This is a genomic window from Pantoea sp. X-Soil-TKNS-1211 (assembly GCF_059730495.1).
Map to the genome: position 1 here is coordinate 288,047 of NZ_AP035953.1, position 115,343 is coordinate 403,389.

Consider the following 115,343-nt stretch of genomic DNA (forward strand, 5'->3'; position numbering starts at 1 on the left):
AAATTCCTTGTCGGGTAAGTTCCGACCTGCACGAATGGCGTAATGATGGCCAGGCTGTCTCCACCCGAGACTCAGTGAAATTGAAATCGCTGTGAAGATGCAGTGTACCCGCGGCAAGACGGAAAGACCCCGTGAACCTTTACTATAGCTTGACACTGAACATTGAGCCTTGATGTGTAGGATAGGTGGGAGGCTTTGAAGCGTGGACGCCAGTCTGCGTGGAGCCGACCTTGAAATACCACCCTTTAATGTTTGATGTTCTAACGTAGGCCCGTGATCCGGGCTGCGGACAGTGTCTGGTGGGTAGTTTGACTGGGGCGGTCTCCTCCCAAAGTGTAACGGAGGAGCACGAAGGTTGGCTAATCCTGGTCGGACATCAGGAGGTTAGTGCAATGGCATAAGCCAGCTTGACTGCGAGAGTGACGGCTCGAGCAGGTGCGAAAGCAGGTCATAGTGATCCGGTGGTTCTGAATGGAAGGGCCATCGCTCAACGGATAAAAGGTACTCCGGGGATAACAGGCTGATACCGCCCAAGAGTTCATATCGACGGCGGTGTTTGGCACCTCGATGTCGGCTCATCACATCCTGGGGCTGAAGTAGGTCCCAAGGGTACGGCTGTTCGCCGTTTAAAGTGGTACGCGAGCTGGGTTTAGAACGTCGTGAGACAGTTCGGTCCCTATCTGCCGTGGGCGCTGGAGAATTGAGGGGGGTTGCTCCTAGTACGAGAGGACCGGAGTGAACGCACCACTGGTGTTCGGGTTGTCATGCCAATGGCATTGCCCGGTAGCTAAGTGCGGAAAAGATAAGTGCTGAAAGCATCTAAGCACGAAACTTGCCCCGAGATGAGTTCTCCCTGACCCCTTGAGGGTCCTGAAGGGACGTTGAAGACGACGACGTTGATAGGCCGGATGTGTAAGTGCAGCGATGCATTGAGCTAACCGGTACTAATGACCCGTGAGGCTTAACCTTACAACGCCAGAGGCGTTTTGTTGAGAGACGCAGAGAATTTTCAGCCTTGTTCGACCGGATTAAGTTGTGTCCTGCGGATTCAGGTCCGAAGGATTTTGCGCTGAAGCAAGGCGGCAAAAGACACAGGACAGAGCACAAAGAATTTGCCTGGCGGCTGTAGCGCGGTGGTCCCACCTGACCCCATGCCGAACTCAGAAGTGAAACGCCGTAGCGCCGATGGTAGTGTGGGGTCTCCCCATGCGAGAGTAGGGAACTGCCAGGCATCAAACAAGTGAAGAAACCCTGAACGAAAGTTCAGGGTTTTTTTACGTCTGCGCATCCGGTAGCGGCGCGATTTATCGCGCGCTTTGCAGGCCACGGTACGGTAAAAATCGCGCCGCTACGAAATCTGGCTGTTTCAGAACGTTAAGCTCGCCGTAATCCCTCCTACAAACACATCTTTCACGCTGCTATCTGCGCCCGGCGCGGCAACGTATTGCAGATTAGGACGCAATGTAAGCCACGGGCTGACGTTCCAGGAATAGTAGAGTTCATAGTCGTATTCAGAGCCTCTGATCACCGGTAGATAAGTGGCATCATTGACGTTCTGTACACCATTCTCTTCATTCTCCCGTTCGAGCATGCGACTGTAGGCCGAGTTCACATGCAAACGGGCCATACCCAAGCCAACATCATCCTGAGGCCGTGCAGCAAAAAGCCCTTTCCAACTCAGCGCGACTGTCTGAGTATAATCGAGTTTTGAGGTTCGCTTGTCGTGCATTACCTGACTTAGGGTCAGAGACAGACCGCGATGATTATCATGCTGCTGGGCAAATAATTGTTGCTGAACAACTGCATAAGCACCATAACCATGCGCGGTATCGCCATACTGACCGTGTTGCCAGCTGTGATACACCCCGCTCTGAGCCGAAGAGTAATACGCACCCAAGCGATAATTCCCCTGCAGCGCATCAGTACCCAATTTGGGCTGCCAGCCAATTTCAACCGGGATCAGATTGCCATCGGAGTGGTTTACCCGGAAATGGAAACCGCTGCCGCGATTATCGTTATCATCGTTCTGATTATAAAATCCCACTTTAACATAGACATCCGGCGTGATATTCAGCTGTAAACGTCCCATCCACTGGGATACCGGCCAGTTCATCCAGCGGTCGCTACGTGATTTACCGGGGATACCCGGACCAAGCGCCAGGTTTTGGAAATGCGACTCGATGGTGCCGAAATCTTCCCCTACCGTCGCGCGACCAAGCTTCAGGTTGATATGGTCGTTGATAAAACCACTACGTAACCAGAACTGTGTCAGTCGCCAGGTCTGACCGCGACCATAGACCTCCTGAACGGAAGAAAGCATCGGCGCTTTTGGATTAGCCACCTGCTCAGAAAGGTTTTGCCCATTACGGTCCGTCACCGTGGCCTGAAAATCGGTGTCCTGCCAGCCCAGCAATTTTTCCAGGTCGAGATGGGTGCTAAACAGCCATTGATCGGTATAACGTGCGGTGGTGGCGGATTGATAACCCCCCGCCAGATTTGCTGCACTTTCCATCACGTAATTAACATTAAAATCAATGCCCTGTTGTTGCAGAGCGGTGCGCTGACCGTCCCAGTCCCCCAGCATCCACGGTGAATCACTGGAGAAGGGAGCGGCAGCCGCAAACCCGTAGGGCGAAGCAATAACCAGCATGCCTGGTAAGATCAGACTGGTGATTTTCAGTTTATGCATAGTAAAAACCTTATAGATATAATTTCCGAGCCAAAAAGTTAAATAAAGGAATGTTTCAATGTGGAGATTAATAGTGTGGTCTGTTTTTATAACAGGACTGACTTATACACCTGGCAGGGGTTTAATTTTATAAAAATTTATTGGGTGATTTTGATTGAAAGCAATAAAGATTTTAACCTAATGAATTTAATGCATTTAATATTTTTGGTTTCTCTGGTTTTTAAATCATTTTTTCATTTTAACTCATGGCGTCCATCCAACCAAAATAGTCTGTCTGATAAACCAAATAAATATATATTGAATATTCATTGCCTCCTTTTTTATTTAAATCAGTTATGGCTAATTTAATTTCAGGCAGCCGTAGGTTATTTCCTCCCCACATCCTTAAGACGCATTAAGCTGAAACATTTTCATAAATCGCATGAAGACTCGACATTCACGATGCACCAGGCTAATGTCAGGCATCTGGATGTCTAAACGTTTATACGGTTGTAAGAGGTGAGCAGGTTATGCCAATCAGGATCCCCGATGAGTTACCGGCAGTGAATTTTTTGCGTAGTGAGAACGTCTTTGTGATGACCTCATCGCGCGCCAGGGTTCAGGAGATCCGTCCGTTGAAAGTGCTGGTCCTCAATCTGATGCCTAAAAAAATTGAGACCGAAAACCAGTTTCTGCGTCTGCTCTCCAACTCGCCACTACAGATTGATATTCAGTTGCTGCGTATCGACAGCCGTGAGTCACGTAACACGCCGACTGAGCACCTGAATAATTTCTACTGTAATTTCGAAGATATTCAAGATGATAACTTCGATGGATTGATTGTCACCGGTGCGCCACTTGGTCTGGTGGATTTCAATGACGTGGCGTACTGGCCGCAGATTCAGCGCGTGCTGCACTGGGCAAAAGAACACGTCACCTCGACATTATTTGTCTGTTGGGCGGTACAGGCCGCGCTGAATATTCTCTACGGTATCCCCAAACAAACGCGCCAGAACAAGCTGTCAGGGGTGTATGAACATCAGATCCTGCATCCGCATGCATTGCTGACGCGTGGCTTTGATGACAACTTCCTCGCGCCGCATTCGCGCTATGCTGACTTTCCCAGCCAGCTGATCCGTGATTACACCGATCTGGAGTTGTTTGCCGAATCGGAAACCACCGGCGCTTACCTGATGGCGAGCAAAGATAAACGTCTGGCGTTTGTCACCGGCCACCCGGAATACGATGCGCTGACGCTATCTGGAGAATACCACCGTGACTACGATGCCGGGTTGCATCCCGAGGTGCCATTTAACTATTTCCCTCACGACAACCCGGAACTGCCGCCGCGCGCCACCTGGCGCAGCCATGGCAACCTGTTGTTCTCTAACTGGCTGAACTACTACGTCTACCAGATCACGCCGTTTGATTTACGGCATATGAATCCCACACTCGAGTAACCCGTCATACTTCAAGCTGCAGGAGCGTTGGCTGCGCTCATTCACCCCAGTCACTTACTTATGTAAGCTCCTGGGAATTCATTCCCTTGCCGCCTTCCTGCACCTCGAATTATTTAGGGTTTAAAACTCGTTTGACCTTGCCGTGGTTGCCTCGTGTAACCGCGGCATTTTTTTGTCTGCGAGACAGAGTGGAAGTTATTGCCTTTAATTCGTGTCTTTAAATTACATATAAATCATATTGTTAAGTTGTATTTAAATTAAAAATGGAAATAGTTTTTGAAAATAAAATAAAAATCATTATGCTCTGATCTTGCAGGTCAAAAAACACCCTACAGCCGGATCCCGCAACTGAATCAGGGATCAACACAGGAGGCAGCCCGCATGACAGACTCGGTTATCAGCAGTACGCTAACCTTCAGCCAGCCCTTTACCCAAGCGGAAAAGCAGCTGCTTACCCCGGAAGCGATCGACTTTTTGCACTCCCTGGTAGCGCGTTTTGCCCCGGAACGCGATCGCCTGCTGAAAGCCCGCCAGAAACGCCAGCAGCGTTATGATCAAGGTGCCTTACCAGATTTTGATTCGGAAACGACTTCCATTCGTGAAAATGCGTGGCAGGTACGCCCAATTCCTGAACTGCTTCGCGATCGCCGTGTTGAGATCACCGGTCCCCCGGATCGCAAAATGGTGATCAACGCCTTGAACGCCAATGTGAAAGTCTTTATGGCGGACTTTGAGGATTCCCTGGCACCCAACTGGCAAAAACTGGTCGACGGTCAGTTGGCGCTACGTGACGCGGTGAAAGGCACGCTGAGCTTCACCAGTGATGCAGGCAAGATCTACCAGTTGCGGTCCGAACCGGCGTTGCTGATGTGCCGCGTACGCGGTCTGCATCTGGATGAGAAGCATGTGGAATGGCGCGATTGTGCAATCCCCGGCGGGTTGTTTGATTTTGCGTTGTATCTGTTTCACAACGTCGACGCACTGTTGGAGAAAGGCCATGGGCCGTGGTTCTATCTGCCGAAAACCGAGCATGCCACGGAAGTCGCATGGTGGCGCGAAATCTTCCGCTTCAGTGAAGATCGTTTCGGTCTGCCGCGCGGCACCATCAAAGCCACGGTGTTGATCGAGACGTTACCGGCGGTGTTCCAGATGGATGAGATCCTGTGGGAACTGCGCGATCACGTGGTCGGTCTGAACTGTGGTCGCTGGGATTACATTTTCAGTTACATCAAAACTCTCGGGCAGCATGGCGAACGCATCCTGCCGGATCGTCAGCAAATCAGCATGGATCAGCCATTTCTTGATGCCTACTCGCGTTTGCTGATCAAGACCTGTCATCGCCGTGGTGCGCTGGCTATGGGCGGCATGTCGGCGCTGATCCCGAGCAAAGATGAAGAACGCAACGCCTGGGTTATGCAGAAGGTGCAGGAAGATAAAGCACGCGAAGCGGCGAACGGCCACGACGGTACCTGGGTAGCGCATCCTGGTCTGGCGGATATCGCGATGGCGGAATTTGATCGCCAACTGGGCGATCGGCCTAACCAGTTGCATGTCAACCGCGAGCAGGACAACCCGATCACCGCCGAGCGTCTGTTGCTCCCCTGTCGCGGCAAACGTACCGAAGCCGGTATGCGCGCCAACATTCGTGTAGCGCTGCAATATCTGGAGTCGTGGATCGGTGGCAACGGCTGTGTACCTATCGATGGTCTGATGGAAGATGCCGCGACCGCAGAAATTGCCCGTACCTCGATCTGGCAATGGATTCACCACAAGCAAATCCTCAGCGATGGTCAGCTGGTGACGGCGGCATTGTTTGAGCAACTGTTGGACGAAGAAATGCACGCGTTACAACACAGCCTTGGTGAAGAACGTTTCCGTAACGGACGTTTTGCTGATGCTGCTGCGCTGATGGCGCAAATCACCACCGATGATGAACTGGTTCCTTTCCTCACCCTGCCAGGTTACCGCCTGCTGCCATGATTCCAGGAGACATTGCTATGACGACTCGTGCACAACAAATCAAACAGCTGGAAACCACCTGGCGCGACGCGCGCTGGCAGGGCATTACCCGCCCGTACAGCGCGCAGGATGTGGTGAATTTGCGTGGTTCGGTTAATCCGGCTTGCACCCTGGCGGAACGCGGTGCGCAAAAACTGTGGTCGCTGCTGAATGGCGAATCGCAGAAAGGATATATCAATAGCCTGGGGGCTTTGACTGGCGGTCAGGCGGTACAGCAGGCGAAAGCGGGTATTGAGGCGATTTATCTCTCCGGCTGGCAGGTGGCGGCGGATGCCAACCTTGCTGGACAAATGTACCCGGATCAGTCGCTCTATCCGGTGAACTCGGTGCCAGCGGTGGTCGAACGCATTAACCAGAGCTTCCAGCGGGCCGACCAGATTCAGTGGGCCAGCGGGATGTCGCCGGACGTCGAAGGATTTATTGATTACTACCTGCCGATTGTGGCGGATGCCGAAGCGGGCTTTGGCGGGGTGCTCAATGCGTTTGAGTTGATGAAATCGATGATTCAGGCGGGGGCGGCGGCGGTGCATTTTGAAGACCAACTGGCGGCGGTGAAGAAATGCGGCCATATGGGCGGCAAAGTGCTGGTGCCGACTCAGGAGGCGATTCAAAAACTGGTGGCAGCGCGGCTGGCGGCGGATGTGATGGATGTTCCGACGGTGCTGATTGCCCGTACCGACGCCGATGCCGCTGACCTTATCACCTCGGACTGCGATGAATACGATAGCGCCTTTATCACTGGCGAACGGACAGCGGAAGGTTTCTTCCGCACCCGCGCCGGGATCGAGCAGGCGATCAGCCGTGGTCTGGCCTACGCCCCCTACGCCGATGTGTTGTGGTGTGAGACCTCGACGCCGGATCTGGCGCTGGCGCAGCGTTTTGCCGATGCCATCCATGCCCAATACCCCGGCAAGTTGCTGGCCTACAACTGCTCGCCATCGTTTAACTGGAAGAAGAACCTCGACGATCGCACTATCGCCCGGTTCCAGCAGGCGTTGAGCGAGATGGGTTACCGTTTCCAGTTCATCACTCTGGCGGGTATTCACAGCATGTGGTTCAACATGTTCGACCTGGCGCACGCCTATGCACAGGGTGAGGGCATGCGTCACTACGTGGAGAAAGTTCAGCAGCCAGAGTTTGCGGCGCGTGAGAAGGGCTATACCTTCTCATCCCATCAGCAGGAGGTGGGTACCGGCTATTTCGACCGCATCACCACGGTGATTCAGGGCGGTCAATCGTCGGTGACGGCATTGACGGGTTCCACCGAAGCCGCGCAGTTCTGAGTTGTGACCCTGGCCCACGGAGGGGCCATATAGCCGGGAGACCTGCCCATGCCGCCGAGAGAATCCCTGATCGCCCATACCATCCTGCAAGGTTTTGACGCGCAGTATGGCCGTTTTCTTGATATCACCGCCGGTGCCCAGCAGCGCTTTGAACAGGCCGACTGGCACGCGGTGCAGCAGGCGATGAAGGCGCGTATTCACCTTTATGATCATCATGTTGGGCTGGTGGCAAATCAGCTGCGTATCATCAATGGCGCGGCAGACTGGGATGAAGCCTTCTGGCTGCGGGTGAAAAGCCACTACGAAACGCTGCTGCCGGGTTATCCGCGCCATGAGATTGCCGAAAGTTTCTTTAACTCGGTGTATTGCCGCTTGCAGGGCCATAGCCATCTGTCACCTGAGCGGTTATTTATCTTTCCCTCGCAGCCTTTTGCTCCGGCACCGGAATCACCGCGCCCGTTATCCCGCCTGTACCGACCGCAGCACAGTTGGCAGGAGACGCTGCGCCAGATTCTCAACGATATCCCACTGCGTCTGCCGTGGCAGGATCAGGCGCGAGATATCCATTGGGTAGTGCGCCATCTGCACGAACAATTCAGCGCGGCTCAGTTAGCGACGGCGACACTGGACGTGGCCAGCGAGCTGTTTTACCGCAATAAAACCGCATGGATAGTGGCACGCCTGCGATTGTCCGATGCCATCCTCCCGTGCCTGTTACCGATTCAGCGTGATGAAGCCGGACGGTTGTGGATTGATACCTGTCTGACCGACAGCAACGATGCCAGCATCGTGTTCGGTTTCGCTCGCGCCTACTTTATGGTTTATGCGCCAGTGCCCGCAGCGCTGGTGGCATGGCTGGCACAGATTCTGCCCGGTAAAACCACCGCCGAGCGCTATATGGCGATTGGCTGCCAGAAGCACGGCAAAACCGAATGCTATCGCGAATATCTGCACTACCTGGCGCACAGCGAGGAGGATTTCACCATCGCACCTGGTGTACGCGGCATGGTGATGCTGGTTTTCACGCTGCCGGGTTTTGATCGGGTTTTTAAGGTGATCAAAGATCGCTTCGCTCCGCAGAAGGAAGTGACGGAGGCGCAGGTGCGTGACTGCTATCAACTGGTCAAGGAGCATGATCGTGTTGGTCGCATGGCGGATACTCAGGAATTTGAACACTTCGCGCTGCCGCGATCACGTGTCCCGGCGGCACTGATGGCTGAATTTGAGCGTGATATCCCGGAAAAAATCTGTATTGAAGATGACGTGGTGATTATTCGCCATCTCTGGCTGGAGCGCCGTATGCAGCCGCTGAATCTGTGGCTGGCACAGGCTGATGCTGCCCAGCGTCGCCACGCGGTTGAAGAATACGGTGATGCCATACGTCAGCTGGCGGCAGCGAATATTTTTCCGGGCGACATGTTATTTAAAAACTTCGGCATGACGCGCCACGGTCGGGTGGTGTTTTACGATTATGATGAAATCCGCCCGATGACCGAGCTACAGTTCCGCGATGTCCCGCCAGCGCGTTACGAAGAGGATGAACTTCAGGCAGAGCCGTGGTACAGCGTCGGGCCGGATGATGTGTTTCCGGAAACCTTCCGCTACGCGCTGTGTAGCGAACCGGCTACCGGTAATTTGCTGCTGGCGCTGCATCCGCAGCTGTTCGATGCTGGCTGGTGGCGCGCCCAGCAAGCGCGTATTCGGCAGGGACATATTGAAGAGGTGATGGCATGGCGTGAGGCACAGCGCTTTAGCGTGCGCTATGCCACCGTTGCCGCTTAGCGTCCGGCGTAATCCTGGGTCACCTGTTTGGCGGCACGGATCACCAGCGCACCCAGTTCGGTGATACGGTCATCGGTCATGCGCGCAATTGGGCCGGAAATAGAAATCGCCGCGAAGGGTTCACCATGTTCGTCATAAATGGTTGCCGCTACGCAGCGTAGGCCCAGCGCGTGTTCTTCATCATCATGAGAAAAACCCACCTTGCGAATCAACGCCAGATTCTCTTTCAGGCTGTGCGGCGACATCAGGGTTTTCGGCGTGTAGTAGTGCAGCCCTTTTTGATGCAGCAGTGCCGTCACCTGATCATCACTCAAATGTGCGAGAAAGGCTTTGCCCGCCCCGGAAGCGTGCATCGGCAGCTTACCGCCAATCGGTGCGGACATGCGCATCAGTTGGGTGCACTGTACCTGGTCGACAATCACCGCCTGATAATCGCTGAGATCCAGCACCGCCAGATTGACGGTTTCCCCGGCGTCTTCCATCAATTTGCGCAGAATCGGATGCACAATCGCCAGCAGATTACGGCTTTGCAGGAAACTGCTGCCGACGACAAACGCGTGTGAACCAATCGCCCAGAAGCCAAGATCGCCCACCTGATGGACGAACCCCTGCTGCTGCATGGTGGTCAGCAGGCGATGGGTGGTGGAATTGGGCAGGCCGGCCTGTTGCGCCAGTTCGGTCAGCGGCACGCTGCCATGTGATTCTGCAATCAGTTCCAGCAAACGCAGGCCGCGCGTCAGCGACTGAACCTGGCCGCCAGCAGGGGCCGCGCTGGCCGCAGCGGTTCGGGGTTTTTTGCCGCGTTTGGCGGGTGCAGGGGTAGCCATGACTTCTCCAGGATTGCTTCAGATATGGAAACCATTTTCGTTTTTCGCCCGGTGAATGCAAACCCTGGCTTACTGGTCGGATCTGTAAAGTCACAGCCTGAAAATGTCTCATCCGTCATAACTTTTACCCACCGGAAAGTTATGCCAGTATGTCTGGCTGGCATTTCAGCCAACGCAATGACGTGGATGAGGCAAGAGTGAGCAACAGAATAGAAGCGCTGCATCAGCAGCTCGCGCGACGCATCATGATTCTGGACGGTGGCATGGGCACCATGATCCAGAGTTATAAACTGAACGAGCAGGATTTTCGCGGCAACCGTTTTGCCGACTGGCCGTGCGACCTCAAAGGTAACAACGACTTGCTGGTGCTGTCCAAACCCGAGGTGATCCGTGAGATCCATGACGCTTACCTCGCGGCGGGTGCTGATATTCTTGAAACCAACACCTTCAACTCCACCACCATCGCGATGGCGGATTATGAGATGGAAGCGCTGTCGGCGGAGATCAACTTCGAGGCAGCAAAACTGGCACGTGCCTGTGCCGATGAATGGAGCGCGAAAACTCCTGAGCGTCCGCGCTACGTGGCCGGGGTGCTTGGCCCGACCAACCGTACCTGCTCCATTTCACCAGACGTCAACGATCCCGCTTTCCGCAACATCACCTTTAATCAGCTGGTGGACGCCTATCGCGAATCCACCCACGCGCTAATCAAAGGCGGTTCTGACCTGATCATGATCGAAACGGTGTTCGATACCCTGAACGCCAAAGCGGCAATCTACGCGGTGCAGGTGGAGATGGAGGCGATGGGGGTGCAGCTGCCGCTGATGATCTCCGGCACCATAACCGATGCCTCTGGCCGTACCCTGTCCGGCCAGACCACTGAAGCCTTCTATAACTCGCTGCGCCACGCAGAGCCGCTCTCCTTCGGACTGAACTGTGCGCTGGGGCCGGATGAGCTGCGCCAGTATGTCGCCGAGCTGTCGCGCATTGCCGAAGGTTACGTCACCGCGCACCCCAATGCCGGTCTGCCCAACGCCTTTGGCGAATATGATCTCGATGCGGCCACCATGGCGCAGCAGGTTGGCGAATGGGCGCGCGCGGGCTTTCTGAATATTATCGGCGGTTGCTGCGGCACCACGCCGGAGCATATCGCAGCGATGGCGGCGGTAGTGGACGGCGTTGCGCCACGTCAGCTGCCGGATCTGCCGGTGGCATGCCGTTTATCCGGGCTGGAGCCGCTGAATATCAGCGCTGACTCGTTATTCGTCAACGTGGGCGAACGTACCAACGTCACCGGTTCGGCAAAATTTAAGCGTCTGATTAAAGAAGAGAAGTATAACGAAGCGCTGGATGTGGCGCGTCAGCAGGTGGAAAGCGGCGCGCAAATCATCGATATCAACATGGACGAAGGTATGCTGGATGCGGAAGCGGCGATGGTGCGCTTCCTCAACCTGATTGCCGGAGAACCGGATATCGCCCGTGTGCCGATCATGATCGACTCCTCTAAATGGGAGGTGATTGAGAAAGGGCTGCAATGCATCCAGGGCAAAGGCATCGTTAACTCGATATCGATGAAAGAGGGGATTGAACCCTTTATCGATCACGCCCGTAAAGTGCGACGTTACGGTGCGGCGATGGTGGTGATGGCGTTTGACGAAGTCGGTCAGGCGGACACACGCGCGCGCAAAATCGAAATCTGCCGCCGTGCCTACCAGATCCTCACGGAAGAGGTGGGCTTCCCGCCGGAAGATATCATCTTCGACCCGAATATTTTTGCCGTTGCCACCGGTATTGAAGAACACAACAACTATGCGATGGATTTCATCGGTGCCTGTGAAGATATCAAGCGCGAGTTGCCACATGCGATGATTTCTGGCGGCGTGTCAAACGTGTCGTTCTCCTTCCGGGGTAATGACCCGGTACGCGAAGCGATCCACGCGGTGTTCCTCTACTACGCGATTCGCAACGGCATGGACATGGGTATTGTCAATGCCGGCCAGCTGGCGATTTATGACGACTTACCCGCTGAACTGCGCGATGCGGTGGAGGATGTGATCCTCAACCGTCGTGATGACGGCACCGAGCGCCTGCTGGATTTGGCGGAGAAATACCGTGCTGCCAAAGGCGATGGCGAGCAGGAAAAACAGCAAGCGGAATGGCGCAGTTGGGATGTGGTCAAGCGTCTTGAATATTCGCTGGTTAAAGGCATCACCGAGTTTATCGAGCTGGACACCGAAGAGGCGCGCCAGGCGTCAGCACGCCCCATTGAAGTGATTGAAGGGCCGCTGATGTCGGGCATGAACGTGGTGGGCGACCTGTTCGGTGAAGGGAAAATGTTCCTGCCGCAGGTGGTGAAATCCGCACGCGTGATGAAGCAGGCGGTGGCTTATCTCGAACCCTATATTCAGGCCAGCAAAGAAGCCGGGCGCAGCAACGGCAAAATTGTGCTGGCGACGGTGAAGGGCGACGTGCACGACATCGGTAAAAATATCGTTGGCGTGGTGCTGCAATGTAACAACTACGAAATCATCGATCTTGGCGTGATGGTGCCGAGCGATAAAATCCTCAAAACGGCGATTGCGGAAAACGCCGACATTATCGGTCTCTCCGGGCTGATCACCCCGTCGCTGGATGAGATGGTCAACGTGGCAAAAGAGATGGAGCGTCAGGGCTTCACTATGCCGCTGTTGATTGGCGGCGCGACCACCTCCAAAGCGCATACCGCAGTCAAAATCGAGCAGAACTACAGCGGCCCGACGGTGTACGTACAGAACGCCTCGCGCACCGTTGGTGTGGTTTCTTCGCTGCTGTCCCCGACGTTGAAGGAAGATTTTGTTGCACGTACGCGCAAAGAGTACGACACCGTGCGTATTCAGCACGCGCGTAAAAAGCCGCGCACGCCGCCGGTCAGCCTGCAAACCGCGCGCGAGAATGATTTCTCTTTTGACTGGGAAAGCTATACGCCGCCGGTGGCGCATCGTCTCGGGGTCACGGCGGTGGAAGCCAGCATCGAAACGCTGCGTAACTACATCGACTGGACGCCGTTTTTTATGACCTGGTCGCTGGCCGGGAAATATCCGCGCATTCTGCAAGATGAAGTGGTGGGCGAAGAGGCGCAGCGTCTGTTCCATGACGCAAACGCGATGCTCGACATGCTAGGCCAGAAAGGTACGCTTCAGCCGCGCGGCGTGGTGGGGATTTTCCCGGCGAACCGCGTCGGCGATGATATCGAAATTTACAGCGATGAAAACCGTAACCAGGTTTTGTGTGTGAGCCATCACTTACGCCAGCAGACGGAAAAAACCGACTTTGCTAACTACTGTCTGGCCGACTTCGTGGCACCGAAATCAAGTGGCAAAGCGGACTATCTTGGTGCTTTTGCGGTCACCGGTGGGCTGGAAGAAGATGCACTGGCTGAGGCGTATGACCAGCAGCACGATGACTACAACAAAATCATGATCAAAGCGGTGGCGGATCGTCTGGCCGAGGCTTTCGCGGAGTATTTGCACGAACGAGTGCGTAAGGTGATCTGGGGCTTTGCTGCTCATGAAAACCTCAGCAATGACGAACTGATTCGTGAGAATTATCAGGGCATCCGTCCGGCACCGGGTTATCCGGCATGCCCGGAGCACACGGAGAAAGCGCAGATCTGGCAGCTGCTGGATGTGGAAACCCATACCGGTATGAAGCTGACCGAGTCCTTTGCCATGTGGCCGGGGGCGTCAGTATCGGGCTGGTATTTCAGCCATCCTGACAGTCGCTATTTCGCTGTGGCGCAGATTCAGCGCGACCAGGTGGAAGATTACGCGGTGCGTAAAGGGATGAGCATCAGTGAAGTGGAGCGCTGGTTAGCTCCCAACCTCGGCTACGACGCGGATTGATCCTGGCGCGATGAATCGCGCCGCTACAAGTATGTACAGAGCCGTAGCGGCGCGATTTATCGCGCAAGTTTGGGCGACCCACCGGGCCGTCCATTTTTATGGCGGTTAGTTAAACCGCGCATCACGATCAGACGTCATATCATACAGCTGGTATTTGCGTCCCAGCATCTGACCGCCATCACGCGTCAACGGCACCCAGTTCACCTGCGCACGACCACGCGTTGGTGTCACCGTAAACAGGTCCATCGGAATCGAGATATAGAAGCCTTTGGTGAAGCTGCCTTCGCCATACTCTTCCGCCGAAACGTTGGTTTTGGTGGCGTAGAAGCCGACGATAACGCCGCTGTCGAACTGTTTCGACATATCGACCGTTACACCTTTATCCTTCGCCAGATATTGACCCACGCTGGCTTTCACCAACACGTTTTCCATAAACCACGGACGCCAGTAGGCGGTCAGGTTGCCGGTCGGGGCTTTGTAATCGGTGAACTTCATCATGTTGTCCCAGTCACGCTGCTTGACGTAGTTGGCATCGACGCCAAACGCCCAGTTGCTGTCGACCGGACGGTACAACACCTCACCACCGACACCGCCATACATGGTTTCCAGATAACCACCGTACACCTGACCGTAGAAGCCATTACCGAGGTAATGCATGTAGTTGGCTTGCAGGTCATTGATATAAACGTTGTTCTCAACGTACTGGCGAATATGGGTACGCACGCGCGGCAGGCCGTTACTGGCCGATAAGCCATTGTAATTAAACTTATCGTAGTTGTTGGCAATGTTGCCGAACAGGCTGCCGCCGACCAGCAGATGATCCGTCAGCCAGTAATCGACGTTACCCATCACGCCGACCTGGTACATATAGAAACTTTCAGGCCCACCGACCGACTGATTCAGCACTGGCGACAGGCTGTAGTTCAGCCGATCCTTACGGATGAAATAGCCCTGCTCGGTTTCACCCGGATCGACCGGATCGATACGTGTCTGTTGCAGTGGCTGCTCCTGACCCAGCGGGTAACCACTGAGGTCGTTGTGCAGGCTGGCGACGTCAGTGCGGGTGGTCACCTGTGGCATATTGAAGCGCGACTCGGTCACATCAATGGTTTTAATGCCTGCCGGCAAATTATTCATGACGATACGGTTAGCACGATCGACGCCTTCGGTGGTGTCACGGTATTTGGTCTGTTCACCAGAGACATACAGCGTGTCACCTTTGGTCTGAATCTGCGGGCCATCAAGACCGGCGTTATATTTCAGGTCGGTCAGCTGGTTTGCCACCACGGTCGACTGCAACAAATCGCCCTGCGGCTGTGGATTGTAGGCCGGTTTGGCGCTGTCGATATGTGCCTGGCGCAAATCATTAAAGTTGGTGCGAATGGTGAAGCCAAACATGAAGGTATTGCCGCGTTCATAGCTGGCGTTGATATCCGCCCAGTCGGTGACCCGATAAATTGCCCCGACGTTAACTTTGCTGCGCTGCTCCAGGCGACCGGCAAAGTCATCCTGGTAGTCGTTGCCTTCGTATTCGACTTTCAGACGCAGCGGCTGCCACGGCGTCTGGTACTCAATACCGCCAAACAGCGCGGCAGGGCCGTGGAACATCTGTGACCCGTTAATCGAACCGGTTTCGCCGCCGCTGCTACGGCTACAGAAACTGGCGCTGTAAGAACAGAACGGGTTTTTGATGCTGCCGCTGTTGCCGAGATAGCCCCAGCCGATGCCGAAGGTGAAATCGAACGGCCCCCAGGCTTTGGTGCCCACCAGATATTCGCTGTCGAACAGGCCGGTACCACCCAAATCACGGGTGCCGACCGCCACTTCCGGCAGCCAGTAGCTCTCTTGCCACAGGCGCAGTTTCAGGTCGAAGGCTTTGTCTTTATAACTCTGGTCACCACTGAAACTCTCGCTGGCGCTGTAACGACGGGTACGTACGTCGGTGTAGCGCACCGTACTTTCGAGCCATGGGAACAGTTGCAGCGACGCCGAATAGTAGCGGTACTGGTCGTTGTTGCGATAGTTGAGGCTGAATTCACCATCACGTGACATACGTGCGGTCGGCACCTGCATCAGGCCGACACCGCCGAAGTCAGATTGTGACGGGCCAATTGGCTCGTCATAGCTTGCCGCCTGTACGTTACAGGCCGCGGAAACAGCAACAGCCAACAGGCTGAGAAGGTAGTGTTTTTTCATCAGTCTGGAATCCGGTGAGTCAGAACAGAAATCATGCGGTCATTCAGGTCGCTCTGGCCCCATGGCAGGCTCCACGATGAAAAACCGAGCCAGATGATGCTGCCTGGCTCTACTTCTACATGACGATGATTCCAGTACGCGATCGGCACCTGCTGCGTCGCGCCAGAGGGCGCAATCACCGTGGCGAAGCTGCGTTCACCACCAGAAAGACGTTCGTGATCGGCCAGATAGCTGCGCACCGTACGACCCGGTTGCCAGCTCACTTTGCCGGGATGCTCCAGCGCACCGAGCACCAGCACCTGAGTCGGTGGTGCCAGCGTGTAGAGGTCATAGCTGCCTTGCAAGGTACGATTGGCTTCCGGTCGGATGCGCACCCAGTCGGGATCGAGCGAGGTAAACTGACGACCCGTCACCTGGGTCGTGGCTAACTGCTGGATAACCGCGCCAATGGCGGCGGCGCGGTCTCCGCTGTTATCCGCCTGCCAGGCCCGCAAATCGGCCAGCAATTGTTGTTGTTGTTGTTTTGCCACCGCCGTGGCAGCACGTTCGGCAATCACCGTGCCGGGCCACCAGCTGTGGATTGCCGGGTTGGTCACCAGTTGGCTGAGGTTTTGCGCATGGTCAACCTGGAAGGTGGCGCGATTCTGTCCGTCATGGACGATAACTTGGCTATCGGCCAGCGCGTTGCCCGCAGTGAACAGCGCCAGTCCCGCCAGCAAAGACGTTATTTTTTTCATGATTTCGCCGGTTTCAGAATGGTGGTTTCAATCGGGAATTCGCCTGCCGCCAGCATCTGCGTGGCCTGCATCACGGTGCCGTCGCGGTTATCGAGCCAGAAGGTGTTCTGCCACTCACGACCGATGCTGTCGATGCGCACCGTCTCGTGCCATACCCGGCAGGGAACGCGTTCACCCGCGATATTCAGCACCTCATCATCACCGCGCTGAAATTGGGAGACGGCGGTAGCGGCGCGCAGATTATTTTGCTCACGCCACTGCACCAGGCGGGTCCAGCTGGCACCGTTTTGCAGGTGCAGCGGGTTGGCCAGTGGATCTTGCGCCAGATTGCTGACGTCAATCAGGTTGTCGGTCAGGCCCAGGGTTTTCACCAGGCGTCCATGCTGCATCACCAGCATCGCCTTATCCTGAGTTATCCATTTTTGCTGACCATTTTCGTTGTAACCCAGCACCACAAAGATGCGCTGGCCTTCGTTGATGCGGGCGTAGAGGCTGGCGTAGGGCAGACTGGCAACCTGCTCATTGGTTACCGTGACATCATCCGGTCCGTTGATAGCAAGCATCACGGTCTGTTCCAGACCTTTTTGCGTTTGAGTACAGGCCTGCAACAACAGGCAGAGAAGCAGCAAAGGAAGTCGGCGCACTGTGTGTCCCTGATTAAACGAATCAAAGCAAAAAATAACCACACGAATGTGTGGTTATGTTTAAAGGTGCTACATCAACGAGTGGTGCCCGTTGTGGTCGTGGTTGTTGTACCGGTATTTGCACCGTCACCACCGCCAGAAGCGGCAATGCCGAGACCTACCAACGCACCGAGAGCACCGATACCCACAGCGGTTGATGCACCAGCGGACATAGCACCCGCCTGCGCACCTGCTGCAGCACCAGCTTCTTCCGGTGCGGCAATCGCAGCGGAAGAAACGGCAACGTAGAGTAAGGCTGCTCCGGCAACCATAAGTTTTTTCATAACAGCTTTCCTGCATTTTAAATGAATGAAGGATTTACCCTTTTAGGGCGCGTTCAGTATAGGGCAACAAATTACCAGAGTTCAGCGCGAGAGGAAGGGGGCGAAAATAACGAACGGTTCTGGTGGAAAATAAGGCAAATTAGCGATAGCTGCTTTTTTTTATTGGTGTTTTTATTTGAACTGGAATAACTGCATGGTCGTGGGATTGCAGGCAGGATTTTTCACTTTTGCATTAAGAATTGGTACGGAATCGGAATATTCGGATTTACCTTAATATGAATAAATAAAAAGAATCTATTAATCATGATGATACAGATGTAATTTGACTTAAATAGATCCATGTTTTTTAGAGGTTAGTTCAATTTGCGTGCAAAATCTTCAGAATTTGCCTAAGGCATTTTAAGAATTATCTAACCAACAATGGTCCACTAAATAACAAATTTATGCGGGTTATTGGATATTAGACGTAAAAAAGGCGGCCATATTGCCGCCTTATGACAAAACCTGAAAAAAGATTAACGCCAGGATTTGTAGCGATTAATTAAGCCATTGGTGGAACTGTCGTGGCTGGCAATTTTCGCGTCATTTTCCAGTTCTGGCAGAATACGATTGGCCAGTTGTTTACCCAGTTCAACGCCCCATTGGTCAAAGGTAAAGATATTGAGGATGGCACCCTGCGTGAAGATTTTGTGTTCATACAGCGCAATCAAGGCACCGAGGCTGAACGGGGTGATTTCACGCAGCAGGATGGAGTTGGTTGGGCGGTTACCTTCAAACACCTTGAACGGTACGATATGCGCCACCGACTCGGCGGATTTACCGGCGTCGGTAAACTCTTTTTCCACCACCTCGCGTGCCTTACCAAACGCCAGCGCTTCAGTCTGAGCGAAGAAGTTCGACAGCAGCTTCGGATGATGATCGGTGAGGGCGTTATGGGTTTGCGCCGGGGCGATAAAGTCACACGGGATCAGTTTGGTGCCCTGATGGATCAGCTGATAGAACGCGTGCTGACCATTGGTGCCCGGTTCACCCCAGATGATCGGACCGGTCTGGTAATCCACGGCGTTACCGTCGCGATCGACGTATTTACCGTTGGACTCCATGTTGCCCTGCTGGAAGTAGGCAGCAAAACGATGCATGTACTGGTCGTACGGCAGAATGGCTTCGGTTTCGGCACCAAAGAAGTTGTTGTACCAAATACCGATTAACGCCAGCAGTACCGGCAGGTTCTGCTCGGCAGGCGTGGTGGAGAAGTGTTTGTCCATCGCGTGCGCGCCGCTCAGCAGCTGCTCGAAATTATCGAAGCCGATGGACAGGATGATCGACAGGCCAATCGCTGACCACAGGGAATAACGACCGCCGACCCAGTCCCAGAACTCGAACATATTGGCGGTATCAATACCGAACTCACCGACCGCTTTGCCGTTGGTGGAGAGCGCCGCGAAGTGTTTCGCCACATGCTGTTGATCGCCAGCGGCTTTCAGGAACCAGTCACGCGCGCTGTGGGCGTTGGTCATGGTTTCCTGCGTGGTGAAGGTTTTGGAGGCGACGAGGAACAGCGTGGTTTCCGGGCTGAGATCTTTCAGCGTTTCGGCAATATGGGTGCCATCGACGTTGGAAACAAAATGCATGTTCAGGTGGTTTTTATACGGACGCAGCGCTTCGGTCACCATGAACGGACCCAGGTCAGAGCCGCCGATACCGATGTTCACCACGTCGGTAATGGCTTTGCCGGTATAGCCTTTCCACTCACCGCTGATGATGCGCTCAGAGAAGCCTTTCATCTTCGCCAGCACCGCATTCACTTCCGGCATCACATCTTTGCCATCGACCACAATCGGTGTGTTGCTCCGGTTACGCAGGGCGACGTGCAGCACGGCACGGTCTTCGGTGCGGTTGATCTTCTCACCGGAGAACATGGATTTGATCGCGCTTGCCAGATCGGTCTCTTTTGCCAGCGCCTGTAATTTGTCGAGGGTTTCTTGGGTAATACGGTTTTTTGAGAAATCCACCAGCATCTGATCGTCAAAGGTGGCAGAGAATTTCGCAAAACGATCGGCATCCTGAGCGAACAGGTCGGCGATCTGCACCGATTTCATCTGGTCAAAATGCTGCTGCAGCGCTTTCCAGGCTGCGGTTTGTGTCGGATTGATATTTTTCATGGCAACACTCTTGTTGAAATAAAAAGAACTGTCATTCCAACCGGGCGCATCCAGCTGGCCCGGTTTGCTTAGCATTCTGGCGGCGACTTCTGCTGCCGCGACGGGTTTCAGTATGACCACAGTTGCTACTGAAAGGAAAAAAATTGTGATTTCGCGCACCGTTGCCGGATCGCATCCGGCAGGGTTGCTGCGATGATTCCGGAGCATTTTCAGCAAAATCCGCTGTGGATTCCCTGTGCCGTATCAGGAAATGGCCGGATTGCCTGCCACCAGCCACTACTTTAGGCGGGAGTTATCCCAACTGTTTGTTCTGCGATGCGCACGCCGTACCGCGAATGTGAAAAATCCTCAAACATCAGGCGTTGACAGCGGAACAATTAACCGATATTTATGTGCGCGCTACTTACGCCTCCGGGTGTAAGCCAGAAGAGGCGCGTCGCCCAGGCAGTGTGTTGGAGGAACCGTATCCGGGGATAACACATCAGGGGGTGCGACGCCGAGGTGGGGCAACACGCGGAGTGTTGTGCTGTCGGCTGCAGGGGCTGAATCCTCTGGGTTGTCACCAGAAACGTCCACAGTCGGACGTTTCGCAAGGTGAAGCGCTTCTGGGTGACTCGTCTCATGATCTTGTCTGCCCATTTCTGCTCTTCTCTTGTGCCAAGGCTGATAGAATGTCTCCCGTCCCAACAAAGCGGGAGAAAGATAACCTGACACGAGGTTCGTTACATGTCTCAAACTCTGATCGTGGCGAAATTTGGCGGCACCAGCGTTGCCGATTTTGATGCCATGAACCGCAGCGCCAACGTGGTGCTGTCCGATACCAATACCCGTTTGGTGGTTCTGTCCGCCTCGGCTGGTGTCACCAACCTGCTGGTATCCCTCTCTGAAGGCAAAGAACAGGCGCAACGCGCGACTCTGCTGGATGAAATTCGCCGTATTCAATACGCCATCATCGATCGTCTGCAATCTCCGCAAGTGATCCGTGAAGAGATCGATCGCATGCTGGAAAACATCGGCATGCTGTCGGAAGCGGCGGCGCTGGCAACCTCAAATGCGCTGACTGATGAACTGGTTAGCCACGGCGAGCTGATGTCGACGCTGCTGTTCGTGGAAATTCTGCGCGAGCGTCAAATCAACGCTGAGTGGTTTGATGTACGTAAAGTGATGCGTACCAGCGACCGCTTTGGCCGTGCTGAACCGGATGTGGCGGCATTGAAAGAACAATCCGCGGCATTGCTGGCACCCCGCACCGCGCAGGCGCTGGTGGTGACGCAGGGCTTTATCGGTAGCGAAAGCAAAGGTCGTACCACCACGCTGGGCCGTGGCGGTAGCGACTATACCGCTGCGCTGTTGGGTGAAGCATTGCAGGCGGTGCGCGTTGATATCTGGACTGACGTGCCGGGTATCTACACTACCGATCCGCGTGTGGTGCCTGCCGCTCGGCGCATCGATGAAATCACCTTCGAAGAAGCCGCCGAAATGGCGACTTTTGGTGCCAAAGTGCTGCATCCGGCGACGCTGTTACCGGCTGTGCGCAGTGATATCCCGGTATTTGTCGGCTCCAGTAAAGAGCCGGCCGCTGGTGGTACGCGAGTGTGCAACGAGACGCAAAACCCGCCGCTGTTCCGGGCGTTGGCGATGCGCCGTAAGCAAACGCTGTTGACGCTGCACAGCCTGAACATGTTGCACGCACGTGGCTTCCTGGCCGAAGTGTTTGCCATCCTGGCGCGCCACAGTATCTCCGTCGATCTGATCACTACCTCCGAAGTGAGTGTGGCGCTGACGCTGGATACCACCGGTTCCACCTCCACCGGTGACAGCCTGTTGACGCAGGCACTGCTGACCGAGCTGTCTTCGCTGTGCCGCGTAGAAGTGGAAGAGAATCTCGCGCTGGTGGCGATTATCGGTAACAACCTGTCGAAAGCCTGCGGTGTGGGCAAAGAAGTGTTTGGTGCCCTGGAGCCGTTCAACCTGCGGATGATTTGCTATGGAGCCAGCAGTTACAATCTGTGCTTCCTGGTGCCGGGCGGTGACGCCGAAGAAGTCGTACGTGCCCTGCATAAAAATCTTTTTGGCTGTTAAAAGAATTTTTGAGCATGAATGAAGCCGGACATGGTCCGGCTTTTTTATTTATTAACGAAGCTAAACAATTAATTAAGCATCGGCTCAGGCCGTAATCCGCACCACTATTATTTCCCGCTTCGCTTCAATCCGCCCCGCAAGCGCCTGTTTTGCGCTGGAATTGTCTAAAAAGCCCACTACGCTCACTGTGAACGGTTGCGCTACCGTAACCACGAGTGACAATTCTGACGCTAAATCATCAATATTATTGAGGGAATCGCTATGCAAAAGTTCGTTGCAGAGTTCTTCGGTACTTTTGTTCTGGTGTTAGGGGGGTGCGGCAGTGCTGTGCTGGCCGCTGCGTTTCCACAATTGGGCATTGGCTTTGCGGGCGTGGCGCTGGCATTTGGTTTGACGGTGTTGGTGATGGCGTTCGCCGTCGGACACATTTCGGGCGGGCATTTTAATCCGGCAGTGACCGTTGGCGTGATGATGGGCGGGCGCTTTCCGGCTAGCCTGGTGGTGCCCTATATCGTTTCGCAACTGCTGGGTGCGATAGCCGCGGCGGCGGTGTTGTATCTGATCGCCAGCGGCAAAGCAGATTTTGATGTTGCGGCCAGTGGTTTTGCCTCCAACGGCTATGGCGAGCATTCACCCGGTGGTTTTAACCTGTTGTCGGGGATGATTAGCGAAACGGTACTCAGCGCGGTGTTCCTGATTGTCATTATGGGGGCTACCGATAAACGTGCACCGGTGGGATTCGCGCCGATCGCTATTGGTCTGGCACTGACGCTGATCCATCTGGTGAGCATTCCGGTGACCAATACCTCCGTCAATCCGGCACGCAGTACCGGCGTAGCGTTGTTCCAGGGCGGTTGGGCGCTGTCGCAGCTGTGGATGTTCTGGCTGATGCCCATCATCGGCGGTGCAATTGGTGGTGTGATCTACCGCTTTTTACTGGAAAAAGCAGAGTAATTTCGGCTAATTCACCCGGATCGGCAGCAGCCGATCCGCATTTTCACTTCCTGCCTTACCTCACGATAACGAAATGTTATGATCCCGCGTCCGTCGTGGCAGCCGTTTCCTGCCCGACACTTCATCTGTGGCAAGAATGCGTAATGACACAATAAAATTTTAAGGAAGTCTGGTTTATGCTCGCCAAATTAACCCGCCTGTTCCCCCTCTGGGCTGTACTGCTCTCGGTCGCTGCCTATTATTCTCCGTCCACCTTCCTCGGCATTGGCCCGTGGGTGACATATCTGCTGATGCTAATTATGTTTGGTATGGGCGTGACGCTAAATATTGATGATTTTAAACGCGTGCTGGTACGCCCGGCTCCGGTTATCGCCGGTACGTTTCTGCACTATCTGGTGATGCCGCTGGCGGCGTGGGGTCTGGCAAAGCTATTCCAGATGCCACCGGACCTGGCAGCAGGCATGATTCTGGTAGGCAGCGTCGCCAGTGGCACCGCGTCTAACGTGATGATCTATCTGGCGAAGGGGGATGTGGCCCTGTCGGTGACCATCTCTTCGGTCTCAGCACTGGTCGGCGTGTTTGCCACCCCGCTGCTGACGCGTTTCTATGTCGACACCCATATCCAGGTAGATGTGGTGGGGATGCTACTCAGCATCGTAAAAATCGTGGTGATCCCGATTGGTCTCGGCCTGATTATTCATCATTCGATGAATAGCGTGGTACGCCGTGTGGAACCTTATCTGCCAGCCTTCTCGATGGTGTGTATTCTGCTGATCATCAGTGCGGTGGTCGCGGGTAGCCAGGGCTTTATTGGTTCGGTTGGCCTGGTGGTGATCGCGGCGGTGATTCTGCACAACGCCATCGGCCTGCTCGGCGGCTACTGGGGTGGCAAGCTGTTTGGCTTCGATGAATCCACCTGCCGTACTCTGGCGCTGGAAGTCGGCATGCAGAACTCCGGTTTGGCGGCAACGCTGGGCAAACTCTACTTCTCCCCGCTGGCGGCGTTGCCAGGTGCGCTGTTCTCGGTATGGCATAACCTGTCGGGTTCGCTGCTGGCAGGCTACTGGTCCGGTAAACCGATCAACAAGAAATAAGTCCGACACCCGTGGCGGCGCGATTTATCGCGCAAGGTTTTTCCGGCATCGCGCACCAAACTGCGCGATAAATCGCACCGCTACGTTAAATCTTCAGATAAGCGCGAATCCCATCCAGAAACATCTGCGTTGCCAGCATAATCAAAATCAACCCCATCAGACGTTCCAGCGCATTGACGCCTTTATCGCCCAGCAGGCGCAGGAACAGCCCGGACAACAGCAAAATCACCACCGTCACGCCCCAGGCAATCAACAGTGCGCCGACCAGATACGTCATCTGATTGGGGTACTGATGCGACAGCAACATCAGGGTTGCCAGCAAAGACGGTCCTGCCACCAGCGGGATCGCCAGTGGCACCAGAAAGGGTTCCTCCCCAGCGGGCAAACCGGTGCTGCTGCTCTCCGTCGAGGGGAAAATCATGCGGATGGCGATCAGGAACAAAATGATGCCGCCCGAAATCGATACCGTCTCGGTACGCAGATTCAGAAACGCCAGAATGCGTTCACCGGCGAATAAAAACAGCAGCATCAATACCAACGCAATCAACATTTCACGGATTAACACCATCCGGCGACGTTTCGGTTCCAGATGCTTCAAAACCGACATAAATATCGGCAGGTTGCCCAACGGGTCCATGATCAGCAGCAATAATATGGTGGCGGAAATCATTTCAGTCATTTTGTGTTAAACCATCCCTTTACGGCGTTATTAGTTGCGCTGCTGAAAAACTTAGCGCAATCGAATTAATTCACTTGCCAGAAGTGCAGCATTTTGTAGAGTTGAGGGTTATAGGTAAACCTGATTATTACGCAGACCGGCAGGTTAATACGGCTGGTTTTTTCCCTCGCACCAGACAGGGCCTCTGAAGAAGCGCCCGAGACGGACAGAAAATGAAGAATGTAGGTTTTATTGGTTGGCGTGGTATGGTCGGCTCCGTGCTGATGTCCCGCATGAGCGAAGAACGTGATTTTGATGTGATCAATCCGGTCTTCTTCTCCACTTCGCAACTGGGCCAGGCGGCACCGACCTTCGGTGGTAAGTCGACCGGTGCGCTGCAGGATGCTTTTGATATTGATGCGTTGAAGGCGCTCGACATCATTATCACCTGCCAGGGCGGCGATTACACCAGTGAAGTCTATCCGAAGCTGCGCGCCAGCGGCTGGCAGGGTTACTGGATTGACGCCGCTTCCACGCTGCGCATGAAAGATGACGCCATCATTATTCTGGATCCGGTCAACCATCAGGTGATTCGTCAGGGCCTCGACAGCGGCATCAAAACTTTTGTCGGCGGTAACTGCACCGTCAGCCTGATGTTGATGTCGCTTGGCGGTCTGTTTACCAACGATCTGGTGGAGTGGACATCTGTCGCCACCTATCAGGCGGCTTCCGGTGGCGGCGCGCGCCATATGCGTGAACTGCTGACGCAGATGGGTATGCTGCACGACCACGTGGCGAAATCGTTGCAGGATCCGGCTTCGGCCATTCTCGACATCGAGCGTAGCGTGACCGATTTTACCCGTTCAGGCACTTTGCCGACCGATAACTTCGGCGTGCCGCTGGCGGGTAGCCTGATTCCGTGGATCGACAAACAACTGGAAAACGGCCAGAGCCGTGAAGAGTGGAAAGGCCAGGCTGAGACCAATAAAATCCTCGGCACACAGAACGTCATCCCGGTGGATGGCCTGTGCGTGCGCGTCGGTGCGCTGCGCTGCCACAGCCAGGCGTTTACCCTGAAGCTGAAAAAAGATGTGCCGCTGGCCGAGATTGAACAACTGCTGGCTGCCCACAACGAGTGGGTTAAAGTGGTGCCAAACGATCGCGAAATTACCATGCGTGAACTGACACCTGCGGCGGTAACCGGCACGCTGACGACTCCGGTGGGCCGTCTGCGCAAACTGAATATGGGGCCGGAGTATCTCTCGGCCTTCACCGTCGGTGACCAGCTGTTGTGGGGCGCGGCGGAACCGCTGCGTCGCATGCTGCGTCTGCTGGTGGATTAAGCAGAACGTTAAAACGCGGGCCGGGATTTTCCCGGCCTTTTTTGCATTTCAGGCTGCAACACTTAACCCAAATTTCGCCTGACAAGTGATCAGCTTCCCTTTTTTGCTCTCCCGAAAATAATTTTTTGCGATCCTCCCTGGCTTCTGCCAGCCCCAAGCTATGATTTAACAATGATGTGCCGGTAGTTGGTTGTTTTGCTTTCCGTACTGAATGGTTGTTGTACATAGCAAAGATTTTTTCCACGGACGGTCTCCTTCCTTGCTGTGTACTCATGGCTCAATGAAGAGCAGCGCATCTGATAAGGCTTTCACGTCTGACGCAGTTCGCCTGCCAAATGTCACAGGAAGAAATCATGTCAGAGCTTCCCGATCGCCAGGCGATCAATGCCCTGTTTGCGGGTAATTATTCCGATCCCTTTTCCCTGCTGGGAATGCACCAGACCGCAGAAGGTCTGGAGGTGCGGGCCTTGCTGCCCGACGCATCCGAGGTGTGGGTAATAGAAACCAACACCGGGCGTAAATGCGCTCAGCTGGAGTGTTTTGACTCACGCGGCTTCTTCAGTGGCGTGATCCCACGCCGCAAAAATCTGTTTCGCTACCAGTTGGCGGTCAACTGGCACGGTCAGCAAAATCTGATTGATGATGCCTACCGTTTTGGTCCGTTGTTGGAGGAAATGGACGCCTGGCTGCTGGCCGAAGGCACCCATTTACGTCCCTATGAAACCCTGGGCGCGCATGGCACGACCATTGATGGCGTCAGCGGGACACGTTTTTCCGTCTGGGCGCCTAATGCCCGACGTGTGTCGGTGGTGGGAGAGTTTAACTATTGGGATGGGCGCCGCCATCCGATGCGTTTCCGCCGTGAACTCGGCATCTGGGAGCTATTTGTCCCCGGTGCTTTCAACGGCCAGCTGTACAAATTCGAAATCATTGATGCGTTCGGTCAATTGCGCATCAAAGCCGATCCGTTTGCCTTTGAAGCGCAGATGCGCCCGCAAACTGCGTCGATGATCTGCGGCCTGCCGCCGAAAACCGAGATGACGCCGCAGCGCAAAGCGGCGAATGCCTTTGATGCGCCGATATCGATTTACGAAGTGCATCTGGGTTCCTGGCGGCGGCATACCGAGAACAACTTCTGGCTCAGCTACAAGGAACTGACCGAGCAGTTGATCCCGTATGTCAAAGAGATGGGGTTTACCCATATCGAGTTGCTGCCGATCAATGAGCACCCGTTTGATGGCAGTTGGGGTTATCAGCCGCTTGGCATGTATGCGCCGACCCGCCGCTTTGGCACGCGCGATGAGTGCCGTGAGTTTATTGCCAGTGCACATGCTGCGGGTATCAACGTGTTGCTGGATTGGGTGCCGGGCCATTTCCCCAGCGATGATTTCGGGCTGGCGAAGTTTGATGGTACCGAGCTGTATGAACACAGCGATCCACGTGAAGGCTACCATCAGGACTGGAACACGCTGATTTACAACTTTGGCCGCCGCGAAGTGAGTAATTACCTCTCCGGTAATGCGCTCTACTGGCTGGAGCGCTTTGGTATCGATGGATTGCGTGTGGATGCGGTGGCGTCGATGATCTACCGCGATTACAGCCGGGCTGAAGGGGAGTGGATACCCAACCAATACGGTGGACGCGATAACCTCGAAGCCATCTCCTTCCTGCGTTATACCAACCGTACCCTGGGACGTGCCGCGCCTGGCAGCATCACCGTGGCGGAAGAGTCAACCGACTATCCTGGCGTCTCGCGCCCACCGGAAGCGGGTGGTCTGGGCTTCTGGTTTAAGTGGAACCTGGGCTGGATGCACGACACGCTGGATTACATGAAACACGACCCGGTGCATCGCCGCTACCATCATCAGCTGATGACCTTCGGCATGCTGTACAACTACACAGAAAACTTCGTGCTGCCGTTGTCCCATGATGAAGTGGTGCACGGCAAGCGTTCCATTCTCGATCGTATGCCGGGTGATCCCTGGCAGAAATTCGCCAATTTGCGTGCCTATTACGGCTGGATGTGGGCCTTCCCGGGCAAGAAGCTGCTGTTTATGGGGGGGGAATTTGCGCAGGGCAAAGAGTGGAACCACGACACCAGCCTCGACTGGCATCTGCTGGAAGGCGCGGATAACTGGCATCACGGCGTGCAGCGGCTGGTGCGCGATCTCAACCATACTTATCGCCACTATTCACCGCTGTATCAGCTGGATTTCGACCCACAGGGGTTTGAATGGTTGGTGGTTGACGATCATGAAAACTCCGTCTTTGCCTTTGTACGTCGCGATCGTGAGGGGAATGAGGTGATTGTGGTCAGCAATTTCACCCCGGTGCCGCGTCCGCATTATCGCTTTGGCGTCAATCAGGCGGGCCGCTGGCAAGAAGTGTTGAATACCGACCAGCATGACTATCACGGCAGCGATGTACGTAATCATCTGGTGCATACCGACGACATTCCAAGTCACGGTCGCGGACAATCCCTGAGTCTATCTCTGCCGCCGTTAGCGACAGTTTGGTTGGTGCGGGAGGGAGAATAATGCTGGAGAGCGGGCAGCCTGCCCCGTTGGGCGCAAATTATGATGGTCACGGCGTCAACTTCACGCTGTTTTCCCGCCATGCGGAAAAAGTGGAGCTGTGCCTGTTTGATCAGCATGGCGTTGAACGGCGCTTCCCGCTGCCACAACGCAGTGGCGATATCTGGCACGGCTACTTTCCCGGACTGAAGCCAGGCCAGCGCTATGGCTACCGCGTACATGGCCCGTGGGCACCTGCGCAAGGGCATCGGTTTAACCCCAGGAAACTGTTAGTCGATCCCTGTGCCCGAGCGGTGGACGGCGAAGTGCCGGACGATCCGCGTTTTTTTAACGGCAGCACCACGCCCGACAAACAGGATAATGCCGCCATTGCGCCCAAATCGCTGGTCATCGCCGAAGATTTTGACTGGGATGAGGACAAGCCGCTGCGCAGGCCCTGGGGCAAAACAGTGATTTATGAAGCGCATGTGCGCGGACTGACAAAGTTACATCCGGAAATTCCGGAAAGATTGCGCGGGACTTATGCGGCACTGGGTCATCCTGTTATGGTGAAGTATCTGCGTCATCTCGGTATCACCGCGCTGGAACTGATGCCGATTGCCCATTTTGCCAGCGAGCCACGCCTGCTGCGGCTGGGACTCAGCAACTACTGGGGCTACAACCCAGTAGCGCTGTGGGCGGTTGACCCGCGTTATGCCTCTGGGGAAGACGGTTTGACACCGTTACAGGAGTTTCAGCAGGCGGTCAAAAGGCTGCATGCGGCGGGGATTGAGGTGATCCTCGATGTGGTGTTTAACCACACCGCCGAACTGGATGAGATCGGCCCGGTGATTTCGATGCGAGGCATTGATAATGCCAGTTATTACTGGCTTAACGAGCAAGGCGAATACCATAACTGGACCGGCTGCGGCAATACGCTGAACCTCAGCGACGCCCAGGTGATGGAATGGGTGCAGGAAGGGCTGCGCCATTGGGTGCGCGATTGCCATGTCGACGGCTTCCGCTTCGACCTCGCTTCGGTGCTGGGTCGTACCCCGGAGTTTCGCCAGGATGCGCCGCTGTTCGCGGCCATTAAAGCCTGTCCGATCTTGTCAAAAGTAAAACTGATCGCCGAACCCTGGGATGTCGGTCCCGGCGGCTATCAGGTCGGTAACTATCCGCCCACGTTTGCCGAGTGGAACGACCACTTTCGTGATGCAACGCGGCGCTACTGGTTACACGGCGAGTTGAGCAACGGTGATTTTGCCCGACGCTTTGCCGCCTCCAGCGATGTTTTTCAGCGTGTGCCACGTCTGCCGCACGCCAGTATCAATCTCATCACCGCCCATGACGGCTTTACGCTGCGCGATGTGGTGAGCTTCAACCATAAACACAATCAGGCTAACGGCGAAGACAATCGCGACGGCAGCAGCAGCAACTTCAGTGATAACCACGGCCACGAAGGGTTGCAGGTTAGCTTTGATATTGTCGAGCGGCGACGGCTCAGCGTGCACGCGCTGCTCGCCACGCTGATGCTGGCGCAGGGCACGCCGATGTTGCTGGCCGGTGACGAGCGCGGTCACAGTCAGCACGGTAACAACAATGCATATTGTCAGGACAACCCGCTAACCTGGCTGGACTGGCAACAGGATGATTCTGGACTGGTCGACTTCACTGCCGCGTTAATCCATCTGCGTCTGCGCATCCCTGCGCTCACCGCAGATCGCTGGTGGCAGGAGGGCGATGGCAACGTACGGTGGTTCAATGCCAGCGGCAAACCACTGGGGAATGAGGAGTGGGAACAGGGGACGCACAGAATGCAGATCCTGCTCTCCGGCCGCTGGTTAATAACAATTAACGCCACGGATGCGGTGAGTGACCTCGCCTTACCAGACGGAGAGTGGCGTGCCATTCCTCCTTTCGCCGGGGAAGATAACCCCATTTTGACAACTGTCTGGCACGGGCCCGCACACGGTGTGTGTGTGTTCCTGAAACAATCATAAGGAGTCAGACATGGTAAATTTAGAGAGAACAGATCATCTGATGCTGGCACGCCAGCTCCCTACGCAGACGGTGGCCTTGATCCTCGCCGGAGGACGTGGCACACGCTTGAAAGACCTGACCGCTAAACGCGCCAAACCGGCGGTACACTTTGGCGGTAAGTTCCGCATTATCGACTTTGCGCTCTCCAATTGCCTCAACTCGGGCATTCGGCGCATTGGCGTGATTACGCAATATCAGTCACACACGTTGGTGCAACATATCCAGCGTGGCTGGACGATTTTCAACGAAGAGATGAACGAGTTTATTGATCTGTTGCCCGCGCAACAACGCTTATCCACCGAGCACTGGTATCGCGGGACGGCGGATGCGGTGACGCAAAACCTTGACATCATTCGTCGTTATAACGCCCAGTACATCGTGATCCTCGCCGGGGATCACATCTACAAAATGGACTACTCGCGCATGCTACTGGACCACGCCGATCGTGGCGCCAAATGCACCATCGCCTGTTTGCCGGTGCCACTGGAAGAAGCCACCGCTTTTGGTGTGATGGCGGTGGATGCCGAAAACAACGTGGTTGATTTTGTTGAAAAACCGCCCGTTCCCCCGTCAATGCCCGGCGATGATAGCAAAGCGTTGGCCAGCATGGGGATTTATGTATTCAACGCGGATTATCTCTACCAACTGCTGGAAGAAGACGCACAATTACCGGAGTCCAATCACGATTTCGGCAAAGATTTGCTGCCGAAAATTGTGGCCAGCGGTGACGCCTACGCGCACTCCTTCACCTTGTCCTGCGTGCAAAGCGACGAAGCCGCCGAACCCTACTGGCGTGATGTCGGGACGCTCGAAGCCTACTGGCGTGCCAATCTGGATTTGGCCTCCGTCACACCGGAACTGGACATGTATGACCACACCTGGCCGATTCGTACCCATATGGAGCCGTTACCACCGGCGAAGTTTGTGCAGGATCGTTCCGGCAGCCACGGCATGACGATGAACTCGCTGGTCTCCGGCGGTTGCATCATCTCCGGCTCGGTGGTGGTCAACTCGGTGCTATTCCCGCGCGTACGTGTGAACTCTTTTTGCAACATCGATTCTTCGGTACTGCTGCCTGATGTGGTGGTGGGTCGCTCCTGTCGTCTGCGCCGCTGCGTGATCGATCGCGCCTGCGTGTTGCCAGAAGGCATTGTGATTGGCGAAAACCCCGATGAAGACAGCCGCCGTTTTTACCGTTCAGAAGAGGGCATCGTGCTGGTGACGCGCGCCATGTTAGCCAAACTGGCGGGTGCCGCCGCCCGATGACGAAAAAGCACACAGACAATCGACGCGTGGAACGCGAGCGATAACACAAAAGGGGTCCAGGATGCAGGTTTTACATGTCTGTTCAGAACTATTCCCGCTCTTGAAAACCGGCGGGTTGGCTGATGTTGTCGGCGCATTACCGCAGGCACAGATTGCCGGTGGTACGGATACGCGCGTGCTGCTGCCCGCGTATCCTGACCTGCGTAAAGGGATTCCGGATACGGAAGTTGTGGCGGAATTGCCAACCTTTGCCGGGTTTGTTCGCTTACTTTTTGGACATTTTAACGGTGTTGGCATTTATTTAATTGATGCGCCGGGATTGTATGAACGTCCCGGCAGTCCGTACCACGACGAATCACAGTTTGCCTACGTCGATAACTATCTGCGCTTTGCGCTGCTCGGCTGGATGGGCTGTGAACTTGCCTGCGGGCTGGATACCTTCTGGCGGCCAGATATCGTACATGCACATGACTGGCATGCCGGGTTGACTTGTGCCTATCTGGAAGCACGTGGTCGCCCGGCAAAATCCGTGTTTACCGTGCATAATCTGGCGTATCAGGGGTTGTTCTCGGCGCGTCATATGGAGGAGATTCAGTTACCGCGCGCATTCTTCAACATGCATGGACTGGAGTTTTACGGTCAAATTTCTTATCTCAAGGCTGGCCTGTTTTATGCCGATCATATTACGGCGGTCAGTCCGACCTACGCACTGGAGATCACCCGGCCAGAGTTTGGTTATGGCATGGAAGCGCTGTTGGCACAGCGGCTACGTGAAGGGCGGTTAAGTGGCGTGCTGAATGGTGTCGATCCGGCGATATGGGATCCGACACATGATCTGCTGCTGACCGCACGTTACGACCGGGACACGCTGGAGAGCAAGGCAGAGAACAAACGCCAACTGCAAATTGCGATGGGGCTGAAGGTGGATGACAAAGTGCCGGTGTTTTGCGTGATCAGTCGCTTAACCCGGCAGAAAGGGTTAGACCTGGTACTGGAAGCACTGCCCGGTTTACTGGCGCAGGGCGGCCAGCTGGTGTTGCTGGGGCAGGGGGACGCCGAGTTGCAACAGGGGTTCCTCGCGGCGGCGGCGGAACATCCCGGCAGTGTCGGTGTGCAAATTGGCTACCACGAAGCCTTCTCGCACCGCATTGTCGGTGGTGCGGATGTGATTCTGGTGCCCAGCCGTTTTGAACCGTGCGGCCTGACACAGCTTTATGGCCTGAAGTACGGCACGCTGCCGCTGGTACGTCGTACCGGTGGTCTGGCGGATACGGTGAATGACAGTTCGCTGGAGAACCTGGCCGACGGTATCGCCAGTGGTTTCAGCTTTGAAGACAGTAATGCCTGGTCGCTGCTCAGAGCGATCCGGCGTGCCTTTGTACTCTGGTCCCGCCCTTCCCTCTGGCGTTATGTTCAGCGTCAGGCGATGGGGATGGATTTTAGTTGGCAGGTGGCAGCACAAGCCTACCGCGATCTTTATCAACGTTTGCTGTAATGAGAGATTGGGATACTTGATATGAACGCACCTTTCACCTATGCCTCACCCACCCTGACGGTTGATGCGCTGAAGCACTCGATAGCCTATAAACTGATGTTCACCATCGGCAAAGATCCTTCTATCGCCAATAAGCACGAGTGGCTGAACGCCTCGCTGCTGGCGGTGCGCGATCGGATGGTGGAACGCTGGCTGCGTTCCAGCCGGGCGCAATTGTCGCAGGATGTGCGCCAGGTGTATTACCTGTCGATGGAGTTTCTGATGGGTCGTACCCTCGGCAATGCGCTGCTGGCGATGGGGATTTATGACGATCTCAATCAGGCGCTGGATGAGATGGGACTGGATCTCACTGAACTGATGGAAGAAGAGAACGATCCCGGCCTCGGCAATGGCGGTCTGGGGCGTCTCGCGGCCTGTTTCCTCGATTCGCTGGCGACCCTTGGCTTGCCGGGGCGTGGCTACGGCATCCGTTACGACTACGGCATGTTCAAGCAGAATATTGTCGACGGTCAGCAGCGCGAATCGCCGGACTACTGGCTGGAATACGGCAACCCGTGGGAATTTCAGCGGTTTAATACCCGCTACAAGGTACGTTTCGGTGGGCGTTTGCAGCACGAAGGCAGCCGGGTACGCTGGATCGAAACCGAAGAGATCCTGGCGATTGCGTATGATCAGATCGTTCCTGGTTTCGATACCGATGCCACCAACACGCTGCGGTTATGGGGTGCGCAGGCCAGTAACGAAATTAACCTTGGTAAGTTTAATCAGGGTGATTACTTTGCCGCGGTGGAAGATAAGAACCACTCGGAAAACGTGTCGCGCGTGCTTTATCCCGATGACTCCACCTATTCTGGTCGCGAACTGCGCCTGCGTCAGGAATATTTCCTCGTCTCTTCAACGGTGCAGGACATCCTCAATCGCCACTGGCAGATGCATCAGACCTGGGACAACCTGGCAAACAAAATCGCTATTCACCTCAACGACACCCATCCGGTGTTGGCGATCCCTGAACTGATGCGCTTGTTGATCGATGAACAGAAATTTACCTGGGACGATGCCTTTGAAGTGACCTGCCAGGTGTTCTCCTACACCAACCACACGCTGATGACCGAAGCGCTGGAGACCTGGCCGGTGGATATGATCGGCAAGATCTTACCGCGCCATCTCAGTATTATCTTTGAAATCAACGACTACTTCCTGAAAACCATCCAGGAATATTACCCGGATGATTGGGATCTGATGTCGCGGATCTCGATTATTGATGAGAACAATGGTCGTAAGATACGTATGGCATGGCTGGCGGTGGTGGTCAGCCATAAGGTCAACGGCGTGTCCGAGCTGCACTCCAACCTGATGGTGCAGTCGCTGTTCGCCGATTTTGCTCGCCTGTTCCCGGGCCGTTTCTGCAATAAAACCAATGGCGTGACGCCGCGTCGCTGGCTGGCGCTGGCTAACCCGGCACTTTCGGAGGTACTGGATGAGGCGATTGGTCGTAACTGGCGCACCGAACTCAGCCAACTCAGCGAGCTAACGCCGCAGATCGATTTCCCGGCATTTATCGAACAAATCGCCGATGCCAAGTTTGCCAACAAAAAACGTCTGGCGGATTGGGTGGCAAAAAACCTCGATATTGTGCTGGATCCGCACGCGCTGTTTGATGTGCAGATCAAACGTATCCATGAATACAAACGCCAACTGCTGAATGTCCTGCACGTGATCACCCGTTATAACCGTATCAAGGCTGATCCCACTGCCGATTGGGTGCCACGCGTGAACATTTTCGCGGGTAAAGCCGCCTCGGCCTATTACATGGCCAAGCACATTATCCATCTGATCAACGATGTGGCGAAGGTGATCAACAACGATCCTGATGTGAAGAACAAGCTGAAGGTGGTGTTTATTCCTAACTACAGCGTGAGTCTGGCGCAGATCATCATTCCGGCAGCGGATCTCTCCGAGCAGATCTCCACGGCGGGTACGGAAGCCTCCGGCACCAGTAATATGAAGTTTGCGCTCAATGGGGCGTTAACCATTGGCACGCTGGATGGCGCTAATGTCGAGATGCTGGAGCATGTCGGGGCGGAAAATATCTTTATCTTCGGTAATACCACGCCGCAGGTTGAGCAACTGCGGAAAGATGGTTACAACCCACGTAAATACTACGAAGAGGATCAGGAGTTGCATCAGGCGCTGACGCAAATTGCCAGCGGCCTGTTCAGTCCGCAGGATCCGGGCCGCTATCGTAACCTGTTCGATGCGCTGGTGAACTTTGGCGACCACTATCAATTACTGGCGGATTATCGCAGCTACGTGGACACCCAGGACAAGGTAGATAAGCTGTATCGCCAGCCGGATGAGTGGCAGCGGCGTGCGGCGTTGAATATCGCCAATATGGGCTACTTCTCAGCGGACCGCACCATTCAGGAGTACGCCGATGAGATCTGGCACATTTCGCCGGTGAGGTTATAACGACACGTTAATGGGTAGCGGCGCGATTTATTGCGCGTGTTTTCAGGCACAGGTGACCCCGGCCAAAAAGACGCGCGATGAATCGCGCCGCTACTGGGTTATTTCAGCGTGATGCTTTTCACAATGCTGTCAGCATCGCTCTGCGCCTGCTGCTGATTATCCGCCGGCAGGGTGATTTGCAGGGTCAGCAGTTTGCCGTCGACTTTCGCCAGAATCACTGAAGACCAGGAGGTCTGGTGGTTGGCAGATATCACTGTATCCAGTTGCTGAGCCGGTTGATCGCTTAGCGTCACTGCCTTGTTCGATACTACCTGCAACTGCGGATCGCGGTTGCGCTGCTGCTGTTCCAGACGCTGAGAGAGAGAATCCAGCGCTTCATTGGTCGGGTCACCGGCAATCACGATAATCGCGCGAGCACCGGTTTGATCGGCATAGACGTGCATATTGGCGGATTCTGTACCGAGCTTGCCGCTCTTATCCGCCATACCTGCTGGCAGAGTGAAGCTCAGTTTGCCGTCCAGCAGACTCACCGTCTGGGTTGACTGGCTGGCGTTGGCACCATTGTCAGCCGCTGCCGCATCATCTTTCTTCTGGTCACAAGCCGCGAGGCCAAGCACCAGCAGGCCAATGCCCGCATATTTCACTAAGTTACGCATTCTTTTCCCTATAACAAGATTCCAGTCCGGGATTATCAAATCCGAATCGGCGGTCAAAAGCAACCGCCGGTTTGTCAGGAAATCTTAGCGTGGGTGCGGCACTGGCACTACGTAGAATTAACCGAAATTGAGCTGACGCTGGGCCGAACGCTCAGCCAGACGCTTCAGTGTCGCATTAAGCAGCACGCCATAGGCAGGCAGGAAGAAAAGCATGCAGATCATGACCTTAAAGCTGTAATCCACCAGCGCGATTTCCACCCAGTGCTGGGCCATAAACGGGTCCGGACTTTTGTAGAAAGCAATGAAGAAAAACGCAAGGGTATCGCTGATATTGCCGAGGAACATCGCGGCTCCAGGGGCAATCCACCACTGTGGCAGACGACGCAGACGGTTAAACACGTGCACATCCAGAATCTGCCCCAGCGCATAGGCCATAAAGCTGGCGCTGGCGATACGTGCCACGAACAGATTCACCTGCTCCAGCGACGCCCAGCCCTGCCATTCGCCCTGGTAAAACACGCAGGAGACGACGTACGAGATAAACAACGCCGGCACCATCACCGCCAGAATAATGCGACGAGCCAGCGGCGCGCCGAAAATGCGCACGGTGAGATCGGTGGCGAGGAAAATAAACGGAAAGCTGAAAGCACCCCAGGTGGTGTGGAAGCCAAAAATGGCCACCGGCAACTGCACCAGATAGTTACTGGAGGTGATCACCAGCAGATGAAACAGCGACAGCCAAAACAGCGCATGCATGCGCTGACGCGGAGAAAAAGCGATCATAGCTAACCTTTTTAGTGTTGGGGTGAGGGAACCCAGTACCGCAGTTTGCTGCGGTGGTTAATAAAAAATCGGCGGCATCTTATCGCGTTGTGCGATTTATGCAACGGTTAATATTAACGCAATCGTTATCGCCTTGCGCTGGTGATTTAGCGCGCTAGAATGAGCGCCCTCCCTTGCAAACAGACAGAGAATCATGAGCGATCCCTTTTCCGCGCCGGACCACACCCTTGATGCCCTTGGCCTGCGCTGCCCGGAGCCGGTGATGATGGTGCGTAAAACCGTGCGCCAGATGCAGGCGGGTGAAACCCTGCTGATTATCGCCGATGATCCAGCGACCACGCGTGATATCCCCGGCTTTTGCCGTTTTATGGAACATACGTTGCTGGCGCAGCAGACGGAAACCTTGCCATATCAATATTTGCTGAAGAAAGGCGTGGATGCCTAGAGGCATCCACGCCTGGTTTAACGTGAACGCAGCAGCCGCAGCGCATTGGCCGTGACCAGCGCGGTGGCACCGGAATCCGCCAGCACCGCCAGCCACAACCCGGTAAAGCCGAGTAATGTGGTGACGAGGAACAACGCCTTCAGCCCCAGCGCCAGCGCGATATTCTGCCGGATAATGCGCCGGGTACGGCGTGCCAGCGCCACGGTGCGCGGCAGAATTGCCAGCCGGTTTTGCGTCAGGGCCGCATCGGCTGCTTCCAGCGCCACATCTGTACCACTGCCCATCGCAATCCCAATGGTGGCGGCTTTCATCGCCGGAGCATCGTTGATGCCATCGCCAATCATCGCCAGCGATTGCTGTGCATCCAGTTCACGCACGGCGGTGACCTTATCGGCAGGCAGCAGGCCCGCGCGATAATCAATCTGCAATGCGGCGGCAATCGCGGCAGCAGCACGTGGGTTATCACCGGTCAGCATCAGGCTGCTGACGCCGAGTCGTTGTAGCGCCGCCAGTGCGCTGGCGGCCTCGTGACGTAACTTATCCTGCAAGGCCAGCACACCCAGTGGGCGTGCATCCTGCAACAGCACCACCACGGTTTTGCCTTTGGCTTCAAGCTGCGCGATGATTTGCTGCTGATCCTCAATCAGGTTTTTCACTTCACGCGGAGCCAGTAACTGATACTGGATGCCATCAATCTGCGCTTCAATACCGCTACCGGCCAGCGTACGTTGGTCACATGCCATGTAAAGGGAAAGCTGCCGACGCCTGGCTTCTGCGACAATCGCCATGGCCAGCGGATGACTGGAACCCTGTTCAATCGCGGCACTGAGTGCCAGCAACCTTTCCGTCTGCGCGTCTCCAAATGCTACCACATCGGTCACCTGAGGTTTGCCTTCGGTCAGGGTGCCGGTTTTATCGAATGCCATGATGCTGACGCGGCTGAGCCGTTCCAGCGCGGCACCGCCTTTAATCAACGCTCCCTGGCGTGCCGCAGCGGCCAGACCGGAGGTAATCGCTGCCGGGGTGGAAATCACCAGCGCACACGGGCAACCAATCAGCAGCAGCGTCAAACCCTTGTAGATCCACGGCAACCAGTCCGCGCCTGCGACCAGTGGCGGTAGCGTCATCACCAGCAGCGACAGCAGCATAATCGCCGGGGTGTAGAGACGGCTGAAGCGGTCGATAAAGCGTTCAACCGGTGCGCGGTGGCTTTCCGCTTCCTCAATCAGTTGCAGGATACGGTCAATGGCGCTGTGGCCGGGTTCCGAGATCACTTGCAGGGTGACCAGCCGGTCGACGCTGGTGGCACCGGCCATCACTTTTTCGCCGGGTTGGCGTGCTACCGGTACAGATTCGCCGGTTAATGCGCTCTCGTCAAAGCTGGCGGCACTGGCAAGTAACTCGCCATCGGCAGGCAGGCGGCCGCCTGCTGCCACTTCAATCACATCGCCGGGGCGTAAATCCGCCAGCACCACCTGCTCGCGCTGGCCGCCGCGTACACGGGTGGCGGTATCCGGGCGCAACGCCATCAGCGCGGTCACACCACGACGGGCGCGTGTTGCGGCATAGGCTTCCAGGCGTTCGCCCAGTTGGAATAGCAGTAAGACCATCGCGGCTTCGGCATGGGCACCAATCACCAGCGCACCGCCAGCGGCGAGGGTCATCAGGGTTTCGATACTGAAAGGCGAGCCACTCCGCAGCAGACGCCATGCGCTGCGGGCAACCGGCAGTAGGCCGACCAGGGTGGTCACAATAAACAGGCGATCGCCCCACACTGGAGAGGCCAGGCTGAGCAGCCAACTGGCAAGCATCAACAGCGCCAGCAGCAGCAAACCCGCATTTTCCCGCAAGCGGCCGGGTGGGGTTTGCGCATCGGTGGAGGTCAGGCTAAAACCGGCGTTTTTTACCGCCTGTTCAATCGCCGGACGAATATCGTTTTCGGCATCGACTACCAGTTTCTCACTGGCGAAGATAACGCGGGCGTGACGGACCTGGGGCAGTTTTTGTACGGCGGTTTCGATTGTACGGGCGCAGCTCGGGCAATCCATCCCGGCAATTTGCCAACGGAATTGATGGGTTGTGGGGCCAGACCTGTCACTCTCTTCGTCGGCGTCGCCACCGCCGGGACTGCCGCTGTCACAGCAGCTACAGCTGCTGTCCGGTGTTACCGGTTGTGCGGCGGAAATCTGTAACGTCACCGGGCGTGCACGACTGATGCCGCAGAGCGGCTGCGGTTTGTGGTGGCTTTTGCCACAACGGCAGGCATGAGAATGTTGATGCATGTAACCTCCGGATTCAGGGACGGACGAGAGTCCGTACCCTGATGCTACACTCTGGAGTGCACTCCAGAGTCAAGCGCTAAGGTTACTTTTTCTTCAATTGAGCCACAAAGAGCGCACGATCATAAAGTGGCCGGCAAAATAGCAGGCGGCAACGATGGCGCTGTCGGCACTGAAACGACGACGATAGTGGGTGATAAACCAGACGATATTGGCCAGCAGCAGCAATCCGGCACCGACCAGCAGCGAGAAGCTGTAATCCGTCGGGCGGAAGAAGTAATTTTCCGCGGCCATCCAGGTCATCACCAGCGTCATGCCGATAAAGGTGCAAACCGGCCAGCGCAACTCTTCCAGCTTGCTCCAGATGATGGCAATCAGTATCACGCCGATGATCAATAGCGTGAGCGGCACTGGCCAGAAGAAGCTGACCGTCATATGGGCGGCAAAGCTGATGGTGTAGAGCAGATGCGAGAGAAAGAAAGCACCCAGCGCATACAGCATCTGCTGGCGAGGCAGCAGCGTCAGCGCATCGCCAACCAGCGTGGCGACCAGGCCGGCAAGAATCAGGTAATCGGTGGGGTTAAAGGTGGGCGCTTGCCAGGCCCAGGCCACCAGCAGCAACAGGGTGACGGGTTTAAATAACCAACGTTGCCACTGCGGGCCACGATAGGTCGCATCGACGTAGAGCCAACCGGAAAAAAGTACGGCAAGGAAAGACCAAAGCATGTTTTCTCCCTTTTCTGGACGTGATGTCCGCCAGTCTGATGAATTTTCCCAAAAACGCGATCCCAGTGTAAGTTACCGGCGGTGAATGTGACAATCGGGCAACTCTGGTTGTATGCTGGGTCGTCTTTACCTTTCCGACATTAACGCAAAGCACGAGAGAAAACATGAGCAAACCACCGCTACTCTTTTTTATCGTTCTGGCGATTATTGCTGTTTTGGCGACCCGTCAGTTTATTAAACAACGCCGTGAAGTCGCGGTGAACGATGCTTCCCCGATCCAAACCCTGAGTGTGGAAATCAAAACCAAGCGTGAATATCCGTCACCCAATCGCCGCTCGCGTCAGCGTGAAGTGATTGCCGGGGAAGATATGCGTTATGAAGCCTGGTTCCATCCGCTGAATGGTGCGGGAGATTTCAAGCTGGTCATCAATGCCGGGGACTATCATCAGATGGATAAAGGTGTGAAGGGGGAGTTGAAAATGCAAGGCACCCGCTTTGTGAGTTTTACCCCGGCGCAATAGCCCCGTAGCAGCGCGATTTATCGCGCGGCTACGGAAGAAACATTATCCCTTGGGATAATGTTTCTTTTGCCACGCCAGCAGTTCAAACACGCCAAAAAAGAAAATCTTTAATTGCGTGACGCGTCCCAGTTTGGGCGCCTCTTTCGGCTGCGTGGCGCGCAGCAACACCAGCTGCAAACCATGCATAATCACCATAAAGAACAGCGCAACATGCACGAAATAACGCAGCGGCGTGGGGAACGGCTGGACCAGATTTAACAGCAAAAAGGCCCAGACGCAGATCATTAATAAACGTCCCAGATTAAGCCACATCACACATCTCCTTGTTGGCGTTGATATAAACGATATGCGACCTGCCCGGCAATTTTCTCGCGGTACAGATCCCAACTGGCAGGCACGGGCGGCGCGCCATGTTCCACTTCGCTTTCGACATAAATTAGCGCTTCAGACGCCAGCCAGCCGTTTTGTTCCAGCAGCGCCAGTGTCTCCTGCAACAACCCCTTGCGGAATGGCGGATCGACAAACACTACGTCAAAGGGTTCTCCCGGTTGACTCAACCATTGCAGCGTATTGGCCTGCACCACTTTGCCGTTACTGGCACGAAGCGTTTGCAGATTTTGCGTCAATTGTTGTGCCACCGGACGCTCCAGTTCCAGCAGGGTGGCAGAAGCAGCAAAGCGCGACAACGCTTCCAGGCCGAGCGCACCGCTGCCGGCAAAACAATCGAGGCAATGTGCCTGCTGAATATTCGGGGCCAGCCAGTTAAACAAGGTTTCACGTACCCTATCGGTGGTCGGGCGTAGGCCAGCGCTGTCGGGTACCGGTAATTTACGACCGCGCCATTGACCACCAATGATACGGATCTGACCAGCAGCGCCGCTGCTGCGGGGGGATTTACTCATTTTGCTCACAACTCGTCATAATTTGTTGCGTAGTTTAACGGGCGTGGAAGGGAGAAGAAACGTAAAAAAGGGTGCTGTGGTGCGCTGGCTGGAAAGTGTTAGACTACTGAGTTGGTATGGCGCGTGTAATGCACTGATTTTTACGCGGCTGAAGCCTTAAAATTGAATTTTTTATCCCCTGGGAACAGCGTGCTACCGGGAATAAGCCATCGAGGAGTGTGGTTACGCAATGGCAAAAGAGAAAAAACGCGGCTTTTTTTCCTGGCTAGGTTTTGGCAAAGAAGAAGAGACGCAACAGCCTGCCGAAGAGCAGCAACCCGCCGAGGTGGCGCAGGAGCCAGCCGTTGAAGAGAGCGCGTTAGATCGCGCCGAAGCGCAGGCTGAAGAAACCGTCGCCATCACCGAGCAGGTGGCAGAGCAGCAGGTTGAAGCGCAGGAGGTTGCCGCTGAAGAAGAAGCCCTGCCAGAAGCGCTGGAGCAACCTAAGATTGAGCCGGTTGCCGAAGAGACGCAGGACGCAGACGACAGTCCGCTGAGCGATGAAGAACTCGAAGCGCTGGCATTGGCGGAAGACGCACCGGAAGTTGCATCAGAAGTTGAGCCGGAAGTCCCTGAGGATACCGTCAGCGATCTGCCGCTGGCCGCCGCACCCATTGTGGCGCAGGAGCAGGAACGCCCAACCAAAGAGGGCTTCTTTGCCCGTCTGAAACGCAGCCTTGTAAAAACCCGTGCCAATCTTGGTTCCGGATTTATCAGTCTGTTCCGCGGCAAGAAAATCGATGATGATCTGTTTGAGGAGCTGGAAGAGCAACTGTTGATCGCTGACGTGGGTGTTGAAACCACCAGACGCATCATCACCAATCTGACCCAGCAGGCAAACCGCAAACAACTGCGTGATGCGGAAGCGCTTTATGGTTTGTTGAAAGCGGAAATGGCCGGGATTCTCGACAAAGTTGATGCTCCACTGGATGTTTCAGGTAAAACGCCGTTTGTGATCCTGATGGTTGGGGTCAACGGTGTCGGTAAAACCACTACCATCGGCAAGCTGGCGCGCCAGTATCAGGCCGAAGGCAAATCCGTGATGCTGGCGGCGGGCGATACCTTCCGTGCGGCGGCGGTTGAGCAGTTGCAGGTCTGGGGTCAGCGCAACAACATCCCGGTTATCGCACAGCATACTGGTGCGGATTCCGCGTCAGTGATTTTTGACTCTATCCAGGCGGCGAAAGCGCGTAACGTCGATGTGTTGATTGCCGATACCGCCGGACGTCTGCAAAACAAATCGCATCTGATGGAAGAACTGAAGAAAATCACGCGCGTGATGAAGAAGTTAGATGAAGATGCACCACATGAAGTGATGTTGACCATTGACGCCAGCACCGGGCAGAACGCCATCAGCCAGGCGAAACTGTTCCATGAAGCGGTGGGCCTGACCGGCATCACGCTGACAAAACTGGATGGCACCGCAAAAGGTGGTGTGATCTTCTCGGTTGCCGATCAGTTTGGCATTCCGATTCGTTATATCGGTGTCGGGGAAGGCATCGAGGATTTACGGCCGTTTAAGGCCGCAGACTTTATTGAGGCACTGTTTGCCCGAGAGGACTAATTGGGATGATTCGCTTTGAAGAGGTCAGTAAGGCATATCTGGGCGGGCGTCAGGCGCTCCAGGGCGTGGATTTTCATCTGCGCCCCGGTGAAATGGCGTTTTTGACCGGCCACTCTGGCGCGGGGAAAAGTACCTTACTGAAGCTGATTTGTGGTATTGAGCGCCCGAGCGCCGGGAAGATCTGGTTCAGCGGGCACGACATCTCACGGCTGCGGAATAGCGAAGTGCCCTTCTTGCGTCGTCAGATTGGCATGATCTTTCAGGATCACCATCTGCTGATGGATCGTTCGGTGTATGACAACGTGGCGATCCCGCTGATTATCTCGGGAGCCAGCGGTGAGGATATTCGCCGTCGCGTTTCAGCGGCACTGGATAAAGTGGGCCTGCTCGACAAAGCGAAAAGTTTCCCGATTCAGCTCTCTGGCGGTGAACAGCAGCGTGTTGGCATTGCGCGTGCCGTGGTAAATAAACCTGCCGTGCTGCTGGCGGATGAACCGACCGGTAACCTTGATGAAGCGCTGTCGGAAGATATTCTGCGCCTGTTTGAAGAATTCAACCGCGTTGGTGTGACGGTGCTGATGGCTACCCATGATATGGGGCTGATCGCCCGTCGTAACTATCGCTTGATGACGCTTAATCAGGGACGCCTGCACGGAGGCCATGATGGTCAATAAACGCAATAAGCGCGCACCTGCGCCAAAAGCGAAACAGCCTTCGAAAAGCAAAGCACTAAAAGGTGGCTGGCAGGAGCAGTGGCGCTATGCGCTGCGTGGCACAGTCTCTGATATGTGGCGGCAGCCGCTGGCGACGTTGCTGACGGTGATGGTGATTGCTATCTCGCTGACGCTGCCGAGTGTCTGCTATATGGTGTGGAAAAACGTCAGTCAGGCGGCGACGCAGTGGTATCCGGCACCGCAGCTGACCGTTTATCTCTCCAAAACGCTGGATGACACCGCAGCGGAAAACGTCACAGCACAGCTGAAGCAGTTGGATGGTGTGAAGAACGTCGACTATCTGACGCGTGAAGAAGCGCTTAACGAGTTCCGCAACTGGTCGGGTTTTGGCGGTGCGATGGATATGCTGGAGCAGAATCCGCTGCCAGCGGTGGCGATTATCACGCCGAAGCTGAATTTCCAGAGCGCCGATACGCTGGCAAGCCTGCGTGATCGCGTGTCGAAAGTGCAGGGCGTGGATGAAGTCCGTATGGACGACAGCTGGTTTGCCCGCCTGGCGGCGTTGTCCGGGTTAGTCGGGCAAATTGCTGAGATCATTGGCTTGTTGATGGTCATCGCGGTATTCCTGGTGATTGGCAACAGCGTGCGCCTCAGCATTTTTGCGCGCCGCGATACCATCAACGTGCAGAAATTGCTGGGGGCCACTGACGGCTTTATCCTGCGTCCATTCCTTTACGGCGGGGCGATGCTGGGCTTTAGCGGCGCGGTATTATCGCTAATCCTGTCCGAGGTGCTGGTGCTACGTCTGCAATCGGTGGTGGCGCAGGTGGCGCAAGTATTTGGCACCAGCTTTGATCTGGAAGGTTTTTCCTGGGATGAAGCGTTGCTGCTGCTATTGATTGCCGCCATTATCGGCTGGATTGCGGCCTGGCTGGCAACGGTACAACATTTACGCCGATTTACGCCGCAGTAAACGCCTGACACATTTTTTTGGTATAATAGTCCTCTGCTGCCGACAATCGGGTGCAGAGGATTTTTTCTCCGCTTCCCTTCCTGTCATCTGTGTGTAAAATATTCACCGTTACAATTGAACTTGTGGATAACTTTGATCTCTAAGTTCGGGTAGCACAGATTGCTTTCAGATTTCCAGCAACGTTGACGTAATGTATCGTCTGCTCATGGGAACGTGCAGCAATATTCCACTGAATTTGTGAGGGTTTGAATGACCAAAGAAATGCAAACTTTAGCTATTGCTCCTCTTGGCAACCTGGAATCATATATCCGGGCTGCTAACGTCTGGCCGATGCTGTCGGCAGAAGAGGAAAAAGCGCTGGCTGAACGGCTGCATTACCAGGGCGATCTGGATGCGGCTAAGACGCTGATCCTGTCTCATCTGCGCTTTGTTGTTCATATCGCTCGTAACTATTCCGGTTACGGCTTGCCACAGGCAGACCTGATTCAGGAAGGGAACATCGGCCTGATGAAGGCGGTGCGTCGCTTCAATCCTGAAGTCGGTGTGCGTCTGGTGTCGTTTGCCGTGCACTGGATTAAAGCTGAGATTCATGAATACGTCCTGCGCAACTGGCGTATTGTGAAGGTCGCTACTACTAAAGCACAGCGTAAGCTGTTCTTTAACCTGCGTAAAACTAAGCAGCGTCTGGGCTGGTTTAACCAGGATGAAGTCGAAATGGTAGCGCGCGAGCTGGGCGTGAGCAGCAAAGATGTGCGTGAAATGGAATCGCGCATGGCGGCACAGGATATGACTTTCGACATGTCGGCTGACGACGAAAACGGCGAAAGCAAATCCATGGCTCCAGTGCTGTATCTACAGGATAAAACCTCTGACTTTGCTGATGGTATTGAAGAGGACAACTGGGATGCACACGCCGCCGATAAACTGACCGACGCGATGCAGGGTCTGGACGAGCGTAGTCAGCACATCATCCGTGCGCGCTGGCTGGATGAAGAGAACAAAACCACCTTGCAGGAACTGGCCGACCAATACGGCGTTTCCGCAGAGCGTGTGCGCCAGTTGGAAAAGAACGCCATGAAGAAATTACGTATGGCGATTGAAGCCTGATAAAAGCACATACCCCGTAGCGGCGCGATTTATCGCGCGCCTTTGACGTTAATATAACGGACAAAAGCGCGATAAATCGCGCCGCTACGTTTTAGCGCGTCCAGCCATCAGCCTGCGCGCGAAAACCACAAGCCTGCATAAACGCAGCGCGAACGCCCTGATCATCAGCGCCGTCATCGGCAACCCACCAATCCGCCAGCGAACTGTTCTGCGCCAGCGTCTCCTCCAGCAAATATTTCCCCACGCCGCGGCGACGGGTCACATCCCGCACCTGAAGATGGGTAATTTTTCCCTGCGTGCCCTGAATGGTCAGTTGTAATGCCGCCAGCAAACGATCATTAAAGCGCGCGGCATACATGCGCTGCGTTTCGCTTAGCTGGGCTTCCAGTTGTGAAATATCGATCTCAGGCCAGACTTTCGTCAGGTCGATGCGATCCTGCGTCGACAACGATGTTAAGCGCTGAATAGTGAGCTTCATTCCCCGTACCTGTACTAGTGCAAAGGGCATAGTGTAGCGAATTTAGACAGTCAGAGCGCTGTCACTTTTTTTTGATAAAAATAGGTCAAACAACAGCCTGTTTGCCAGAATGATAGTTAAACAGGGCGATGGTTGGTTAAATAGCCAGCATAATTAGCTGGTAAGTCGGCGAAAATGCGGCCATAACAACCAGACGATTCTGCTGTTCAATCCAGCTATAACTGAATATGTCAGTTGATTTACAGAAGAAACTTCCTGTTTAATAACCTGAAAAATAAAGCCTTATTACCAATAAATGCCAGAAAAGTGCGCTAACTCATTATTCCAGAATCAGTTTTCCTCTTTCACTGGCAGAAAATAATCCAAACCACAACAGACACGACACAACAGATGGGGAAGTTCGCATGAAAATGAGTAAAGGACGCGCATTATTGGCGGGCTGCGTGGCGCTGGCGCTGAGCCATGCGGCGCTGGCAAAAGACATCAAAATTGCCATCGTCGGCGCAGCAACCGGCCCGGTAGCCCAATACGGCGACATGCAATTTACCGGTGCGGCCCAGGCCATTAAGGACATCAATGCTAAAGGCGGTGTCAACGGCGATAAGCTGGTTGGCGTGGAATACGACGACGCCTGTGACCCGAAACAAGCGGTAGCGGTTGCCAACAAAGTGGTCAACGACGGTATCAAATACGTTATCGGTCACCTGTGCTCCTCTTCTACCCAGCCTGCGTCTGATATTTATAACGATGAAGGCGTGCTGATGATTACCCCGGCAGCCACCGCACCGGAACTGACCGCGCGTGGTTATGCTGATGTGATGCGCACCACCGGTCTGGATTCCGATCAAGGCCCGACGGCGGCGAACTACATCCTGGACACCATCAAACCGAAACGTATCGCTGTGGTGCATGACAAGCAGCAGTACGGTCAGGGTCTGGCGGAATCCGTGCAGAAAACCCTGAAAGCCAAAGGCGGCAACGTGGTGCTGTTCGAAGGTATCACTGCTGGCGATAAAGATTTCTCCACCCTGATTGCTCGTCTGAAGAAAGACAACGTCGATTTCGTTTACTACGGTGGTTACTACCCGGAGCTGGGCCAGATTCTGCGCCAGGCAAAAGCGGCAGGTCTGAATGCGGGCTTTATGGGACCGGAAGGGGTGGGCAACGCCTCACTGTCTAACATCGCTGGTGATGCGTCTGAAGGTCTGTACGTGACGCTGCCGAAGCGCTATGACCAACTGCCGGACAACAAAGCGATTGTGGATGCCATCAAAGCTAACACCGCACCGAACCGCAAAGATCCGACCGGTCCGTTCGTCTGGACGACCTATGCCGCGATTCAGTCGCTGGTGGCCGGTATTGAACGCAGCAAGAGCGACGAGCCTGATGCGATCGCCAAGAACCTGAAAGAAGGTGCACCAGTGCCGACGGTGATGGGCAACCTCAGCTGGGACCAGAAAGGTGACCTGAAAGGCTTCGAGTTCGGCATCTTCAAATGGCATAAAGACGGCTCATCTACCGCGATCAAATAATCGTTGCATCCAGCACGATCGCAGGGGCGGCCTCAGGGCCGCCCTTACTCAAACCGGTTAATTTACCGCCAGTCGCGGTAACGATTTACCATCACGGACGTGTTTCTAAGGTACTTGTTATGTCCGAGCAGTTCCTCTATTTCCTCCAGCAGATGTTCAACGGAGTGACCCTGGGCAGCACTTACGCGCTGATCGCCATTGGGTACACCATGGTTTACGGCATTATCGGCATGATCAACTTCGCCCACGGCGAGGTGTACATGATCGGTAGCTATGTCTCCTTTATCGTCATCGCCGCGCTGATGATGATGGGCATCGACACCACCTGGCTGATGATTGCCGCAGGTTTTGTCATGGCGATCATCATCTCCAGCGCTTACGGCTGGAGCATTGAACGTGTGGCCTATAAGCCGGTGCGTTCCTCTAAGCGCCTGATCGCGCTGATCTCCGCCATCGGGATGTCGATCTTCCTGCAAAACTACGTCAGCCTGACGCAAGGCTCGCGCGACCTCGCGTTGCCGAGCCTGATCACCGGGCAATGGACGTTAGGTGAAAGCAACGGCTTTGCCGCCACGCTCTCCACCATGCAGTTAATGATCTGGGTAGTGACCTTTATCGCCATGTTGGCACTGACGGTATTTATCCGTTATTCACGTATGGGACGCGCCTGCCGAGCCTGTGCAGAAGACCTGAAAATGGCCAGCCTGCTGGGTATCAATACCGATCGTGTGATTTCGCTGACCTTTGTGATTGGCGCAGCCATGGCGGCGGTGGCCGGGGTGCTGCTGGGGCAGTTCTACGGTTCCATCAACCCGTTTATCGGCTTTATGGCGGGGATGAAAGCCTTTACCGCCGCGGTGCTGGGTGGGATTGGTAGCATTCCGGGTGCGATGATCGGCGGCCTGGTGCTGGGCATTGCCGAAGCGCTGACCTCGGCCTATCTCTCCACCGAATATAAAGATGTGGTCTCCTTTGCGCTGCTGATTGTGGTGTTGTTGGTGATGCCAACCGGCATCCTTGGCCGCCCGGAGGTGGAAAAAGTATGAAGCGCCTCGGACTGGTTAACGCCGTTATCTCTACGGTGATGTTGCTGGTGCTCGCCACCTTCTTTATGGGGATGCGCCTCGATCTTGATGGCACCAAACTGGTGGTGTCCAACGCAGGGACGGTACGCTGGAACTGGATTTTTGTCGGTTGCGGCGTGGTATTCCTGTTCCAGTTGTTGCGTCCGTTATTCCAGGGCGCGTTGAAGCGCAGCGGTAACGGGTTGGTGCTGCCGGGCTTTGATGGTTCGACACCCAAGCAGAAGCTGGTGATGGTGTTGATGATCGTTGCGGCAGTGATCTGGCCGTTCCTGGTGTCGCGCGGTAGCGTGGATATCGCCACGCTGACGTTGATCTACGTGATGTTGGGCCTCGGTCTGAACGTGGTGGTGGGGTTGTCGGGCCTGTTGGTACTGGGCTACGGCGGCTTCTACGCCATTGGTGCCTATACCTTTGCTTTGCTGAACCACTACTACGGTTTTGGTTTCTGGCAGAGCTTGCCGCTGGCGGGGCTGGTGGCCGGGGCGTTTGGCTTGCTGCTTGGCTTCCCGGTGCTGCGTTTGCGTGGCGACTATCTGGCGATTGTCACCCTCGGCTTTGGCGAGATTGTTCGTATCCTGCTGCTGAACAACACTGCGATTACCGGCGGTCCGAATGGCATCGCGCAAATCCCGAAACCGACCTTATTCGGCCTGGAGTTTGGTCGCAAGGTCAGTGACGGAGGCTGGGGCACCTTCCACGAGGTGTTCGGCATGAAATACGATCCCAATGATCGCGTGATTTTCCTCTACCTGGTGGCGTTGCTGCTGGTGGTGCTGACGTTGATTATCATCAACCGCCTGCTGCGTATGCCGCTGGGCCGCGCCTGGGAAGCACTGCGTGAAGATGAAATCGCTTGTCGTTCTCTCGGTCTCAGCCCGACACGTATCAAGCTGACGGCGTTTACCATCAGCGCGGCTTTCGCCGGTTTCGCCGGTACGTTATTTGCTGCGCGTCAGGGATTTGTCAGCCCAGAATCCTTCACCTTTGTCGAGTCGGCGTTTGTGCTGGCGATTGTGGTGTTGGGCGGCATGGGATCGCAATTTGCGGTGATCCTCGCGGCAGTGCTGCTGGTGGTGTCGCGTGAGCTGATGCGTGATCTCAACGAATACAGCATGCTGGTGTTGGGGGGCTTAATGGTGCTGATGATGATTTGGCGCCCACAGGGTCTGCTGCCGATGAAGCGTCCGCAACTGAAATTGAAACAGGGTAAAGCAGGAGAGCAGGCATGAGTCAGCCTTTATTAGCCGTAGAAGGCCTGATGATGCGTTTTGGTGGCCTGCTGGCGGTCAACAACGTGGCGCTGGAACTGCGCGAGCAGGAAATCGTCTCGCTGATTGGTCCGAACGGCGCGGGTAAAACCACGGTGTTCAACTGCCTGACCGGTTTCTACAAACCCACCGGCGGTAGCATCAAACTGCGCGATCAAAATCTGGCAGGCTTACCGGGACAGAAAATTGCGCGGATGGGCATTGTGCGTACCTTCCAGCATGTACGTCTGTTCCGTGAGATGACGGTGATTGAAAACCTGCTGGTGGCGCAACATCAGCATCTGAAAAGCGGCGTGTTCTCCGGGTTATTCAAAACCCCGGCGTTCCGCAAAGGCGAAAGCGAAGCGCTGGATCGTGCCGCTACCTGGCTGGAACGTATCGGCCTGTTGGAGCTGGCGAACCGTCAGGCGGGTAACCTCGCTTATGGTCAGCAACGTCGTCTGGAGATTGCACGCTGCATGGTTACGCGTCCGGAAATCCTGATGCTGGATGAACCGGCTGCCGGTCTGAACCCGAAGGAAACCCATGAACTGGACGAACTGATTGCCGAACTGCGCGGAACGCATAAGGTGTCGGTGCTGTTGATCGAACATGATATGAAGCTGGTGATGGGCATTTCTGACCGCATCTATGTGGTCAATCAGGGAACGCCGCTGGCCAACGGCACGCCGGAAGAGATTCGTAACAACCCGGACGTGATCCGTGCCTATTTAGGAGAGGCGTAACATGGCCAACCCGATGTTAACCATTGAAAGCGTCAGCGCCCATTATGGCAAAATCCAGGCGCTGCATAACGTCAGCCTGTATATCAATCAGGGGGAGATTGTCACCCTGATTGGTGCCAACGGTGCAGGAAAAACTACGCTGCTCGGTACGCTGTGCGGCGAGCCACGTGCAACGGCGGGCACCATTACGTTTGATGGCAAAACCATCACCGACTGGCAAACTGCACGCATCATGCGTGAGGCGATCGCGATTGTGCCGGAAGGTCGTCGGGTGTTTTCGCGCATGACGGTGGAAGAGAACCTGGCGATGGGCGGCTTCTTTGCCAGTCGTGGTCAGTATCAGGAGCGTATTGAACGCGTTTATGATCTGTTCCCGCGTCTGGCGGAGCGTAAAGTGCAGCGCGCAGGCACGATGTCCGGTGGTGAGCAGCAGATGCTGGCGATTGGCCGTGCGCTGATGAGCCAGCCGCGTCTGCTGTTGCTGGACGAACCGTCGCTCGGCCTGGCACCGATTATTATTCAGCAGATTTTCGACACCATTGAGCAACTGCGTAAAGAAGGGATGACCATCTTCCTTGTAGAGCAGAACGCCAACCAGGCGCTGAAACTGGCCGACCGTGGCTACGTGCTGGAGAACGGGCATGTGGTGCTGGAGGATAGCGGCGAAGCGTTGCTGTCCAACGAGGCAGTACGTAGCGCGTATCTCGGAGCTTGATTTGTAGCGGCGCGATTTATCGCGCTGCTTTTTTGCCACTGCACTGAATCAACGGGGCGCGATAAATCGCGCCGCGACATGGCGACATCCCTGTCACATTCCCGTCATTAACCTGTTATTTTTCCGTCATTTTCCCGTGTCATGTTACTTCGCGAACAAAAAATGCGTGATTTCGCGCGCACCTACATGCACAGGAAAACATTATGTCCGCTTTTACGCTTCGTCCCCGCCTGATGAGTGCCCTGCTCGGTCTGGCGCTCAGTGGTAATGCACTGGCCGCCACCGAAATTCCTTTCTGGCACTCCATGGAAGGCGAGTTAGGCAAAGAAGTCGATTCTCTGGCACAACGTTTTAACCAGGCTCACCCAGATTACAAAATCGTCCCGGTCTACAAAGGCAACTATGAACAGAGCCTGGCGGCGGGGATTGCAGCAGTCCGTACCGGTAAAGCTCCGGCCATTTTGCAGGTGTATGAAGTGGGCACCGCCACCATGATGGCGTCCAAAGCCATTGTGCCGGTGCATCAGGTGTTCCAGGACGCTGGTATCGCGTTTGATGAAAAACAGTTCGTTCCGACCGTAGCGGGCTACTACAGTGATTCCAGCGGCCATTTAATCTCTCAGCCGTTCAACAGCTCCACCCCGGTGCTGTACTACAACAAAGACGCCTTCAAAAAAGCCGGTCTGAACCCGGATCAGCCACCGAAAACCTGGCAGGAACTGGCGAAAGACGCCGACGCGCTGCGTAAAGCTGGCCTGACCTGTGGTTACGCCAGCGGCTGGCAGGGCTGGATTCAGATTGAAAACTTCAGCGCCTGGCACGCCTTGCCGGTCGCGACCAAAAACAACGGCTTTGACGGCACCGATGCCGTGCTGGAGTTCAACAAGCCAGTGCAAGTTCGTCATATCCAGATGCTGGAAGACATGAACAAGAAGGGTGATTTCACCTACTTTGGCCGTAAAGATGAATCCACCGCTAAGTTCTACAACGGCGATTGTGGCATCACCACCGCGTCTTCCGGTTCACTGGCGGATATCAAACACTACGCCAAATTCAACTTTGGTGTCGGCATGATGCCGTATGACGCAACCGTGCCGAATGCGCCGCAGAACGCCATTATCGGTGGTGCCAGCCTGTGGGTGATGAAAGGCAAAGATGCCAATACCTACAAAGGCGTGGCGGAGTTTATGCAGTTCCTGGCGCAGCCAGAAATCGCGGCAGAGTGGCACCAGAAAACCGGTTATCTGCCGATCACCACGGCGGCTTACGAGCTGACCAAGAAGCAGGGCTTCTACGACAAGAATCCGGGTGCCGATATCGCCACGCGCCAGATGCTGAACAAAGATCCGCTGCCGTTCACCAAAGGGATGCGTCTGGGCAATATGCCGCAGATCCGTACCATCGTGGACGAGGAGCTGGAAAGCGTGTGGACCGGCAAACAGTCGCCGCAGGCAGCGCTGGATAACTCAGTAAAACGTGGAAACGAACTGCTGCGCCGTTTTGAGCAGCAAGTGAAGTAACCCGCCGTAACGGGGCAGGCCGCGTGTCTGCCCCGATCTATCTGCCTGAACGAGTCCGTTATGTCCTCATCACGTCCGGTTTTCCGCTCCCGTTTGCTGCCTTATCTGCTGGTTCTGCCACAGTTGGTGATTACCGCCATCTTCTTTCTGTGGCCTGCCGGGGAAGCGTTGTGGTACTCGCTGCAAAACCTTGATCCTTTTGGCATCTCCAGCACCTTTGTTGGGCTGGATAACTTCAGGCGACTGTTCAGCGATGAGTACTACCTGGCCTCATTCTGGACCACCATTGAATTCAGTACGCTGGTGACGGTGTGCGGCATGTTGTTTTCTCTGCTGCTGGCAGCGTTGGTGGATTACGTGGTACGGCTGAAAAAGCTTTACCAAACCTTGCTGCTGCTGCCGTATGCGGTCGCACCGGTAGTGGCGGCGGTACTGTGGATGTTCTTGTTTAACCCCGGACTCGGTCTGTTCAGCCATCTGCTTAACCAGATCGGTTACAACTGGAACTACGCGCAAAACAGCGGTCAGGCGATGTTCCTGATTGTGCTGGCATCGATTTGGCAGCAGATGAGCTACAACTTCCTGTTTTTCTTTGCAGCGCTGCAATCGATCCCGAAATCGCTGGTGGAAGCGGCGGCAATTGACGGTGCCGGACCGGTGCGTCGTTTCTTCAATCTGTCGCTACCGTTGATCACCCCGGTGAGTTTCTTCCTGCTGGTGGTCAACCTGGTGTACGCCTTCTTCGACACTTTCCCGGTGATCGATGCCGCGACCGGCGGTGGCCCGGTACAGGCGACCACCACGCTGATCTATAAAATTTATCGCGAAGGTTTTACCGGGCTGGATCTCTCCTCGTCAGCGGCGCAATCGGTGGTGCTGATGCTGTTGGTGATCGGCCTGACTATCCTGCAATTCCGCTTTGTCGAGCGTAAGGTGCAATACCAATGATTGAAAACCGACGCGGGCTGGATATCTTCAGCCACACGCTGCTGGTGTTGGGCGTGCTGACCATTCTGTTCCCGCTGTATGTCGCCTTTGTCGCGGCAACGCTGGATAACAACGCGGTGTACCAGGTGCCGATGACGCTGATCCCCGGCACCCATCTATGGGACAACATCACGCGCATCTGGACGCAGGGCGTCAACGGCAGCGGTCCGGCCTTTGGCCTGATGCTGTTCAACAGCCTGGTGATGGCGCTGAGTATCACGGTGGGCAAAATCGCCGTCTCAATGCTATCGGCGTTTGCGCTGGTGTGGTTCCGCTTTCCGCTGCGCTCGCTGTTTTTCTGGCTGATCTTCATCACCCTGATGTTGCCGGTAGAAGTACGTATATTCCCGACGGTAGAGGTGATCTCGACACTGCATATGCTCGACAGCTACAGCGGCCTGACGTTGCCGCTGATGGCCTCGGCGACCGCCACCTTCCTGTTTCGCCAGTTCTTTATGTCGCTGCCGGATGAACTGATTGAAGCGGCACGCATCGATGGTGCCAGTCCGCTGCGCTTTTTCTGGGACATCGTGCTGCCGCTATCGAAAACCAATCTGGCGGCGCTGTTCGTCATCACCTTTATCTACGGCTGGAACCAGTATCTGTGGCCGTTGCTGATCATCAATGACGCCAGCCTTGGCACCGCCGTGGCCGGGGTGAGAAGTATGATCAATACCAGCGGTGGCCCGACGCAGTGGAATGAAGTGATGGCGGCAATGTTATTAACCCTGATCCCACCGGTGGTGGTGGTTTTAGTCATGCAGCGTGCCTTTGTGCGTGGCCTGGTGGAGAGTGAAAAATAAAATGGCAGGCGTAACCCTTCAGACCGTCACCAAATCGTATGACGGCAAAAATCAGATCATTCAGCCGCTGAACATCACCATTAACGATGGCGAGTTTATGGTGATGGTCGGGCCTTCCGGCTGCGGTAAATCCACGCTGCTGCGCATGGTGGCCGGGCTGGAGCGCGTCAGCTCTGGTGATATCTATATCGACGACAAACGCGTGACCGATTTGGAACCGAAAGATCGTGGCATTGCCATGGTGTTCCAGAACTACGCACTCTATCCACATATGACGGTGGAAGAGAACATGGCCTATGGCCTGAAAATCCGTGGCATGGGCAAAGAACAGATCCGCCAGCGCGTGCTGGAAGCGGCGCGCAGCCTCGAACTGGATCATCTGCTGACCCGTCGCCCGCGTGAGTTGTCCGGTGGTCAGCGACAGCGTGTGGCGATGGGGCGTGCCATCGTACGTGAACCGGCGGTGTTCCTGTTTGATGAACCGCTGTCGAACCTCGATGCCCGCCTGCGCGTGCAGATGCGGCTGGAGCTGCAACAGCTGCACCGCCGTCTGCAAACCACCAGCCTGTACGTGACGCACGACCAGGTTGAGGCGATGACGCTGGCGCAGCGCGTGATGGTGATGAACAAAGGCATTGTCGAGCAGGTGGGCACGCCGGTTGAGGTGTATGAACGTCCGGCCAGCCAGTTTGTCGCTGCCTTCATCGGCTCACCGGCGATGAACCTGCTGCCGGGGCAAATCAACAGCGATGGCACCCGCTTTACCCTCGATGCGCTGCACGCGCTGCCGTTGGGGGAAAGCAAGGCGAAGTGGGCGAATCGGCCACTGACGCTGGGCATCCGCCCGGAACATATTCAGTTAAGCAGCCGGGATGCCGGCGGAATTCCGCTGGTGGTGGAAACCCTGGAAATGCTCGGTGCCGATAATCTGGCGCACGGTCGTATCGGTGAGGCGCGATTGGTGGTACGTTTGCCGCACAGCGAACGCCCGCTGGCGGGCAGTAGCTTGTGGCTGCATCTGCCGTCGGAAGCGTTACATTTCTTCGATTCAACTCATGGAAAGCGTCTGGAATGAGTAAGCACAACTGGCCGTATCCGCGCATCGTCGCCCATCGTGGCGGCGGTAAACTGGCCCCGGAAAATACCCTCGCCGCCATTGATGTGGGCGCGCATTATCGCCACCAGATGATTGAGTTTGACGCCAAACTCTCAGACGATCGGCAGATTTTCCTGCTGCACGATGACACCCTCGATCGCACCAGCAACGGTTGGGGTGTGGCGGGGGATCTGCCGTGGGATAAGCTGGCACAACTAGACGCGGGCAGCTGGTTTAGCAACAAATTTGCCGGTGAGCCGCTGGCGCTGCTGAGTGATGTAGCGGCGCGCTGCCGTCAGCATCAGATGATGGCGAATATTGAGATCAAACCGACTACCGGCAAAGAGGTGGAGACCGGGCGTGATGTGGCGTTAGCCGCACGTGAATTATGGCAGGGGCAAACTGCGCCGCTGCTGTCATCTTTCTCGTATGAGGCGCTGGAAGCCGCCATGCAGGCAGTGCCGGAGCTACCGCGTGGCTTGCTGCTGGATAGCTGGCATGATGACTGGCAAGCGCTGACGTCGAGCCTTGATTGCGTGTCGATTCATCTCAACCACAAATTGCTGGATGCCGAACGCACCGCCCTGTTGAAAGCGGCGGGCTTACATATTCTGGTGTACACCGTGAATCAGCCCGATCGGGCGCGCGAGCTGCTGAGCTGGGGTATCGATGCGATCTGTACCGACCGCATCGACCTTATCGGACCCGACTTCCGTTAATTGGTGTTCTGCTGGCCCGGCTGCGTTTTGATGACGCGCTGCTGGGCGCTATCGCGATGTTCCTGCATTTTGCGCTGTAAATCCTGTTTCTGCTGCTGCTGATCCTGTTGCAGCTTCTGTTTCTGCTGCTGCTGTTGGATTTGCATCTGTGTCTGCACCCGTTGCTGGCTGGGGTTATAGCCCGGTTTGAACGGTTCATTGGTGTTATTCAGCATATTCGCCATGCTGCTGAGCGGCAGCAGGGCAGCGAAAACAATCAGCCATTTTTTCATGGTCATTCCTCCATTTGATGCCGCGATGCCGTGTGTCAGGCGTATCTGCGACTGTCATAAGTTTATGCGATATTAAAAAGGGCCAATCCAGGAGTGCACCTAATTTGAGTTAGCTGCTAATCTTTTTCAGTGTTTGTAAACACTTGCATCAATGTAAACAATTATAAACAACTGAAAAGGATGGTAGTGGCATGGGGATACAAGGCAGTGTACGCCGGTTCGGCTGGGCGTTGTTGATGAGTTTTACTGTGGTGCAGGGGGCGCAGGCGGCACCAAATAGCGCACCGCCGGTCTCTTATGGTGTGGATAGCGATACCTTCCATCCGGTGAAGGCGAAACATGGCATGGTAGCCTCGGTGGATGCTACTGCTACCGAAGTCGGCGTGGAGATTCTCAAACAGGGCGGCAATGCGGTGGATGCCGCGATCGCGGTTGGCTTCGCGCTGGCGGTGACCCATCCACAGGCCGGAAATCTCGGTGGCGGCGGATTTATGTTGCTGCGCACCGCCTCCGGCCAGACCACTGCCATCGATTTCCGCGAAATGGCCCCGGCGCGTGCCTCGCGCGATATGTTCCTCGATAAACAAGGCAATGCCGACAGTAAGTTGTCACTCACTTCCCATCTGGCATCGGGTACACCAGGCACGGTGGCCGGTTTTGCGCTGGCAGCCCATAAATATGGCACCCTGCCGTTAAGCACGCTACTGGCCCCGGCGATCAAACTGGCGCGTAACGGCATCATCGTTAACGATGCGCTGGCTGATGACCTCGCCACCTATGGCAAAGAGAACCTGATCAATCACGACAACAGCCGCGCCATCTTTTACAAAGCCAACGGGCAGCCTTATCAGCAGGGCGATCGTCTGGTGCAGAAAAACCTCGCGCACAGCCTGCAACTGATTGCGCAGCAGGGGCCGGATGCGTTCTACAAAGGCAAAATTGCCGACGAAATTGCCGGTGAGATGGCGCAGCACGGTGGCCTGATTGGTAAAGCCGATCTGGCGGCCTATCGCGCCGTCGAGCGTAAACCGGTCAGCGGCAGCTATCGCGGTTATCAAGTCTTCTCTATGCCACCGCCGTCATCAGGCGGTATCCATATCATTGAAATCCTTAACATCCTGGAAAACTTTGACCTGGCGAAAATGGGTTTTGGCAGTGCAGATGCGATGCAGGTGATGGCCGAGGCGGAAAAATACGCCTATGCCGATCGCTCGGAATATCTTGGCGACCCGGATTTCATTAAGGTGCCGCAGCAGGCATTGACCAGCAAAGCCTACGCGAAATCGCTGGCGCAGCAGATTGACGTCAACAAGGCACGCCCGTCGAGTGAGATCAAACCGGGCAAGCTGGAGCCGTATGAAAGCAATCAAACCACCCATTTCTCGGTGGTGGACAAAGACGGCAACGCGGTGGCGGTGACCTACACGCTGAATACTTATTTTGGCAGCGGCATCGTGGCCGGGCAGAGCGGCATCCTGATGAACAACGAGATGGATGACTTCTCCGCCAAACCGGGTACGCCAAACGTCTATGGTCTGGTCGGTGGTGAAGCCAATGCGGTGCAGCCTGCCAAGCGTCCATTGTCCTCAATGTCGCCGACCATTGTGGTGAAGGATGGCAAAACCTGGCTGGTAACCGGTAGCCCTGGCGGCAGCCGCATTATCACTACTGTGTTGCAGATGGTGGTCAACAGCATCGATTTCGGTATGAACGTCGCCGAAGCGACCAATGCACCGCGCTTCCATCATCAGTGGCTGCCGGATCAGCTGCGCGTGGAGAAGGGTTTTAGCCCGGACACCCTGCGTCTGCTGGAGAGCAAAGGTCAGCATGTGAAGGTGCTCCCGGCAATGGGTAGCACCCAGAGCATTATGATTGGGCCGGATGGGACGCGTTATGGCGCGTCTGATCCGCGTTCGGTGGATGATTTGAGTGCGGGGTATTAAACGTTCGCACTGGCGTTGTTTCGTTCGCCATAGGCTGATGTAGTTTCAGTTCGCCGGTGCGGCGACCGAGCAAAGGGTGCCTGGCCGCACCCTTTGCAATCCCGGGCCTCGCGCCAGCCTCTTTTTTTGCGCGATAAATCGCGCCGCTACAACTCAACGCCGCCTTTCGCCGCATCCATGCGGCTCATCCTGGCAGCATTCATTCGCTCAGCGAGTCCGGATGGCGCCCCACCCGCTGCTGTAGCTGCCGTTATCTTTTTGTTTGTTTCTTTTCGCTTTTTGCTTTTTTTCCTGCGGGATTGCAGGCGGTGGGGTGGGCGGCATCCACAGCGCCGAGCGCAGAGGGAAGGCCAGGCCGAGCCGCATGGATGCGGCGAGAGAGCGGAATGAGCCATGGATGGCGAATCCGCGCGTGCCGTGCGGCCTGAGTGATAAGCGAGGGGACAGCGCGATGCGCTGCGCGAGGACGCCGCAGGGCGCGGATTGTTAAGGCCCGCGCCCTCGGGCCTTAACCCGTCCGCCTGCACGATGCAGCTGAAACTCCCTAATGCCTGGCGGGCGGAACCTTCTCGGTGTTAAACCGCTGCCATCAGCGGGCGGAACCCCCTATTTCAACCGCGCCATATAATGGGTATCCACCAACACGCCGTTACGCATCGCATGGCGGCGCGCGGTGCCCTCAATCTCAAAACCAAACTTCTGATATAACCCAATCGCGGCTTTATTGTCGGTAAACACCGTTAACTCAATACGCGTCACCTGCAACCAGTTGTCGCATAGATCCACCATCGCCGCCATCAGCGCGGAACCGACACCACGGCGGTGAAACGCCGGATCAACCCCCATCCCGAGAGTCGCGGTATGGCGGCGGCGCATCGTCTCCAGCACGCTGACGGTGAGTTGTCCCACCACTTGTCCATCAATGCACGCCACCAGACGTTGCTCACCCGGGCGAATGTTTTGCAGTCGCTCCTGCCACAGCGCCGGTGATTGCAGCGGCAGATGTAGGGTATCCGCCTGGGTCTCTGCGTGGCTGTAAAGCTGGAACAGCGCGGCGGCGTCATCAGGGATGGTGTGACGGACAATGATCAGACTCATGGTGCGGCTCCTTGTGCAAAATTGAAAAATCCCCTTTAACATCAAGGATTTTTAATCGGTGGTCAATGGAAAATAATTCGCAAAAGGACTTTACAGACGCGAATGATAATGATTATTATTGCGATGCGGTCCCGGGACGTCCTCCTGACAAACCGGGAAAGCACGACATTGCTCACATTGCTTCCAGTGTTTCTTAGCCAGCTCGGGTGCTGGCTTTTTTTTTGCCTTTTTCTCCGACATTCGGCAACGATCCCGCTTCCCGCGCCCCGTTTACAATCGCATGACAATTTAATGATAGACTCAGCGTATCTCTGACCTCAGGCGCTTACGATGAAGAAAAAAAGACCGGTACTACAGGACGTTGCCGATCGCATCGGCATCACCAAAATGACCGTCAGCCGCTACCTGCGCAATCCCGAGCAGGTCTCCGCTGCGCTGCGTGACAAAATCGCCATTGCGCTGGACGAGCTGGGCTACATCCCCAACCGTGCCCCGGATATGCTCTCGAATGCCACCAGTCGCGCCATCGGCGTGTTGCTGCCCTCACTGACCAACCAGGTATTTGCTGACGTGCTGCGCGGAATTGAAACCGTCACCGATGAAGCGGGTTATCAGACGCTGGTGGCGCACTTCGGCTATAACGCGCAGAAAGAGGAGCTGCAGCTACGCTCGCTGCTGGGCTGGAATATCGACGGGGTGATCCTGACGGAACGTACCCACACGCCGGGTACGCTGCGTATGTTGGAAGTCGCAGGCATCCCGGTGATCGAAATGATGGATTCGGTCTCACCTTGTCTCGATATGGCCGTGGGCTTTAACAACGTCGAAGCGGCGCGTCAGATGACCCATGCTATCCTGAAAAAGGGCCACCGCCACACCGTCTACCTCGGCGCGCGCCTTGATGAACGTACCCTCCAGAAACAGCAGGGCTATGAGCAGGCGATGCGTGAAGCGGGGCTGACGCCGCATAGCGTGATGATGGAAGATGCCTCGTCCTTCAGCGCCGGTGCCTTGCTGTTGCGTGAGGCACAACGGTGCTATCCACAAACCGACAGTTTGTTCTGTACCAACGATGACCTTGCGGTCGGTGCGATGTTCGAGTGCCAGCGTCAGGGATTGAGCGTACCGGACCAAATGGCGATTGCCGGTTTCCACGGGCACGATATCACCCAGGTGGTGAACCCGCGCCTAGCGACGGTACTGACGCCGCGTGAACGTATGGGAAGGGAGTCGGCAGCGATGCTGCTGGCGCGAATTGGTGGCGATCGTTCGGTCTCCGCGCCGCTGGATGTCGGGTTTGAAATTGCCGAAGGCGGCAGCATCTGATTCTGGCGATTTTTTGAGTCAGTTCACACTTTCGTGCTTTTCCCGGTAAAAGGGTTGCCAGCCTGTAATCGGGTGCCGACAATGATGATCGAATTTGTTATCGGTAACATTGGCAGGTTAGCTGCCGGAGCGCAAAACAATGACAACGCCATCCCCGTCGCATCATGTTTTTATCCTGATGGGTGTGTCCGGCAGCGGAAAGTCTGCCGTCGCCAATCAGGTTTCACACCAACTCAACACCGCCTTCCTCGACGGTGACTTCCTGCATCCGCGCAGCAACATTATGAAAATGGCCGAAGGCCATCCGCTGGATGACAACGATCGCCGTCCATGGTTGCAGGCGCTGAACGATGCTGCTTTTGCTATGCAGCGTACCCAGGAAGTCTCCATCATTGTCTGTTCGGCGCTGAAAAAGTCCTATCGCGACATCCTGCGTCAGGGCAATCACAACCTGAAATTTGTCTATCTGAAAGGCGATTTTGAAACCATCGAATCCCGCCTGAAAGCCCGCAAAGGCCACTTCTTCAAACCACAGATGTTGGTGACGCAGTTTGCCACGCTGGAAGAACCCGGCGCGAACGAACCCGATGTACTGGTGGTTGATATTAATCATTCACTGGATGAGGTAGTTGCGGCCACGGTTGCGACCATCAAGGGAGCAATCAACAAGGGTTAGTCATGAGTACCGCAACGCTGGTGTTAACCGCAGCAGGCTCTGTCCTGCTGCTGCTGTTTTTGGTGATGAAAGCGCGTATGCACGCCTTTGTCGCCCTGATGTTAGTTTCCATTGGTGCCGGGTTGTTCTCCGGTATGCCGCTCGACAAAATTGCTGACACCATGCAGAAAGGCATGGGCGGCACGCTCGGTTTCCTCGCCATTGTGGTGGCGCTGGGCGCGATGTTCGGCAAAATCCTGCATGAAACCGGCGCGGTCGATCAGATTGCCATCCGCATGCTGAAAACCTTCGGAGAAAGCCGTGCGCATTACGCGATGGGCATCGCTGGTTTGATCTGCGCGCTGCCGCTGTTCTTTGAAGTGGCGGTGGTGCTGCTGATCAGCATCGCCTTTGCCGTGGCGCGTCGCACCGGGGATAACCTGGTGAAACTGGTGATCCCGTTGTTTGCCGGGGTGGCCGCTTCCGCCGCTTTCCTGCTGCCGGGACCGGCTCCGATGTTGCTGGCATCGCAAATGCACGCCGATTTTGGCTGGATGATTCTGTTGGGGCTGTGTGCTGCGATCCCAGGCATGATTATTGCCGGTCCGCTGTTTGGTAGCCTGATCGCCAAACACGTCACCTTCAGCGCACCACCGGAAGACAATCAGCCGGATGTAGAAGAGGGCAAACTGCCGTCGTTTCGCTTCAGCATGGCGCTGATTTTGTTCCCGCTGCTGCTGGTGGGGTTGAAAACCATCGGCGCCCGCTTCACCACGCCGGATTCGCGGCTGTACCAGTGGCTGGAGTTTATCGGCCATCCGTTCACCGCGATCCTGCTGGCCTGCCTGGTGGCGATTTATGGCCTGGCGTACCGTCAGGGCATGGATAAAGAGAAGGTGATGCAGGTCTGTGGCAGCGCGTTGCAACCGGCGGGGATTATCCTGCTGGTGATCGGTGCGGGCGGGGTGTTTAAGCAGGTGCTGGTGGATTCCGGCGTCGGTCCGGTGCTGGGGCACGCATTGATTGGCGCAGGCCTGCCGATTGCGCTGGCCTGCTTTATCCTCTCCGGCGCGGTGCGGGTGATTCAGGGCTCGGCGACAGTGGCCTGCCTGACCACCGTCGGCCTGGTGATGCCGGTGATCGAACCGCTGCACTACAGCGGAGCGCAGCTGGCGGCGCTGTCGATTTGTATCGGGGGCGGTTCCATTATTATCAGCCATGTGAATGATGCTGGTTTCTGGTTGTTTGGCCGCTTTACCGGCGCAACAGAAGGCGAAACCCTGAAGACCTGGACGCTGATGGAAACCCTCCTCGGCACCACCGGGGCGATTGTCGGGATGATTGCCTTCAGTTTGTTGTCTTAATCAATAGCACCGAATCGTAGCGGCGTGATTTATCACGCTGTTTTTAAACCCACGCGATAAATCGCGCCGCTACGGAAGCTGCCTTGACTGTTATTCCTCATCCCGATCGTCATCTGGCTGTTCCAGCACCGTATAGGCTACGGCGCAAAACAGCGAATTCAGACGCTTCATATCTCCCAGCAATCCCAGGTGCAGTGAACTGGTCTCGATGCTCTGTACGTTCTGGCGGTGCAGACGTTCAACATGGGCATGGGAAAAACGGCGAATCAGAATACGGAAGCGATGTTTGGATCGACGCAGGCGTTTAGCGCTGGCGACATCGTGGGATAAAAACACCGACAGACTCAGGCGCAGGTTATTCAGCAACTGCTCCTGCAAGGTTTCCAGCTCCTCCAGCCCTTCCTGTGAGAAAGCGCGACGTGCGGCCAGCGCTTTATCGGCCACGTCAGCGCTCATACGTTCGATGATGTCACCGGCCTGTTCCAGGTTAAGCGCCATTTCGATGATCTCAGCCCAGCGGCGTGAATCCTCTTCCGCCAGATCCTCCTTCTGCATGCGTGCCAGATAGAGTTTGATGGCGGTGTACAGCACATCAACATCATCATCCAGCCGTCGCACTGCGCGCTCCTCGCGCAGTTCACCATGCACCACCTTGCTGAAGGTTTCGACCATCTGCTCAACCACATCGCCAATACGCAGCGTTTCACGCGCCGCATTGACCAGCGCCAGCGCGGGGGTGTCCAGCGCGCTGCTGTCGAGGTGTTTCGGCTTCAGAACCGTATCGGTTTCCGCATCATCGCTGATCATCCTGGTGCACAGGCGAGCCATCGGATCGGTGAAGGGCACCATCACCAGGCAGCGGAGCAGGTTGTAGAACACATGGAAAAAGATCACCAACTCTTCGTCGTTTACCGGCAGCTTATCCAGCACTTCTGCCACCGGGTTAACGAATGGCAAAATCACGATGCTACCAATTAGTTTGAACAGCAGGCTGCCCAGTGCGACACGTTTGCCGGCGGCATTGGAGCCACTGGCGTTAATCATCGCCAGCAGGCCGCTGCCAAGGTTGGCACCAATCACCAGACAGAGGGCGACTTTAAACGAGATCACCCCGGTGGCCGTCAGCGTGGCGGTAATCAGCACCGCCGCGAGGCTGGAATAACTGATGATGGCAAACACGGCACCAATCAGGGCATCCAGCATCACATCGCCGGTCAGCGTGGAAAAGATGACCTGTACGCCCGCTGCCTGGGTAATTGGGCGCGCGGCGGCGACAATCAGTTGCAGCGCCAGCAGGATTAGACCGAGGCCGATACTGGCTCGTCCCAACTGACCGAGACGGGTTTGTTTACGCCCGAGGAAAAAGATCACGCCAAACAGGATAAACAGCGGCGACAACCACGAGAGATCGAAGGTCAGGATACGTGCCATCACGGCTGTACCGACGTCAGCGCCCAGCACCACCACTAAGGCTGGCGTCAGGCTGACAAGGTTCTGCGCCACGAATGAGGTGACCAGCATGGTGGTGGCGTTGCTGCTCTGCACCAGCGCGGTGACGCCAATCCCGGCGAGAAACGCCATCGGCTTTTTCTCGACGCTACGGCTGAGTACCCGGCGCAGATCGGCACCATACACACGCATAATGCCGGTACGAACAATGTGAGTGCCCCACACCAACAGGGCCACGGCAGATAACAGGTTTAGCAGGGTTAACACGTAAGCAGGCTCCTTTACCGTCAGGCTTTAAAGCAGATTGCCAGCCTGACGGAGAGCGCAACCTGTACAAGATATCGCCGCGCTGCGTTGCTAATTTTTCCTGTAATTTAAGCGACCTGGCGCAACGTCGACATCTCTAACTGTAGCCCAATCTGCATCCCGGCGGGGTGTAAATCTGCCGCGCTACGGTTCAGAACATCGACCGAAAGTTCCACATTGTGCGCTAGCACACGATAACGGATCACGTTGCCCAGCAGGCTGTGGCTGAGGATGGTGGCCGCAATACCCGATTCTGGCGCGCCAATCAGAATCGATTCCGGACGAATCGCCACCTGACCGGTGAATGTCTGGCCAGTCAACTGCGTTGCCTGTTCGGCACTCAGCAGGTTGTAGTTGCCGATAAACCCAGCGGCAAACAGATCGGCTGGTTGAGTATACAGCGCTTCGGCGTTGCCGTTTTGTACGATTTTTCCACGATTCATCAACACGATGCGATCGGACAGCGTCAGCGCTTCTTCCTGATCGTGGGTGACGAAGATGGTGGTGAGTTTTAGCTCCTGCTGGATATTGCGGATCTGCTCGCGCAGATGGCGACGAATTCGTGCATCGAGGGCCGACAACGGTTCATCCAGCAGCAGCAGACGTGGACGTGTTACCAGTGAACGCGCCAACGCTACGCGCTGGCACTGGCCGCCGGAAAGTTGATGTGGATAGCGGCGGGCGAAGTCGGTCAGTTCCACCAGCGCCAGCGCTTCCATCACCCGTTTCTGGATCTCACTCGCCGCCATTTTCTGCATCTTCAGGCCAAAGGCGACGTTCTTTTCCACCGTCATATTCGGGAACAGCGCGTAGCTCTGAAACACCATGCCGATGGTGCGCTTCTGCGGTGGCAGCGGCACGATGTCCTGGCCCTGCAACAAAATTTTGCCGCTGTCGACGGAGGTCAGCCCGGCGATACAGCGCAGCAGCGTCGATTTACCACAGCCGCTCGGGCCGAGCAGGGTGACGAACTCACCCTCGTCGGCGCTGAAATCGATATTTTCGAAAATGGTGGTCGGACCGTAGCTTTTATTCAGCTGTGTAACGTTCAGGTAACTCATGGTCAGCCTCGTTCAGGATTGAGGGCATTCGCCAGCCAGGTGACCAGCAGGACGACAACAAAATAGGAGATCACCAGTGCGCTGGTGAAATGGCCGCTGCCGTTGCGCATGTTGTAGAGATAAACCTGCAAGGTTTCATAGCGGGTGCCGACCAGCAGGTTAGCGAATACAAACTCACCTATCAGGAAAGAGAAAGAGAGCAGCACGGCGATAAACACCCCTTTACGCAGATTAGGCAGCACTACAAACAACGCCGCCTGCCAGGTGCTGGCACCCAACAGATGGGCGGCATCAATCAACTCTTTCAGGTTAATCGCCTGCATATTGTTGGAGATGGCACGATAGATAAATGGCAGCGCGATGGTGAAGTAACAGCCAATCAAAATCCACGGTGTGCCGGTCAGCATCAGCGGTGATGAGGAGTAGAGCTGCAACAGGCCGACCGATGACACCACTGGCGGCACGGCGAACGGCATCAGAATCAGCACGTTCATTACCGAGTCCAGCTTAGGAAAGTAGTAAGCGATCACAAACATTGCAGGCAGCACCAGCACTAACGAGAACAGCAGCGCACCAAAGCAAATCAGCAACGAATGGCCGAGCGCGGACAGGAAGCGGCTGTCGCTCCACAGTTCAAAGAACCATTTCAGCGTGTAGCCCTGCGGCAGAATGGTGTTGCTCCAGTCGGAGGAGAGCGCATACAGCAGCGTTGCCAGCAGCGGAGTCGCCAGAATCACCAGCAACAGCCAGACAATCAGGCGATGGTAGAGTTTTTCGACGCGAGACATGGGCTGCTCCTCAGGACGGTTTGGCGTTGAGATAACTGCGGCGCACCAGATACTGCTGCACCACGGTAATCACCGCCATCAGCAGCACCAGCAGCATCGCCAGTGCGCCACCGGTATTGGGATCCAGCGAAATATCGCCCGATACCAGGGCAGCAATACGTACCGGTACCACGTTAAAGTTGCCGGTGGTGAGCGCATAGATGGTGGCGTAAGCGCCGAGGGCGTTGGCCAGCAAAATCACAAAGGTGCCGAGCAGCGCCGGAAACAGAATCGGCAACCCGATATGCCACCAGTAGCGCCAGCGGCTGGCACCCAGCAATGCGGCGGATTCCTGCCAGTCCTGGCGCAGGCCATCAAAGGCCGGATAGAGCAGCAGAATACCGAGCGGGATCTGGAACCAGGTGTAGACAATCACCATGCCGTCGCGCGAGAACAGTTTGAAGCTTTCCAGCAAATTGTAATGGCGCAGCAGCAACGTCAGGCAGCCATTCAGTCCCAGCAAAATGACAAAGGCAAATGCCAGCGGCACGCCGGCGAAGTTGCTGGTCATATTGGTAAACGACATCAAAAAGCGCTGAAAGCGTCCGCTGCCCATCTGATGCAATGAATATCCGGCGACCAGCGCGATTAACAGACCATAAATGCTCGACCAGATCGAGATATCCAGCGACAGACGGAATGCCTGCAAATAGAACGGCGAGGTCAGGATATCGCTGTAGTTATCCAGTCCCCAGCTTTCGTTCATGTCGCTCCAGAAGCTGTTGATGGCGATCCACAGCAACGGGGCGAGCTGGAATGCCACCCAGAACAGGGCAAACGGCAGCAACAACAGCAGCGCGAGGCCTTTACCCTTCATGACGCGGCTCCGCCAGCAGGCCACGGCACACCGGCTTGTCATGCTCGACGCCGAGCAGGGTGCAGACGATGCCACACAGCTCAGTCTGCTGTGGTTCCAGCTCCGGCTGCTTTGAGAAGCCCTCACCAAATACAAACAGCGGCACGTTGGTCTCCTCCGGCAGAATTCCGCCGTGTGAGCGATCGTCGTTCATGCCGTGGTCAGCGGTGACAATCACCTGATAACCGGCTGCCAGCCAGCCTGGCATCCAGTGCGACAGATAACCATCGGCCATGCGTGCGCGGTTGCGGTACTGCGGCGATGACAGGCTGTGCTTATGCCCGGCATCGTCAATATTCATCGGGTGGATCAGCAGGAAATCCGGGTCGTGGCGCAGACGCAGACTTTCGGCATCTTCAAACAGGTGGGAATCCGGGTAGCCGTCGTCCCAGTAAAAGTGTCCATATTGAATAGGCAGCTCAGGCGCGACCGTATGTCGGTCGCGCGCTGCGTTAAACGGGGTCTGATTATACAGCTCACTCACCCAGTGGTACGCCGCGGCAGCGGTGGTTAATCCGGCGGCGCGGGCATAATGGAAAATGCTGCGCTCTTTGCTTAACCGGCTGACGCCGTTATGAATAATACCGCTGCGCACCGGCGGAATGCCGGTGAGAATGCATTCATATAGCGGACGCGACAGCGACGGCAGCTCACAGGTCAGGGTGTAATATTGGCCATTGCCCTGCGCGCATTCGGCAAACAGGTAACCCATTGCATGCTGCGCCACCTGATTGCTCAACCCATCCAGTACCACCAGGATTGTTTTCATCCCCTTCTCCTTACTGCTGCATATTGATGATCACGTTCTCCTGCCACAGACGCGGCAGTGCTTTTGATGATTTATCCCAGGCGGCCTGGTCTTTAATCGGACGGGCATTTTTGTACTCAGATTGCGGCAACAGTTTGGCCTGCACATCAGCTGGCAGCGTCAGGTATTGCGCACGAATCGGGCGCGCGTAGCCTTTTGCCAGGTTGGTCTGACCGGCATCAGAGAAGATATATTCACGCGCCAGTTTGGCTGCGTTCGGGTGTTTGGCGTATTTGTTGATGATGGTGGTGTAGCCAGAGGTCACGGAACCATCAGACGGAATCACCACTTCATAGCGGTTTTTGTCGATCTGATCGCGGTAGTTCAGGCCGTTAAAGTCCCACACCACCGCAACCTGGATTTCGCCTTTTTCGATGTTGGCAATCACCGGATCGGTCACGCCGAGGCGACCCTGTTTGGCGAGATCAGCAAAGAAGCTCAGTGCGGGCTTCAGGTTCTTCTCGTCACCACCCAGCGCATAGTTAGCCGCCAGCACACCGTTGGCAGCCTGAGCAGCCACACCAACATCACCGATAGTGACGACATACTTACCTTTTTTCAGATCGGCCCAGCTGTGCGGCACATCTTTGACCTGCTGTTTGTCGACGAGGAAGGCGATAGTGCCGGTATAGGCCAGCATCCAGTTGCCTCCTTTATCTTTTGCCCAGTCCGGCACTTGATCCCAGTGCGTCGGCTTATAGGGCTGCGCCAGGCCTTTCGCCACTGCGACCGGGCCAAAAGCGGCACCCACGTCACCGATATCGGCGCTGGCATTCTCTTTTTCTGCGGCAAATTTCGCCAGCTCCTGCGCCGATGACATATCGGTATCGCTGTGCTTCAGGCCATATTTGCTACTGATGTCATTCCAGGTATCTTTCCAGTTGGCCCAGCTATCTGGCATACCGACGCTGTTGATTTGACCTTCGCTGCGCGCGGCTTTTTCCAGCGCGGCGAGGTCGTTGTCGGCAGCCTGTGCGGCTGGTAAGGCAAGCAGTACAGCACTGGCTACTACAGAGGCGATTAACGCTTTCATCTCAGTTGCTCCCGGTGTAAGTTGAGGGACATCTTGGTCTAGTCCAGCAAGAACCGAGCCAATTTAGCTGTTGCAGATGAAGGTTTTATGACTAAGGCAGTAAAATGTGGTGTTGAGAGCCGATCCACACAAATGTTCGGAACGCATTGAGGCCAGGTTTACGTTGTCATTGGATTGTCATCGAACTGTCATAGTGCAGCTTCGCCCCAAAATGAGGCTTTAAAGATGTTGTCGAAAACGGCAGATGTCATCGCAGCCGCGCTGCACAGTCGGATTGACGCAGGTGAGTTCGCCAGCGGGCGCTTGCCTGCGGAACGCAGCCTGAGCGAACAATATTCCACCACGCGTATCACCTTACGTGAAGCGCTGGGATCGCTGGAGGCGCAGGGTATTATTTATCGGGAACTGCGACGCGGCTGGTTTCTGGCCCCGCCCAGGTTGGTGTATAACCCGCTGCACCACAGCCATTTCCACGCTATGGCTGCCCAGCAGGGACGTATCGCCAGCACCGAGGTGATAGAAGCGCGCAAGGCACCGGTGCAATCATCGGTGGCGCATCAACTGCAACTGACCGAGGGTGACGAGGTTTACCTGATTCGCCGTCTGCGCCGCATTGATGGCCGCGCGGTACTGTATGTGGAGCACTATCTTAACCCACACTATTTTCCGGGCCTGCTCGACGAGGATCTCACCCGTTCCCTGACCGACCTCTATAACCACCGTTATGGTATTCGTTACGGCGGCGCGCGTTTTACTATCCTGCCGGGGCCATTACCGGCGCATGCCGCGCCTGCCTTGAATGTTGCCAGCGGCACCCCCGGATTGCTGATCACCCGTACCAACCGCGATCAACATAAACGCGTCATCGATTGTGACTGTGAGTACTGGCGTTACGATGCGCTGTGCGTGGATGTTGATGTTTGACTATATTGTGATTTTGATCACACTGCCGCATGATAGCGCCAGAGATAACTCGTTTTACTAAGGCGCAAAAATGACTGAAAAATCAGCGGCGGGGCAACTGATTGCCACGGCTCTGCAATGGGTGCTGAACCTGGGATTGGTGATCCTGGCGATCATTCTGGTGGTGTTTCTTGGCAAAGAAACCATTCATCTGGCCAATGTGTTGTTCAGCACCGGCGAACAGGCATCATCATTTCTGCTGATCGAAGGGATCGTGATCTACTTTCTCTATTTCGAATTTATCGCGCTGATTGTGAAGTATTTTCAGTCGGGCTATCACTTCCCATTGCGCTATTTCGTCTATATCGGCATCACCGCGATTATTCGGCTGATTATCGTCGACCATAAAAACCCGTTCGATACGCTGTGTTACTCGGCTGCCATTCTGATTCTGGTGGTGACGTTGTGGCTGGCGAACAGCAACCGATTGAAACGCGAGTAGCGGCGCGATTTATCGCGCGGTTTTTTCCTGCAACGTGCACGAAATCGCGCGATTTATCACGCCGCTACGCATCCATTAGTTACCTGTCAGCATCTGCCACAGAAACTCTTCCACCAACGCCGATTTGAATGCAATCTGGCCTTTCTCAGGCGCGTTGCCGTGTCCGGCCTCGGTTTCTTCATACAACCACACCTGCTGATGTCCTTGTTGCTGCATGCGCGCCACCATTTTGCGCGCGTGTGCCGGGCTGACGCGATCGTCACGGGTTCCGGTGGTAAACAGGGTCGGTGGATAGGTTTTATCCGCCTGTACGTTGTCGAAAGGGGAATAGTTTTTCAGCCATTGCCACTCTTCCGGCTTTTCCGGATCGCCATATTCGGCGATCCATGATGCCCCTGCCAGCCAACGATGATAGTTCGCCATATCCAGCAGCGGGACTTCGCACACCAACGCACCAAAGTGCTCGGGATAGTCAGTCAACATATTGCCAATCAACAATCCGCCATTGCTGCCGCCGCGTGCCGCCAGACGCGCCGGGCAAGTGATGCCGCGAGCAACAAGATCGGCGGCGACGGCGGCGAAATCCTCATACGCACGGTGGCGATGCTCTTTTAACGCCGCCTGGTGCCACTGTGGACCATATTCGCCCCCACCGCGAATGTTTGCTACGACGTAAACACCGCCTTGTTGCAGCCAGGTCGTACCTTTCGCGCCAAGATAGTTGGGGGTTAGTGAGACTTCAAAACCGCCGTAGCCATTGAGCAACGTCGGGTGATCGCCGGTTAGCGGCAGGTTTTTGGCGCAAACCTGGAAATAAGGAATAGGGGTGCCATCCAGTGACATCGCAAAATGCTGCGTCACGGCAAACCCTGAAGCATCAAAGCTGGCCGGATCCTGCTTAACTTCAACACGTGTTTGCCGATCAAAGTCACCGTAGCTCAGACGTCGCGGCTGTAAAAAACCATGACTGATCAGCGCGTAGCGGTTGCTTTCACTATCCAGCCCATGCGCGAACACATTGGTGGCATCCGCGAGGGTGATCTCTTCAACCTGCTGCCATTGCCCCTCTGTCACCGTCATCACGCTAACGGTTTCCACCACATCGTGGATCTTATCCAGCAACAGGTAATCGCGTGTGGCGGAGTAGCTATTCAGCGTGGTGTGCGCATCTGGCGTAAACAGGGTGGTGAAGTGGCGTTTTCCCTGCTGGAAATCCTCAAGGTTAATCGCCAGCAGCGCGCCAGCCGGGTGGACCTCATCTCCTATCTGCCATTGGGTGGTCAGGGTGACCAGCAGCCACGCTTTGAAGAAACCGGCTGTGGCATCGTCCGGGATGGCGATGTGTTCAAGCTGATCCCGATCGCGGAGTAACCAGGTTTGATGGTGGTAAAAATCGATCCCGCGATACACCAATTCTTTCTCATAACCCGGGGTGTGAATGCGCCAGGCGGAGACAGAAAGGTCGTTGGTCTCGCCCGCGTAAATTAACGGGGCTGACTCAGGTAATGTACCGCGCTGCCAGCGGCGCACACTGCGTGGATAGCCGGATGCGGTCAAGGTATCGCCACCCGCATCGAGGCTCAGTAAAAGGGTGTTTTCATCCACCCAACTCACCCGGCTTTTGCTGACAGGGAGAAAAAATCCATCGGTGATAAAGGTTTTGCTGACCAGATCAAATTCGCGAATTTCACAGGCATCGCCACCGCTGGAGAGGTAAACCAGCGCGCGCGAATAGTCGGGGTAGAGTGGCTGCGCACCATGGAAACTCCAGTGGCTGCCTTCCTGCTGATTGAGTTGATCCAGATCCAGCACCGTTTCCCACTCGGGTTCGGCGCTCTGATAAGAGTCCGCGTTAGTACGCCGCCAGATACCGCGTGGATGATGCTCATCCTGCCAGAAGTTATACAGGCTATCGCGATAATGGGTGACCCACGGGATATTGGACTTGTCGTTCAGCCAATGCAGCGTCGCCTGCTGCGCGTGTTGGAAACGGCTGCCTTGGGCGAATTGGGCGGTGGTAAGGCGGTTTTGTGTGGCGACCCAACTGAGCGCCTGTTCGTTGAGTGGTTGTTCCAGTGCGTTTAACAGATCCTGATGTTGTCTTGATGTCATGTCATATCCTTGGTGGCCTGGTGAACAGAAACAAGCATAACGGTTTTACATTGAATTAACTTACAACGCATTTCCGGCAACGCTTCGTTATTCGCGCAGCGGCGGTGGTGCGTTACACTGGGACACTTTTTTCTGTGGAGAGTTTTTATGTCTCAGGATGCGCTGGCGCAATTGCGCGCGCTACACTGGCTACCCGCTTCCTCCCCCTTACTTTCCGCGCCACTGCTCGACTGGCTGATGGAGGAAGACTCAATGACGCGGCGCTTTGAACAGCATTGCCAGCACGTCACGGTGCAACTGGTACGCGAAGCCTTTGTTGACGCCAGCGAACTGGAAGAGGAAGGCGCGTTGTTACCTGCCGATCAGCGCTTCTGGCTGCGGGAAATTTTGTTATGTGGTGATGGCGTTCCCTGGCTGGCTGGCCGTACCCTGGTGCCGGAAAGCACGCTTAACGGCCCGGAGCAGATGCTCCAGCAGCTTGGCACGCGCCCACTCGGGCGTTACCTGTTTGCCGACTCCAGCCTGACACGTGATTTTATCGACCCCGGCCAGGTGGGCGCGTTGTGGGGACGTCGCTCGCGTTTACGTCTCTCCGGCAAACCGCTGTTGTTAACTGAACTGTTTTTACCGGCGTCACCACTTTATCGCGCGCTGGATTAAGGATAAGGATTGTGCAAAAGACCCTGGGAATAAATAAATTACAGGCCTACAGTCGCCTGATGCGCATTGATAAACCGATTGGCACACTGTTGTTGTTGTGGCCCACGCTATGGGCGTTGTGGTTATCAGGCATGGCGATTCCTCCGCTCTCGGTGCTGCTGGTGTTTGTGCTGGGGGTCATCGTGATGCGCGCTGCGGGCTGCGTCATCAATGACTACGCTGACCGTAAAGTGGATGGGCATGTCAAACGTACTGCTGCACGTCCGCTGGCAAGTGGGCTGGTGTCAGAGAAAGAGGCGAAGTTACTGTTTGTGGGTTTAGCTTTGCTGGCGTTTTTGCTGGTGCTGACCATGAATCGCATGACGATTATGTTGTCCGTAGTGGGCCTGGCGCTGGCCTGGGTTTATCCCTTTATGAAGCGTTATACCCACCTGCCACAGGTGGTGCTGGGTGCGGCTTTTGGCTGGGCCATTCCTATGGGCTGGGCGGCAGTTAGTGAGTCCTTACCTCTTGTTTGCTGGCTGGTATTTATTGCCAACCTGTGCTGGACAGTCGCGTACGATACGCAATACGCCATGGTGGATCGAGACGATGATTTAAAAATTGGCGTCAAGTCGACGGCGATTCTGTTTGGTCGTTATGACAAACTCATCATCGGATTGTTGCAACTGGTAACGCTGGGCCTGATGGTACTGGTGGGAGGGTTGTTGAATCTGAATGGGGCGTTTTACTGGTCGTTGTTATTAGCGGCGGGCTTGTTTGTTCATCAGCAGAAGCTGATTGCCCAGCGCGAGCGCGACCCCTGCTTCCAGGCGTTTCTCAATAATAACTACGTTGGTCTGGTCTTGTTTATCGGTATTTTGTTGAATACTCAACCGTTTATTGATTTGCTGTAGCGGCGCGATTTATCACGCGGTTGTTGAATCAAAAAAGCCGTCATCCACTGGGTGACGGCTTTTTATTGAGTACCTTAATCGTGGGCGACAGCGCTCTCAATGGTCAGACGCACATCACTGGTGACCAACTCGGCCAACATTTGCCACATGGCTTGGGTACGATCCACCTCAGCATCACCGCCGTCGCTGATATAGCCTTCATCACGCAACGTCAGCACCAGCGCGGTGAACACGGCTTTATCAAAGAACTCAGGGGCGTTGATGCCGTGCAGTACTGACAGACGTTGCGCCAGCGTGCGACTCTCTTTTTCCAGGGTGCCACGGTTAATGGTGGGCTTGGCACTGAGGATCGAGAAAGTGATGGCAAAACGTTGCAGCGTTTCACGAATACCTGCTGCCAGTAGCTGTAGTGTGCGATAGCGCGCGGTGGTCATTTGCACCAGGCCATCTTGTTGGGTGATCAGACCCTGACGCGCCATTTCGTTGCACAGCGATTGAATCAACTCCGGCAACTCGTTACTGCTCCAGCGCAGGAACAGTTCACTCTTCAGCATCGGATAGACCAGGGCGACCTGGCGCAACAATTCAGCTTCACTGATTTCACGGTGCTGCTGCACGATCGCGGCAATCAACGACGGCATCACCAACATATGTTGAATGTTGTTGCGATAGTAGGTCATCAACACCGCCTGCTCACGTGGCAGGATGATGATGTCGCCGATATTGTCCTGCTCGGTCTCAAACTTATTCATGCCCATTGCGTGATCCAGCAGGGATTCAGCGCTGAGATCCGGCACCGTGGCTTCCGGTGAGTAGGGCACATTGCGCAGCAGCTGGGTGTAGCACTCCAGTTGCTCAATCAGTTGTTCGCGCGTCAGTGAACGTTGACGAGAAGCCAGCAGCGCGGTGACGCACAGGTTCATGGCGTTGGCAGCACCGGCATCGTTAATCCGCACCATCAGGCGGTTAGCGATGTCATTTACGGCGGGTGTCATCCAGGCCTGACGCTGGGGTTCGATTGGATCGATCGCTTCACGCCATTCTGGTACGTGTTTGTTCAGATAGTTTACCAGCGGCAGTGGCTCACCGAAGTTCACATAGCCCTGACCAAGATTACGCAGCTTACGCAGGCCACGCACCATCTGGATAAAGCCTTCTTTCTCTTTCGCGGCACCGCGCAGTTCTTTGGCGTAGGTGCCGACTTCCATCACATGTTCATAGCCAATATAAATCGGCACGAAGGTGATTGGACGGCTGCTGCCGCGCAGCAAGGCCTGTAACGTCATCGACAGGGTGCCGGTTTTCGGGTCCAACAAACGCCCCGTACGTGAGCGGCCGCCTTCCACGAAGTATTCAACCGAGTAGCCGCGATTGAACAACTCGCCCAGATATTCGCGGAAAACGGTGGAGTAGAGCTTGTTGCCTTTAAACGTACGGCGAATAAAGAACGCCCCGAGACGACGGAAAATCGGCCCGGCGGGCCAGAAATTCAGGTTGATACCCGCAGCGATGTGTGGCGGCACCAGTCCCTGGTGGTAGAGCACGTAAGAGAGCAGCAGGTAATCCATATGACTGCGATGGCAGGGGACATAGACAATCTCATGTCCATCCTGTGCCAGCTGACGCACACGTTCACCGCCATTCACGTTGATCCCTTGATAGAGGCGACTCCACATCCAACCCATGACGCGGTCGGTAACGCGAATCGCTTCATATGAGAAATCGGCGGCAATCTCTTCCATCAATTCGACGGCGTTTTGTTGTGCCTTCTCGTGTGAGATCTTTTTGCTGCGTGCCTCATCTTCCACCGCTTTTTCAATCGCTTTGGATTGCAGCAGCTTATTAAACAGATCCTGACGGGCAGGCAAACTCGGGCCAATGGCAGCCAGACGCTGACGCGCAAAGTGAATCCGTGCCACCCGCGCCAGTTTTTGGGCGATTGACTTATCCGTACCGTGTTCGGTCGCCATCTGGCGCAGCGAAACGGTCGGCGAGAAGCGCACAAAGCTGTCGCGGCCATGCCAGAGAATGGCGAAGAACTTCTGCACACCGTTGAGAATACGCAGGTGAGGAGTGGATTCCCCCTGAACTTCACGTCCTGGCGCACGGCCAAACATCACCGACACCGGCAGCATCTGTACATCCAGCTCCGGATTGCTGCGATGCAGATCGAGGTAGTCGTGAAACAACTTCACGGACTCCATGCTCGGCACGAAATACGGGAACACGCGTGGTCCATCGTGGATAAACACGTGACGCGGCAGCAAAGCGCCGTCTATTTCCAGCGGTGCGAGCGGATCAGGCAGATCGTGTTTCAGACACTGCGAACGCAGCGTGAGCAGATCGGCCTTGGAATCATAAGGCAGCACATACAGGATCGGCCGCGTCGGATCCAGCCCATGCTCGGACACGGGATCGGCGGGAATGGCCTTACTCTTTACCAAAATGGAGAGTGGTAAATTCAATAATTTATAATAAAGTTTACGCCAACCTGACATAGACAACTTCAAGCCTCTTGTTAGCAAAGCGCGGCAAGCATACCAGAAAGTGCCGCGAAGATCTGTGGCTGCACCATCTCTGGCTGCCCAGACATTGACGTCAAAACGAGTAAAGGGTTCAACGACATGGCAAAAAACGTCACCGGTATTCTCAGGATAGTTAAAGCAGCCGGTTATTCCTGGCAGGGATTGCGCGCAGCCTGGTCGCATGAGGCGGCGTTTCGCCAGGAAGCCATTGCCGCGTTAGTAGCAATTATAGTGGCGTGCTGGCTGGATGTTGATGCCATCTCCCGCGTACTAATGATTGGTTCCGTGGTGCTGGTGGTCATTGTGGAAATCCTGAACAGTGCTATTGAAGCGGTGGTCGACCGTATTGGTCAGGAGCGTCATCCTCTGGCGGGCCGTGCGAAAGATATGGGATCAGCTGCCGTCTTACTGGCTATCTTACTGGCGTTGTTTGTCTGGATCGCGCTGCTTTGGTCACATTTGCGATAAGGATTCCGAGATCATCAACTCGCTGATTTTTCCCTCAGTTTTGGTTTTCATTTCGCCAATACCTGTATATACTCACAGCGACTGTATAAACAACCAGGGGGCGGGATGAAAGCATTAACCAGCAGGCAGCAACAGGTCTATGACCTGATTCGCGACCATATTAACCAGACAGGCATGCCGCCAACGCGTGCGGAAATTGCTGCGCAACTGGGCTTCCGCTCACCTAATGCGGCAGAAGAACACCTGAAAGCACTCGCGCGCAAAGGCGTGATTGAAATCGTCTCCGGCGCTTCGCGCGGTATTCGCTTATTAATGGAAGAAGAAGCCAGCGAGGGGCTGCCATTGATTGGCCGTGTCGCTGCGGGTGAACCTTTGCTGGCGCAGGAACACATTGAAGCGCACTACCAGGTCGATGCTAACCTGTTCAAACCCACTGCGGATTTCCTGCTACGCGTTAGCGGCATGTCGATGAAAGATATCGGCATTATGGATGGTGATCTGTTGGCGGTACACAAAACGCAGGAAGTGCGGAACGGCCAGGTTGTGGTGGCGCGTATTGACGACGAAGTGACGGTAAAACGCTGGAAAAAGCAGGGCGCGATTGTGCAACTTCTGCCGGAAAACAGTGACTTCCAGCCGATTGTTGTCGATACCCGTGAGCAGTCTCTGACGGTGGAAGGGCTGGCGGTTGGCATTGTGCGCAACGGTGAGTGGCTCTGATACCTTAATTCCCCCCCGCTACGGCAGCCTTCCTACGCTGCCGTAGTATCATTTTCTGACCAGACTGTTGTGCAGCAAACCGGGATGGGCTGATGCAGCTGTTTTCCTCCTCTGATAAAGCACTCTGGCGGCTGGCGCTGCCTATGATCCTCTCCAATATCACCATTCCGCTGTTGGGCGTGGTTGATACCGCCGTCATTGGGCATCTCGATAGCCCCATATATCTCGGTGGCGTGGCAGTAGGCACCACGGCGACCAGTTTCATCTTTATGCTGCTGCTGTTTCTGCGTATGAGCACGACCGGGTTAACCGCCCAGGCTTTTGGCGCGGGCGATAAAACGGCACTGGCACGGGCGCTCATCCAACCGCTGCTAATCGCGTTGGTGGCCGGGGTGCTATTTATTTTGCTGCGCACGCCTGTCAGCAATCTGGCCGCGGTGCTAATGGGAGGGAGCCTCGTGATTCAGCAGCAGGCACAACTCTTTATCCAGATTCGCTGGCTCAGTGCTCCCGCCACGCTGGCGAACCTGGTGATCCTCGGTTGGTTATTGGGCGTGCAATATGCGCGTGCGCCAGTGGTGCTGCTGGTGGTGGGGAATTTGGTCAATATCCTGTTGGATCTGGCGTTTGTTCTGGGTCTGCGCTGGGGAGTGGCGGGCGCGGCGGCGGCAACGGCACTGGCAGAATACGTCACCCTTGCTGTCGGATTATGGATGGTGGCACGGGTATTGAAGCTGCGCGGTATTGATTTCTCCTTGCTGAAGGAGAGTTGGCGCGGTGATGCTGCTCGCCTGTTTCACCTCAACCGCGACATTATGTTGCGCTCTTTCCTGGTCCAAATCTGTTTTGCGTCACTGACGATATTCGGCGCGCGTATCGGCCCGGATGTGGTGGCGGTCAATGCCGTTCTGTTGATGTTCCTGACTTTCACCGCTTACGCACTGGATGGTTTCGCGTATGCAGTAGAGGCTTGTTCTGGTGAAGCGGTCGGAGCGAAAGACCGCAGCCGATTATTGCTGATTTGGCACGCAGCCTGCCGCCAGGCGGGCCTGGTGGCACTGGTGTTTGCGGTGATCTATGCGTTATTTGGCGCACATATCGTAGCGCTGCTGACTTCGCTGGAAGAACTACGGGAAGTGGCCGATCGCTACCTGATGTGGCAGGTGGTAATGCCGTTAGTGGGCGTGTGGTGCTACCTGTTGGATGGCATGTTTATCGGTGCGACGCGCGGCCGGGAAATGCGTAACAGTATGGCGTTGGCGGCGCTCGGTTATGGTCTGTCTTTACTGACGCTCCCCTGGCTGGGTAATCATGGGTTATGGCTGGCGGTGACGGTATTTCTGGCAATGCGCGGGCTAACGCTGTGGTGGATTTGGCATCGCCACTGGCGTGCTGACAGTTGGTTTGCGACTCACGAACAATGAGACTCTGGATACAGAATAATCTGTAAGTGTGCTAACTATTATTCATTGTCTACTATAATTATCCTTATCAGCGCGAATGAGTAGCGCGTTATGTTGGTTTTACCCACTGGGGATTGGGTATTCCACTACCATCACTCTGCATGACATGGAGAAGGGTTATGAACAAAGACGAAGTGAGCGGAAACTGGAAACAATTCAAAGGGAAAGTGAAAGAAAAATGGGGCAAGCTGACGGATGACGATATGACGGTCATTGAAGGTAAACGCGATCAGCTTGTGGGTAAAATTCAGGAACGCTACGGCTACGCAAAAGATCAGGCCGAGCGAGAAGTTAAAGACTGGGAAAGTCACAACAAGGATTATCACTGGTAACGGACCCGTTTAAGGACGATGCTCCTGCCCTCCGATCGTGAAGATCGGGCTGGCACAGGGATGTGCCCTCTATCCTTTTTTACCCCGCTTTTTACTCTCCACCTGATGATCGTGATCGCAGCTTTCGTGATGCGTACAGGCTTCCACTTCGACACAGTTTTCACACAGCCCATGTGCTTCAATTACGCTGTGGCGTAGGGCAAAACTTGCTTGTTCAGCCAGGCCAGCAATGATCTTTTCCACACCATGTGCGTGTTTTTCACTGACCGCAGCACAACGATCACACACCAGCATGACTGAGGTGTGTGCCGGTTCATTGAAATGATGGCAAACCACATAACTGTTATTGGATTCCACACGGTGGATAAATCCCTGCTCCAGCAGGAAATCCAGCGCACGATAAATCGTCGGCGGTTTTGCCTGGGGTTCACTGATCCGCAGCTGATCCAGCAAATCATAGGCGCTGATCGATCCATTCTTTTCGGCCATCAGACGCAGTACTTCGGCGCGTTGTGAGGTCAGACGTACGCCGCGTTGCAGGCATAACGTTTCTGCCTGGGTGAGCAGTTGGTCGGGCGACAGATTTGACATAAGCGTTCTCCAGGTTGCAGGTGATGTTATTTTATCACACAAATTTTTACGCTGCTGTGATTGCTTTTTTTCCTCAACATGATCAGTAAAATTTCATTTTTTCATCAGGTTAGCGGCACAATTGTTTTCCTTCCTGTCTCACCCGGCTATCGTCATTTCTCGTTGCTACAGCATCATTAAATTGGCTTATCGGTTTTTGCTTTGCAACTCACCGACTTAGCGTCTAAGGTTCAAAAGGGCTTAAGTAATATCTGGCCTTAATTTAAGTACCGTTTATTTTTTTGCATAAATACACGACAGATTGGTGCGTCAGCAGTCAATTCTGCGAATAGCAGTGCTATTTCCTTTCATTTCACAGCAATGAATCGTTAGCCCGGGTTCACAATAAGGGCTGGTAAATTGTTTCGTCGATGACGTGGTCACGACATTTAAAGGTGATGGCAGGCAAATGGTGAAGACATTATTCAGACGCAAAAGTATTAGTTATCTTGTTGTTTTGAATGCCGTGTTTCTTTCCTCTTCGGCCCTGGCCGCAGGTACATGGTACGACGCACGTAACGATGCAATGGGAGGGACGGGAGTCGCTTCTTCCACCTGGAGTTCTGCGGTACTGGCAAACCCGGCTTTAATGACCAAAGCAAAACCTGATGATGACGTGAGTATCATTTTCCCTTCAGCCGGGATACAGGTTACTGATAAAGACAAATTGATTAATCGTGTTGATGACATTACGGACACGGTCGACCGTTATCAGAAAGTCATTGATAACCTAACCTTCCAGGATTACCTCAACGGTTATCCACAACTTAAGGCCGCTGCGGGCGATATGGCGAGTCAGCTTCGCGATCTGCGTGGTAACAAAGCAGATGGTTCAGCAGGGGTTGCACTGGCTGTTACGGTACCCAATGAAACACTGCCCTTCGCTTTTGTGACCAAAGCCTACGGCACAGCGCATATCCGCGCTAACGTGTCACAAAGCGATATCGATTATCTGCAAGGCGTCGCCGATGGCACGGTTATTCCGGTGCCGGGTGATGAGGATAAGTTGACGTCCAGTGCCAACGGTTTGGCGGCGTTAGTGACCGATTACGGTATTGCCGTGGCGCACCAGTTCAGTATCGCCGGACATCCGGTTTCTGTAGGTATTACGCCGAAACTGCAAAAAACCTGGCTGTATAACTACACCGCCAGCGTTTACAACTACGACAAAAGCGATATCAACAACAGCCGTTACCGCAGCTCAGATACCGGCTTTAACGTCGATGCCGGGATCGCCACGGACTTCGCCGATAACTGGACATTCGGCCTGACCGGGCAGAACCTGATTTCACGTGATATCGATACCAAAGAAGTGAATGGCTACCGTGATACGTACCAAATCCGTCCACTGGTCACCACCGGTCTGGCCTGGAACTACAGTGCCTTCACGCTGACCGGCGATGTCGATTTGACGCAAACTAAGCGCTTTAAATCGGAAGACAGCAGCCAATACGTTGGCGTCGGTGGTGAGTATCGGGTACTGGACTGGCTGCAATTACGTGCCGGTTATCGAGCAGATATGAAGTCAAATGACGCCAATGTGTTCACCGCTGGTTTTGGTTTGTCACCGTTTAACAATACGGTTCACCTTGATCTGGCGGGTTCGGTTGGCGACGACAATACCTGGGGTGCGATGTTGCAGCTCGGCTTTAACTTCTGATCAATCTCCTTCATCCCGACGGGCGGCTGTGTCGCCCGTCAATCCTGTGATATCATTGCGCAGAATCTCATCACTTAACCCCGGATTTACTGCGTTTCATGACCGATACCTTCTCTTCGCAACGTTTTTCCATTGCCCCGATGCTCGACTGGACCGATCGTCACTGTCGTTATTTTCACCGTCAGCTAAGCGGTGACATGCTGCTGTACACCGAAATGGTCACCACCGGTGCGATTATTCATGGCAAGGGCGATTATCTGGCCTTTAGTGAAGATGAGCATCCGGTCGCGCTGCAACTGGGAGGGAGCGATCCGGCGGCGCTGGCGCAGTGCGCGCAACTGGCGGAAGCGCGTGGTTACGACGAGATCAACCTCAACGTCGGCTGCCCGTCCGATCGCGTGCAGAATGGCCGTTTTGGTGCCTGTCTGATGGGCGAAGCCGCGCTGGTGGCGGATTGTATTAAAGCGATGCGGGACGTGGTGAGCATTCCGGTTACGGTAAAAACCCGTATCGGTATTGACGATCAGGATAGCTACGCCTTCCTGTGCGATTTCGTCGGCACCGTGGCGCAGCAGGGCGGTTGCGACACGTTTATCATCCACGCACGTAAAGCCTGGCTGTCGGGGCTTAGCCCAAAAGAGAACCGCGAGATACCCCCACTTGATTATCCGCGCGTCTATCAACTGAAACGTGATTTCCCGCAACTGACTATGGCCATCAATGGCGGTATCAAGTCGCTGGAAGAAGCCAAAATCCATCTGCAACATCTGGATGGTGTGATGATGGGGCGTGAAGCCTATCAAAATCCTGGCATTTTGGCGCAGGTAGATCGTGAATTGTTTGGTCGCGATACGCCAGCTGTCGACCCAGTGGCGGTAGTGCGTAGCATGTATCCGTATATTGAGGCGGAGCTGGCGAAAGGTACGTATCTTGGCCACGTAACACGTCATATGCTGGGCTTGTTCCAGGGAATCCCAGGCGCACGTCAGTGGCGGCGTTATCTTAGCGAGAATGCCCACAAACCGGGCGCTGATGTTCGCGTGCTGGAAGCGGCGCTGGCTCTGGTGGCGGATAAAATTCCCCAGGAAGCCTGATGTCTTCTCCCGTAGCGGCGCGATTTATCGCACGGATTTTTCCTGCAACGCGCACGAAATTGCGCGATAAATCGCGCCGCTACGGATAGGGTTAAACGGTTTTACTCACACTAAAAGTTGGTGAATTTCACTATTCTCGCCATCCATCCCACAAAACACCTCCAATAATTTCAGTGCCTTAGCAAGAGGTTCATGTTGGCACGCATCTTGTAATGGACTCCCTGTAACCTACACAGGAGAACCTTCGTGGAAATATTATTTGTTATCGGCTTTTTCCTCATGCTGCTGCTGACCGGCGTGTCGCTGCTGGGTGTGATTGCCGCGCTGATTGTTGCAACGGTGCTGATGTTCCTCGGCGGGTTATTTGCACTTGTTATTAAATTGTTGCCGTGGCTGGTGTTGGCGGTGGTGGCTGTCTGGTTGTATCGCGCCTTTACCACGCCGCAGGGTGAAATGAAGCTGAACCGACTGAAAAGAAAAATCAGTAAGTTAGAGAGAAACAGCTGGCGCTAAATGCGGGGGTGATCACAGAGTTAGCAATGCTTAGTCGAAATCTGCAATTAAACATATTTTTTACTTATGTTTTCTGTCAGGATATTTGCCGTTGAGTCGAAACAAATTCATCGCCGCTGTCCCTACACCAGCGCGAACTATAAAAAAGAAAAAGGGGCTTCCTTCGGGAAGCCCCGTTTGCTTTCTGGCGTCAAGGAATCAGCAGACTTGAGCCTTGGGTCGCGCGGCTTTCCAGCACCTTATGCGCTTGAGCTGCATCGCTCAACGCAAATTTCTGTTGTTCCGGCACATTGATTTTAATCGCATGACTGGCAATCAATGAAAACAGCTCGGCACTGGCGTTGTCGAGTTCCTGGCGGTTAGTGATATAACCAAACAATGAAGGTCGGGTGACAAACAGCGATCCTTTCTTGTTCAGAATCCCTAAATCGACACCCGTGACCGGACCGGAAGCATTCCCAAAACTCACCATCAGGCCGTGACGACGCAAGCTGTCGAGTGACGCTTCCCAGGTATCTTTGCCTACCGAGTCATAAACCACCGCGACTTTTTTGCCGTTGGTCAGTTCACTCACCCGCTGCGCAATATTCTCGTCGCGATAGTTTATAGTGGCCCAGGCCCCCGCCTCTTTGGCAATCTGCGCTTTCTCAGTGGAGCCGACGGTGCCAATCAGATGCGCGCCTAGTGCTTTCGCCCATTGGCAGGCGATCAGGCCAACACCACCCGCTGCGGCGTGAAACAGGAATGTCTCATCCGCTTTGACCTTATAGGTCTGACGCAGCAGATATTGCACGGTCAGGCCTTTCAGGAACGAGGCTGCACCCTGCTCGAAGCTGATGCGCTCGGGTAGAATCACCAGACGGTCTTGATGCACATTGTGCGCCTCGCTGTAGGCACCGAGCGCTGACTGGCAATACACCACGCGATCGCCGGTTTTAAAGCGTGTTACGGCAGAACCGACTTTTTTTACTACGCCCGCCGCTTCCGTACCCAGGCCAGACGGTTTCGTCGTCACCGGATATAATCCGCTACGCACATAGGTATCAATGTAGTTAATACCTATCGCCCGATTTTCCACCTGTACTTCATGTTCAGCGGGGTCATTGAGCTCAAAATCCACCCATTGCAGTACTTCAGGGCCGCCGTGTTCATTGAACTGAATACGCTTTGCCATTCTGACTCCTGTGATTGTTCATCCTGTGACGTTATACTTGCCCGTCACTCCAAAAGATCGGTAATGCATTCACTATGGCAGGAAATAAACCCACCAACAAATCGAACGAAACCCGCGACCGTCAGCTGGAGGGCGTGAAAATGCCGCCGCATTCCATTGAGGCGGAGCAGTCGGTACTCGGTGGGTTGATGCTGGATAACGAGCGCTGGGACAACGTCTCCGAACGCGTAGTTGCAGAGGATTTCTTCAACCGCTCGCACCGGCTGATCTTCTCTGAAATGCAGAGCCTGCTGGAAGCCGGGCAGCCGATTGACCTGATCACGCTGTCAGAATCGCTGGAAACGCGCGGCGAACTGGAGATGGCGGGTGGCTTTGCCTATCTCGCCGAACTGGCGAAAAATACCCCGAGTGCGGCCAACATTGGTGCGTATGCTGACATCGTGCGTGAACGCGCTGTGGTGCGCGAAATGATTTCAGTAGCGAACCAGATCGCCGATGCCGGTTATGATCCGCAGGGACGCAGCAGTGAAGATCTCCTTGATTTTGCTGAATCCAATGTCTTCAAAATTGCTGAACAGCGTGCCAACAAAGATGATGGCCCGAAGAACATTGAGCAAATTCTTGAAGCCACGGTATCGCGTATTGAATCGCTGGTCTCCACGCCGCACGACGGTGTCACCGGGGTCGATACGGGTTATCAGGATCTGAACAAAAAAACCGCCGGTTTGCAGGGTTCTGATTTGATTATCGTCGCGGCGCGTCCGTCGATGGGTAAAACCACCTTCGCCATGAACCTGTGCGAAAACGCCGCCATGCTGCACGAAAAGCCGGTGTTAATTTTCAGTCTGGAAATGCCCAGCGAACAGATCATGATGCGTATGCTGGCTTCATTATCACGTGTAGATCAGACGCGTATCCGTACCGGACAGTTGGAAGATGAGGATTGGGCGCGTATCTCTGCTTCTATGGGCATTTTGCTTGAAAAGAAGAACATGTTTATCGATGATTCTTCCGGCCTGACGCCGACGGAAGTGCGTTCGCGCGCGCGCCGTATCTATCGTGAAAACGGTGGTCTGAGCATGATCATGATCGACTACCTGCAGTTGATGCGTGTGCCATCGCTGTCAGATAACCGTACGCTGGAAATTGCTGAGATCTCGCGCTCGCTTAAAGCGCTGGCGAAAGAGTTGAATGTGCCGGTGGTGGCGCTGTCGCAGCTTAACCGCTCACTGGAACAGCGTGCCGATAAACGCCCGGTTAACTCGGATCTACGTGAATCCGGCTCGATCGAGCAGGATGCTGACCTGATCATGTTTATTTATCGTGATGAGGTATATCACGAGAACAGCGATCTGAAAGGCATTGCCGAGATCATCATCGGTAAGCAGCGTAACGGACCGATCGGCACAGTACGTTTAACCTTCAACGGTCACTGGTCGCGTTTTGATAACTACGCAGGCCCGCAATACGACGACGAATAATCCTCTGTTCCCCTCTGCATGCACGATCTGTGCATGCATTTCACGTCATCAGAAAATAGTGTTGGACAACCCCGGCTTTAATCAGGTTATCTGTAGCAAAGCGCACCCATTTACGCTCTGGAAGCAGAATGACTCAGGTAGACGATTACGACCTTAAGATACTGACATTATTACAATCTAATGGCCGCCTCACTAACCAGGAACTCAGTGATTTAGTTGGCCTTTCGGCGTCCCAATGTTCACGCCGACGCATCAATCTCGAACAGGCAAACCTGATTCTGGGTTATCACGCCCGCTTGTCACCCGATGCTATCGGTCTCGGTATGGTGGGCTTGATTGAAGTTCGGCTGATTAACCACACCCCCGATTATGAAGAGAGTTTTCACCGCATGGTTGAGCAGGAAACGGCCATTGTGGATGCGTTCAAAACCACCGGTGATGCAGATTATTTGCTGAAAGTTGCGGTGGCGGATCTGGCTTCACTCAGCGCATTAATCAGCCAACTGGTTTCGGGTCATCAAAGCGTGGCCCATGTGAAAACCTCGGTGGTGTTGAGCCGTTTAAAAGAGAACGGTTTGATGATAATTCCTGAGCACAAAACGCGCCAAAAAAGTGCGTAATGTGCTAGTCTGGTGCAATTATTGCCAATAAAATGCAAAAAACGCGCACCAGATAACAGATTTGTGCATGGCTTAGTGATTCAGTTTTCAGGCTATGCACAAAAACCTGCAATAAAGCGCCTTAGTTATCAATTGGATAATCACTGGCACCCATCGGCGGCGGCACGACGTCGCCGATGTGGTGCGTTTTTTGCATTTGAACCGCATCAATTGCAATGAGAAAAATCCATGGATAACGTTGTAGAACCCACCAAAATTCCCCATTCCCACATTGAAGATGCTCTGGCGATTGTGCTTGGCACGCTGATGGTCTCCTTTGGCGTGATTATGCTGAAGCAGGCGGGTGCGCTGACTGGCAGTTCTGCCGGGATTGCCTTCTTAATCAGCTATCTGACACCACTTTCGTTTGGCAGCGCCTTTTTCCTGATTAATCTGCCATTTTACTGGCTGGCCGTGCGGCGCATGGGTTGGGAATTTACCCTGAAAACCTTTTGCGCGGTGGGGCTGGTGTCGCTGTTTACTCATCTGCACCCGCTGTTCATCCATTTTTCCTCACTAAATCCGTTTTATGCGACATTGTTCGGTAACGTGGTAATGGGGATTGGGTTTATAGTGTTGTTTCGTCACAAGGCCAGCCTCGGCGGCGTCAATATTTTGGCGCTCTGGTTGCAGGATCGCATCGGTCTGCGTGCCGGGAAACTGCAAATGGCGGTTGATACCTGCGTGGTGCTGGCTTCGCTGTTTGTCGTATCCGTCCCTATGCTGCTTGCCTCGATAGCGGGTGCGGTGATCCTAAATCTGATCATCGCCATGAATCACCGCCCAGGCCGCTACAGGGTTTGACGATGCATCATTACCTGACTTTTTTGACCAATCATGGAGATCTGCACCGTGTTTCAAAACGTTGATGCCTATGCTGGCGATCCGATTCTGTCGCTGATGGAAACCTTCAAACAGGATCCTCGCGCAAATAAAGTGAATCTGAGCATCGGCCTCTATTACAACGAGCAGGGCATCATTCCTCAGCTGCAGGCCGTAGCCGCAGCGGAAGAACGCCTGCAAGCGGCCCCGCATCAGGCCTCGCTGTATCTGCCGATGGAAGGTTTTGGTCCCTACCGTAATGCCATTGCACCGCTGCTGTTTGGCAGCGAGCACCCAACGCTGAAAGCGGGACGTATCGCCTCCATTCAGACCCTGGGTGGCTCAGGTGCGCTGAAAGTGGGTGCGGATTTCCTCAAGCGTTACTTCCCGAATTCCAACGTTTGGGTCAGCGATCCAACGTGGGAAAACCATATTGCTATCTTCAACGGCGCAGGTTTTGAGGTCAGCACCTACCCGTGGTATGACGCAGACACCAACGGTGTAAAATTCGATGCCTTTATCGCGGCACTGAAAACCCTGCCGAAACAAAGTATCGTGCTGCTGCATCCGTGCTGCCATAACCCAACCGGTGCCGATCTGACTAACGCGCAGTGGGATCAGACCGTTGAGGTGCTGAAAGCGCAGGAGCTGATTCCGTTCCTCGACATCGCTTATCAAGGTTTTGGCGCGGGCATGAACGAAGATGCCTATGCGATTCGTGCCGTTGCGGCTGCGGGCCTGCCCGCGCTGGTCAGCAACTCGTTCTCGAAAATCTTCTCACTGTATGGTGAGCGCGTAGGTGGACTTTCCATCGTGTGCGATAGCGCCGATGAAGCCGGTCGCGTGCTGGGCCAGCTGAAAGCTACCGTGCGCCGTAACTACTCCAGCCCGCCGAACTTCGGTGCTCAGGTGGTTTCCTGCGTGCTAAACGATGAAGCGCTGTTGAACAACTGGCTGGCGGAAGTGGAAGCGATGCGCCTGCGTATCATTGAAATGCGTCAGGCGCTGGTTGCGGTACTGCGCGAGAAGCTGCCAAACCAAAACTTCGATTATCTGCTGAAACAGCGCGGTATGTTTAGCTACACCGGTCTGAGCGCACAGCAGGTTGACCGCCTGCGTGACGAGTTCGGTGTCTACCTGATTGCCAGCGGCCGTATGTGTGTGGCGGGGCTGAACAGCCGCAACGTACACCAGGTGGCAGAAGCCTTTGCTGCAGTGATGTAACCCGCGATAAACCGCCAGCCTTCGGGCTGGCGTTTTTTTCACTCCTTTTCAGGCCGTTTTTTCCTTTACCTTTCGCCGTCATGCTGCACACTTAAATGGTGTGTTCAATTCAGGATTTCGGCATGTGGCACCAACAAACCTTGACGCTTAGCGCCAAACCACGTGGTTTTCATCTGATCACCGACGAGATTGTCGGACAGTTACGCGTCCTGTCGGATGTGCGTATTGGCCAGTTGCATTTGTTGCTACAGCACACCTCCGCCTCACTGACCCTCAATGAAAATTGTGATCCCACGGTACGCAGCGACATGGAACAACATTTTCTACGTCATGTGCCGGAAAATGCGCCTTATCAGCACGATTATGAAGGTGCAGATGATATGCCCGCGCACATTAAGTCGTCGTTACTCGGCGTATCTTTATTGCTACCGATTAGCCGTGGACGGCTAATGCTGGGGACATGGCAGGGGATTTGGCTCGGTGAACATCGGGTTCACGGCGGCGCGCGGCGCATTGTCGCCACCTTACAAGGGGAGTAAATATGAACACTTCGGACTTACTGACGTATTGCATGAGCAAGCCGGGCGCGGAGCAGAGCGTGCACAGTGACTGGAAAGCCACGCAGATCAAAAGCGAGGGAATTTTATTTGCGATGGTGCATGAGGTGAAAGGGCGTCCGGCGGTCTCGCTTAAAGCCACCCCGGCACTGGCCGATTTATTGCGTGAAGAACATAGCGACGTGTTTCCCAGCGAGCATCTGAACAAATCCCACTGGAGCACCCTGTGGTTAGATGGCTCCCTGAAAGATTCACAAATTTACTATCTGGTGGATGCGTCCTGGCAACGGGCTGACGCCACGCGCGCGGCGGGCGTCAGCCATGATGAGGATTAAGCCGCAGCTTCCTCGCGCAGGGTGTTGATATCAATTACAAAACGGTACTTCACGTCGCTTTTCAGCATACGCTCATAGGCTTCGTTGATTTGGTTCATGGCGATCAGTTCAATATCTGAAGTGATACCGTGTTTGCCGCAGAAATCCAGCATTTCCTGGGTTTCAGCGATACCGCCAATCAGCGAGCCAGCGATGCTGCGACGTTTGAAGATCAGGTTAAACACCTGCGGTGCCGGGTGATCATGCTCTGGTGCGCCAACCAGCGTCATGTTGCCATCGCGTTTCAGCAGGGCAATAAATGGGTTGAGATCGTGCTGCGCCGCCACGGTATTCAGGATGAAGTCAAAGCTGTTGAGGTGCTGAGCCATCTGATCAGCGTCCTTCGAAATCACCACTTCGTCCGCGCCCAGGCGCTTGCCGTCTTCAATTTTTGACGGTGAAGTCGTGAACAGCACCACATGTGCTCCCATAGCATGCGCCAGCTTCACACCCATATGACCGAGACCACCAAGGCCCACGATACCGACTTTCTGACCCGGACCCACGTTCCAGTGACGCAGCGGTGAGTAGGTGGTGATACCTGCACACAGCAGCGGTGCAACACCTGCCAGGTCGAGATTTTCCGGTACACGCAGAACAAAGCTTTCATCCACAACCATGCTGGTGGAGTAACCACCAAAGGTGATGGCTTTGGTCTCGCGATCTTCACCGTTGTAGGTGCCGACAAAGCCATTTTCGCAATACTGCTCCAGGCCTTCCTGGCAGCTCGGACAACTGCGGCAGGAGTCAACCATACAGCCGACGCCGACCAGATCACCGACTTTGTATTTGTGGGTGTGTGCGCCAACCGCGGTGACACGGCCAACGATTTCATGACCCGGCACGACCGGAAAAATGGTGTTTTTCCATTCGTTACGTGCGGTATGCAGGTCAGAGTGGCAGACGCCGCAGTACAACACTTCAATCTGCACATCATGAGCGCGCAGCTCGCGCGGCTTATAATCGAACGGGGCGAGTTTGGATTTCGCGTCCTGTGCGGCATAGGCATGCGTAATATTCATGGTGTCTCCAGTTAGGATGTGTCGTGAGTTTTTTGCGGGGTCCCATCCGTGCAATGGAAGGGACAAAGGCGCATTGGGTACGCCAAAAAGGAACCGTGTAAGGATAGTCACCCGGTGGGAAAGCGTATATGCCTGAAGATGTCTGATTCTTGCCTGTTTCTGCATTTCTCTGTGGAATCTGGCAGAAAGAATCAGGCCCGCAATCGCGGGCCTGGCAGGGAAATTACTTTTTTAACATTGGCTTAAGGAAGCGTGCTGTATGTGATTTTTCACATTCCGCGACGGTTTCCGGTGTACCTGCCACCAGGATTTCACCGCCGCCGCTGCCGCCTTCCGGACCGAGATCGACAATCCAGTCAGCGGTTTTGATCACGTCGAGGTTGTGCTCAATCACCACGATAGTGTTGCCCTGATCGCGCAGCTGATGCAGCACTTCCAGCAACTGCTGGATATCGGCGAAGTGCAGACCAGTGGTCGGTTCGTCGAGAATGTACAGCGTCTGGCCGGTGCCGCGCTTCGACAACTCACGCGCCAGTTTGACGCGCTGTGCTTCACCACCGGACAGCGTGGTAGCGGACTGGCCGAGACGGATATATGACAAGCCCACATCGATCAGCGTTTGCAGCTTACGCGCCAGCGCAGGGACAGCATCAAAGAAGTCACGTGCTTCTTCGATGGTCATCTCCAGCACTTCATGGATGCTTTTGCCTTTGTATTTAATCTCCAGCGTTTCGCGGTTATAACGTTTGCCTTTGCACTGATCGCAGGGCACGTAAATGTCTGGCAGAAAGTGCATTTCCACCTTGATTACGCCATCACCCTGACAGGCCTCACAACGGCCACCGCGTACGTTAAAGCTGAAGCGTCCCGGATTATAACCACGCGAGCGCGATTCCGGCACACCGGCAAACAGTTCGCGTACCGGGGTGAAGATACCGGTATAGGTTGCCGGGTTGGATCGCGGTGTACGGCCGATCGGGCTTTGATCGATATCGATCACTTTGTCGAAATGTTCCAGACCGGCGATCTCGCGATACGGTGCGGGTTCACCGCTGGTGGCACCGTTTAACTGGCGCTGGGCAATCGGGAACAGCGTATCGTTAATCAGTGTCGACTTACCGGAACCGGAGACACCGGTAATACAGGTAAACAGACCCACCGGCACCGTCAGTGTCACGTCTTTCAGGTTGTTGCCGCGTGCGCCGGTCAGCTTCAGCACCTTAGCCGGATCACCTTTAACACGCTCTTTCGGCACCGCAATTTCTCTTTTGCCACTCAGGTACTGGCCGGTGAGGGAGTCTTCATGCGCCATAATGGCATTGACGTCACCTTCCGCGACCACCTGGCCGCCGTGTACCCCGGCGCCAGGGCCGATATCAATGATATGGTCGGCGGCACGGATAGCATCTTCATCATGTTCGACCACAATCACCGTATTGCCGAGGTCGCGCAGGTGAATCAGCGTACTGAGCAGGCGTTCGTTGTCGCGTTGATGCAGACCAATGGACGGCTCATCCAGCACATACATCACGCCCACCAGACCGGCACCGATCTGGCTCGCCAGACGGATACGCTGTGCTTCACCGCCAGACAGCGTCTCAGCAGATCGCGACATGGAAAGATAATTCAACCCGACGTTGACGAGGAAGCTCAGGCGATCGCCAATCTCTTTCAGCACTTTCTCAGCAATTTTGGCGCGCTGGCCGCTCAGTTTGAGATCGCGGAAGAAATCCATCGCATGGCCGATGCTCATGTCAGAGATGGTCGGCAGATTGGTATTTTCCACAAAGACGTGGCGCGCTTCACGGCGCAGACGTGTGCCGTCACAACTGGCACAGGCACGGTTGCTGATAAATTTCGCCAGCTCCTCGCGTACCGCGTTCGATTCTGTCTCTTTATAGCGGCGTTCCATATTGTGCAGCACGCCTTCAAACGGGTGGCGGCGCACCGAGGTGTCGCCACGGTCGTTGATGTATTTGAATTCGATGCTTTCTTTGCCGGAACCGTACAAAATGACCTGCTGCGCTTTGTCGCTCAGGCTGTTAAACGGTGCTTCGACATCGAAATCCAGATGCTCAGACAGCGAGCGCAGCATCTGGAAATAGTAGAAATTACGGCGATCCCAGCCACGAATCGCACCGCCCGCCAGCGACAGTTCCGGGTTTTGCACCACGCGATCGGGATCGAAATATTGCTGAACACCAAGGCCGTCACAGGTCGGACAGGCTCCCGCCGGGTTGTTGAACGAGAACAGACGTGGTTCCAGTTCGCGCATGCTGTAACCGCATACCGGGCAAGCAAAGTTGGCGGAGAACAGCAACTCTTCGGCGCTGCTGTCGTCCATATCGGCAACAATCGCCGTGCCGCCGCTCAATTCCAGCGCGGTTTCGAACGATTCGGCTAAACGTGTCGCGAGATCATCACGCACGCGGAAGCGGTCAATCACCACCTCGATAGTATGCTTCTTCTGGAGTTCCAGCTTTGGCGGATCGGAGAGATCGCAGACTTCACCATCGATACGCGCGCGGATATATCCCTGCGAGGCAAGGTTTTCCAGCGTTTTGGTATGCTCACCTTTACGATCCTTCACCACCGGAGCCAGCAGCATCAGGCGACGACCTTCTTCCTGCGCCAGCACCTGATCCACCATTTGGCTGACGGTTTGCGCCGCCAGGGTGACGTCATGATCCGGGCAACGCGGTTCGCCAACACGGGCAAACAACAGACGCAGGTAGTCGTGGATTTCGGTAATGGTGCCGACCGTCGAGCGCGGGTTATGAGAGGTGGATTTTTGCTCGATGGAGATGGCGGGTGAGAGACCTTCAATATGGTCAACGTCCGGCTTCTCCATTAAAGAAAGAAACTGGCGCGCATAGGCAGAGAGCGACTCCACGTAGCGACGCTGACCTTCCGCGTACAGCGTATCAAACGCCAGAGAGGACTTACCGGAGCCTGACAGGCCGGTGACCACAATGAGTTTGTCGCGAGGGATGATCAGGTTGATGTTTTTCAAATTATGGGTGCGGGCACCACGAACTTCGATCTTATCCATTCACCTTTCCCGGATTAGCAGCACTCGCCGCGCCTTGCCGACGGCGGCCAGAAGAAACGCGTATTATGGCACAAAAAATAGACTGAATAAATATCCAGTATTTTGCGCTTTTTTTGTGTATTCTGGAAGCGCGCTCGAAAGTGGGAACAGCGATCAGGACGTGTTAGAATTGATGGTTTAGAATTGACGCATTAACTCATCGGGAGACAGCAACATGGCCAGTCGTGGCGTTAACAAAGTGATTCTTGTCGGGAATCTGGGTCAGGATCCGGAAGTGCGTTATATGCCAAATGGCGGCGCAGTTGCCAACATTACGCTGGCTACGTCAGAAAGCTGGCGTGACAAGCAAACCGGTGAAAACAAAGAGATCACCGAATGGCACCGTGTCGTGCTGTTTGGCAAACTGGCGGAAGTGGCCGGTGAATACCTGCGTAAAGGTTCACAGGTGTATATCGAAGGCCAGCTGCGTACCCGCAAATGGCAGGACCAGGGTGGCCAGGAACGTTACACCACTGAAATCGTGGTGAACGTGGGCGGCACCATGCAAATGTTGGGTGGTCGTCAGCAGGGCGCGAATGCCGGTGGTGCGCCGATGGGCGGCCAGGGTGGCGGCAACAATAATGGCTGGGGTCAGCCGCAGCAGCCACAACAGCAGCCTCAGGGCGGCAACCAGTTCAGCGGCGGCGCACAGCAGCGTCCGCAGCAGCAGAGCGCACCGGCAAACAACGAACCGCCGATGGATTTTGATGACGACATCCCGTTCTGATGCGTTTTGCGCTGCAAAAGTTTAGAACCCCGCTCAGCGGGGTTTTTTATTATCGCAACGTTACGATATCAGTCGGTTATCGAAGTTAAACGGTAACTCTATCACACTGGATAAATATTGCTGAAAGGCAGGGTGTTGAGGATTAAGAATCGCATTGTTTTCCATGGGAATAATGCACGAGGGCAACAGCAACGCCGCGCTTTCACCGGATTGTAACCAACCGGAACCCAAATCCATGGTCGCAACGGGGGCGGGGTCCTGACGCCAGTTCTCTGGCAGATACTCAGCCGGAAGATTGCTAACGTCAGCATCAGGGATACTGATGCTGAACAGGCTATAACTATCGAGAAGCGATTCCTTCGCCACATGCACCAGCACTTCCAATGCCGCCAGCGCGATGGAGGTAGCAACATAAACTGTCGGGTGACCTTTGTGATTCCAGCGACCACCGTATTGTTTTGCACCAAAGCCATTCCAGGCGTCAGCAGCATAGGTACTTTTGGTTAGTCGGTAAAAAATCAAGCGAAGACACCATGTTCCAATCGGCCAATCAGGTCGAGTACCTCCAGAGCGCCATTTTCAGTAATCACCAGGGATATCGGCGCAATATTGCCTAATCCTTTGACCGGCTGACTTAACCACGCGATAGCATCTTTTTTGTTGCCATCGAAGAGTTGTACTGCGGCATCCATCACACGAACAAAGCGGGCAATGCGTTCGCTTTCTTCTGGCGTAAGGTTTTTACCACTACTTTTACGGCGCGCGATGTTGCGTTCATTGAGACCTGTAACCTGCAATATCTCCAGTCGGGACATTGCTGACCAGTGACGGATATTGTCAATCACCTCGACGGGCAGACCAGATGCGAGCAGACGGGTCAACTCAAGTCCCCGGGGAGGAAAACCCGCAACACGCCAGAGCGCATTATCATGGAGTTGACCTTGTGGAATATAAGCTTTCATCATCACTTCGACCTGACATTTGTCATGCCATATTATTGACAAGTGTCAGGTGTTTTTTCAATCGGCTACGCGATAAAAACTTTAACCTTTTGCCACATTCCTCCCGGCGTGGCACAAAAAGCCGTTCATCCCCACGACGGCTTCGCCATCCTGTCAGGCCCGACATAACGGCTTAAAAGGAGTGTGAGTGAACCTCAACCGCCGTACCTTTCTGCTGGCACTTGGTGCGCTGGGCGTGGCGCGTAACGTTCAGGCATTCACTGCTGAGGATCCGTTACCCCTGGAGCTGGTCTTAGTTTCGCCGTGGATGGCTAACCAGGTAGCGCTAACCCGCAATAATCTGCTGTTTCTCGGCCTGCCGCGCTATGCCAAAGATAAACCAACACCTTCACTGGCGCGGCGCGAAGCGGATGGCAGCCTGCGGGCGTTCCCCGGCAATAGCTGGAACGAATGGCAACCGGGCAAAGATGGGCGCAACGCGTTTATTTACCTCAACTCGGTGCATATCTTTGCTGATGATACGGTGTGGTGTGTCGATCAGGGATCGCTCAGCGCCGGCGTTTTTTCACCACAGGACGCGGTGCCACAACCCGGCGCGCAAAAGCTGGTTCAGTTGGATGCGCATAGCGGTGAAATCCTGCAAATCCTGCGTTTTGACGAGCATATCCTGCCACCTGGCGCACAGCTGAACGACCTGCGTTTTCACGGTAACGCGCTGTATATTACCGATTCCGGTTTGGGTGGCATCATTGTGCACGATATGACCAGTGGCAAAACGCAGCGCCGTTTATCGGGTAAACCGGTGGTAAAAGCGTCAGATAAAGCACCACCGGCAATGTTGTCGGGCATCAAAGGCGGCAAAACCTTTCATCCGCCTAATAGCGATATGATTGAAATCACCGCCGACGGCAAATGGCTCTACTGGGCCGCACCGACCGGGCCGCTTTATCGGGTGGAAACCCGCTGGCTGCAAAGCGACCTGAGTGATGAAGACATCCTCCCCCAAGTTGAGCAAGTGTACGACAACAACTTCTCGGGTGGCTGTTGTATGGATTCGATGGGCAATGTCTACTTTTCGGAAACCGTCACCCATAACATTCGGGTGTTGGCTCCGTCCGGTGAAACACGTGTCATTGCCAGCGATGCGCGGTTGTTACGGCCTGACGGCACTTTTATCAGCGCTGATCGCCAGCTTTACATTCCGGTAAAACAGCCACTGCCAGCGCAACCTGGCGCGGCTGCGCACTTTGCTATTTATAAACTGGCGTTGCCTGATGAGTTTCAGGGTATCAGCCTGGGCGGGCCGGTTACGGGCTAACTTTCTCTGGCGGCCAGCAGCTCTGCGGTCGGTCGTACCTGCACCGGGTTACCAGGCAGAATCAGATCGGCCCAGACTTCGTTATGTTGGTTGATCAGTTGCTGCGCGGATGCCCAGGTGCGATCGGCTGTGGTGTGCGCATCGGCGGCGACGGTGATGCGATAACCCAGGCTGGCACCCACTTTGAGGGTGGTATCGACGCAATAATCGGTCGCACAGCCGCACATCACAAAAGAAGTGATGTCGTGCTGCTCCAGTTGCGCTGCCAGATCGGTCTGCCAGAAGCTGTCACAGGCGGTTTTATTGACATAGAGCGCGTTGGCAGGTTGGTGTAACTCAGGCACAATCTGCCAGGCTTCGCTGTTCAGCTCCAGGCCAGGACCGACGTGCTGAATAAAAATGACCTGGTCAGCGGCAGCAATCAGCTGATTAATGCGCGCGCAGCGCCCGGTCCGATCAAAACGCGGCGTTGCCAGCACGCCGTTCTGCATGTCCACCACCATCACTACCTTGCTTACCATTATCGCCTCCTTTATAGACCTGTACGTCAGTGTCGCGCTGAAGTACGTCACAGGCAAAACAAATCTGTTTTGCATTTTGCCCGTCTTACGAGGCATGCTGGTTATCTTGTTAACGATGGAGGTGTGTCGTGTCAGTGGTTCCTGCAATCTTCCCGTGCGAGCGTGACCGCGCGCAATTTCAGCAATTTGCTGAGCTGCCGGGCATTGAGCTGTACCAGGCCCACATTTCCCGTTATGCCTTTGAGCCACACACGCACGAAGCATTTGGCATCGGCACTATTGAGTCCGGCGCGCAGCGCTTCCGCTATCGTGGCACGCATTACACCGCCCCTGAGCATTCGTTGGTGATGATGAATCCGGATGAGTTGCATACCGGCGAATCCGCCTGTGAAGAGGGCTGGCGCTACCGCATGATCTACATTCAGCCAGATGAAATGGACCGGCTGACTGGCGATCGCAACTGGTGGTTCAGTGAGGCTCTGCGTACCGACGCGCGCCTGGCGCAACCCTTTTCGCTACGGCTGGCGGCCTTATGGCAGGCAGAAACGACGTTGGAGCGGGAAGGGTTAGTGGTGGAGCTGCTGGAGTTGATGCGTCCATTGGCGCATCGTGGGCAATCCCGGCCGGTTGAAGGAACCCATCGCTTTGATCCGGTGAAAGACTGGCTGCGCGAGAATCTCGCTGAACCCGTCAGGCTGGATGAACTGGCCGCGCTGGCGGGGCTTTCCCCCTGGCATTTTCTGCGCAGTTTCCGTCAGCAATTTCATGTCACACCTCATCAGATGCTGATGGCATTCCGGCTTTACGACGCCAAGTCACGGCTGGCGCAGGGGGAAAGTGCGGCTTCGGTTGCGGCTGCGGTTGGTTTAACCGACCAGGCGCATCTGACGCGAGCCTTCGCTCATCGTTATGGCATCACCCCTGGCCGTTATCAAAAACAGGTCTGGCCCACGCGCTAACCGCAATCTGCTACAAGCTTTTGCGGCTGCGTTCCGCCACACTGCGGCGGAATATCTCAATCAGGAAAAGATTATGTTGGCTGGAGTTCTGTTCGCGCTGGCGGCGGGGTTGATGTGGGGGCTGATTTTTGTCGGGCCGCTGCTGGTGCCGGATTATCCCGGTACATTACAATCCGCCGGGCGTTATGTCGCTTTTGGTTTGATTGCCCTGCCCCTTGCCTGGCTGGATCGTCGTCGCCTGCGTCAGCTGGTGCGCCAGGATTGGGTTGAAGCGTTGAAACTCTCGCTGGTGGGTAATCTGATGTATTACGCCTTTCTCGCCACCGCCATTCAGCGCACCGGTGCACCGGTATCCACCATGATTATTGGTACCTTACCGGTGGTGATGTCGGTCACGGCGAATCTGTGTTACGGACATCTCGAAGGGCGCTTGCCGTGGCGGCGGCTGACACCTGCTTTGCTGATCATCGCACTGGGGTTAGTGTGCGTAAATGGTGCTGAGTTGCAGGCGCAGGGCGCGGCACTCGACTGGCCGCGCTACCTCTCCGGGCTGCTGCTGGCGGTGATGGCGGTGGGCTGCTGGACCTGGTATCCGTTACGCAATGCGCGTTGGCTACGTAGCCATCCGCAGCACAAACCCGGCAGTTGGGCGACCGCACAAGGTTTGGTCACGTTACCACTGGCGTTGGTGTTTTATCTGCTGGTGTGCGGGCAGATCCACTGGCAGCAACCCGATTTCGCGTTACCCTTTGGCCCACAGCCTCAGGTTTTCCTGTGGCTGATGCTGGCGATAGGCCTGTTATGCTCCTGGCTTGGAACCTTGTGCTGGAATGCGGCCAGCCAGCGCCTGCCCACCGTGATCATGGGGCCGTTGATCGTGTTCGAAACGCTATCTGGCTTGTTCTGGACCTTCTTATGGCGGCAAAGCTGGCCGCCGGTGCTGACCGCTATCGGTATCTGCTGCCTGATTATTGGCGTCATCTCGGCCATGCGTATCAAGCCGCAACCGGTAGTGACCTCACTGGAAATTTAAGCGCAAAACGATGCCAGTTAAAGGTGCTGGCATCCTGATTTGCGTCCACTTTTAAGATTATGACCAGACAGAAATCCTGCCATCTTCGCCTGAATCACACCGCGTTATAACTCTTTCTTGTTGTATTTCTCTCGTTTTTATCGATAAATGTTATATCAGTTGCCTGGCTGTCAGGAGAAGAGAGGGAGCATTTACTATTAACAGGTATGGATTCACTGACAAAAGGGACAGAAATCGTGGCTGGAAGGCCGCTAATCCCGGATAAAACGCCCAACACCGATGCCATTTTATTGCCCTTTGGCACTGAAAATCCTTCGCCGGAACCATCATTTCCTCAAGGCGTTGCTGTCAGGTTGAGAATCTTCCGTCACCTTTATGCAGAGAAATGTTTAAGCATAACGATGGATAGTGAGCTGATATTAACTTATCAGGTATGGACAATTGGTTTATTGTTTAGCAATGATAACGTTTCCCTTCGAGATTAATCCTGGTGTTGAAAACGTTACCAACATCTATGTCAGCGGGTAATATGATCACGTAGAGTAAGTATAGATCCACTTAAAAGAAGAGTTGATGAGAGGTCGATTCTGGTCGGTTGTTCATGCATGCTAAACAAAATTACTGATATTTAGCGCACTGTATTAATGTTGATAAAGTAATTGTGAAAGCCCCAATCTCACCTGAATGAGATTGGGAGGGACGTAAATAGCTTGAAATGCGAGACTTTTGCTGATGTAAATCAATTTTACCGCAAAAAAAGAAGCAATTCCGCGATGTAATTTATCAGGGAAAAATGGTGCTTATTGTTATGTTATGAACGCCGAATTAAATGATCTTCATCTCTTCTGGTAAGAACAAATCTCAGCATTAAGTCAAATAACAACGGTCTTAACATGGTTAGCGATTTTCTGTGCCTGATGGGTAGTGATAAACGCTGCGGCTAATATCCAGCAGGCGGCAACTGCGACGTGTACCTATGTCGAAGGTAGTTTGCAGGAAGTTAACAGCCTGGCGTTTTTCATTGGTGGTAAAGAAGTTTTTCAGTACGCTTTGCAGCATCTCCTTATCAGAGCTGAGTGCTTGTAACTCGCGGGTGAGTGCCTGAAGTTTGTCTTCTAACTCTTTGATTCTTCTTCCATCCTCAGAGGAAAGACCGGAGAACTTTTTCTTCCAGCTATAGAAAGTGGCTTCGGAAATGCCAAGCTCCTCACAAATCTCCCTGACTTTCACTCCTGTTTCAGAAGCTTTAATGGCATTTGTGATTTGTTCTTCGCTATATCGTGACTTTCTCATAAATGCTATTACCTTTCTTATCAATTAGTGGATGAGAATTACTGTATTAATATCTGGTACTGCAAGAGTGCTATTAATGCAGTATTAAAGTGCGCGATTAGAATTGCGAGGGTTAAATTAAGATATTTAGAATAAATATCATCATGGGATAAGTCTTATTTTATTCTGATTGCCATTGAACGCCTTCCTGGTGTTGGGTTTTTGATATAGATTCATTTCATCCCAAATGCGGAAAAATTATACATTCATTGAAAAAACGGCATAACCTGCTTGCAAAAACGACAGGATATGCCAGTGACTTTTTGGTCATTATTTTGGCTGAAATCGGTTACATCCAAAGGGTTTCGCGCCGGATTTAATCAGAATTATCCTGAATTTATTCTCTGAATCCTGATGCGAGTCCACTTTTTCGGACCAGCTTGGTTTGAAGTTATTAATTTAAGTCAGGCCCAATTAGCGCTTGTTTAATTCTTTCAAGGACGTTGTACCGAAAGTAGTTGTAGTAAGTAATACTAAGGACGAGTTGATGAAATTAAGCGTAATGTCAAATGCCGCCTGGATGATGTCTGAGAAGGTCGTCTCGGTTTTCGGCGTCATATTTGTGACCTCCTACGTGGCAAAATCCTTTGGCCCGACGGTGTTTGGCCAAATGGCGTTTTCCACCTCATTGTTCTCTATGGTGCAGACCGTAGCGATGTTTGGCACCGAAACGATACTGTTCAAGACCATCAGCAAGAGTGAACCGAAAGGTGTGCGTCTGATGAATGTTGCACGTACGCTGCGATTCACGCTATTGGTGCTAACCTCGGTGCCGGTGTTGATATGGGTCTGGTACAACATGCAGGAAAACTTCCTTGCGTTTGCCCTGGCCTCGTTTATCGCCTCGGTATTCGTTACGCAGGACACGTTCAGCGTGTATAACAACGCGCGCCTCGCTTCCCGGCTCAATACCATTGCGAATTCAATTGGCCTGCTGCTTGGCTTCTCACTCAGTTTTGCCATTGCCTGGTTGCGACTTAGCCCGATCTGGCTGACGTTATCGATTGTGGTGGTGACGCTGGTTCCCTATGCCATAAAACGCTACAACTTTTACCGCGAAAATCAGGAGCAGGCACCTGTACGTAACAAACGCGGCCCTTATCTGCGTTATCTGCTCTATGCCGGCCTGCCGCTGGCGATCTCCAGCATCTTTATCTCGGTACAGGTGAAAACCGCGCAGATGTTTCTGGTGGGGATTGCTTCGGCGCGTGAGCTTGGCTTGTTCGCGGCCGCCAACACCATATCGGCGTCGTGGACCTTCATTCCACTGGCCATCATCACGTCCAGCTTTTCAGAAATTTTCCGGGAGCGCGGTGACGTTGCCAATAAGTTGACGGCGCGCCTGAATGGTTATGTTTTGGGTGTTTCATTGCTCTTGTTACTTGTCATCGCCTTGTGTGGTGAAAAAATCATCATTGCTTTATACGGTCACGAATACACGCAGTCAGGGAGTCTTATTACGGTGTTGTCGATAGCGTCCAGTTTTTCAGCAATGGGAACAGTGGCGTATCGCTATATGGTCAAGGAAGGAGGATTTAACTATCTGCTCAGAAAAATTATTAGCTTGATGGCCATCAGCCTGCCGCTTTCGTGGTGGCTGATTCAAGGCTACGGCATCATGGGGGCCGCCTGGAGCGTTTTCATTACTGAACTTCTGTCCCTTACGGTAATGAATTACTTCTTCAGAAAGGGCGCCATTTTTAAGATTCAAGTTTCCTCGCTCAACTACAAAACCTACAAATGAGGTTAGATATGCTCAAGTTGAAAGATGAACTCAGACGAAGTGTGCGGTATTTCATCAAAAAAATGCCCTGGGCTTACCAGGACCGTCTGTACTACTTCCGTAGGTTTCGTCGGCTACCCAATTTGCGCCAGCCTAAGGTGTTTAACGAGAAGGTGCTGTATCGCAAGTTTGTCTATGGCGATTATCAGAACTATGGTCGCCTGTCGGATAAATACTCGGTGCGTGATTACGTTGCTGAGAAGGTGGGTGGTGAGTATCTGATTCCGCTGGTGTATGAAACTGGCGATCCCCATACACTGCATACGATGGCAAGCTGGAAGAATACGGTGATCAAGCCGAATCACGGTTCGAATATGGTCGAAATTCTGCTGGAAGAACCAGATGCGTTGAAGAAGCAGCAGATCATCAGCAAATGCCAAACCTGGTTGAAAAAAGACTATGCGGATGAGGCGCGTGAGATTCATTACCGGTACATCAAGCCACGCATTCTGGTAGAAAAATACATTGGTGATGGGAAAACTGCGCCGATTGATTACAAGTTCCATATGTTTAATAAACGCGATGGTAACTTCGAATATGTACTTCAGGTGATTTACAATCGCTGTAATCCATTACTTTCTATGAATTTTTATGTTAACAATTTAAACGAGGCCTACCACAAGATTCGTGATACCGGATTGGATATTTCGTCGCAAATGGCTGCGTTGCAACATGCCTTAGTGCTGAGTAAGAAACTGGCAAGTGATTTCGATTATGTGCGCGTTGACTGGTATATCCACGAGCAGCAGGTTTACTTTGGTGAGTTGACCTTTACCCCAGGTGCTGGGATGGTCACCGGGCTGGATCGTGGACTCAATCAGATGATGGGTGATATGTGGATTCAGGACCGCTTTGGTGCGCAGACACCGGGTGGAACGGTAACGGATGTCAGCATCCCGGCCGTATTGAAGAAAGTTTGAAATCACACAGCAAATAAAAAACCCCGCATCGCGGGGTTTTTTATTGGAAGCGATTAAGGCATTGGCCAGTCCGCTGGCGTCTGGCTCATCACCTCGACAAACGCATTTTTGGAAATTTCCATAAAGTTATGCAGATTCTCCATGCTGAGAGTGATCCCCATCAGGCCGGTAACAAACCAGCAGGACATGCCCAAGCCGATTCCACCGCACATCAGTGCCATCACATGGTGGCTATTCTGACGAAAACGAATTTTCAGGGTGCTGGCGAAAAACATCATTACCGCGCTCAGCAATTCCCAGCGCATAACGATAAGACTGGTGGTTAAAGTAGCCATCTGCAACGAACCTCTATGAATCAGTAACATCCCTGACATTCGACGGACATCACTGGCGGCAGAGAAGGAAGGTCAGGGAGGCCCTTCAGGCCGTCAAACTACGCATTAAACTGTGACTTGGGTCACATTATATCACCCGATTTGAAAGTTTGAACAAAATTTATACCTGGTATGGTAGAAAAAATTTTATCGATATCGACAGAAGAATCGCGCGAATAAGGCATGACGCATGAGAGGTGGCGGCGCGATTTATTGCGCGTTTTTAGGCAAGGCAGGGAGCGCCCGCTCGGGGCGCGCAGGCAGGGTTAGCGAACCGGGCAGCACTCGCCGGTGGTGCGCTGGGTAAAGCTGGCCATATTCTCGCTGCAATCAAAGCTCACCAGGCGTGGGCGCTGAATCATGGCCTGGCGGCGCATGGTGTGGCGATACGCGGTGGGCGTTTGTGAGAACTGACGGCGAAACACGCGAGAAAAAGTTTGCTGTGAGTCGTAGCCGTACTGCATAGCGATATCAAATACCGGGCGTTGCGTCTGACGCAGTGCCTCGGCGGCCAGCGTCAAGCGACGTTCGCGGATATAACCCCCCAGCGTTTGTTTCGTCACGGTACGGAACATACGTTGCAGGTGCCATTTGGAATAACCTGATTTTGCCGCTACTTCATCAATCGACAGGGTTTTATCCAGATTCTGATCGATCCAGTTAGTCAGTGAATGAATGATTTCCTCTTGCATCATAGCCACATCCTTCTGAGTAGAGATTCGAAGTTTCAATGGGGAGCGAGTATAATTCCTCAAGTTAACTTGAGGTAAAGAGCCAAATGAAAAAAGAACGCAACTACCCGAAACCGGTGCTGACACCGGGTGAAGTGGCGAAGCGCAGCGGTGTGGCGGTGTCGGCTTTGCACTTTTACGAAACCAAAGGATTGATCTCCAGCACGCGTAATAACGGCAATCAGCGGCGATATAGTCGTGATGTGCTGCGCCGGGTGGCCATCATTAAAATCGCGCAGCGCATCGGTATTCCCCTCGCTACGGTAAGCGACAGCCTGATGCATGTACCGGCCAACAAACGCATGTCGACCCAGGAGTGGGATGCGCTGACGCAGCACTGGCGTGAAGAACTGGATAAACGTATTGAAACGCTGACGCGGCTGCGCAACGACCTCGATGGTTGTATTGGCTGCGGTTGTTTGTCGATGCGTGACTGCCCACTGCGTAACCCCGGTGACCGTTTGGGCGAGCAAGGTTCAGGGGCTGTTTTGCTCGATCCGCAACAGGACGAGCAGAAACGCTAAGGCGACATCATCTATACTTGCTGGTCCAACCATTGGTCAGGAAGCCATGATGATCACCGTTCACCATCTTGAAAATTCTCGTTCACATCGGGTGCTGTGGCTGCTGGAAGAGCTGTCAGTGCCTTATCAGATCAAACGTTACCAACGTGAAGGCACCTTGCTGGCACCGGACTCGTTGAAGAAAGTCCATCCGTTGGGCAAATCCCCGGTGATCACCGATGGCAATCGTGTGCTGGCCGAGTCCGGGGCGATCCTCGAATATCTGGAAGGAAAATATGACGTCGAATATCGGTTGAAACTGTCCGATGAAGACGCGCAGATTGCGGCACGTTACTGGCTGCACTACGCTGAGGGATCGCTGATGCCGTTGTTGGTGATGAAACTGGTTTTCGGGCAGTTGGGCAAGAAGCCCGTGCCCTGGCTGCTGCGCCCAGCCGGTAAAGCACTCAGCGCCGGTATCCAGAAAGCCTGGCTGAACAAGCAACTGACGCTGCATGGCGATGTGATTGAACAGCATCTCAGCCAGCATGCTTACTTTGCCGGTAATCGCTTTAGCATCGCCGATATCCAGATGAGTTTTCCGTTGCTGGCGATGCGTGCCCGCACCGGGCTGCGTGACATGCCCGCCAGCCAGCTCTGGTTGGAGGGGCTGGAACAACGAGCGGCCTGGCAACGGGCGATTGAGCAGGGCGGCCCGATTAATTTCAGCCATTAATCATGTTGCGCAAACTGATTATCGTCTGATTGCGCAACGAAAATCGGCAGAAAAATTCCTATAATTTCCAGTCTTTTCCGCTGCGGCAGAGCAGCGGAACACCGTTGCATTTCTGTTATGCAATGAGGATTATCCTGTATCCATGTGGATTAGCAGTTGAAAATCTCAGGCCAATCACCGGATAATCGTTTGCCTTTTTTCTGAGTTCCCCCTTTTACGACCAGAAATACACGACTACGTAAACGTTTGCGTTGTTTCTCCGCTGGAGAAACGTGCACCAGGTTGGCAGGCAAACGTCAGTCGTGCGGCCATTCACAACACAAAAAATGCAGAGGATTAATTATGTCTGGCGAATCTCGCCCGGCCAGTGGAAAACTGGACGGCTGGTTCAAAATTTCAGCACGCGGCAGTAGCGTGCGTCAGGAAGTGCTGGCGGGGTTAACCACCTTCCTGGCGATGGTCTACTCCGTCATTGTGGTGCCGGGGATGCTCGGTAAGGCGGGCTTCTCCCCGACGGCGGTGTTTGTCGCCACCTGTCTGGTCGCAAGTTTCGGATCGATCATCATGGGGCTGTGGGCCAACCTGCCAATGGCGATTGGCTGCGCCATCTCGCTGACAGCGTTTACCGCGTTTAGCCTGGTGCTCGGCCAGCACATCAGCGTACCGGTGGCGCTTGGTGCGGTGTTCCTGATGGGCCTGCTGTTTACCCTGATTTCCGTTACCGGCATCCGGGCGTGGATTCTGCGTAACTTACCGATGGGTATCGCGCATGGCACCGGTATCGGTATCGGTCTGTTTCTGCTGCTGATCGCGGCTGACAGCGTCGGGCTGGTGGTGAAAAACCCAGCGGCAGGTCTACCGGTTGAACTGGGCCACTTTGCCTCCTTCCCGGTGATTATGGCGCTGGTGGGCCTGGCGGCGATCTTCGGGCTGGAAAAACGTCGTGTTCCCGGTGGCATCTTGCTGACCATTGTGGCGATCTCGATTGTCGGACTGATTTTCGATCCTGCGGTGAAATATCAGGGGCTGTTTGCCATGCCGAGCCTGAAAGATGCCAGCGGTCAGTCGCTGGTGTTCAGCCTCGATATTATGGGCACGCTGAAACCGGCAGTGTTGCCGACGGTACTGGCGCTGGTGATGACGGCGGTGTTTGATGCCACCGGCACCATCCGTGCGGTGGCCGGTCAGGCCAATCTGCTGGATAAAGACGGCCAAATAATTAATGGCGGTCGTGCCCTGACGACCGACTCGGTCAGCAGCTTGTTTGCCGGTCTGGTGGGTGCCTCTCCGGCGGCGGTATATATCGAATCGGCGGCCGGTACGGCGGCGGGCGGTAAAACCGGTCTGACGGCGGTAGTGGTCGGTCTGTTGTTCCTGGTGATTCTGTTTATGTCGCCGCTGGCGTATCTGGTGCCAGCCTATGCCACCGCACCGGCGCTGATGTATGTCGGGCTGTTAATGCTGAGCAATGTGGCGAAAATCGATTTTAAAGATTTCGTCGATGCCATGTCTGGCCTGTTGACGGCGGTATTTATTGTGCTGACCTGCAACATCGTCACCGGCATTATGCTTGGCTTCGCCGCACTGGTGATTGGTCGCCTGTTTGCCGGTGAATGGCGTAAGCTGAATTTTGGTACGGTGGTGATTGCTGTGGCATTGGTGGCGTTCTACGCCGGCGGCTGGGCCATCTGACCTGATATTTTCCTGAAATCCGAATTATTCGCTTTCCTTGCTTTGCCGCACGACCGGTTTCCCAGTCGTGCGGCATTTTGTTTTACACTTTCCGGTGCTACAACATCGCATTAATGAAAATGATTCGCCTAAGGAAAGCATGGAAATCTTCTTTACCATTCTCATCATGACACTGGTTGTGTCGCTGTCTGGCGTTGCGGCACGTATCTTGCCGTTTCAAATCCCGCTGCCGTTGGTGCAGATCGCGGCCGGTGCAATGCTCGCCTGGCCGACGTTTGGCCTGCATGTCGATTTTGATCCCGAACTGTTTCTGGTGCTGTTCATTCCGCCCTTGCTGTTCGCCGATGGCTGGAAAACACCGATTAACGAATTTCTGCATCACGGGCGCGAGATCATCGGCCTGGCGCTGGTATTGGTGCTGATCACCGTGGTGGGTATTGGCTATCTGATTTACTGGCTGGTGCCGGGTATCCCGCTGATTCCGGCCTTTGCGCTGGCAGCGGTGCTGTCACCGACCGATGCGGTGGCGCTCTCCGGTATCGTCGGGGAAGGGCGCATCCCGAAAAAAATCATGTCGATTGTCCAGGGTGAGGCCCTGATGAACGACGCATCCGGCCTGGTGTCGCTCAAGTTTGCGGTCGCCGTGGCGATGGGCACCATGGTGTTCACCTGGGGCGGTGCCAGCGTCGAGTTCCTCAAAGTGGCGGTTGGCGGCCTGGTGGCTGGCGTCGCGGTTTGCTGGCTGTATGGCCGCTCGTTGCGTCTGCTGAGCCGCTGGAGCGGTGACGATCCGGCAACCCAAACCGTGCTGCTGCTGCTGCTGCCGTTCGCCTCCTATCTGATAGCGGAACATCTCGGTGTTTCCGGTATCCTTGCGGCAGTGGCGGCCGGTATGACCATCACCCGTTCCGGCATCATCCGCCAGGCTCCGTTGGCAATGCGTCTGCGCGCCAACAGCGTGTGGCAGATGCTGGAGTTTGTCTTCAACGGCATGGTGTTCCTGATGCTCGGCCTGCAACTGCCGGACATCATTGAAACCTCGGTGGCACAGGCCAACGCCGATCCCAATGTTGAGCTGTGGATGTTGTTCACCGACATCGTGCTGGTGTATGGCGCGTTGATGGTAGTGCGCTTTGGCTGGCTATGGATGATGAAGCGCGCCAGCCTGCGTTTTCTCAAGAAAAAGCCGCTGGAGTTTGCCAGTTACTCTCTGCGCGAGCTGCTGATCGCCTCGTTCGCCGGGGTACGTGGCGCGATCACCCTTGCCGGTGTGCTGTCGATTCCGCTGTTCCTCAGCACCGGTGACCCGTTCCCGGCGCGCTATGAGCTGGTCTTTATCTCTACCGGCGTGATTCTGTTCTCGTTGCTGGTGGGTGTGGTGCTGCTGCCGATTCTGCTGCGTGGCATGGAGAGCACCACCGACAAAGCGAGCCATCGGCGCGAAATTCAAAGTGCGCGTGCCGTGATGGCCAGCGTGGCGATTGATAGCCTGCACAAGATGGAAGAGCGGCTGGAAAAAGACACCGAAGAGAACATCGACCCGGAGCTGCTGAAAGAGGTTAGCCTGCGGGTGATAGGAAATCTGCGCCGCCGCGTGGTGGGTAAAGAGGAACTGGAGCAGGCACTGTTTGCGGAAAACCTTGAACGCCGCTTCCGCCTGACGGCGATCAGGGCTGAGCGCGCCGAGGTGTATCACCTGCGCGCCACTCAGCAAATCTCCAACGAAACCATGCAGAAATTGCTGCGCGATCTCGACCTGCTGGAAGCGTTGCTGATCGAGAAAGAAGAGTAACCGCTGCGCCGCGAATCAGACTGAGATTCGCGGCGCATTATCCGGCCAATGCTCACGACAGCAGGCTATCCAGGCTTGCGCGCTACGCGACAAATAGCTGCCTTCCCGCCAGATTAACCCTAAGCTCCACTTCAGTTCCGACTCCAGCGGCAGCCACAGCAGCGATTGCTTATCCAGCCTTTGGCAAATCGGCTCTGGCAGGATCGCCAGCCCCATTTCCGCCTGCACCATCGCCGCCAGAAAGTCCCACTGACCGCTACGCACCGCGATATTTGCCGTTAATCCAAGGCGATGAAAGGCCTTCATTAACTGGCGATTGAGAGAAAACTCTTCGTTGAAAATCAGCAACGGATGTTCTGCCAGCTCTCCCAGCCCCAGATGAGTACGATTGAGCCAGGGAGCGGTACGCGGCAGGAGGACGCACAACGGATGGTGCATTAACTCCAGCGTATTCAGTGGCAGATCCGCATCCACCGGCAGTGCGGTCAGCGCGATATCGAGGCTGCCATCCAGCACTGCCTGCTGCACCGTCAGGCCGCCGAACTCGGCGATTTTCAGCTCCACACCCGGATAGCGGCGGCGGAAGGCAGAGATGGAACCGGCAATCTGCATCCCGACCATCGGTGGAATGCCCAGCCGCAGTTCACCGGTCTTCAATTGGTTGATGTCACCGATCTCGGCTTCCAGTTGATGAAACTCCTGCAAAATCGCCAGCCCACGCTGATAAACCGCCTGGCCGCTATCGGTAAGATGCAGCTTGCGACCATCGCGCAGCAGCAGCGTGCAGCCCAGTTCCTCTTCCAACTGACGCAGCATTTTGCTGATGGTGGGTTGCGTGACGTAGAGCTTCTGCGCGGCACGCGTGAAGCTTTGCTGACGCACCACTTCGGTAAAGTAGCGCAGGGCACGGACGTCCATAGAAGTATTCCTGATTGGCATAGTTTGAATAATATTAATTCATTTTTTTCACACTCTGTCTGCGTTTTATACTGAATACCTGATTTATTTACGGGGGAGTGAGGAACATGGCGTTCGCATTGAGTCCGCGCAGAACGGACATCCTGCAACGTGTTTTCGTCCCGCTACAGTTGGTGCTGTACGTGGGATTGTTTATCGCCAGCGATAAACTGGTGGGTTGGTTGCATTTGCCGCTGCCCGCGAATGTCGTCGGCATGTTACTGTTGTTGCTGTTAATTATGACGCGTGTGATACCGCTGCGCTGGGTCAAGGCGGGAGCCAACTGGTTGCTGGCCGAGATGTTGTTGTTCTTTGTCCCGGCAGTGGTGGCGGTGGTGAACTATAGCGATTTGTTGCGCAGCGAGGGCTGGCGCATCTGTCTGGTGATTGGCATCAGCACCCTGTTGGTGTTGGCAGCCACCTCGCTGGTGGTCGATCGCGTTTACCGTTTTGAAATGGCGCGCGCGGCGCGTAAGCAGGCGCGTCATGAATGACCTGATTATCAGCCTGATTTGTCTGGTGCTGACGTTGCTGGTGTATTACCTCAATAAACGCTTGTACCAGCGCTGGCGCACTTTGCTGCTGATGCCACTGGTGATGACGCCGCTGGTGCTGGTGGTGCTGCTGCTGATCACCCACGTGAGCTGGAAGGATTACATCGCAGAAAGCCACTGGCTGCTGTGGCTGCTTGGGCCGGCAACACTGGCCTTTGCGGTGCCGGTGTATGAGAACCAGGAGATTATCAAACGTCACTGGTTATCGCTCAGCCTCGGAGTGGCGACCGCGACGCTGGTTTCGGTGTGTAGCTCGGTGTGGCTGGCGCGTTTGCTCACGCTGCCAGAATCTATCCAGCGTAGTCTGGCGGTGCGTTCCATCACCACGCCGTTTGCGTTGGCGGCGGCGAAACCCATTGGCGGTCAGCCGGATTTGGTGGCGTTGTTTGTGGTGATCACCGGGGTGTTTGGTATGGCGGTGGGGGATTTCCTGTTTCTGCGCATCGCGATTAAACAAGGTGTGGCAAAAGGCGCGGGATTCGGCGCGGCTTCGCACGGTGCCGGTACGGCACGTGCTTACCAGATCGGTCAGCAGGAAGGGGTAGTCTCCAGCCTGGTGATGATGCTGTCCGGCGTGGTGACGGTGATTCTCGCCCCGTTGTTGGGACATTTGATGTGGCAGGTGTAATTTGCCTGATCAACGGCCCGTAGGGGCCGTTTTGCACGTTCTTGTCATTCCTGTTTACGTAAAGCTTGCCAAATAAAGTTGTTTCCTGCCGTCTGGCTGTTTACCCTTTCCGCCGAATTGATTGTCCTTCATGGAGTGGAATTACATGTTAAAGCAACTTGTTACAGGAAGCGTACTGGGTCTGGCTCTGTTGAGCAGCGGCGCGCAGGCGATTGAGGGCAGTGTTGACGTGGGTGAACACACCACCAACCTCAACCTTGGTCTCGGTACCACCTCACCGGGTCTGTTCCTCAACGGCAACTGGCTGCGCAGCGATCACGACGGCAGCACTTACGGTCTGGGTCTGGGTTACAACGTTGATTTTGGTAACCTGCGTCTGGCACCGACGGCGAAAGCGCTGTTTACTCACCCGGAAGATGGCAAAGACGGTTTTGCCGTGGCAGTGGGTGCGGGTGCACAGTACAACTTCAACAGCATGTGGGGCCTGTATGGCGGTTACTACTACGCGCCGGAATCCTTCTCTGATCACCTCGACAGCTACCAGGAAGTGTCAGGCGGCCTGAGCTTCACCCCGATCTCGCTGCTGAACGTACGTGTGGGTTATCAGTATATCGAGCTGAACAACAAAGGCAGCCGCAAAGATAACGTGCTGGCCGATGGTCCGTATGTGGGTGCGTCACTGCGCTTCTGAGTTTGAAACCTGGCCGCCAGGCGGCCAGGTTGTTATGTTTAATGCGCTTTTCCCTGCGAAATCCCCACGCCGGTCTGCGAACGAATAAATTGCCCACGGAAGCGCTGACGCTCGATGGCACCCTGTTCCGAATGATCGGTAATGGAAAACAGCCAGGTGCCGATAAACGCCGCCAGTATCGAGAACAACGCTGGATATTCATACGGATAAATCGGCGCAGCATTTCCCAGCACCTGCACCCAGATGGTCGGTCCAAGGATCATCAGCACCACCGCCGTCAGTAAGCCCAACCAGCCACCAATCATCGCGCCGCGCGTGGTCAGTTTTGACCAATACATCGACAGCAAAATAATCGGGAAGTTACAGCTGGCAGCGATGGAGAACGCCAGGCCGACCATAAAGGCGATGTTCTGCTTCTCGAACAAAATGCCCAACGCAATGGCTACCACGCCCAACACCACTACGGTGATTTTGGAGACGCGCAGCTCCTCACGCTCGGTAGCATGACCTTTGCGGATCACGCTGGCATACAGGTCATGGGAGACCGCTGAAGCACCCGCCAGCGTTAGCCCGGCGACCACCGCCAGAATGGTGGCGAACGCCACGGCGGAGATAAAGCCGAGGAACAGGCTACCGCCCACCGCATCCGCCAGATGTACCGCCGCCATATTGGTGCCGCCAATCAGCGCACCGCTGGCATCTTTAAACGCCGGGTTGGCCCCCACCAACAAAATCGCGCCAAAGCCGATAATAAAGGTGAGGAAGTAGAAATAGCCCATAAAGCCGGTAGCCCAGAACACGCTTTTACGCGCCTCACGAGCATCGGCCACCGTGAAGAAGCGCATCAGGATATGCGGTAAACCGGCCGTACCGAACATCAGGGCGAGTCCGAGTGACAGTGCTGATACCGGATCTTTCACCAGCCCGCCCGGCTGCATAATGGCCGCGCCTTTCGGGTGCACCGCCATCGCTTCGGTAAACAAGGTGTTGAAACTGAAGCCTGCGGTTTTCATCACCATGATTGCCATAAAAGTTGCGCCAAACAGCAGCAGCACTGCTTTGATGATTTGCACCCAGGTGGTTGCCAGCATGCCGCCGAACAAGACATACATCACCATCAGGATACCCACCAGCACCACGGCGACATGGTAATTGAGGCCGAACAGCAACTGAATCAGCTTACCGGCACCGACCATCTGCGCAATCAGATAGAGCGCCACCACCACCAGCGAGCCACAGGCGGAGAGGGTACGAATCGGTTTTTGCTCCAGGCGATAGGAGGCCACATCGGCAAAGGTATAGCGACCGAGGTTACGTAAACGCTCCGCAATCAGAAACAGGATCATCGGCCAGCCCACCAGAAAGCCGAGCGAATAGATCAGGCCGTCATAACCGGAGGTGTAGACCAGCGCAGAGATCCCGAGAAACGAGGCCGCCGACATATAATCGCCCGCCATCGCCAGCCCGTTTTGAAAGCCGGTGATATTACCGCCAGCGGTATAATAATCGCTGCGGGAGCGGGTACGTTTGGAAGCCCAGTACGTAATCCCCAGCGTTGCGGCAACGAACACCACAAACATAATAATGGCTTCGTAGTTGGTCGGTTGTTTTTGCACCGCACCGGTAATGGCATCGGCCGCGACGGCACTGAGCGGTGCGGCGGCGAGGAGCAGTGGGAGCAGACGCTTCATGATTTCACCTCGCGCAGAATCTGTTTGGTCAGGCGATCAAACTCGCCGTTGGCACGCCAGACA

General features: G+C 54.8%; 102 protein-coding genes, 2 rRNA genes and 1 riboswitch (2 of these 105 running past the window's edge). Of the genes, 66 read left to right on the top strand and 38 right to left on the bottom strand.

The features are described 5' to 3' along the window. Positions 1–969 (top strand): 23S ribosomal RNA (locus AC6I8W_RS01280); it begins 1,936 nt to the left of the window's first position. A gap of 146 nt (positions 970–1,115) precedes the next feature. Next, a 5S ribosomal RNA gene (gene rrf, locus AC6I8W_RS01285) occupies positions 1,116–1,231 on the top strand. A 135-nt stretch (positions 1,232–1,366) separates the two neighbouring features. On the opposite strand, the gene AC6I8W_RS01290 is transcribed toward rrf, so the two are convergent. Next, complete coding sequence (locus AC6I8W_RS01290; protein ID WP_497836654.1) at positions 1,367–2,689, bottom strand: carbohydrate porin; 1,323 nt, start codon at positions 2,687–2,689, stop codon at positions 1,367–1,369. 509 nt (positions 2,690–3,198) lie between these two features. Here AC6I8W_RS01290 and metA point away from each other — a divergent pair. The 4 genes from metA to aceK all read left to right on the top strand — a co-directional run bounded on the left by metA (position 3,199) and on the right by aceK (position 9,212). After that, a complete protein-coding gene (gene metA / locus AC6I8W_RS01295) occupies positions 3,199–4,128 on the top strand; it encodes a homoserine O-succinyltransferase MetA (RefSeq protein ID WP_497836655.1) in 930 nt (309 codons plus the stop codon). A 381-nt stretch (positions 4,129–4,509) separates the two neighbouring features. Continuing rightward, a complete protein-coding gene (gene aceB / locus AC6I8W_RS01300; RefSeq protein ID WP_497836656.1) occupies positions 4,510–6,108 on the top strand; it encodes a malate synthase A in 1,599 nt (532 codons plus the stop codon). A gap of 17 nt (positions 6,109–6,125) precedes the next feature. After that, positions 6,126–7,430: an isocitrate lyase gene (aceA, locus tag AC6I8W_RS01305; RefSeq protein ID WP_497836657.1), complete on the top strand. Its 1,305-nt coding sequence runs from the start codon at positions 6,126–6,128 to the stop codon at positions 7,428–7,430. Positions 7,431–7,478: 48 nt separating this feature from the next. Further along, positions 7,479–9,212 carry a bifunctional isocitrate dehydrogenase kinase/phosphatase gene (aceK, locus tag AC6I8W_RS01310; protein ID WP_497836658.1) on the top strand — a complete coding sequence of 578 codons (1,734 nt, stop codon included), beginning with the start codon at positions 7,479–7,481 and terminating at the stop codon, positions 9,210–9,212. On the opposite strand, the gene iclR is transcribed toward aceK, so the two are convergent. Continuing rightward, positions 9,209–10,039, bottom strand: coding sequence for a glyoxylate bypass operon transcriptional repressor IclR (gene iclR / locus AC6I8W_RS01315; protein WP_497836659.1), 831 nt, complete (start codon positions 10,037–10,039; stop codon positions 9,209–9,211). The two genes, aceK and iclR, sit on opposite strands and share 4 nt — an antisense overlap. 149 nt (positions 10,040–10,188) lie before the next feature. Between iclR and metH the strand changes: the two genes are divergently transcribed. Next, the gene (gene metH / locus AC6I8W_RS01320) at positions 10,189–13,920 is read left to right on the top strand and encodes a methionine synthase (protein ID WP_497836660.1); all 3,732 of its coding nucleotides are present in this window, start codon (positions 10,189–10,191) and stop codon (positions 13,918–13,920) included. Positions 13,921–14,025: 105 nt separating this feature from the next. Here metH and AC6I8W_RS01325 read toward each other — a convergent pair whose 3' ends face one another. From AC6I8W_RS01325 to pgi, 5 genes are all read right to left on the bottom strand, one after another. Then, positions 14,026–16,116, bottom strand: coding sequence for a YjbH domain-containing protein (locus AC6I8W_RS01325; protein WP_497836661.1), 2,091 nt, complete (start codon positions 16,114–16,116; stop codon positions 14,026–14,028). Beyond that, positions 16,116–16,853 carry a capsule biosynthesis GfcC D2 domain-containing protein gene (locus AC6I8W_RS01330; protein WP_497836662.1) on the bottom strand — a complete coding sequence of 246 codons (738 nt, stop codon included), beginning with the start codon at positions 16,851–16,853 and terminating at the stop codon, positions 16,116–16,118. Before AC6I8W_RS01330 ends, AC6I8W_RS01325 begins: the two co-directional genes overlap by 1 nt. Then, positions 16,850–17,497 (bottom strand): YjbF family lipoprotein, encoded by a 648-nt coding sequence (locus AC6I8W_RS01335; protein WP_497836663.1) that lies wholly within the window; start codon positions 17,495–17,497, stop codon positions 16,850–16,852. Before AC6I8W_RS01335 ends, AC6I8W_RS01330 begins: the two co-directional genes overlap by 4 nt. 74 nt (positions 17,498–17,571) lie before the next feature. After that, the gene (gene yjbE, locus AC6I8W_RS01340) at positions 17,572–17,820 is read right to left on the bottom strand and encodes an exopolysaccharide production protein YjbE (protein ID WP_021186261.1); all 249 of its coding nucleotides are present in this window, start codon (positions 17,818–17,820) and stop codon (positions 17,572–17,574) included. Between the two features lie 515 nt (positions 17,821–18,335). Then, positions 18,336–19,982 (bottom strand): glucose-6-phosphate isomerase, encoded by a 1,647-nt coding sequence (pgi, locus tag AC6I8W_RS01345; RefSeq protein WP_497838083.1) that lies wholly within the window; start codon positions 19,980–19,982, stop codon positions 18,336–18,338. 418 nt (positions 19,983–20,400) lie between these two features. After that, a riboswitch (Lysine riboswitch) is annotated at positions 20,401–20,595 on the top strand. Positions 20,596–20,708: 113 nt separating this feature from the next. Between pgi and lysC the strand changes: the two genes are divergently transcribed. From lysC to panS, 3 genes are all read left to right on the top strand, one after another. Beyond that, complete coding sequence (gene lysC / locus AC6I8W_RS01350; protein WP_497836664.1) at positions 20,709–22,064, top strand: lysine-sensitive aspartokinase 3; 1,356 nt, start codon at positions 20,709–20,711, stop codon at positions 22,062–22,064. Between the two features lie 261 nt (positions 22,065–22,325). Next, positions 22,326–23,018: an aquaporin Z gene (aqpZ, locus tag AC6I8W_RS01355; protein WP_497836665.1), complete on the top strand. Its 693-nt coding sequence runs from the start codon at positions 22,326–22,328 to the stop codon at positions 23,016–23,018. A 176-nt stretch (positions 23,019–23,194) separates the two neighbouring features. Beyond that, complete coding sequence (panS, locus tag AC6I8W_RS01360) at positions 23,195–24,112, top strand: ketopantoate/pantoate/pantothenate transporter PanS (RefSeq protein WP_497836666.1); 918 nt, start codon at positions 23,195–23,197, stop codon at positions 24,110–24,112. A gap of 85 nt (positions 24,113–24,197) precedes the next feature. Here panS and AC6I8W_RS01365 read toward each other — a convergent pair whose 3' ends face one another. Further along, entirely contained in the window at positions 24,198–24,791 is a 594-nt protein-coding gene (locus tag AC6I8W_RS01365) for a YhgN family NAAT transporter (protein WP_497836667.1), read from the bottom strand. Positions 24,792–25,003: 212 nt separating this feature from the next. Here AC6I8W_RS01365 and asd point away from each other — a divergent pair, with 212 nt between their 5' ends. The 6 genes from asd to glgP all read left to right on the top strand — a co-directional run bounded on the left by asd (position 25,004) and on the right by glgP (position 35,899). Then, complete coding sequence (asd, locus tag AC6I8W_RS01370; protein ID WP_497836668.1) at positions 25,004–26,113, top strand: aspartate-semialdehyde dehydrogenase; 1,110 nt, start codon at positions 25,004–25,006, stop codon at positions 26,111–26,113. A gap of 353 nt (positions 26,114–26,466) precedes the next feature. Next, positions 26,467–28,650, top strand: a complete 2,184-nt coding sequence (glgB, locus tag AC6I8W_RS01375; protein ID WP_497836669.1) for a 1,4-alpha-glucan branching enzyme — start codon at positions 26,467–26,469, stop codon at positions 28,648–28,650. Further along, a complete protein-coding gene (gene glgX / locus AC6I8W_RS01380) occupies positions 28,650–30,629 on the top strand; it encodes a glycogen debranching protein GlgX (RefSeq protein ID WP_497836670.1) in 1,980 nt (659 codons plus the stop codon). The genes glgB and glgX overlap by 1 nt, the downstream gene beginning before the upstream one ends. A 10-nt stretch (positions 30,630–30,639) precedes the next feature. Then, positions 30,640–31,935 (top strand): glucose-1-phosphate adenylyltransferase, encoded by a 1,296-nt coding sequence (gene glgC / locus AC6I8W_RS01385; RefSeq protein WP_497836671.1) that lies wholly within the window; start codon positions 30,640–30,642, stop codon positions 31,933–31,935. Between the two features lie 61 nt (positions 31,936–31,996). After that, positions 31,997–33,430: a glycogen synthase GlgA gene (gene glgA / locus AC6I8W_RS01390; RefSeq protein WP_480367304.1), complete on the top strand. Its 1,434-nt coding sequence runs from the start codon at positions 31,997–31,999 to the stop codon at positions 33,428–33,430. Positions 33,431–33,451: 21 nt separating this feature from the next. Further along, the gene (glgP, locus tag AC6I8W_RS01395) at positions 33,452–35,899 is read left to right on the top strand and encodes a glycogen phosphorylase (RefSeq protein ID WP_497836672.1); all 2,448 of its coding nucleotides are present in this window, start codon (positions 33,452–33,454) and stop codon (positions 35,897–35,899) included. A gap of 98 nt (positions 35,900–35,997) precedes the next feature. Here glgP and AC6I8W_RS01400 read toward each other — a convergent pair whose 3' ends face one another. Together AC6I8W_RS01400 and AC6I8W_RS01405 are read right to left on the bottom strand one after the other, a co-directional pair. Then, positions 35,998–36,555, bottom strand: a complete 558-nt coding sequence (locus AC6I8W_RS01400; RefSeq protein WP_497836673.1) for a DcrB family lipoprotein — start codon at positions 36,553–36,555, stop codon at positions 35,998–36,000. Positions 36,556–36,672: 117 nt separating this feature from the next. Beyond that, entirely contained in the window at positions 36,673–37,338 is a 666-nt protein-coding gene (locus tag AC6I8W_RS01405; RefSeq protein WP_497836674.1) for a 7-cyano-7-deazaguanine/7-aminomethyl-7-deazaguanine transporter, read from the bottom strand. 193 nt (positions 37,339–37,531) lie between these two features. Between AC6I8W_RS01405 and tusA the strand changes: the two genes are divergently transcribed. Next, positions 37,532–37,783: a sulfurtransferase TusA gene (gene tusA, locus AC6I8W_RS01410; RefSeq protein ID WP_497836675.1), complete on the top strand. Its 252-nt coding sequence runs from the start codon at positions 37,532–37,534 to the stop codon at positions 37,781–37,783. A gap of 17 nt (positions 37,784–37,800) precedes the next feature. Here the strand turns inward: tusA and AC6I8W_RS01415 are convergent, their stop codons facing one another. Together AC6I8W_RS01415 and AC6I8W_RS01420 are read right to left on the bottom strand one after the other, a co-directional pair. After that, positions 37,801–40,065 (bottom strand): zinc/cadmium/mercury/lead-transporting ATPase, encoded by a 2,265-nt coding sequence (locus AC6I8W_RS01415; protein WP_497836676.1) that lies wholly within the window; start codon positions 40,063–40,065, stop codon positions 37,801–37,803. Between the two features lie 93 nt (positions 40,066–40,158). Beyond that, entirely contained in the window at positions 40,159–40,788 is a 630-nt protein-coding gene (locus AC6I8W_RS01420; protein ID WP_497836677.1) for a lysoplasmalogenase, read from the bottom strand. A 164-nt stretch (positions 40,789–40,952) separates the two neighbouring features. Here AC6I8W_RS01420 and AC6I8W_RS01425 point away from each other — a divergent pair, with 164 nt between their 5' ends. Then, entirely contained in the window at positions 40,953–41,309 is a 357-nt protein-coding gene (locus tag AC6I8W_RS01425; RefSeq protein ID WP_497836678.1) for a DUF2500 domain-containing protein, read from the top strand. Between the two features lie 42 nt (positions 41,310–41,351). On the opposite strand, the gene AC6I8W_RS01430 is transcribed toward AC6I8W_RS01425, so the two are convergent. Both AC6I8W_RS01430 and rsmD read right to left on the bottom strand, forming a co-directional pair. Continuing rightward, entirely contained in the window at positions 41,352–41,621 is a 270-nt protein-coding gene (locus AC6I8W_RS01430) for a DUF1145 family protein (protein ID WP_497836679.1), read from the bottom strand. After that, positions 41,621–42,211 carry a 16S rRNA (guanine(966)-N(2))-methyltransferase gene (gene rsmD / locus AC6I8W_RS01435; RefSeq protein WP_497836680.1) on the bottom strand — a complete coding sequence of 197 codons (591 nt, stop codon included), beginning with the start codon at positions 42,209–42,211 and terminating at the stop codon, positions 41,621–41,623. The genes AC6I8W_RS01430 and rsmD overlap by 1 nt, the downstream gene beginning before the upstream one ends. A 229-nt stretch (positions 42,212–42,440) precedes the next feature. Here rsmD and ftsY point away from each other — a divergent pair, with 229 nt between their 5' ends. The 4 genes from ftsY to rpoH all read left to right on the top strand — a co-directional run bounded on the left by ftsY (position 42,441) and on the right by rpoH (position 46,568). Next, complete coding sequence (gene ftsY / locus AC6I8W_RS01440; RefSeq protein ID WP_497836681.1) at positions 42,441–43,814, top strand: signal recognition particle-docking protein FtsY; 1,374 nt, start codon at positions 42,441–42,443, stop codon at positions 43,812–43,814. A 5-nt stretch (positions 43,815–43,819) separates the two neighbouring features. Further along, positions 43,820–44,488 carry a cell division ATP-binding protein FtsE gene (gene ftsE, locus AC6I8W_RS01445; protein WP_497836682.1) on the top strand — a complete coding sequence of 223 codons (669 nt, stop codon included), beginning with the start codon at positions 43,820–43,822 and terminating at the stop codon, positions 44,486–44,488. Next, a complete protein-coding gene (gene ftsX, locus AC6I8W_RS01450; RefSeq protein WP_497838084.1) occupies positions 44,478–45,461 on the top strand; it encodes a permease-like cell division protein FtsX in 984 nt (327 codons plus the stop codon). The genes ftsE and ftsX overlap by 11 nt, the downstream gene beginning before the upstream one ends. A 249-nt stretch (positions 45,462–45,710) precedes the next feature. Further along, positions 45,711–46,568 (top strand): RNA polymerase sigma factor RpoH, encoded by an 858-nt coding sequence (rpoH, locus tag AC6I8W_RS01455; RefSeq protein WP_497836683.1) that lies wholly within the window; start codon positions 45,711–45,713, stop codon positions 46,566–46,568. Positions 46,569–46,659: 91 nt separating this feature from the next. Here rpoH and panM read toward each other — a convergent pair whose 3' ends face one another. Then, a complete protein-coding gene (panM, locus tag AC6I8W_RS01460) occupies positions 46,660–47,046 on the bottom strand; it encodes an aspartate 1-decarboxylase autocleavage activator PanM (RefSeq protein ID WP_497836684.1) in 387 nt (128 codons plus the stop codon). 404 nt (positions 47,047–47,450) lie between these two features. Here panM and AC6I8W_RS01465 point away from each other — a divergent pair, with 404 nt between their 5' ends. The 10 genes from AC6I8W_RS01465 to ugpQ all read left to right on the top strand — a co-directional run bounded on the left by AC6I8W_RS01465 (position 47,451) and on the right by ugpQ (position 57,496). Further along, positions 47,451–48,578 carry a branched-chain amino acid ABC transporter substrate-binding protein gene (locus AC6I8W_RS01465; RefSeq protein ID WP_497836685.1) on the top strand — a complete coding sequence of 376 codons (1,128 nt, stop codon included), beginning with the start codon at positions 47,451–47,453 and terminating at the stop codon, positions 48,576–48,578. 119 nt (positions 48,579–48,697) lie between these two features. Then, entirely contained in the window at positions 48,698–49,624 is a 927-nt protein-coding gene (gene livH / locus AC6I8W_RS01470; protein WP_013507457.1) for a high-affinity branched-chain amino acid ABC transporter permease LivH, read from the top strand. Continuing rightward, positions 49,621–50,892, top strand: coding sequence for a high-affinity branched-chain amino acid ABC transporter permease LivM (locus tag AC6I8W_RS01475; protein WP_497836686.1), 1,272 nt, complete (start codon positions 49,621–49,623; stop codon positions 50,890–50,892). The genes livH and AC6I8W_RS01475 overlap by 4 nt, the downstream gene beginning before the upstream one ends. Next, positions 50,889–51,656, top strand: coding sequence for a high-affinity branched-chain amino acid ABC transporter ATP-binding protein LivG (livG, locus tag AC6I8W_RS01480; RefSeq protein ID WP_013507459.1), 768 nt, complete (start codon positions 50,889–50,891; stop codon positions 51,654–51,656). Before AC6I8W_RS01475 ends, livG begins: the two co-directional genes overlap by 4 nt. Before the next feature lies 1 nt (position 51,657). Then, positions 51,658–52,371 (top strand): high-affinity branched-chain amino acid ABC transporter ATP-binding protein LivF, encoded by a 714-nt coding sequence (gene livF / locus AC6I8W_RS01485; protein ID WP_497836687.1) that lies wholly within the window; start codon positions 51,658–51,660, stop codon positions 52,369–52,371. 203 nt (positions 52,372–52,574) lie between these two features. Then, positions 52,575–53,891 (top strand): sn-glycerol-3-phosphate ABC transporter substrate-binding protein UgpB, encoded by a 1,317-nt coding sequence (gene ugpB, locus AC6I8W_RS01490; protein ID WP_497836688.1) that lies wholly within the window; start codon positions 52,575–52,577, stop codon positions 53,889–53,891. 60 nt (positions 53,892–53,951) lie between these two features. Beyond that, positions 53,952–54,839: a sn-glycerol-3-phosphate ABC transporter permease UgpA gene (ugpA, locus tag AC6I8W_RS01495; RefSeq protein ID WP_497836689.1), complete on the top strand. Its 888-nt coding sequence runs from the start codon at positions 53,952–53,954 to the stop codon at positions 54,837–54,839. Beyond that, positions 54,836–55,681, top strand: a complete 846-nt coding sequence (gene ugpE, locus AC6I8W_RS01500; protein WP_497836690.1) for a sn-glycerol-3-phosphate ABC transporter permease UgpE — start codon at positions 54,836–54,838, stop codon at positions 55,679–55,681. Before ugpA ends, ugpE begins: the two co-directional genes overlap by 4 nt. A 1-nt stretch (position 55,682) precedes the next feature. Next, on the top strand, positions 55,683–56,756 hold the full coding sequence (locus tag AC6I8W_RS01505; RefSeq protein ID WP_497836691.1) for a sn-glycerol-3-phosphate import ATP-binding protein UgpC: 1,074 nt from the start codon (positions 55,683–55,685) through the stop codon (positions 56,754–56,756). Then, positions 56,753–57,496 (top strand): glycerophosphodiester phosphodiesterase, encoded by a 744-nt coding sequence (gene ugpQ / locus AC6I8W_RS01510; protein ID WP_497836692.1) that lies wholly within the window; start codon positions 56,753–56,755, stop codon positions 57,494–57,496. The genes AC6I8W_RS01505 and ugpQ overlap by 4 nt, the downstream gene beginning before the upstream one ends. On the opposite strand, the gene AC6I8W_RS01515 is transcribed toward ugpQ, so the two are convergent. After that, the gene (locus AC6I8W_RS01515) at positions 57,493–57,768 is read right to left on the bottom strand and encodes a DUF2756 domain-containing protein (protein ID WP_497836693.1); all 276 of its coding nucleotides are present in this window, start codon (positions 57,766–57,768) and stop codon (positions 57,493–57,495) included. The genes ugpQ and AC6I8W_RS01515 overlap by 4 nt on opposite strands. A 191-nt stretch (positions 57,769–57,959) precedes the next feature. Here AC6I8W_RS01515 and ggt point away from each other — a divergent pair, with 191 nt between their 5' ends. After that, positions 57,960–59,711, top strand: coding sequence for a gamma-glutamyltransferase (gene ggt / locus AC6I8W_RS01520; RefSeq protein WP_497836694.1), 1,752 nt, complete (start codon positions 57,960–57,962; stop codon positions 59,709–59,711). A gap of 606 nt (positions 59,712–60,317) precedes the next feature. Here the strand turns inward: ggt and AC6I8W_RS01525 are convergent. Then, complete coding sequence (locus AC6I8W_RS01525) at positions 60,318–60,809, bottom strand: GNAT family N-acetyltransferase (protein WP_497836695.1); 492 nt, start codon at positions 60,807–60,809, stop codon at positions 60,318–60,320. Positions 60,810–61,139: 330 nt separating this feature from the next. On the opposite strand from AC6I8W_RS01525, the gene gntR reads away from it, so the two are divergent. The 3 genes from gntR to gntU all read left to right on the top strand — a co-directional run bounded on the left by gntR (position 61,140) and on the right by gntU (position 64,154). Beyond that, the gene (gene gntR, locus AC6I8W_RS01530) at positions 61,140–62,135 is read left to right on the top strand and encodes a gluconate operon transcriptional repressor GntR (protein ID WP_497836696.1); all 996 of its coding nucleotides are present in this window, start codon (positions 61,140–61,142) and stop codon (positions 62,133–62,135) included. Between the two features lie 139 nt (positions 62,136–62,274). Next, positions 62,275–62,811, top strand: coding sequence for a gluconokinase (gene gntK, locus AC6I8W_RS01535; protein WP_021184064.1), 537 nt, complete (start codon positions 62,275–62,277; stop codon positions 62,809–62,811). 2 nt (positions 62,812–62,813) lie between these two features. Then, positions 62,814–64,154, top strand: a complete 1,341-nt coding sequence (gene gntU, locus AC6I8W_RS01540; protein ID WP_497836697.1) for a gluconate transporter — start codon at positions 62,814–62,816, stop codon at positions 64,152–64,154. 90 nt (positions 64,155–64,244) lie between these two features. Here the strand turns inward: gntU and AC6I8W_RS01545 are convergent, their stop codons facing one another. The 6 genes from AC6I8W_RS01545 to AC6I8W_RS01570 form a co-directional block, all read right to left on the bottom strand. Continuing rightward, the gene (locus AC6I8W_RS01545; RefSeq protein WP_497836698.1) at positions 64,245–65,870 is read right to left on the bottom strand and encodes a Na/Pi cotransporter family protein; all 1,626 of its coding nucleotides are present in this window, start codon (positions 65,868–65,870) and stop codon (positions 64,245–64,247) included. Positions 65,871–65,977: 107 nt separating this feature from the next. Then, complete coding sequence (locus AC6I8W_RS01550) at positions 65,978–66,970, bottom strand: ABC transporter ATP-binding protein (protein ID WP_480367371.1); 993 nt, start codon at positions 66,968–66,970, stop codon at positions 65,978–65,980. 2 nt (positions 66,971–66,972) lie between these two features. Next, positions 66,973–67,758: an ABC transporter permease gene (locus tag AC6I8W_RS01555; protein ID WP_497836699.1), complete on the bottom strand. Its 786-nt coding sequence runs from the start codon at positions 67,756–67,758 to the stop codon at positions 66,973–66,975. Positions 67,759–67,768: 10 nt separating this feature from the next. Further along, on the bottom strand, positions 67,769–68,614 hold the full coding sequence (locus AC6I8W_RS01560; RefSeq protein ID WP_021184070.1) for an ABC transporter permease: 846 nt from the start codon (positions 68,612–68,614) through the stop codon (positions 67,769–67,771). After that, positions 68,604–69,422, bottom strand: coding sequence for an alkaline phosphatase family protein (locus tag AC6I8W_RS01565; RefSeq protein WP_497836700.1), 819 nt, complete (start codon positions 69,420–69,422; stop codon positions 68,604–68,606). Before AC6I8W_RS01565 ends, AC6I8W_RS01560 begins: the two co-directional genes overlap by 11 nt. 10 nt (positions 69,423–69,432) lie before the next feature. After that, entirely contained in the window at positions 69,433–70,494 is a 1,062-nt protein-coding gene (locus AC6I8W_RS01570; RefSeq protein ID WP_497836701.1) for an ABC transporter substrate-binding protein, read from the bottom strand. Positions 70,495–70,719: 225 nt separating this feature from the next. Here AC6I8W_RS01570 and AC6I8W_RS01575 point away from each other — a divergent pair, with 225 nt between their 5' ends. Continuing rightward, positions 70,720–71,418, top strand: coding sequence for a UTRA domain-containing protein (locus AC6I8W_RS01575; RefSeq protein ID WP_480367382.1), 699 nt, complete (start codon positions 70,720–70,722; stop codon positions 71,416–71,418). Positions 71,419–71,488: 70 nt separating this feature from the next. Further along, positions 71,489–71,899 (top strand): phosphate-starvation-inducible protein PsiE, encoded by a 411-nt coding sequence (psiE, locus tag AC6I8W_RS01580; RefSeq protein ID WP_013507480.1) that lies wholly within the window; start codon positions 71,489–71,491, stop codon positions 71,897–71,899. Positions 71,900–71,974: 75 nt separating this feature from the next. On the opposite strand, the gene AC6I8W_RS01585 is transcribed toward psiE, so the two are convergent. Continuing rightward, entirely contained in the window at positions 71,975–74,011 is a 2,037-nt protein-coding gene (locus AC6I8W_RS01585) for a prolyl oligopeptidase family serine peptidase (protein WP_497836702.1), read from the bottom strand. 147 nt (positions 74,012–74,158) lie between these two features. On the opposite strand from AC6I8W_RS01585, the gene ubiC reads away from it, so the two are divergent. Beyond that, on the top strand, positions 74,159–74,671 hold the full coding sequence (gene ubiC / locus AC6I8W_RS01590; protein ID WP_497836703.1) for a chorismate lyase: 513 nt from the start codon (positions 74,159–74,161) through the stop codon (positions 74,669–74,671). A gap of 11 nt (positions 74,672–74,682) precedes the next feature. Beyond that, positions 74,683–75,567: a 4-hydroxybenzoate octaprenyltransferase gene (gene ubiA, locus AC6I8W_RS01595; RefSeq protein ID WP_497836704.1), complete on the top strand. Its 885-nt coding sequence runs from the start codon at positions 74,683–74,685 to the stop codon at positions 75,565–75,567. A gap of 74 nt (positions 75,568–75,641) precedes the next feature. On the opposite strand, the gene plsB is transcribed toward ubiA, so the two are convergent. Then, a complete protein-coding gene (plsB, locus tag AC6I8W_RS01600; protein WP_497836705.1) occupies positions 75,642–78,065 on the bottom strand; it encodes a glycerol-3-phosphate 1-O-acyltransferase PlsB in 2,424 nt (807 codons plus the stop codon). Between the two features lie 126 nt (positions 78,066–78,191). Between plsB and AC6I8W_RS01605 the strand changes: the two genes are divergently transcribed. The 4 genes from AC6I8W_RS01605 to AC6I8W_RS01620 all read left to right on the top strand — a co-directional run bounded on the left by AC6I8W_RS01605 (position 78,192) and on the right by AC6I8W_RS01620 (position 81,075). Continuing rightward, positions 78,192–78,560 carry a diacylglycerol kinase gene (locus AC6I8W_RS01605; protein WP_497836706.1) on the top strand — a complete coding sequence of 123 codons (369 nt, stop codon included), beginning with the start codon at positions 78,192–78,194 and terminating at the stop codon, positions 78,558–78,560. A 105-nt stretch (positions 78,561–78,665) separates the two neighbouring features. Further along, entirely contained in the window at positions 78,666–79,280 is a 615-nt protein-coding gene (gene lexA, locus AC6I8W_RS01610) for a transcriptional repressor LexA (RefSeq protein WP_013507486.1), read from the top strand. 92 nt (positions 79,281–79,372) lie between these two features. Further along, positions 79,373–80,704 carry an MATE family efflux transporter DinF gene (gene dinF, locus AC6I8W_RS01615; RefSeq protein WP_497836707.1) on the top strand — a complete coding sequence of 444 codons (1,332 nt, stop codon included), beginning with the start codon at positions 79,373–79,375 and terminating at the stop codon, positions 80,702–80,704. Positions 80,705–80,862: 158 nt separating this feature from the next. After that, the gene (locus AC6I8W_RS01620) at positions 80,863–81,075 is read left to right on the top strand and encodes a CsbD family protein (protein ID WP_497836708.1); all 213 of its coding nucleotides are present in this window, start codon (positions 80,863–80,865) and stop codon (positions 81,073–81,075) included. A gap of 69 nt (positions 81,076–81,144) precedes the next feature. Here the strand turns inward: AC6I8W_RS01620 and zur are convergent, their stop codons facing one another. Continuing rightward, entirely contained in the window at positions 81,145–81,666 is a 522-nt protein-coding gene (gene zur / locus AC6I8W_RS01625) for a zinc uptake transcriptional repressor Zur (RefSeq protein ID WP_497836709.1), read from the bottom strand. A 448-nt stretch (positions 81,667–82,114) separates the two neighbouring features. Between zur and AC6I8W_RS01630 the strand changes: the two genes are divergently transcribed. From AC6I8W_RS01630 to pspG, 3 genes are all read left to right on the top strand, one after another. After that, on the top strand, positions 82,115–83,365 hold the full coding sequence (locus AC6I8W_RS01630; RefSeq protein WP_497836710.1) for a conjugal transfer protein TraF: 1,251 nt from the start codon (positions 82,115–82,117) through the stop codon (positions 83,363–83,365). A gap of 98 nt (positions 83,366–83,463) precedes the next feature. After that, on the top strand, positions 83,464–84,459 hold the full coding sequence (dusA, locus tag AC6I8W_RS01635) for a tRNA dihydrouridine(20/20a) synthase DusA (RefSeq protein WP_497836711.1): 996 nt from the start codon (positions 83,464–83,466) through the stop codon (positions 84,457–84,459). A 246-nt stretch (positions 84,460–84,705) separates the two neighbouring features. Next, positions 84,706–84,972 carry an envelope stress response protein PspG gene (gene pspG / locus AC6I8W_RS01640; protein ID WP_497836712.1) on the top strand — a complete coding sequence of 89 codons (267 nt, stop codon included), beginning with the start codon at positions 84,706–84,708 and terminating at the stop codon, positions 84,970–84,972. A gap of 190 nt (positions 84,973–85,162) precedes the next feature. Here pspG and AC6I8W_RS01645 read toward each other — a convergent pair whose 3' ends face one another. After that, entirely contained in the window at positions 85,163–86,146 is a 984-nt protein-coding gene (locus AC6I8W_RS01645) for a quinone oxidoreductase (RefSeq protein WP_497836713.1), read from the bottom strand. Positions 86,147–86,220: 74 nt separating this feature from the next. Here AC6I8W_RS01645 and dnaB point away from each other — a divergent pair, with 74 nt between their 5' ends. The 6 genes from dnaB to AC6I8W_RS01675 all read left to right on the top strand — a co-directional run bounded on the left by dnaB (position 86,221) and on the right by AC6I8W_RS01675 (position 91,224). After that, positions 86,221–87,627, top strand: coding sequence for a replicative DNA helicase (gene dnaB, locus AC6I8W_RS01650; protein WP_480367412.1), 1,407 nt, complete (start codon positions 86,221–86,223; stop codon positions 87,625–87,627). Between the two features lie 128 nt (positions 87,628–87,755). Then, positions 87,756–88,247, top strand: a complete 492-nt coding sequence (locus AC6I8W_RS01655; RefSeq protein WP_013507495.1) for an Lrp/AsnC family transcriptional regulator — start codon at positions 87,756–87,758, stop codon at positions 88,245–88,247. A gap of 228 nt (positions 88,248–88,475) precedes the next feature. Continuing rightward, positions 88,476–89,090 (top strand): YitT family protein, encoded by a 615-nt coding sequence (locus AC6I8W_RS01660; protein ID WP_497836714.1) that lies wholly within the window; start codon positions 88,476–88,478, stop codon positions 89,088–89,090. A gap of 48 nt (positions 89,091–89,138) precedes the next feature. Then, on the top strand, positions 89,139–90,332 hold the full coding sequence (locus AC6I8W_RS01665; protein WP_497836715.1) for an amino acid aminotransferase: 1,194 nt from the start codon (positions 89,139–89,141) through the stop codon (positions 90,330–90,332). A gap of 122 nt (positions 90,333–90,454) precedes the next feature. Continuing rightward, entirely contained in the window at positions 90,455–90,871 is a 417-nt protein-coding gene (locus tag AC6I8W_RS01670) for a secondary thiamine-phosphate synthase enzyme YjbQ (protein WP_497836716.1), read from the top strand. 2 nt (positions 90,872–90,873) lie between these two features. Then, the gene (locus AC6I8W_RS01675; protein WP_497836717.1) at positions 90,874–91,224 is read left to right on the top strand and encodes an MmcQ/YjbR family DNA-binding protein; all 351 of its coding nucleotides are present in this window, start codon (positions 90,874–90,876) and stop codon (positions 91,222–91,224) included. Here the strand turns inward: AC6I8W_RS01675 and AC6I8W_RS01680 are convergent. Together AC6I8W_RS01680 and uvrA are read right to left on the bottom strand one after the other, a co-directional pair. Then, the gene (locus tag AC6I8W_RS01680; RefSeq protein WP_415173298.1) at positions 91,221–92,285 is read right to left on the bottom strand and encodes an NAD(P)-dependent alcohol dehydrogenase; all 1,065 of its coding nucleotides are present in this window, start codon (positions 92,283–92,285) and stop codon (positions 91,221–91,223) included. The two genes, AC6I8W_RS01675 and AC6I8W_RS01680, sit on opposite strands and share 4 nt — an antisense overlap. A 223-nt stretch (positions 92,286–92,508) precedes the next feature. Then, positions 92,509–95,337, bottom strand: a complete 2,829-nt coding sequence (gene uvrA / locus AC6I8W_RS01685; RefSeq protein WP_497836718.1) for an excinuclease ABC subunit UvrA — start codon at positions 95,335–95,337, stop codon at positions 92,509–92,511. Positions 95,338–95,551: 214 nt separating this feature from the next. On the opposite strand from uvrA, the gene ssb1 reads away from it, so the two are divergent. Continuing rightward, positions 95,552–96,103, top strand: coding sequence for a single-stranded DNA-binding protein SSB1 (gene ssb1, locus AC6I8W_RS01690; protein WP_497836719.1), 552 nt, complete (start codon positions 95,552–95,554; stop codon positions 96,101–96,103). A 60-nt stretch (positions 96,104–96,163) separates the two neighbouring features. On the opposite strand, the gene AC6I8W_RS01695 is transcribed toward ssb1, so the two are convergent. Both AC6I8W_RS01695 and AC6I8W_RS01700 read right to left on the bottom strand, forming a co-directional pair. Continuing rightward, positions 96,164–96,625, bottom strand: coding sequence for an RES family NAD+ phosphorylase (locus tag AC6I8W_RS01695; protein ID WP_497836720.1), 462 nt, complete (start codon positions 96,623–96,625; stop codon positions 96,164–96,166). Further along, positions 96,622–97,065 carry an Xre family toxin-antitoxin system antitoxin gene (locus tag AC6I8W_RS01700; RefSeq protein ID WP_497838085.1) on the bottom strand — a complete coding sequence of 148 codons (444 nt, stop codon included), beginning with the start codon at positions 97,063–97,065 and terminating at the stop codon, positions 96,622–96,624. Before AC6I8W_RS01700 ends, AC6I8W_RS01695 begins: the two co-directional genes overlap by 4 nt. A gap of 187 nt (positions 97,066–97,252) precedes the next feature. On the opposite strand from AC6I8W_RS01700, the gene AC6I8W_RS01705 reads away from it, so the two are divergent. Continuing rightward, positions 97,253–98,383, top strand: a complete 1,131-nt coding sequence (locus AC6I8W_RS01705) for an L-dopachrome tautomerase-related protein (RefSeq protein ID WP_497836721.1) — start codon at positions 97,253–97,255, stop codon at positions 98,381–98,383. Here the strand turns inward: AC6I8W_RS01705 and AC6I8W_RS01710 are convergent. Further along, a complete protein-coding gene (locus tag AC6I8W_RS01710) occupies positions 98,380–98,904 on the bottom strand; it encodes an isochorismatase family protein (protein WP_497836722.1) in 525 nt (174 codons plus the stop codon). The genes AC6I8W_RS01705 and AC6I8W_RS01710 overlap by 4 nt on opposite strands. Before the next feature lie 128 nt (positions 98,905–99,032). Here AC6I8W_RS01710 and AC6I8W_RS01715 point away from each other — a divergent pair, with 128 nt between their 5' ends. Together AC6I8W_RS01715 and AC6I8W_RS01720 are read left to right on the top strand one after the other, a co-directional pair. Continuing rightward, complete coding sequence (locus AC6I8W_RS01715; protein WP_497836723.1) at positions 99,033–99,863, top strand: AraC family transcriptional regulator; 831 nt, start codon at positions 99,033–99,035, stop codon at positions 99,861–99,863. A 73-nt stretch (positions 99,864–99,936) separates the two neighbouring features. Beyond that, positions 99,937–100,896 (top strand): DMT family transporter, encoded by a 960-nt coding sequence (locus AC6I8W_RS01720; RefSeq protein WP_480367443.1) that lies wholly within the window; start codon positions 99,937–99,939, stop codon positions 100,894–100,896. A gap of 897 nt (positions 100,897–101,793) precedes the next feature. On the opposite strand, the gene AC6I8W_RS01725 is transcribed toward AC6I8W_RS01720, so the two are convergent. Continuing rightward, a complete protein-coding gene (locus AC6I8W_RS01725) occupies positions 101,794–102,189 on the bottom strand; it encodes a transposase (RefSeq protein WP_497836724.1) in 396 nt (131 codons plus the stop codon). Positions 102,190–102,715: 526 nt separating this feature from the next. On the opposite strand from AC6I8W_RS01725, the gene AC6I8W_RS01730 reads away from it, so the two are divergent. Further along, entirely contained in the window at positions 102,716–103,972 is a 1,257-nt protein-coding gene (locus tag AC6I8W_RS01730) for an oligosaccharide flippase family protein (protein ID WP_497838086.1), read from the top strand. Between the two features lie 8 nt (positions 103,973–103,980). Then, positions 103,981–104,931 carry an ATP-grasp fold amidoligase family protein gene (locus tag AC6I8W_RS01735; protein WP_497836725.1) on the top strand — a complete coding sequence of 317 codons (951 nt, stop codon included), beginning with the start codon at positions 103,981–103,983 and terminating at the stop codon, positions 104,929–104,931. A gap of 53 nt (positions 104,932–104,984) precedes the next feature. Here the strand turns inward: AC6I8W_RS01735 and AC6I8W_RS01740 are convergent, their stop codons facing one another. Next, complete coding sequence (locus tag AC6I8W_RS01740) at positions 104,985–105,266, bottom strand: YjcB family protein (protein WP_013507511.1); 282 nt, start codon at positions 105,264–105,266, stop codon at positions 104,985–104,987. A 305-nt stretch (positions 105,267–105,571) separates the two neighbouring features. Next, positions 105,572–106,000 (bottom strand): superoxide response transcriptional regulator SoxS, encoded by a 429-nt coding sequence (soxS, locus tag AC6I8W_RS01745; protein ID WP_480367450.1) that lies wholly within the window; start codon positions 105,998–106,000, stop codon positions 105,572–105,574. A gap of 83 nt (positions 106,001–106,083) precedes the next feature. Between soxS and soxR the strand changes: the two genes are divergently transcribed. The 4 genes from soxR to AC6I8W_RS01765 all read left to right on the top strand — a co-directional run bounded on the left by soxR (position 106,084) and on the right by AC6I8W_RS01765 (position 110,759). After that, complete coding sequence (gene soxR, locus AC6I8W_RS01750; RefSeq protein WP_013507513.1) at positions 106,084–106,560, top strand: redox-sensitive transcriptional activator SoxR; 477 nt, start codon at positions 106,084–106,086, stop codon at positions 106,558–106,560. A 49-nt stretch (positions 106,561–106,609) separates the two neighbouring features. Next, positions 106,610–107,275 (top strand): glutathione S-transferase family protein, encoded by a 666-nt coding sequence (locus tag AC6I8W_RS01755; protein WP_497838087.1) that lies wholly within the window; start codon positions 106,610–106,612, stop codon positions 107,273–107,275. A 342-nt stretch (positions 107,276–107,617) separates the two neighbouring features. After that, the gene (locus AC6I8W_RS01760) at positions 107,618–108,967 is read left to right on the top strand and encodes an NCS2 family permease (RefSeq protein WP_497836726.1); all 1,350 of its coding nucleotides are present in this window, start codon (positions 107,618–107,620) and stop codon (positions 108,965–108,967) included. A 139-nt stretch (positions 108,968–109,106) separates the two neighbouring features. Beyond that, positions 109,107–110,759, top strand: coding sequence for a Na+/H+ antiporter (locus AC6I8W_RS01765; RefSeq protein ID WP_497836727.1), 1,653 nt, complete (start codon positions 109,107–109,109; stop codon positions 110,757–110,759). A gap of 15 nt (positions 110,760–110,774) precedes the next feature. Here AC6I8W_RS01765 and AC6I8W_RS01770 read toward each other — a convergent pair whose 3' ends face one another. Continuing rightward, positions 110,775–111,677: a LysR family transcriptional regulator gene (locus AC6I8W_RS01770; protein WP_497836728.1), complete on the bottom strand. Its 903-nt coding sequence runs from the start codon at positions 111,675–111,677 to the stop codon at positions 110,775–110,777. A gap of 107 nt (positions 111,678–111,784) precedes the next feature. Between AC6I8W_RS01770 and AC6I8W_RS01775 the strand changes: the two genes are divergently transcribed. The 3 genes from AC6I8W_RS01775 (at position 111,785) to AC6I8W_RS01785 (ending at position 113,589) form a co-directional block, all read left to right on the top strand. Further along, positions 111,785–112,210 carry a CidA/LrgA family protein gene (locus tag AC6I8W_RS01775; RefSeq protein WP_480367460.1) on the top strand — a complete coding sequence of 142 codons (426 nt, stop codon included), beginning with the start codon at positions 111,785–111,787 and terminating at the stop codon, positions 112,208–112,210. Continuing rightward, positions 112,203–112,898 (top strand): LrgB family protein, encoded by a 696-nt coding sequence (locus tag AC6I8W_RS01780; RefSeq protein WP_013507519.1) that lies wholly within the window; start codon positions 112,203–112,205, stop codon positions 112,896–112,898. The genes AC6I8W_RS01775 and AC6I8W_RS01780 overlap by 8 nt, the downstream gene beginning before the upstream one ends. Positions 112,899–113,043: 145 nt before the next feature. Then, positions 113,044–113,589: a YfaZ family outer membrane protein gene (locus AC6I8W_RS01785; RefSeq protein ID WP_497836729.1), complete on the top strand. Its 546-nt coding sequence runs from the start codon at positions 113,044–113,046 to the stop codon at positions 113,587–113,589. 38 nt (positions 113,590–113,627) lie between these two features. Here the strand turns inward: AC6I8W_RS01785 and actP are convergent, their stop codons facing one another. Next, positions 113,628–115,280, bottom strand: coding sequence for a cation/acetate symporter ActP (gene actP / locus AC6I8W_RS01790; protein ID WP_497836730.1), 1,653 nt, complete (start codon positions 115,278–115,280; stop codon positions 113,628–113,630). Beyond that, positions 115,277–115,343, bottom strand: partial view of a DUF485 domain-containing protein gene (locus AC6I8W_RS01795; RefSeq protein WP_497836731.1) — the final stretch only. 263 nt of this gene lie beyond the right edge of the window; 67 of the gene's 330 nt are visible here — the last part of the coding sequence; its start codon lies off the right edge, out of view; it ends in the stop codon at positions 115,277–115,279. The genes actP and AC6I8W_RS01795 overlap by 4 nt, the downstream gene beginning before the upstream one ends.

What these genes read in the sequence shown, in the direction of transcription:
- AC6I8W_RS01290 (WP_497836654.1), bottom strand. Translation starts at nt 2,689, where the DNA reads ATGCATAAACTGAAAATCACCAGTCTGATCTTACCAGGCATGCTGGTT.
- metA (WP_497836655.1), top strand. Translation starts at nt 3,199, where the DNA reads ATGCCAATCAGGATCCCCGATGAGTTACCGGCAGTGAATTTTTTGCGT.
- aceB (WP_497836656.1), top strand. Translation starts at nt 4,510, where the DNA reads ATGACAGACTCGGTTATCAGCAGTACGCTAACCTTCAGCCAGCCCTTT.
- aceA (WP_497836657.1), top strand. Translation starts at nt 6,126, where the DNA reads ATGACGACTCGTGCACAACAAATCAAACAGCTGGAAACCACCTGGCGC.
- aceK (WP_497836658.1), top strand. Translation starts at nt 7,479, where the DNA reads ATGCCGCCGAGAGAATCCCTGATCGCCCATACCATCCTGCAAGGTTTT.
- iclR (WP_497836659.1), bottom strand. Translation starts at nt 10,039, where the DNA reads ATGGCTACCCCTGCACCCGCCAAACGCGGCAAAAAACCCCGAACCGCT.
- metH (WP_497836660.1), top strand. Translation starts at nt 10,189, where the DNA reads ATGTCTGGCTGGCATTTCAGCCAACGCAATGACGTGGATGAGGCAAGA.
- AC6I8W_RS01325 (WP_497836661.1), bottom strand. Translation starts at nt 16,116, where the DNA reads ATGAAAAAACACTACCTTCTCAGCCTGTTGGCTGTTGCTGTTTCCGCG.
- AC6I8W_RS01330 (WP_497836662.1), bottom strand. Translation starts at nt 16,853, where the DNA reads ATGAAAAAAATAACGTCTTTGCTGGCGGGACTGGCGCTGTTCACTGCG.
- yjbE (WP_021186261.1), bottom strand. Translation starts at nt 17,820, where the DNA reads ATGAAAAAACTTATGGTTGCCGGAGCAGCCTTACTCTACGTTGCCGTT.
- pgi (WP_497838083.1), bottom strand. Translation starts at nt 19,982, where the DNA reads ATGAAAAATATCAATCCGACACAAACCGCAGCCTGGAAAGCGCTGCAG.
- lysC (WP_497836664.1), top strand. Translation starts at nt 20,709, where the DNA reads ATGTCTCAAACTCTGATCGTGGCGAAATTTGGCGGCACCAGCGTTGCC.
- aqpZ (WP_497836665.1), top strand. Translation starts at nt 22,326, where the DNA reads ATGCAAAAGTTCGTTGCAGAGTTCTTCGGTACTTTTGTTCTGGTGTTA.
- panS (WP_497836666.1), top strand. Translation starts at nt 23,195, where the DNA reads ATGCTCGCCAAATTAACCCGCCTGTTCCCCCTCTGGGCTGTACTGCTC.
- AC6I8W_RS01365 (WP_497836667.1), bottom strand. Translation starts at nt 24,791, where the DNA reads ATGACTGAAATGATTTCCGCCACCATATTATTGCTGCTGATCATGGAC.
- asd (WP_497836668.1), top strand. Translation starts at nt 25,004, where the DNA reads ATGAAGAATGTAGGTTTTATTGGTTGGCGTGGTATGGTCGGCTCCGTG.
- glgB (WP_497836669.1), top strand. Translation starts at nt 26,467, where the DNA reads ATGTCAGAGCTTCCCGATCGCCAGGCGATCAATGCCCTGTTTGCGGGT.
- glgX (WP_497836670.1), top strand. Translation starts at nt 28,650, where the DNA reads ATGCTGGAGAGCGGGCAGCCTGCCCCGTTGGGCGCAAATTATGATGGT.
- glgC (WP_497836671.1), top strand. Translation starts at nt 30,640, where the DNA reads ATGGTAAATTTAGAGAGAACAGATCATCTGATGCTGGCACGCCAGCTC.
- glgA (WP_480367304.1), top strand. Translation starts at nt 31,997, where the DNA reads ATGCAGGTTTTACATGTCTGTTCAGAACTATTCCCGCTCTTGAAAACC.
- glgP (WP_497836672.1), top strand. Translation starts at nt 33,452, where the DNA reads ATGAACGCACCTTTCACCTATGCCTCACCCACCCTGACGGTTGATGCG.
- AC6I8W_RS01400 (WP_497836673.1), bottom strand. Translation starts at nt 36,555, where the DNA reads ATGCGTAACTTAGTGAAATATGCGGGCATTGGCCTGCTGGTGCTTGGC.
- AC6I8W_RS01405 (WP_497836674.1), bottom strand. Translation starts at nt 37,338, where the DNA reads ATGATCGCTTTTTCTCCGCGTCAGCGCATGCATGCGCTGTTTTGGCTG.
- tusA (WP_497836675.1), top strand. Translation starts at nt 37,532, where the DNA reads ATGAGCGATCCCTTTTCCGCGCCGGACCACACCCTTGATGCCCTTGGC.
- AC6I8W_RS01415 (WP_497836676.1), bottom strand. Translation starts at nt 40,065, where the DNA reads ATGCATCAACATTCTCATGCCTGCCGTTGTGGCAAAAGCCACCACAAA.
- AC6I8W_RS01420 (WP_497836677.1), bottom strand. Translation starts at nt 40,788, where the DNA reads ATGCTTTGGTCTTTCCTTGCCGTACTTTTTTCCGGTTGGCTCTACGTC.
- AC6I8W_RS01425 (WP_497836678.1), top strand. Translation starts at nt 40,953, where the DNA reads ATGAGCAAACCACCGCTACTCTTTTTTATCGTTCTGGCGATTATTGCT.
- AC6I8W_RS01430 (WP_497836679.1), bottom strand. Translation starts at nt 41,621, where the DNA reads ATGTGGCTTAATCTGGGACGTTTATTAATGATCTGCGTCTGGGCCTTT.
- rsmD (WP_497836680.1), bottom strand. Translation starts at nt 42,211, where the DNA reads ATGAGTAAATCCCCCCGCAGCAGCGGCGCTGCTGGTCAGATCCGTATC.
- ftsY (WP_497836681.1), top strand. Translation starts at nt 42,441, where the DNA reads ATGGCAAAAGAGAAAAAACGCGGCTTTTTTTCCTGGCTAGGTTTTGGC.
- ftsE (WP_497836682.1), top strand. Translation starts at nt 43,820, where the DNA reads ATGATTCGCTTTGAAGAGGTCAGTAAGGCATATCTGGGCGGGCGTCAG.
- ftsX (WP_497838084.1), top strand. Translation starts at nt 44,478, where the DNA reads ATGGTCAATAAACGCAATAAGCGCGCACCTGCGCCAAAAGCGAAACAG.
- rpoH (WP_497836683.1), top strand. Translation starts at nt 45,711, where the DNA reads ATGACCAAAGAAATGCAAACTTTAGCTATTGCTCCTCTTGGCAACCTG.
- panM (WP_497836684.1), bottom strand. Translation starts at nt 47,046, where the DNA reads ATGAAGCTCACTATTCAGCGCTTAACATCGTTGTCGACGCAGGATCGC.
- AC6I8W_RS01465 (WP_497836685.1), top strand. Translation starts at nt 47,451, where the DNA reads ATGAAAATGAGTAAAGGACGCGCATTATTGGCGGGCTGCGTGGCGCTG.
- livH (WP_013507457.1), top strand. Translation starts at nt 48,698, where the DNA reads ATGTCCGAGCAGTTCCTCTATTTCCTCCAGCAGATGTTCAACGGAGTG.
- AC6I8W_RS01475 (WP_497836686.1), top strand. Translation starts at nt 49,621, where the DNA reads ATGAAGCGCCTCGGACTGGTTAACGCCGTTATCTCTACGGTGATGTTG.
- livG (WP_013507459.1), top strand. Translation starts at nt 50,889, where the DNA reads ATGAGTCAGCCTTTATTAGCCGTAGAAGGCCTGATGATGCGTTTTGGT.
- livF (WP_497836687.1), top strand. Translation starts at nt 51,658, where the DNA reads ATGGCCAACCCGATGTTAACCATTGAAAGCGTCAGCGCCCATTATGGC.
- ugpB (WP_497836688.1), top strand. Translation starts at nt 52,575, where the DNA reads ATGTCCGCTTTTACGCTTCGTCCCCGCCTGATGAGTGCCCTGCTCGGT.
- ugpA (WP_497836689.1), top strand. Translation starts at nt 53,952, where the DNA reads ATGTCCTCATCACGTCCGGTTTTCCGCTCCCGTTTGCTGCCTTATCTG.
- ugpE (WP_497836690.1), top strand. Translation starts at nt 54,836, where the DNA reads ATGATTGAAAACCGACGCGGGCTGGATATCTTCAGCCACACGCTGCTG.
- AC6I8W_RS01505 (WP_497836691.1), top strand. Translation starts at nt 55,683, where the DNA reads ATGGCAGGCGTAACCCTTCAGACCGTCACCAAATCGTATGACGGCAAA.
- ugpQ (WP_497836692.1), top strand. Translation starts at nt 56,753, where the DNA reads ATGAGTAAGCACAACTGGCCGTATCCGCGCATCGTCGCCCATCGTGGC.
- AC6I8W_RS01515 (WP_497836693.1), bottom strand. Translation starts at nt 57,768, where the DNA reads ATGAAAAAATGGCTGATTGTTTTCGCTGCCCTGCTGCCGCTCAGCAGC.
- ggt (WP_497836694.1), top strand. Translation starts at nt 57,960, where the DNA reads ATGGGGATACAAGGCAGTGTACGCCGGTTCGGCTGGGCGTTGTTGATG.
- AC6I8W_RS01525 (WP_497836695.1), bottom strand. Translation starts at nt 60,809, where the DNA reads ATGAGTCTGATCATTGTCCGTCACACCATCCCTGATGACGCCGCCGCG.
- gntR (WP_497836696.1), top strand. Translation starts at nt 61,140, where the DNA reads ATGAAGAAAAAAAGACCGGTACTACAGGACGTTGCCGATCGCATCGGC.
- gntK (WP_021184064.1), top strand. Translation starts at nt 62,275, where the DNA reads ATGACAACGCCATCCCCGTCGCATCATGTTTTTATCCTGATGGGTGTG.
- gntU (WP_497836697.1), top strand. Translation starts at nt 62,814, where the DNA reads ATGAGTACCGCAACGCTGGTGTTAACCGCAGCAGGCTCTGTCCTGCTG.
- AC6I8W_RS01550 (WP_480367371.1), bottom strand. Translation starts at nt 66,970, where the DNA reads ATGAGTTACCTGAACGTTACACAGCTGAATAAAAGCTACGGTCCGACC.
- AC6I8W_RS01555 (WP_497836699.1), bottom strand. Translation starts at nt 67,758, where the DNA reads ATGTCTCGCGTCGAAAAACTCTACCATCGCCTGATTGTCTGGCTGTTG.
- AC6I8W_RS01560 (WP_021184070.1), bottom strand. Translation starts at nt 68,614, where the DNA reads ATGAAGGGTAAAGGCCTCGCGCTGCTGTTGTTGCTGCCGTTTGCCCTG.
- AC6I8W_RS01565 (WP_497836700.1), bottom strand. Translation starts at nt 69,422, where the DNA reads ATGAAAACAATCCTGGTGGTACTGGATGGGTTGAGCAATCAGGTGGCG.
- AC6I8W_RS01570 (WP_497836701.1), bottom strand. Translation starts at nt 70,494, where the DNA reads ATGAAAGCGTTAATCGCCTCTGTAGTAGCCAGTGCTGTACTGCTTGCC.
- AC6I8W_RS01575 (WP_480367382.1), top strand. Translation starts at nt 70,720, where the DNA reads ATGTTGTCGAAAACGGCAGATGTCATCGCAGCCGCGCTGCACAGTCGG.
- psiE (WP_013507480.1), top strand. Translation starts at nt 71,489, where the DNA reads ATGACTGAAAAATCAGCGGCGGGGCAACTGATTGCCACGGCTCTGCAA.
- AC6I8W_RS01585 (WP_497836702.1), bottom strand. Translation starts at nt 74,011, where the DNA reads ATGACATCAAGACAACATCAGGATCTGTTAAACGCACTGGAACAACCA.
- ubiC (WP_497836703.1), top strand. Translation starts at nt 74,159, where the DNA reads ATGTCTCAGGATGCGCTGGCGCAATTGCGCGCGCTACACTGGCTACCC.
- plsB (WP_497836705.1), bottom strand. Translation starts at nt 78,065, where the DNA reads ATGTCAGGTTGGCGTAAACTTTATTATAAATTATTGAATTTACCACTC.
- AC6I8W_RS01605 (WP_497836706.1), top strand. Translation starts at nt 78,192, where the DNA reads ATGGCAAAAAACGTCACCGGTATTCTCAGGATAGTTAAAGCAGCCGGT.
- lexA (WP_013507486.1), top strand. Translation starts at nt 78,666, where the DNA reads ATGAAAGCATTAACCAGCAGGCAGCAACAGGTCTATGACCTGATTCGC.
- dinF (WP_497836707.1), top strand. Translation starts at nt 79,373, where the DNA reads ATGCAGCTGTTTTCCTCCTCTGATAAAGCACTCTGGCGGCTGGCGCTG.
- AC6I8W_RS01620 (WP_497836708.1), top strand. Translation starts at nt 80,863, where the DNA reads ATGAACAAAGACGAAGTGAGCGGAAACTGGAAACAATTCAAAGGGAAA.
- zur (WP_497836709.1), bottom strand. Translation starts at nt 81,666, where the DNA reads ATGTCAAATCTGTCGCCCGACCAACTGCTCACCCAGGCAGAAACGTTA.
- AC6I8W_RS01630 (WP_497836710.1), top strand. Translation starts at nt 82,115, where the DNA reads ATGGTGAAGACATTATTCAGACGCAAAAGTATTAGTTATCTTGTTGTT.
- dusA (WP_497836711.1), top strand. Translation starts at nt 83,464, where the DNA reads ATGACCGATACCTTCTCTTCGCAACGTTTTTCCATTGCCCCGATGCTC.
- AC6I8W_RS01645 (WP_497836713.1), bottom strand. Translation starts at nt 86,146, where the DNA reads ATGGCAAAGCGTATTCAGTTCAATGAACACGGCGGCCCTGAAGTACTG.
- dnaB (WP_480367412.1), top strand. Translation starts at nt 86,221, where the DNA reads ATGGCAGGAAATAAACCCACCAACAAATCGAACGAAACCCGCGACCGT.
- AC6I8W_RS01655 (WP_013507495.1), top strand. Translation starts at nt 87,756, where the DNA reads ATGACTCAGGTAGACGATTACGACCTTAAGATACTGACATTATTACAA.
- AC6I8W_RS01660 (WP_497836714.1), top strand. Translation starts at nt 88,476, where the DNA reads ATGGATAACGTTGTAGAACCCACCAAAATTCCCCATTCCCACATTGAA.
- AC6I8W_RS01670 (WP_497836716.1), top strand. Translation starts at nt 90,455, where the DNA reads ATGTGGCACCAACAAACCTTGACGCTTAGCGCCAAACCACGTGGTTTT.
- AC6I8W_RS01675 (WP_497836717.1), top strand. Translation starts at nt 90,874, where the DNA reads ATGAACACTTCGGACTTACTGACGTATTGCATGAGCAAGCCGGGCGCG.
- AC6I8W_RS01680 (WP_415173298.1), bottom strand. Translation starts at nt 92,285, where the DNA reads ATGAATATTACGCATGCCTATGCCGCACAGGACGCGAAATCCAAACTC.
- uvrA (WP_497836718.1), bottom strand. Translation starts at nt 95,337, where the DNA reads ATGGATAAGATCGAAGTTCGTGGTGCCCGCACCCATAATTTGAAAAAC.
- ssb1 (WP_497836719.1), top strand. Translation starts at nt 95,552, where the DNA reads ATGGCCAGTCGTGGCGTTAACAAAGTGATTCTTGTCGGGAATCTGGGT.
- AC6I8W_RS01700 (WP_497838085.1), bottom strand. Translation starts at nt 97,065, where the DNA reads ATGAAAGCTTATATTCCACAAGGTCAACTCCATGATAATGCGCTCTGG.
- AC6I8W_RS01710 (WP_497836722.1), bottom strand. Translation starts at nt 98,904, where the DNA reads ATGGTAAGCAAGGTAGTGATGGTGGTGGACATGCAGAACGGCGTGCTG.
- AC6I8W_RS01720 (WP_480367443.1), top strand. Translation starts at nt 99,937, where the DNA reads ATGTTGGCTGGAGTTCTGTTCGCGCTGGCGGCGGGGTTGATGTGGGGG.
- AC6I8W_RS01725 (WP_497836724.1), bottom strand. Translation starts at nt 102,189, where the DNA reads ATGAGAAAGTCACGATATAGCGAAGAACAAATCACAAATGCCATTAAA.
- AC6I8W_RS01730 (WP_497838086.1), top strand. Translation starts at nt 102,716, where the DNA reads ATGAAATTAAGCGTAATGTCAAATGCCGCCTGGATGATGTCTGAGAAG.
- AC6I8W_RS01735 (WP_497836725.1), top strand. Translation starts at nt 103,981, where the DNA reads ATGCTCAAGTTGAAAGATGAACTCAGACGAAGTGTGCGGTATTTCATC.
- AC6I8W_RS01740 (WP_013507511.1), bottom strand. Translation starts at nt 105,266, where the DNA reads ATGGCTACTTTAACCACCAGTCTTATCGTTATGCGCTGGGAATTGCTG.
- soxS (WP_480367450.1), bottom strand. Translation starts at nt 106,000, where the DNA reads ATGATGCAAGAGGAAATCATTCATTCACTGACTAACTGGATCGATCAG.
- soxR (WP_013507513.1), top strand. Translation starts at nt 106,084, where the DNA reads ATGAAAAAAGAACGCAACTACCCGAAACCGGTGCTGACACCGGGTGAA.
- AC6I8W_RS01755 (WP_497838087.1), top strand. Translation starts at nt 106,610, where the DNA reads ATGATCACCGTTCACCATCTTGAAAATTCTCGTTCACATCGGGTGCTG.
- AC6I8W_RS01760 (WP_497836726.1), top strand. Translation starts at nt 107,618, where the DNA reads ATGTCTGGCGAATCTCGCCCGGCCAGTGGAAAACTGGACGGCTGGTTC.
- AC6I8W_RS01765 (WP_497836727.1), top strand. Translation starts at nt 109,107, where the DNA reads ATGGAAATCTTCTTTACCATTCTCATCATGACACTGGTTGTGTCGCTG.
- AC6I8W_RS01770 (WP_497836728.1), bottom strand. Translation starts at nt 111,677, where the DNA reads ATGGACGTCCGTGCCCTGCGCTACTTTACCGAAGTGGTGCGTCAGCAA.
- AC6I8W_RS01775 (WP_480367460.1), top strand. Translation starts at nt 111,785, where the DNA reads ATGGCGTTCGCATTGAGTCCGCGCAGAACGGACATCCTGCAACGTGTT.
- AC6I8W_RS01780 (WP_013507519.1), top strand. Translation starts at nt 112,203, where the DNA reads ATGAATGACCTGATTATCAGCCTGATTTGTCTGGTGCTGACGTTGCTG.
- AC6I8W_RS01785 (WP_497836729.1), top strand. Translation starts at nt 113,044, where the DNA reads ATGTTAAAGCAACTTGTTACAGGAAGCGTACTGGGTCTGGCTCTGTTG.
- actP (WP_497836730.1), bottom strand. Translation starts at nt 115,280, where the DNA reads ATGAAGCGTCTGCTCCCACTGCTCCTCGCCGCCGCACCGCTCAGTGCC.